This is a genomic window from Profundibacterium mesophilum KAUST100406-0324, assembly GCF_009835145.1.
GTDB lineage: Bacteria > Pseudomonadota > Alphaproteobacteria > Rhodobacterales > Rhodobacteraceae > Profundibacterium > Profundibacterium mesophilum.
Genome location: NZ_APKE01000010.1, coordinates 1 through 115,343, shown reverse-complemented (window position 1 = coordinate 115,343; position 115,343 = coordinate 1). Strand labels below are relative to the sequence as shown.

The 115,343-nt window shown below is 67.4% G+C and carries 92 protein-coding genes (1 of these 92 running past the window's edge); 36 read left to right on the top strand and 56 right to left on the bottom strand.

The window, feature by feature from the left end; genetic code table 11:
- From PMES_RS03485 to PMES_RS03455, 7 genes are all read right to left on the bottom strand, one after another.
- Positions 1 to 109: the beginning of a F0F1 ATP synthase subunit epsilon gene (locus tag PMES_RS03485; protein ID WP_159964127.1), read on the bottom strand. The gene continues 329 nt to the left of window position 1, outside the view; the window shows 109 of its 438 coding nt (coding positions 1–109); its start codon is at positions 107 to 109; the stop codon falls past the left edge of the window.
- 9 nt (positions 110 to 118) lie between these two features.
- Entirely contained in the window at positions 119 to 1,543 is a 1,425-nt protein-coding gene (gene atpD, locus PMES_RS03480; RefSeq protein WP_159964126.1) for a F0F1 ATP synthase subunit beta, read from the bottom strand.
- Between the two features lie 64 nt (positions 1,544 to 1,607).
- On the bottom strand, positions 1,608 to 2,651 hold the full coding sequence (locus PMES_RS03475; RefSeq protein WP_159964125.1) for a glycosyltransferase: 1,044 nt from the start codon (positions 2,649 to 2,651) through the stop codon (positions 1,608 to 1,610).
- 7 nt (positions 2,652 to 2,658) lie between these two features.
- Positions 2,659 to 3,534 carry a F0F1 ATP synthase subunit gamma gene (locus tag PMES_RS03470; RefSeq protein ID WP_159964124.1) on the bottom strand — a complete coding sequence of 292 codons (876 nt, stop codon included), beginning with the start codon at positions 3,532 to 3,534 and terminating at the stop codon, positions 2,659 to 2,661.
- A 22-nt stretch (positions 3,535 to 3,556) separates the two neighbouring features.
- Entirely contained in the window at positions 3,557 to 5,092 is a 1,536-nt protein-coding gene (gene atpA / locus PMES_RS03465; protein WP_159964123.1) for a F0F1 ATP synthase subunit alpha, read from the bottom strand.
- Entirely contained in the window at positions 5,092 to 5,658 is a 567-nt protein-coding gene (locus tag PMES_RS03460; protein ID WP_159964122.1) for a F0F1 ATP synthase subunit delta, read from the bottom strand. The genes atpA and PMES_RS03460 overlap by 1 nt, the downstream gene beginning before the upstream one ends.
- Positions 5,659 to 5,980: 322 nt before the next feature.
- Positions 5,981 to 6,727, bottom strand: coding sequence for a class I SAM-dependent methyltransferase (locus PMES_RS03455; protein ID WP_159964121.1), 747 nt, complete (start codon positions 6,725 to 6,727; stop codon positions 5,981 to 5,983).
- A 65-nt stretch (positions 6,728 to 6,792) separates the two neighbouring features.
- Between PMES_RS03455 and gloB the strand changes: the two genes are divergently transcribed.
- On the top strand, positions 6,793 to 7,563 hold the full coding sequence (gloB, locus tag PMES_RS03450; RefSeq protein ID WP_159964120.1) for a hydroxyacylglutathione hydrolase: 771 nt from the start codon (positions 6,793 to 6,795) through the stop codon (positions 7,561 to 7,563).
- A 172-nt stretch (positions 7,564 to 7,735) separates the two neighbouring features.
- A complete protein-coding gene (gene clpA, locus PMES_RS03445; protein WP_159964119.1) occupies positions 7,736 to 10,057 on the top strand; it encodes an ATP-dependent Clp protease ATP-binding subunit ClpA in 2,322 nt (773 codons plus the stop codon).
- 131 nt (positions 10,058 to 10,188) lie between these two features.
- On the opposite strand, the gene PMES_RS03440 is transcribed toward clpA, so the two are convergent.
- The 3 genes from PMES_RS03440 to PMES_RS03430 all read right to left on the bottom strand — a co-directional run bounded on the left by PMES_RS03440 (position 10,189) and on the right by PMES_RS03430 (position 14,336).
- A complete protein-coding gene (locus PMES_RS03440) occupies positions 10,189 to 12,513 on the bottom strand; it encodes a peptidoglycan -binding protein (protein ID WP_159964118.1) in 2,325 nt (774 codons plus the stop codon).
- Positions 12,514 to 12,516: 3 nt separating this feature from the next.
- Positions 12,517 to 13,725, bottom strand: a complete 1,209-nt coding sequence (locus PMES_RS03435) for a biopolymer transporter ExbB (RefSeq protein WP_159964117.1) — start codon at positions 13,723 to 13,725, stop codon at positions 12,517 to 12,519.
- 68 nt (positions 13,726 to 13,793) lie between these two features.
- Positions 13,794 to 14,336 (bottom strand): gamma-glutamylcyclotransferase, encoded by a 543-nt coding sequence (locus tag PMES_RS03430; protein WP_159964116.1) that lies wholly within the window; start codon positions 14,334 to 14,336, stop codon positions 13,794 to 13,796.
- 64 nt (positions 14,337 to 14,400) lie between these two features.
- On the opposite strand from PMES_RS03430, the gene PMES_RS03425 reads away from it, so the two are divergent.
- Complete coding sequence (locus PMES_RS03425; RefSeq protein WP_159964115.1) at positions 14,401 to 15,432, top strand: DUF2125 domain-containing protein; 1,032 nt, start codon at positions 14,401 to 14,403, stop codon at positions 15,430 to 15,432.
- 7 nt (positions 15,433 to 15,439) lie between these two features.
- On the opposite strand, the gene PMES_RS03420 is transcribed toward PMES_RS03425, so the two are convergent.
- Positions 15,440 to 16,201, bottom strand: a complete 762-nt coding sequence (locus PMES_RS03420; RefSeq protein WP_159964114.1) for an NAD kinase — start codon at positions 16,199 to 16,201, stop codon at positions 15,440 to 15,442.
- A gap of 196 nt (positions 16,202 to 16,397) precedes the next feature.
- On the opposite strand from PMES_RS03420, the gene glyA reads away from it, so the two are divergent.
- The 3 genes from glyA (at position 16,398) to PMES_RS03405 (ending at position 18,960) form a co-directional block, all read left to right on the top strand.
- Complete coding sequence (glyA, locus tag PMES_RS03415; RefSeq protein ID WP_159964113.1) at positions 16,398 to 17,693, top strand: serine hydroxymethyltransferase; 1,296 nt, start codon at positions 16,398 to 16,400, stop codon at positions 17,691 to 17,693.
- A 4-nt stretch (positions 17,694 to 17,697) separates the two neighbouring features.
- Entirely contained in the window at positions 17,698 to 18,477 is a 780-nt protein-coding gene (locus PMES_RS03410; protein WP_236549680.1) for an alpha/beta fold hydrolase, read from the top strand.
- A 135-nt stretch (positions 18,478 to 18,612) separates the two neighbouring features.
- Positions 18,613 to 18,960, top strand: coding sequence for a hypothetical protein (locus PMES_RS03405; protein WP_159964112.1), 348 nt, complete (start codon positions 18,613 to 18,615; stop codon positions 18,958 to 18,960).
- Between the two features lie 52 nt (positions 18,961 to 19,012).
- On the opposite strand, the gene PMES_RS03400 is transcribed toward PMES_RS03405, so the two are convergent.
- The gene (locus tag PMES_RS03400) at positions 19,013 to 19,507 is read right to left on the bottom strand and encodes a cytochrome b (protein WP_159964111.1); all 495 of its coding nucleotides are present in this window, start codon (positions 19,505 to 19,507) and stop codon (positions 19,013 to 19,015) included.
- Between the two features lie 287 nt (positions 19,508 to 19,794).
- Complete coding sequence (gene lepA, locus PMES_RS03395; protein ID WP_159964110.1) at positions 19,795 to 21,597, bottom strand: translation elongation factor 4; 1,803 nt, start codon at positions 21,595 to 21,597, stop codon at positions 19,795 to 19,797.
- A gap of 199 nt (positions 21,598 to 21,796) precedes the next feature.
- On the opposite strand from lepA, the gene gntA reads away from it, so the two are divergent.
- The 3 genes from gntA to PMES_RS03380 all read left to right on the top strand — a co-directional run bounded on the left by gntA (position 21,797) and on the right by PMES_RS03380 (position 23,666).
- Complete coding sequence (gene gntA, locus PMES_RS03390) at positions 21,797 to 22,471, top strand: guanitoxin biosynthesis heme-dependent pre-guanitoxin N-hydroxylase GntA (protein ID WP_201288948.1); 675 nt, start codon at positions 21,797 to 21,799, stop codon at positions 22,469 to 22,471.
- Complete coding sequence (locus PMES_RS03385; protein ID WP_159964109.1) at positions 22,468 to 23,142, top strand: DUF1989 domain-containing protein; 675 nt, start codon at positions 22,468 to 22,470, stop codon at positions 23,140 to 23,142. The genes gntA and PMES_RS03385 overlap by 4 nt, the downstream gene beginning before the upstream one ends.
- A 224-nt stretch (positions 23,143 to 23,366) precedes the next feature.
- Positions 23,367 to 23,666, top strand: coding sequence for a hypothetical protein (locus PMES_RS03380; RefSeq protein WP_159964108.1), 300 nt, complete (start codon positions 23,367 to 23,369; stop codon positions 23,664 to 23,666).
- 260 nt (positions 23,667 to 23,926) lie between these two features.
- Here the strand turns inward: PMES_RS03380 and rpmB are convergent, their stop codons facing one another.
- Both rpmB and meaB read right to left on the bottom strand, forming a co-directional pair.
- Positions 23,927 to 24,214, bottom strand: a complete 288-nt coding sequence (gene rpmB / locus PMES_RS03375) for a 50S ribosomal protein L28 (RefSeq protein WP_159964107.1) — start codon at positions 24,212 to 24,214, stop codon at positions 23,927 to 23,929.
- Between the two features lie 126 nt (positions 24,215 to 24,340).
- The gene (gene meaB, locus PMES_RS03370; RefSeq protein ID WP_159964106.1) at positions 24,341 to 25,354 is read right to left on the bottom strand and encodes a methylmalonyl Co-A mutase-associated GTPase MeaB; all 1,014 of its coding nucleotides are present in this window, start codon (positions 25,352 to 25,354) and stop codon (positions 24,341 to 24,343) included.
- 83 nt (positions 25,355 to 25,437) lie between these two features.
- Between meaB and hrpB the strand changes: the two genes are divergently transcribed.
- Together hrpB and PMES_RS03360 are read left to right on the top strand one after the other, a co-directional pair.
- Positions 25,438 to 27,930 carry an ATP-dependent helicase HrpB gene (gene hrpB, locus PMES_RS03365; RefSeq protein ID WP_159964105.1) on the top strand — a complete coding sequence of 831 codons (2,493 nt, stop codon included), beginning with the start codon at positions 25,438 to 25,440 and terminating at the stop codon, positions 27,928 to 27,930.
- A gap of 150 nt (positions 27,931 to 28,080) precedes the next feature.
- A complete protein-coding gene (locus PMES_RS03360) occupies positions 28,081 to 28,332 on the top strand; it encodes a hypothetical protein (RefSeq protein ID WP_159964104.1) in 252 nt (83 codons plus the stop codon).
- On the opposite strand, the gene PMES_RS03355 is transcribed toward PMES_RS03360, so the two are convergent.
- The 12 genes from PMES_RS03355 to PMES_RS03300 form a co-directional block, all read right to left on the bottom strand.
- Positions 28,317 to 29,528 (bottom strand): acyl-CoA dehydrogenase, encoded by a 1,212-nt coding sequence (locus PMES_RS03355; protein ID WP_159964103.1) that lies wholly within the window; start codon positions 29,526 to 29,528, stop codon positions 28,317 to 28,319. The genes PMES_RS03360 and PMES_RS03355 overlap by 16 nt on opposite strands.
- 3 nt (positions 29,529 to 29,531) lie before the next feature.
- Entirely contained in the window at positions 29,532 to 31,055 is a 1,524-nt protein-coding gene (locus PMES_RS03350) for a class I adenylate-forming enzyme family protein (RefSeq protein WP_201288947.1), read from the bottom strand.
- A gap of 61 nt (positions 31,056 to 31,116) precedes the next feature.
- A complete protein-coding gene (locus PMES_RS03345; RefSeq protein WP_159964101.1) occupies positions 31,117 to 31,911 on the bottom strand; it encodes an enoyl-CoA hydratase-related protein in 795 nt (264 codons plus the stop codon).
- Positions 31,908 to 32,357: a PaaI family thioesterase gene (locus tag PMES_RS03340; protein ID WP_159964100.1), complete on the bottom strand. Its 450-nt coding sequence runs from the start codon at positions 32,355 to 32,357 to the stop codon at positions 31,908 to 31,910. The genes PMES_RS03345 and PMES_RS03340 overlap by 4 nt, the downstream gene beginning before the upstream one ends.
- A gap of 1 nt (position 32,358) precedes the next feature.
- Positions 32,359 to 33,489 carry an acyl-CoA dehydrogenase family protein gene (locus PMES_RS03335; protein WP_159964099.1) on the bottom strand — a complete coding sequence of 377 codons (1,131 nt, stop codon included), beginning with the start codon at positions 33,487 to 33,489 and terminating at the stop codon, positions 32,359 to 32,361.
- A gap of 3 nt (positions 33,490 to 33,492) precedes the next feature.
- Positions 33,493 to 34,689 (bottom strand): acyl-CoA dehydrogenase family protein, encoded by a 1,197-nt coding sequence (locus PMES_RS03330; RefSeq protein ID WP_159964098.1) that lies wholly within the window; start codon positions 34,687 to 34,689, stop codon positions 33,493 to 33,495.
- An 11-nt stretch (positions 34,690 to 34,700) separates the two neighbouring features.
- Complete coding sequence (locus PMES_RS03325; RefSeq protein WP_159964097.1) at positions 34,701 to 35,876, bottom strand: acetyl-CoA C-acyltransferase; 1,176 nt, start codon at positions 35,874 to 35,876, stop codon at positions 34,701 to 34,703.
- 14 nt (positions 35,877 to 35,890) lie between these two features.
- Positions 35,891 to 37,984, bottom strand: a complete 2,094-nt coding sequence (locus PMES_RS03320) for a 3-hydroxyacyl-CoA dehydrogenase NAD-binding domain-containing protein (RefSeq protein ID WP_159964096.1) — start codon at positions 37,982 to 37,984, stop codon at positions 35,891 to 35,893.
- 46 nt (positions 37,985 to 38,030) lie between these two features.
- Entirely contained in the window at positions 38,031 to 38,840 is an 810-nt protein-coding gene (locus tag PMES_RS03315; RefSeq protein ID WP_159964095.1) for an IclR family transcriptional regulator, read from the bottom strand.
- Positions 38,841 to 38,869: 29 nt separating this feature from the next.
- Positions 38,870 to 40,207: a TRAP transporter large permease gene (locus PMES_RS03310; RefSeq protein ID WP_159964094.1), complete on the bottom strand. Its 1,338-nt coding sequence runs from the start codon at positions 40,205 to 40,207 to the stop codon at positions 38,870 to 38,872.
- A 3-nt stretch (positions 40,208 to 40,210) separates the two neighbouring features.
- On the bottom strand, positions 40,211 to 40,729 hold the full coding sequence (locus PMES_RS03305) for a TRAP transporter small permease (protein WP_159964093.1): 519 nt from the start codon (positions 40,727 to 40,729) through the stop codon (positions 40,211 to 40,213).
- Positions 40,730 to 40,857: 128 nt separating this feature from the next.
- Positions 40,858 to 41,907: a C4-dicarboxylate TRAP transporter substrate-binding protein gene (locus PMES_RS03300; RefSeq protein ID WP_159964092.1), complete on the bottom strand. Its 1,050-nt coding sequence runs from the start codon at positions 41,905 to 41,907 to the stop codon at positions 40,858 to 40,860.
- A gap of 218 nt (positions 41,908 to 42,125) precedes the next feature.
- Here PMES_RS03300 and PMES_RS03295 point away from each other — a divergent pair, with 218 nt between their 5' ends.
- The 5 genes from PMES_RS03295 to PMES_RS03275 all read left to right on the top strand — a co-directional run bounded on the left by PMES_RS03295 (position 42,126) and on the right by PMES_RS03275 (position 51,934).
- Positions 42,126 to 47,984: a DUF6923 family protein gene (locus PMES_RS03295; protein ID WP_159964091.1), complete on the top strand. Its 5,859-nt coding sequence runs from the start codon at positions 42,126 to 42,128 to the stop codon at positions 47,982 to 47,984.
- 107 nt (positions 47,985 to 48,091) lie between these two features.
- On the top strand, positions 48,092 to 48,460 hold the full coding sequence (gene secG / locus PMES_RS03290) for a preprotein translocase subunit SecG (protein WP_159964090.1): 369 nt from the start codon (positions 48,092 to 48,094) through the stop codon (positions 48,458 to 48,460).
- A 152-nt stretch (positions 48,461 to 48,612) separates the two neighbouring features.
- A complete protein-coding gene (pyrG, locus tag PMES_RS03285) occupies positions 48,613 to 50,256 on the top strand; it encodes a CTP synthase (protein WP_159964089.1) in 1,644 nt (547 codons plus the stop codon).
- 352 nt (positions 50,257 to 50,608) lie between these two features.
- Entirely contained in the window at positions 50,609 to 51,706 is a 1,098-nt protein-coding gene (locus PMES_RS03280; RefSeq protein WP_159964088.1) for an endonuclease/exonuclease/phosphatase family protein, read from the top strand.
- A 69-nt stretch (positions 51,707 to 51,775) separates the two neighbouring features.
- On the top strand, positions 51,776 to 51,934 hold the full coding sequence (locus tag PMES_RS03275) for a YqaE/Pmp3 family membrane protein (protein ID WP_159964087.1): 159 nt from the start codon (positions 51,776 to 51,778) through the stop codon (positions 51,932 to 51,934).
- 135 nt (positions 51,935 to 52,069) lie between these two features.
- Here the strand turns inward: PMES_RS03275 and cysG are convergent, their stop codons facing one another.
- The 11 genes from cysG to PMES_RS03220 all read right to left on the bottom strand — a co-directional run bounded on the left by cysG (position 52,070) and on the right by PMES_RS03220 (position 67,031).
- On the bottom strand, positions 52,070 to 53,458 hold the full coding sequence (gene cysG, locus PMES_RS03270; RefSeq protein ID WP_236549679.1) for a siroheme synthase CysG: 1,389 nt from the start codon (positions 53,456 to 53,458) through the stop codon (positions 52,070 to 52,072).
- 27 nt (positions 53,459 to 53,485) lie between these two features.
- The gene (locus tag PMES_RS03265; protein ID WP_159964085.1) at positions 53,486 to 54,433 is read right to left on the bottom strand and encodes a glycosyl transferase family protein; all 948 of its coding nucleotides are present in this window, start codon (positions 54,431 to 54,433) and stop codon (positions 53,486 to 53,488) included.
- Complete coding sequence (locus PMES_RS03260; RefSeq protein ID WP_159964084.1) at positions 54,430 to 57,030, bottom strand: nitrate reductase; 2,601 nt, start codon at positions 57,028 to 57,030, stop codon at positions 54,430 to 54,432. Before PMES_RS03260 ends, PMES_RS03265 begins: the two co-directional genes overlap by 4 nt.
- Before the next feature lie 58 nt (positions 57,031 to 57,088).
- The gene (nirD, locus tag PMES_RS03255; protein WP_159964083.1) at positions 57,089 to 57,421 is read right to left on the bottom strand and encodes a nitrite reductase small subunit NirD; all 333 of its coding nucleotides are present in this window, start codon (positions 57,419 to 57,421) and stop codon (positions 57,089 to 57,091) included.
- Positions 57,418 to 59,847, bottom strand: coding sequence for a nitrite reductase large subunit NirB (nirB, locus tag PMES_RS03250; protein WP_159964082.1), 2,430 nt, complete (start codon positions 59,845 to 59,847; stop codon positions 57,418 to 57,420). The genes nirD and nirB overlap by 4 nt, the downstream gene beginning before the upstream one ends.
- Positions 59,848 to 59,857: 10 nt before the next feature.
- Positions 59,858 to 60,775, bottom strand: coding sequence for a GAF domain-containing protein (locus PMES_RS03245; RefSeq protein WP_159964081.1), 918 nt, complete (start codon positions 60,773 to 60,775; stop codon positions 59,858 to 59,860).
- A 17-nt stretch (positions 60,776 to 60,792) separates the two neighbouring features.
- The gene (locus tag PMES_RS03240; protein WP_201288946.1) at positions 60,793 to 62,490 is read right to left on the bottom strand and encodes an ABC transporter ATP-binding protein; all 1,698 of its coding nucleotides are present in this window, start codon (positions 62,488 to 62,490) and stop codon (positions 60,793 to 60,795) included.
- A gap of 5 nt (positions 62,491 to 62,495) precedes the next feature.
- Positions 62,496 to 63,572: an ABC transporter permease gene (locus tag PMES_RS03235; protein ID WP_159964079.1), complete on the bottom strand. Its 1,077-nt coding sequence runs from the start codon at positions 63,570 to 63,572 to the stop codon at positions 62,496 to 62,498.
- Between the two features lie 67 nt (positions 63,573 to 63,639).
- Positions 63,640 to 65,007 carry a CmpA/NrtA family ABC transporter substrate-binding protein gene (locus tag PMES_RS03230; RefSeq protein ID WP_159964078.1) on the bottom strand — a complete coding sequence of 456 codons (1,368 nt, stop codon included), beginning with the start codon at positions 65,005 to 65,007 and terminating at the stop codon, positions 63,640 to 63,642.
- A 261-nt stretch (positions 65,008 to 65,268) separates the two neighbouring features.
- Positions 65,269 to 66,450, bottom strand: coding sequence for an ABC transporter substrate-binding protein (locus tag PMES_RS03225; protein ID WP_159964077.1), 1,182 nt, complete (start codon positions 66,448 to 66,450; stop codon positions 65,269 to 65,271).
- A complete protein-coding gene (locus PMES_RS03220) occupies positions 66,447 to 67,031 on the bottom strand; it encodes an ANTAR domain-containing response regulator (RefSeq protein ID WP_159964076.1) in 585 nt (194 codons plus the stop codon). Before PMES_RS03220 ends, PMES_RS03225 begins: the two co-directional genes overlap by 4 nt.
- Positions 67,032 to 67,448: 417 nt before the next feature.
- Here PMES_RS03220 and PMES_RS03215 point away from each other — a divergent pair, with 417 nt between their 5' ends.
- Positions 67,449 to 67,754 (top strand): ATP-binding protein, encoded by a 306-nt coding sequence (locus PMES_RS03215; protein ID WP_159964075.1) that lies wholly within the window; start codon positions 67,449 to 67,451, stop codon positions 67,752 to 67,754.
- Positions 67,755 to 67,766: 12 nt separating this feature from the next.
- On the opposite strand, the gene tcuB is transcribed toward PMES_RS03215, so the two are convergent.
- The 3 genes from tcuB to PMES_RS03200 are packed head-to-tail and all read right to left on the bottom strand — an operon-like array spanning position 67,767 to position 70,886.
- Positions 67,767 to 68,837: a tricarballylate utilization 4Fe-4S protein TcuB gene (gene tcuB, locus PMES_RS03210; RefSeq protein ID WP_328809145.1), complete on the bottom strand. Its 1,071-nt coding sequence runs from the start codon at positions 68,835 to 68,837 to the stop codon at positions 67,767 to 67,769.
- Positions 68,821 to 70,212 (bottom strand): FAD-dependent tricarballylate dehydrogenase TcuA, encoded by a 1,392-nt coding sequence (tcuA, locus tag PMES_RS03205; protein ID WP_159964074.1) that lies wholly within the window; start codon positions 70,210 to 70,212, stop codon positions 68,821 to 68,823. Before tcuA ends, tcuB begins: the two co-directional genes overlap by 17 nt.
- Positions 70,209 to 70,886, bottom strand: a complete 678-nt coding sequence (locus PMES_RS03200) for a GntR family transcriptional regulator (RefSeq protein ID WP_159964249.1) — start codon at positions 70,884 to 70,886, stop codon at positions 70,209 to 70,211. Before PMES_RS03200 ends, tcuA begins: the two co-directional genes overlap by 4 nt.
- Before the next feature lie 75 nt (positions 70,887 to 70,961).
- On the opposite strand from PMES_RS03200, the gene PMES_RS03195 reads away from it, so the two are divergent.
- Entirely contained in the window at positions 70,962 to 72,017 is a 1,056-nt protein-coding gene (locus PMES_RS03195) for an AbrB family transcriptional regulator (protein ID WP_159964073.1), read from the top strand.
- On the opposite strand, the gene PMES_RS03190 is transcribed toward PMES_RS03195, so the two are convergent.
- The 4 genes from PMES_RS03190 to PMES_RS03175 form a co-directional block, all read right to left on the bottom strand.
- Positions 71,989 to 72,966: a D-2-hydroxyacid dehydrogenase family protein gene (locus tag PMES_RS03190; RefSeq protein ID WP_159964072.1), complete on the bottom strand. Its 978-nt coding sequence runs from the start codon at positions 72,964 to 72,966 to the stop codon at positions 71,989 to 71,991. The two genes, PMES_RS03195 and PMES_RS03190, sit on opposite strands and share 29 nt — an antisense overlap.
- A gap of 8 nt (positions 72,967 to 72,974) precedes the next feature.
- Positions 72,975 to 74,066, bottom strand: a complete 1,092-nt coding sequence (locus tag PMES_RS03185; protein WP_159964071.1) for a 4-oxalomesaconate tautomerase — start codon at positions 74,064 to 74,066, stop codon at positions 72,975 to 72,977.
- A 57-nt stretch (positions 74,067 to 74,123) separates the two neighbouring features.
- A complete protein-coding gene (locus PMES_RS03180; RefSeq protein ID WP_159964070.1) occupies positions 74,124 to 76,154 on the bottom strand; it encodes a tripartite tricarboxylate transporter permease in 2,031 nt (676 codons plus the stop codon).
- Between the two features lie 85 nt (positions 76,155 to 76,239).
- Positions 76,240 to 77,319: a type 2 periplasmic-binding domain-containing protein gene (locus PMES_RS03175; RefSeq protein WP_159964069.1), complete on the bottom strand. Its 1,080-nt coding sequence runs from the start codon at positions 77,317 to 77,319 to the stop codon at positions 76,240 to 76,242.
- Between the two features lie 128 nt (positions 77,320 to 77,447).
- Between PMES_RS03175 and PMES_RS03170 the strand changes: the two genes are divergently transcribed.
- From PMES_RS03170 to PMES_RS03160, 3 genes are all read left to right on the top strand, one after another.
- Complete coding sequence (locus PMES_RS03170) at positions 77,448 to 78,113, top strand: response regulator transcription factor (protein WP_159964068.1); 666 nt, start codon at positions 77,448 to 77,450, stop codon at positions 78,111 to 78,113.
- The gene (locus PMES_RS03165) at positions 78,110 to 79,486 is read left to right on the top strand and encodes a sensor histidine kinase (RefSeq protein ID WP_159964067.1); all 1,377 of its coding nucleotides are present in this window, start codon (positions 78,110 to 78,112) and stop codon (positions 79,484 to 79,486) included. Before PMES_RS03170 ends, PMES_RS03165 begins: the two co-directional genes overlap by 4 nt.
- A 371-nt stretch (positions 79,487 to 79,857) precedes the next feature.
- Positions 79,858 to 80,040: a hypothetical protein gene (locus PMES_RS03160; RefSeq protein ID WP_159964066.1), complete on the top strand. Its 183-nt coding sequence runs from the start codon at positions 79,858 to 79,860 to the stop codon at positions 80,038 to 80,040.
- An 812-nt stretch (positions 80,041 to 80,852) separates the two neighbouring features.
- On the opposite strand, the gene PMES_RS03155 is transcribed toward PMES_RS03160, so the two are convergent.
- Positions 80,853 to 83,159 carry an adenosylcobalamin-dependent ribonucleoside-diphosphate reductase gene (locus PMES_RS03155; RefSeq protein WP_159964065.1) on the bottom strand — a complete coding sequence of 769 codons (2,307 nt, stop codon included), beginning with the start codon at positions 83,157 to 83,159 and terminating at the stop codon, positions 80,853 to 80,855.
- 135 nt (positions 83,160 to 83,294) lie between these two features.
- On the opposite strand from PMES_RS03155, the gene PMES_RS03150 reads away from it, so the two are divergent.
- Complete coding sequence (locus PMES_RS03150; RefSeq protein WP_159964064.1) at positions 83,295 to 83,726, top strand: DUF1489 family protein; 432 nt, start codon at positions 83,295 to 83,297, stop codon at positions 83,724 to 83,726.
- Here PMES_RS03150 and hisG read toward each other — a convergent pair.
- From hisG to hisS, 3 genes are read right to left on the bottom strand one after another with little or no spacing between them, the layout of a single operon-like run.
- On the bottom strand, positions 83,723 to 84,436 hold the full coding sequence (gene hisG, locus PMES_RS03145) for an ATP phosphoribosyltransferase (protein WP_159964063.1): 714 nt from the start codon (positions 84,434 to 84,436) through the stop codon (positions 83,723 to 83,725). The genes PMES_RS03150 and hisG overlap by 4 nt on opposite strands.
- On the bottom strand, positions 84,433 to 85,521 hold the full coding sequence (locus tag PMES_RS03140) for an ATP phosphoribosyltransferase regulatory subunit (RefSeq protein ID WP_159964062.1): 1,089 nt from the start codon (positions 85,519 to 85,521) through the stop codon (positions 84,433 to 84,435). Before PMES_RS03140 ends, hisG begins: the two co-directional genes overlap by 4 nt.
- Entirely contained in the window at positions 85,518 to 87,020 is a 1,503-nt protein-coding gene (gene hisS / locus PMES_RS03135) for a histidine--tRNA ligase (RefSeq protein WP_159964061.1), read from the bottom strand. The genes PMES_RS03140 and hisS overlap by 4 nt, the downstream gene beginning before the upstream one ends.
- 120 nt (positions 87,021 to 87,140) lie before the next feature.
- On the opposite strand from hisS, the gene PMES_RS03130 reads away from it, so the two are divergent.
- On the top strand, positions 87,141 to 87,359 hold the full coding sequence (locus PMES_RS03130) for a SlyX family protein (RefSeq protein ID WP_236549678.1): 219 nt from the start codon (positions 87,141 to 87,143) through the stop codon (positions 87,357 to 87,359).
- A gap of 37 nt (positions 87,360 to 87,396) precedes the next feature.
- Here PMES_RS03130 and PMES_RS03125 read toward each other — a convergent pair whose 3' ends face one another.
- Both PMES_RS03125 and dnaE read right to left on the bottom strand, forming a co-directional pair.
- The gene (locus PMES_RS03125) at positions 87,397 to 87,975 is read right to left on the bottom strand and encodes a hypothetical protein (protein ID WP_159964060.1); all 579 of its coding nucleotides are present in this window, start codon (positions 87,973 to 87,975) and stop codon (positions 87,397 to 87,399) included.
- On the bottom strand, positions 87,975 to 91,535 hold the full coding sequence (gene dnaE, locus PMES_RS03120; RefSeq protein WP_159964059.1) for a DNA polymerase III subunit alpha: 3,561 nt from the start codon (positions 91,533 to 91,535) through the stop codon (positions 87,975 to 87,977). The genes PMES_RS03125 and dnaE overlap by 1 nt, the downstream gene beginning before the upstream one ends.
- A gap of 223 nt (positions 91,536 to 91,758) precedes the next feature.
- Between dnaE and xdhA the strand changes: the two genes are divergently transcribed.
- From xdhA to PMES_RS03085, 7 genes are all read left to right on the top strand, one after another.
- A complete protein-coding gene (xdhA, locus tag PMES_RS03115; RefSeq protein WP_159964058.1) occupies positions 91,759 to 93,162 on the top strand; it encodes a xanthine dehydrogenase small subunit in 1,404 nt (467 codons plus the stop codon).
- On the top strand, positions 93,159 to 95,645 hold the full coding sequence (locus PMES_RS03110) for a xanthine dehydrogenase molybdopterin binding subunit (protein ID WP_159964057.1): 2,487 nt from the start codon (positions 93,159 to 93,161) through the stop codon (positions 95,643 to 95,645). Before xdhA ends, PMES_RS03110 begins: the two co-directional genes overlap by 4 nt.
- Positions 95,642 to 96,601: a xanthine dehydrogenase accessory protein XdhC gene (xdhC, locus tag PMES_RS03105; protein ID WP_159964056.1), complete on the top strand. Its 960-nt coding sequence runs from the start codon at positions 95,642 to 95,644 to the stop codon at positions 96,599 to 96,601. Before PMES_RS03110 ends, xdhC begins: the two co-directional genes overlap by 4 nt.
- Before the next feature lie 36 nt (positions 96,602 to 96,637).
- A complete protein-coding gene (locus tag PMES_RS03100; protein ID WP_159964055.1) occupies positions 96,638 to 98,155 on the top strand; it encodes an ABC transporter ATP-binding protein in 1,518 nt (505 codons plus the stop codon).
- 244 nt (positions 98,156 to 98,399) lie between these two features.
- Positions 98,400 to 99,488, top strand: a complete 1,089-nt coding sequence (locus PMES_RS03095; protein ID WP_159964054.1) for an ABC transporter permease — start codon at positions 98,400 to 98,402, stop codon at positions 99,486 to 99,488.
- Positions 99,485 to 100,414: an ABC transporter permease gene (locus PMES_RS03090; protein WP_159964053.1), complete on the top strand. Its 930-nt coding sequence runs from the start codon at positions 99,485 to 99,487 to the stop codon at positions 100,412 to 100,414. Before PMES_RS03095 ends, PMES_RS03090 begins: the two co-directional genes overlap by 4 nt.
- Before the next feature lie 54 nt (positions 100,415 to 100,468).
- Entirely contained in the window at positions 100,469 to 101,548 is a 1,080-nt protein-coding gene (locus PMES_RS03085; RefSeq protein WP_159964052.1) for a BMP family ABC transporter substrate-binding protein, read from the top strand.
- Between the two features lie 87 nt (positions 101,549 to 101,635).
- On the opposite strand, the gene PMES_RS03080 is transcribed toward PMES_RS03085, so the two are convergent.
- The 4 genes from PMES_RS03080 to PMES_RS03065 form a co-directional block, all read right to left on the bottom strand.
- Positions 101,636 to 102,157: an EF-hand domain-containing protein gene (locus PMES_RS03080; RefSeq protein ID WP_159964051.1), complete on the bottom strand. Its 522-nt coding sequence runs from the start codon at positions 102,155 to 102,157 to the stop codon at positions 101,636 to 101,638.
- 186 nt (positions 102,158 to 102,343) lie between these two features.
- On the bottom strand, positions 102,344 to 102,973 hold the full coding sequence (locus PMES_RS03075) for a Hint domain-containing protein (protein ID WP_159964050.1): 630 nt from the start codon (positions 102,971 to 102,973) through the stop codon (positions 102,344 to 102,346).
- Between the two features lie 90 nt (positions 102,974 to 103,063).
- A complete protein-coding gene (locus tag PMES_RS03070; protein WP_159964247.1) occupies positions 103,064 to 105,565 on the bottom strand; it encodes a GcvT family protein in 2,502 nt (833 codons plus the stop codon).
- A 169-nt stretch (positions 105,566 to 105,734) separates the two neighbouring features.
- Entirely contained in the window at positions 105,735 to 106,286 is a 552-nt protein-coding gene (locus tag PMES_RS03065) for a L,D-transpeptidase (RefSeq protein WP_159964049.1), read from the bottom strand.
- Positions 106,287 to 106,499: 213 nt separating this feature from the next.
- Here PMES_RS03065 and PMES_RS03060 point away from each other — a divergent pair, with 213 nt between their 5' ends.
- The 4 genes from PMES_RS03060 (at position 106,500) to PMES_RS03045 (ending at position 112,536) form a co-directional block, all read left to right on the top strand.
- Complete coding sequence (locus tag PMES_RS03060) at positions 106,500 to 107,894, top strand: aminotransferase family protein (protein WP_159964048.1); 1,395 nt, start codon at positions 106,500 to 106,502, stop codon at positions 107,892 to 107,894.
- Between the two features lie 88 nt (positions 107,895 to 107,982).
- Complete coding sequence (locus tag PMES_RS03055; protein WP_159964047.1) at positions 107,983 to 110,838, top strand: molybdopterin oxidoreductase family protein; 2,856 nt, start codon at positions 107,983 to 107,985, stop codon at positions 110,836 to 110,838.
- Between the two features lie 79 nt (positions 110,839 to 110,917).
- Positions 110,918 to 111,658, top strand: a complete 741-nt coding sequence (locus PMES_RS03050) for a 4Fe-4S dicluster domain-containing protein (protein WP_159964046.1) — start codon at positions 110,918 to 110,920, stop codon at positions 111,656 to 111,658.
- Positions 111,658 to 112,536 carry a dimethyl sulfoxide reductase anchor subunit family protein gene (locus PMES_RS03045; protein ID WP_159964045.1) on the top strand — a complete coding sequence of 293 codons (879 nt, stop codon included), beginning with the start codon at positions 111,658 to 111,660 and terminating at the stop codon, positions 112,534 to 112,536. Before PMES_RS03050 ends, PMES_RS03045 begins: the two co-directional genes overlap by 1 nt.
- Before the next feature lie 85 nt (positions 112,537 to 112,621).
- Here the strand turns inward: PMES_RS03045 and PMES_RS03040 are convergent, their stop codons facing one another.
- Complete coding sequence (locus PMES_RS03040; protein WP_159964044.1) at positions 112,622 to 113,203, bottom strand: EF-hand domain-containing protein; 582 nt, start codon at positions 113,201 to 113,203, stop codon at positions 112,622 to 112,624.
- 220 nt (positions 113,204 to 113,423) lie between these two features.
- Between PMES_RS03040 and PMES_RS03035 the strand changes: the two genes are divergently transcribed.
- Both PMES_RS03035 and PMES_RS03030 read left to right on the top strand, forming a co-directional pair.
- Complete coding sequence (locus PMES_RS03035) at positions 113,424 to 114,143, top strand: response regulator (protein ID WP_159964043.1); 720 nt, start codon at positions 113,424 to 113,426, stop codon at positions 114,141 to 114,143.
- Positions 114,140 to 115,276, top strand: a complete 1,137-nt coding sequence (locus PMES_RS03030; RefSeq protein ID WP_159964042.1) for an ATP-binding protein — start codon at positions 114,140 to 114,142, stop codon at positions 115,274 to 115,276. Before PMES_RS03035 ends, PMES_RS03030 begins: the two co-directional genes overlap by 4 nt.
- Positions 115,277 to 115,343: the final 67 nt, after the last annotated feature.

Below are 115,343 nucleotides of genomic sequence, written 5' to 3'. Positions count from 1 at the left end.
CCATGGCCGTCATGTCGCCATCCGCACCCGGGATCTGGACCGAGCTTGCCTGGAACGCGGCAACGCTGCGCTCCGGGCTGACGAGGTTGAACTGCATCGTGTCGGCCATGCTTCCTCCTTACGCCGCGTCCGCGGCCATTTTCTCGGCTTTGGCTTTCACTTCCTCGATACCGCCGACCATCAGGAAGGCGCCTTCGGGGAGGTGATCATATTCGCCGGCAACCACGGCTTTGAAGGAGGTGATGGTCTCCTCCAGCGGAACCTGCTTGCCGTCGGAGCCGGTGAATACCTTGGCCACGTCGAAGGGCTGGCTGAGGAAACGCTGCACCTTGCGGGCGCGCGAAACGGTCAGCTTGTCCTCTTCCGAAAGCTCGTCCATGCCGAGAATGGCGATGATGTCCTGCAGCGACTTGTAGCGCTGAAGGATGTTCTGCACATCGCGCGCGACCTGGTAATGCTCCTCGCCGACGACCGAGGGGTCGAGGATGCGCGAGGTGCTGTCGAGCGGGTCGACGGCCGGGTAAATGCCGATCTCGGAGATCGCACGGTTGAGCACGGTCGTCGCGTCGAGGTGGGCAAAGGAGGTCGCCGGCGCGGGGTCGGTCAGGTCGTCGGCGGGCACGTAGATCGCCTGAACCGAGGTGATCGAGCCGGCCTTCGTCGAGGTGATCCGCTCCTGCAGGGCACCCATGTCGGTGGCCAGCGTCGGCTGGTAGCCCACGGCGGAGGGGATGCGGCCCAGAAGCGCCGAAACCTCGGAGCCGGCCTGGGTAAAGCGGAAGATGTTGTCCACGAAGAACAGCACGTCGGAGCCGGACTGGTCGCGGAACTGCTCGGCGAGGGTCAGGCCGGTCAGGGCGACGCGGGCACGGGCTCCCGGAGGCTCGTTCATCTGACCGTAGACGAGGGCCACCTGGCTGTCCTGCAGGTTCTCGGGGTTGATGACGTTCGACTCGATCATCTCGTGATAGAGGTCGTTCCCCTCACGGGTCCGCTCGCCCACGCCGGCGAAGACCGAGTAGCCCGAGTGCACCTTGGCGATGTTGTTGATCAGTTCCATGATCAGGACCGTCTTGCCAACGCCGGCGCCGCCGAAGAGGCCGATCTTGCCGCCCTTGGAATAGGGGCAAAGCAGGTCGATGACCTTGATCCCGGTCACGAGGATCTCGGAGCTGGTCGCCTGGGCCGCGAAGTCGGGCGCGGGCTGGTGGATGGAGCGGCGCTCTTCGGTCTCGATCGGGGCACCCTCGTCCACCGGCTCGCCGATGACGTTGAGGATCCGGCCGAGCGTGGCGTTTCCGACCGGCACCATGATCGGGCCGTCCGTGTCGGTCACCTGGGCACCGCGAACGAGACCCTCGGTCGCGTCCATGGCGATGGTGCGGACGGTGTTCTCGCCAAGATGCTGCGCGACTTCCAGGATCAGGCGGTTGCCGTTGTTGGTCGTCTCGAGCGCGTTCAGGATCTCGGGAAGGTGGTCGTCGAACTGAACGTCCACCACGGCCCCGATGACCTGGGTCACTCTGCCTTTTGCATTTGCCATAAGGTGTCCTCTTTTTGGCTGTCCCGAGGCCGTCGGCCGGGAAATTTGGTGTTACCGTACCACGCTAGTGAACCGGCGACGGGGCCTCATGCCGACCGGTGACGCCGTCCAGAACCTGCACGAGGTTCCGGCCGGCGGCCGCGTCGGAATACTGCTCCATCCATCGTCGATGCGCCCGCCCCGCGAGGGCCGTCCGCATCTCGTCGTCATCCAGCAAACGCGCGAGCGCCTTGGCGAAGGCATCCGCGTCATCCGCCGGAACGAGAACGGCGCTGACGCCATCCTCGAGATAATCCTGCGTCCCGGCCCCGGCGGTCGCCACGATCGGAACGTTCAGCGCCATGGCCGCGAGGAAGGTCACCTGCCCCGATGCCTCGGCCGACGCATCGAGCGGCACGGCCATCACAGAGGCGCCGGCGGCAAGATCGCGGCATTCCGCAAGGGTCAGTCCCGAGCGCAGCTCGACATTGGACGGGATGTCCAGCCCCTCGAGAAGCGCCGGTTTCGCAATCACGATGACCTTGCGGCCGAGGTCGCGGACGGCCCGCATCAGCAGACCGTAATCGCGCCCGGCCGAGCCCATCGCGATGACATAGCCGCTCCCGGCTTCGGGAACCGGCGCCGCGTTGATATCCCCCTGCTGAAGCGGCACGAAGAGCAGCTTCTCCTCGCTGAGCCCGAAGGCCTTCGCGTAATAGGGGATCTCGGAACGCGAATGGGTGACGAGCCGTGCGGCGGCGCGCAGGACCCGCCCAGCGGCCGGCGCGAGGCGCGACCGGCTTGCCGGACCGAAGTTGAAGGTCCAGCCCACGACCCGCGTGCGCCGCCGCAGCAGCAGCTTCCACAGGCAGCAGGCGAAGATCAGCGGCGGAAAGTTCGCGACAACCACGTCGTAGTCGCGCGACATTCCCTCGTAGGATTGCCGGAAATGGCTGCGCCATTCGCCGAGCGTGGTCGTCGAGCCGCGCTTGTGCCAATCGTCGCCGCGGGCGCCGCGCTTGACCTTCTCGAAGACATACCCCGCGTCCGGATCGACGAAATCGTCGATCCAGCGCGAATTCCCGGCCACGTAATGGCTGGGATGCAATATGCCCACACGGATCGTCATTACGCGCTCACAGGGCCTCTGCGCCGGAGATGATCTCGATCAGCTCGTTGGTGATGACCGCCTGACGGGTACGGTTGAACTCGATCGTCAGGTCATCGATCATTTCGCCGGCGTTGCGGGTCGCGTTGTCCATGGCGCTCTGACGGGCGCCCTGTTCGCTGGCCGCGTTCTCGAGCAGCGCCGCGAAGATCTGTGTCGCCACGCCGCGCGGGAGCAGGTCGGCGAGAATGCCTTCCTCGCTGGGCTCGTAATCGTAGAGCATGCTCGCCGCGTCGCCCTCCGCCTCGTCGAACTTGGCGGGGATGATCTGCTGCTCGGTCGGGATCTGGCTGACCACGTTCTCGAAGCGGCTGTAGAAGATCGAGGCCACGTCGAACTCGTTGTCGTCGAAACGCGACAGGACATCACGCGCGATGTCCTGCGCATTGGAATAGCCGATCCGCTTCACTTCGCTCAGGTCGATATGCCCGACCAGCTTGTCCCCGTGATCGCGGCGCAGCTGATCGCGGCCCTTCTTACCGACCGTGAGGATCTTGACCGTCTTGCCCTGCCCCGTGAGGCGGGAGATGGCCTGACGGGCCTTCTTCACGATCGACGAGTTGAAGCCGCCGCAAAGACCGCGCTCGGCAGTCATCACGACCAGCATATGCACGTCGTCACGGCCCGTCCCGGCAAGCAGCCGGGGCGCGCTGTCGCTTCCGGCCACGCTGGCCGAAAGCTGTCCCATGACCGCGCTCATCCGCTCGGCATAGGGCCGGGCGGCTTCGGCGGCATCCTGGGCGCGGCGCAGTTTCGCGGCCGCGACCATCTGCATGGCCTTCGTGATCTTGCGGGTCGACTTGACCGACTCGATCCGGTTCTTCAGGTCCTTCAGGTTAGCCATCTAGGGTATCCTTTCCGGGGCCTCAGGCGAAGTCGGCGGCGAATTCGTCCAGCGCTGCCTTGATGCGGTCGGCGGCGTCGCCCTTGATCTTCGGATCCTCGTTGGTGATCCAGTCGAGAAGATCGCGATGCTTGGTCCGCAGGTGGTTCAGTAGACCCTGCTCGAAGCGTCCGACCTTCTTGACGTCGACCTTGTCGAGATAGCCGTTGGTGCCCGCGAAGATGACGCAGACGATCTCGGCATTGGTCAGCGGCGAGTATTGCGGTTGCTTCATCAGCTCGGTCAGACGCGCGCCGCGGTTCAGCAGTCGCTGGGTCGAGGCGTCGAGGTCGGAGCCGAACTGCGCGAAGGCAGCCATCTCGCGGTACTGCGCAAGCTCGAGCTTCACCGGGCCGGCGACCGACTTCATCGAATTGGTCTGAGCGGAGGAGCCGACGCGGCTCACCGACAGGCCGGTGTTCACGGCCGGACGGATACCCTGGTAGAAGAGCTCGGTCTCGAGGAAGATCTGACCGTCGGTGATCGAGATCACGTTGGTCGGGATGAAGGCCGACACGTCGCCGCCCTGCGTCTCGATAATCGGCAGCGCGGTGAGCGATCCGTTGCCATAGGCGTCGCCCAGCTTGGCCGAACGCTCCAGCAGGCGGGAGTGGAGGTAGAACACGTCGCCCGGATAGGCTTCGCGGCCGGGCGGACGGCGCAGGAGCAGGGACATCTGCCGGTAGGCCACGGCCTGCTTGGAGAGGTCATCGTAGATGATGAGGGCGTGACGACCGTTGTCGCGGTAATATTCGGCCATCGCGGTTGCGGCGTAGGGCGCAAGGAACTGCATCGGCGCAGGGTCCGAAGCGGTGGCCGCGACGATCGTGGTATATTCGATCGCGCCGGTTTCCTCGAGCTTCTTGACCAGCTGCGCGACGGTCGAGCGCTTCTGGCCGATCGCCACGTAGATGCAGTAGAGCTTGTCGCCCTCGTTGCTGGCCGCATCGTTGTAGGATTTCTGGTTCAGGATCGTATCGAGCGCCACGGCGGTCTTGCCGGTCTGGCGATCGCCGATGATCAGCTCGCGCTGGCCGCGGCCGATCGGGATCATCGCGTCGACGGCCTTCAGGCCGGTGGCCATCGGCTCATGGACCGACTTGCGCGGGATGATGCCCGGCGCCTTCACGTCGGCGACGCGGCGCTCGGCAGCTTCGATCGGACCCTTGCCGTCGATCGGGTTGCCCAGGCCGTCGACAACACGGCCCAGAAGCGCGTCACCGGCCGGAACGTCCACGATGGAGTTCGTGCGCTTGACGGTGTCGCCTTCCTTGATGTCCCGGTCGGAGCCGAAGATCACGATGCCGACATTGTCGCTCTCGAGGTTCAGGGCCATGCCCTGAATGCCGCCCGGGAACTCGACCATCTCGCCGGCCTGCACGTTGTCGAGGCCGTGGACACGGGCAATCCCGTCACCGACGCTCAGCACGCGACCGACTTCGGCGACCTCGGCCTCCTGGCCGAAATTCTTGATCTGGTCCTTGAGGATCGCAGAAATCTCGGAAGCTTGGATACCCATTATCCGACCTCTTTCATGGTGTTCTGGAGTGCGTTCAGCTTCGAGCGGATCGACGTGTCGATCATCTTGGAGCCCACTTTGATGACAAGGCCGCCGATGAGCTTTTCATCGACGGACAGGTTGATGTTCACATCCCGGCCGATGGAGGCCTTGAGCGACTGTGCGAGACGCGCGCGCTGCGCATCGTCGAGCGGGCTCGCGGCCCTGACCTCGGCCGTCACCTCGCCGCTCGCCTCGGCGATCAGCTCGCGCAGCGTGCGCAGCATCGCGGGAAGCACGAAGAGACGGCGCTTGGAGGCCATGAGCCTGAGCGTGTTGCTCAGCATCTGGCTCAAGCCCATCTTCGAGGCGATCGCCGAGATGGCCGATTGCTGCTCGTCGCGGCTGTAGACCGGAGAGGAGATCAGCTCGCGCAGATCGGCACTCTGGTCGAGTGCCTCCGCGAGGCTGTCTACTTCCGACCGGAGCTGCGAGAGCGCACCGTCATCTTTGGCCAGCTCGAAGATGGCCGTGGCATAGCGCTTGGCAATGCCGGTTGAAATCGAAGCTGGTTCGGACACGTCCACCCTTTCGATGTCTTGTTCGCCTCCAGATGCGCAAAGCGCATATCAAGGCATCGTTGGACACATGCCTCACGGGCACGTCATCAAAATCGAAGGTGATCTAGCAGAGCTTCTTGCACCCCGCAACCGCCTAAGACCATGGATGGACCATCGGCTCTATCTGTTAGCGCAAGGCAGCGGCGGGGCCACGCGGCGGCGCGAAGCGGCACGCGCCGGGCGGGCCGGGTCCGAACGGTGTCCGGCGGCGCGGGACGCGCGGGATACGCCGCTTCCCCGGCGGCACGGACGGGCCGGCATCCGCGCATCCCCGCCCGCGCGGGACGGCTCAGACCGGGTGTGCGCCCGGCGCGCCGATCCCGTCCAGCACGCGCAGGGGGCGCGCGGCGCGCACGCGGCGGCCGGGTCCGGCGGCGGCCGTCACCTGCTTGACCGCCTCGACCATGATCACGCCGCCCGCGAAATGCCCGGTGATGCGGCTGCCGGAGCGTTCGAGGAGCGGGCCCGCGCGCATCCAGTACCGCTTCTCCGAAGGCGGCTGGAACAGCGCGGCAACATGCCGCTCCGGCAAGAAGCGATGCTCCTTGAGCTGTGCCTCGAGCTGCCCGAGCGAATAGGGGCGCCCGAAACCGAACGGCGTTCTGTCGCTGCGCGTCCACAGGCCTGCCCTGTTGGGAACGATGAAGAGTGCCCGCCCTCCCGGACCCAGCACCCGCCAGCATTCCTCGAGCAGGCCCGACGGATCCTCGCTCGTCTCGAGCCCGTGCAGCACCACCAGCTTGTCGGCCAGCCCCGTCTGCAGGGGCCAGAGCCTCTCCTCGCACAGAACCGACAGGTTCGGCTGGCCCGCAGGCCAGGGCATCACCCCCTGCGGGCCCGGCATCAGCCCGATCACCCGGCGCGCCTGCCCCAGGTAGGGCCGCAGCAGCGGCACCGCGAAGCCGAAGCCCACGACGCTTTGCCCCTGCGCCTCCGGCCAGAGCCCCTGCACCTGGTCGCGGATCGCCTTCTGGGCCGCGCGCCCGAGCCGGGTGCGGTAGTAGAAGGCGCGCAGATCCAGCACATCGAGATGCATTGCGGGTGCCGTGTCCTTCTGTAGACTCCAAAACTCGCGCACAGGATTAGAACGGAATTCCACATATGTCTTGCAAGATCCTCACCATTCCCTGCCTCAGTGACAACTATGCCTTCGCGCTGCATCACGAACAGACGGGCCGCACCGCGATCATCGACGCCCCCGAGGCCGGCCCGATCATCACCGCCCTGCGGCAGGCAGGCTGGCAGGCGGACGAGCTGTGGATCACCCATCATCACGCCGACCATATCGACGGTACGGCGGCCTTGCGCGATGCGTTCCCGGACCTGACGGTGGTTGGCGCGGATGCCGATGCCCACCGCCTGCCCCCCCTCGACCGCGCGGTGGCCGCCGGCCAGAGCTTCGAGTTCGCCGGCGAGCGGGTCGAGGTGATCGACGTGTCGGGCCACACGGTGGGGCATATCGCCTTCCATGTGCCGGCGGCGGAGGCGGCCTTCACCGCCGACAGCCTCATGGCACTGGGCTGCGGGCGGCTGTTCGAGGGCGACGCGCCGATGATGTGGCGCAGCCTGTCGCGCCTCGCCGCCCTGCCCCCCGGGACGCTGATCTGCTCGGGCCACGAATATACCCAGGCCAATGCCCGCTTCGCGCTCACCATCGAGCCTGGGAATGACGCGCTGCGCGACCGGGCGGACCGGATCGATGCCGCGCGGCGGGCGGGCGAGCCGACCGTTCCCTCCCGTCTGGATGAGGAAATGGCCACCAATCCGTTCCTTCGGGCGGGCTTGCAGACGGTCAAGGACGCCATATCTATGAGCCATGCAAGCGATGCCGAGGTCTTTGCCGAGATCAGGGCCCGCAAGGACCGGTTCTGAGCGACCGATCTCCGTCCGCCTTGCATCTTTTCTGCGTCTCACGAGAAACGTGACCGTGTTTGCGCAGAAAGAACTTGAAGCATGTGCGCAAAACACCAAGCTTTAAGATCAAGAGCCCACGTTGGACGGGGGGTCCGCCCCCCTCCCGCCCCAGCAAAGAGGAGCACGCAACGTGCCTTCATTTTCGAATACGCTCGAGCAGGCCATTCATGCAGCCCTTGCACTGGCCAATGCCCGCCGTCACGAACTTGCCACCCTCGAGCATCTGCTGCTGGCTCTTACCGATGAGCCGGACGCGGCCCGGGTCATGCAGGCTTGCTCCGTCGACCTCGAGGAGCTCAAGCAGACGCTCGTCGATTTCATCGATGACGACCTCAGCACGCTCGTGACCGACATCGAGGGCTCGGAAGCGGTACCGACCGCGGCGTTCCAGCGCGTGATCCAGCGCGCCGCCATCCATGTCCAGAGCTCCGGACGAACCGAGGTGACGGGCGCGAACGTCCTCGTCGCCATTTTCGCCGAACGCGAATCAAACGCCGCCTATTTCCTGCAGGAGCAGGACATGACGCGCTACGACGCGGTGAACTACATCGCCCATGGTGTGGCCAAGGACCCCTCCTTCGGCGAAAGCCGTCCCGTTACCGGCGCCAGCGATGCCGACGAGGACAGCGCGCAGATCGATGAGGGCGACAAGAAGGAATCGGCGCTCGCCAAGTATTGCGTCGATCTCAACACCAAGTCGCGCAAGGGCGATGTCGATCCGCTGATCGGCCGCGAGCACGAAGTCGAGCGCTGCATTCAGGTTCTGTGCCGCCGGCGCAAGAACAACCCGCTCCTGGTGGGCGATCCCGGCGTGGGCAAGACCGCCATTGCCGAGGGCCTCGCGCGCAAGATCGTGCAGAACGAGGTGCCCGATGTGCTGTCCGGCGCGACCATCTTCAGCCTCGATCTGGGCGCGCTTCTGGCCGGAACCCGTTACCGCGGCGATTTCGAGGAGCGGCTCAAGGCGGTCGTGACCGAGCTTGAGGAGCATCCCGACGCGGTTCTCTTCATCGACGAGATCCACACGGTGATCGGCGCCGGTGCAACCTCCGGCGGCGCGATGGATGCGAGCAACCTGCTCAAGCCCGCGCTTCAGGGCGGCAAGCTGCGCTGCATGGGCTCGACGACCTACAAGGAGTTCCGCCAGCATTTCGAGAAAGACCGCGCCCTGTCGCGCCGTTTCCAGAAGATCGACGTGAACGAACCTTCGGTCGAGGATTCGGTGAAGATCCTCAAGGGCCTCAAGCCCTATTTCGAGGAGCATCACGACATCAAGTACACCGCCGATGCGATCAAGACGGCCGTGGAGCTTTCCGCGCGCTACATCAATGACCGCAAGCTGCCCGACAAGGCGATCGACGTGATCGACGAGGCGGGTGCGGCGCAGCATCTCGTATCCGACAGCAAGCGGCGCAAGACCATCGGGGTCAAGGAGATCGAGGCGGTCATCGCCAAGATCGCGCGCATTCCGCCCAAGAACGTCTCGAAGGACGATGCCGAGGTGCTCAAGGATCTCGAGCCCACTCTCAAGCGCGTCGTCTTCGGACAAGATCAGGCAATCGTCGCGCTCAGCTCGGCGATCAAGCTGGCCCGTGCCGGCCTGCGCGAGCCCGAGAAGCCGATCGGCAACTATCTCTTCGCCGGCCCGACCGGTGTCGGCAAGACCGAGGTGGCCAAACAGCTCGCCGACAGCCTCGGCGTCGAGATGCTGCGCTTCGACATGTCCGAATACATGGAGAAGCACGCCGTTTCGCGCCTGATTGGTGCGCCTCCGGGCTATGTCGGTTTCGACCAGGGCGGAATGCTCACCGACGGGGTGGACCAGCATCCGCATTGTGTCCTGCTTCTCGACGAGATCGAGAAGGCGCATCCGGATGTCTTCAACATCCTTCTGCAGGTGATGGATCACGGCAAGCTGACCGACCATAACGGGCGGGCCGTCGATTTCCGCAACGTGATCCTCATCATGACCTCCAACGCCGGTGCGGCGGAGCAGGCCAAGTCGGCCATCGGTTTCGGCCGCGACCGGCGCGAGGGTGAGGATACGGCCGCGATCGAGCGGACCTTCACGCCGGAGTTCCGCAACCGTCTCGATGCGGTGATCAGCTTCGCGCCGCTGCCGAAATCGGTGATCCTGCAGGTCGTCGAGAAGTTCGTCCTGCAGCTCGAGGCGCAGCTCATGGATCGCAACGTGTCGATCGAGCTGACCGCGCCAGCGGCGGAATGGCTGGGTGAGAAGGGCTATGACGACAAGATGGGCGCACGCCCGCTCGGCCGCGTCATCCAGGAGCACATCAAGAAGCCCCTGGCCGAGGAACTCCTCTTCGGCAAGCTCTCGAAGGGCGGTGTCGTCAAGGTCGGCGTCAAGGATGGCGCGCTCGATCTGCAGATCGATCCGCCCGAGACGCGCAAGCTCTCCTCGCGCAAGCCGCCCCTGCTGACGGCGGATTGAGGCGCGCGCCGGCCGCCATGGCCGGCGCCCCATGATTGCGGGGGACCGTCATCGGCCCGCTGCCCCAGACCGGGGTGGCGGGCCTTTTCTCTGAGCGCTTGTCCTTGCCGAAGGCGCCGACCGGCCTTCGCTCAGCGCTCGGTCAGCTTCAGCTCGATCCTGCGGTTCTGCTGACGCGCCTCCGGTGTGCCGGCCGTGTTGACCGGGCGGAACTCGCCGAACCCGGTCGGCGCCAGGCGCTCGGCGGGAAAGTTCAGATCGCCGCTCATGTAGCGCACCACCGAAAGCGCGCGCGCCAGGCTGAGCTCCCAGTTGTCGCTGAACTGCGAGCTGACCGAGATGGGGACGCTGTCGGTATGCCCGTCCACGCGCACGACCCAGTCGATCTCCTCGGGGATGTCGCTGGCGACCTCGCGCAGCAGATCGGCCACGCGGGCCACCTGCTCCTTGCCCGCCTCGGACAAGGTGGCCGATCCGCTGGGGAAAAGCACCTCCGACGAGAAGACGAAACGGTCGCCCACGATCTGCACGCCCTGCCGGTCGCTCAACAGATCACGCAGCTTGCCGAAGAACTCGGACTGGTAGCTCTCGAGCCGCTGCAATTCGGCCCGCTCGAGCGCGACCCTGCGGCCCTGCTCGGTGCTGGCGCGGGTCTCGGCCTGTGCAAGGGCCTCGCGCAGCGTCTCGATCCTGCTCCTCTGGCGGTCATCCGTCAGATCGGCCGCCTCCAGCGACTCGCCAAGCTCCCTGAGGCTGCGGCGCAGATCGGCAACTTGGAGGTTGAGCGCCTCGATGCGCCGCTGTGCCTCGAGCGAGCTTTTCTTCTCCTCGGCGAGCGCCGTGCGCGCTTGCGTCAGCAGGGCATCGCGAAGCGCCCGGGCGTCGCGTCTCTCCTGACTCTCGCGTTCCGCGGCGAGCTTGGCCGCCAAAGCCGCCCTCAGCTCGTCCTGCAGATCCTCCGCCTCGAATTCCGATCCGCGCAGCGCCGCGATCTCCTCTTGCGCGGCGCGCAGCTCGGCAGCGATGGCGTTCCGCTGCGCGGCCTCGCCGGCCGCCGCACGGCGCAGCTCTTCAAGCGCGCGCTCCGCATCATCAAGACGGCCGCGCGCATCCTCGAGGCTGCCCTCGAAGGAAAGCTTCGCGGCCTGCGCCGCTCCGAGCGCCTCGGACAAGGCACGCAGCTCGGCCTCGCTCTCGCTTTGCCGCGCGAGCGCTTGGGCCAACCGGTCGCGGGCCGCATCGCCGCTGCGCGCAAGCGCATCCGCCCGCTCGAGCGCCGCGCTCAGGGCCGCCTGCGATTGGGCCAGGGCATCGCGTTCCTCGGCCGCGGCGGCGCGGCTACGCTCGAGCTCTTCCTGCGTTCCGGCCTGCTCGCGCACCGCGCGGCTCGCATCCTCCCGCGCGGCATCGCGGGCCAGGAGCGCCTCGGCAAGGCGGTTGTTGAGTGCGGCCATGTCCGCCTCGCCCGCGGCGAGACGCTCCTTCAGAGCGGCGATCTCGTCCTCCCCCGCTTCTTGGGCGAGTATGGCGAGCGCGAGGTTGGTGTCGGCCTCCTCGCGTGCGCGGCGCGTTTGCGTAAGCTCGTCGCGCAAGGTGTCCGACATGCCCAACGCTTCGGTCAGTCGTGCGTCCAGCGTGGCTTCGGCCTGACGCGCGGCGGCAAGCAGGGTCAGCACCTCCTCGGCTTCGCGGCGTTGCTCCTCGAGTGCCAGCGACATGGCGGTGAGCTCGGCATCGGCGTTCTCAAGTCGCGCGCGCAATGCCTCGGCGGCGGCCTGATCGGCAAGACGTTCGGCCTCCTTGGCATCGAGGGCGCCTTCGAGGGTGCCAAGCCGCTGCTCGAGATCCGCCGCACGGGTTTCGCTCTCGTCGCGCGCCTGGCGCAGCTCTGCGGTCAACGCCTCGAGCGCATCGCTACGCGCCGCCGCGAGCCGGGCCGCCTCCGCCTCGGCGTCGATCTCGCCGCGCATCCGTGCCACGGCCATCTCGAGCGCCTCGCGTTCGGACGCCAATTGGTCTTGCGTCTCGCGCAGAACGGCAAGGTCATCGGCACGCGCCACCGCCTCCGCGCGGGCCGTGTCGCGTTCGAGAAGAAGCGCCGCGACGCGCGCCTCGACCCTGTCGATCCGCGTATCCTGCGCATCGCGCTCCGAGGTCAGCGCCGAGATTAGGTCCTCCTGCCCGGCAATCTGCGAGCGCAGCCCGCCGGCCTCGGCGCGCAATGCCGCGTTGCTCTCCCGTGCCAGCCCGAGCGCGGTAGTCAGCCCCGCAAGCTCGTCGCCCAGCGTATCGAGCTCGTTTTCCTGGCCGGAGATTTGCTCGCGCAGGGCGAATTGCACCACCATGAAGATCGTCAGGAGGAACATCATCACCAGAAGCAGCGCGGTCATCGCATCGACGAAACCGGGCCAGATGCTGGAGGAGACGCGCTGCGTGGAGCGGCGTGTCAGTGCCATGGATCAGCTCCGCCGCCCGGTCAGGCCCGCCGCGGGGATCTCCGGGCGTCCGCCGCTGCGCACGGCGCGCACGACCTGACGCAGCTCCTGGCGCAGCTCGGCGACCGTCTCCTGGCGCCCGGCGGCCTGTTCTTCGAGCAGGCGCAGCACGGCCGTGTCGATCGAGCGCAAATGCATCCGGCTTTCGCCGTCGAGGCCCCCCTCCGTGTCCGGCACACGGTCCTGCAACAGGGCGACGAGCCGCTGCTGCCCGTCGGCGATCCGCGACAGCGCGTCATCCTCGCGGCCGCGCGCCAGCGTCTCGCCCAACGTGCCGAGGGCGCCCGCAACCGCGCCGAGTTCGGCATCGACGCGCGCCCGCCCCGCTTCAGAGGTTGCGATCAACTCGTGCAGGCGGTCGATCTGCGCCGACATGTGCTCGACCAGGGCAAGCGAAAGACCGCCCTCGCCGGTGCCCTCGCCCTCCCCTTCCGCACCCGCGAAGCCGAGTCGGGTGATGGAGGAGAGCCATTCCTCCAACTCCCTGTAGAAGCGATTCTGTCCGTGGCTGGCGAACAGCTCCAGCAATCCCACGACGAGCGAGCCGGCGAGGCCGAGCAGCGAGGATGCGAAGGCCACACCCATGCCGCCCAGCTGACGCTCGAGCCCGCTCATGAGCCGCCCGAAGATCGCCATGCCGTCCTCGCCCTCCGACGGGGTGAGCGCGCGGATCGTGTCGACGATGGCCGGCACCGTCGTGGCGAGCCCGTAGAAGGTGCCGAGCAGGCCGAGGAAGATCAGCAGGCTGACGATATAACGGGTGATGTCGCGCGCCTCGTCGATCCGGGTGGCGACCGAATCGAGGATCGAGCGCGACGACGAGGCGCTTATGTGCCGCTGGCGCCCGCGCGAGCGCAGCAGGGCGGCGAGCGGCGCAAGCAGGCGCGGCGCCTTGACCATGTCATGGCCGGGCACCTCCGCCGCGAAGCCCTCGATCCAGTTCACCGACTGGATCAGCTGCAATTCCTGCCAGAAACAGGCCAGCACGCCGATCACGAAGACGAAGGCGATGAACCCGTTCAGCCAGGGATTGGCGAGAAAGACGGGTGCGACGCTAGGAAAGGCGATGTAGGCCCCGACCGCCACGAGCAGGAGAACCATGATCATCGTGATGATCTGGCGCACAGGCTGTGAAAAATAGGGCTCGGCCTTGCGGTCCGATCGGTCCCTCATGAAAATGTCCCGACATTCGTTCGGTCGCAGGATACTTCCTTGGCGGCAAAAGCCAACCTGCGCAAGCTTCAGTCCCCGCTCAAGGCGCGCACGCGGCTTGAAAGCCACTCAAGATCGGTATCCCCGATCCCGAGCTCGCTCAGATGCGCGGCCGTGTTGTGGAGATATTCGGTATTGGGGCCCCGTCCGCCCCTGGCGCGGGCGATGATCCCGGCCTGCTCCTCCAATGCGAGAGCGCCGCAATACTGCGCATGCGCGCGGTCGATGACGTAGGTGACGGCGGGAAGCCTGCGCCCGTCGGCAAGATCGATGTCGAGCCAGCGCTCGAGATAGGCCGAGGAGATCAGCTCGCGCGCGCGCAGCGCGTCGAGGGTCTCGTCCTCATGGCCCGGCGCGACGCGGAAGGCGACCCCCCTGCAATGCGCATCGTCCGATGCATCGAGAGCCAGAACCAGCCCCGGTGCCTCCTGCGTTCCGCGGTGGTGCACAGAGCGCATGCAGAAGGCCCTGCGATATCCCGGCAATGTCGCGACCAGGCGCTCGGCCACCTCGAATCCGGGATTCCAGATCAGCGAGCCATAGCCGAACACCCATAGCGGGTCTTGTGTCATCTGCTGGTCCTCCTTGAGCGCGCCCTGTAAACACCAGCGAGCGCAGCAGCGAAAGGGTGCGGTTATGCGAAAGCTGATCTTGGTTCTGATCGCCGCCTCGATCCTTTGGGGCATCTACTGGTTCATCGGCGCGCGCACCGTCGAGCGGGGCTTTGCCGGGTGGATCGAGCAGCTTCGCGCAGGCGGCACGCAGATCGAAGTCGCCGCGATCGACACGCGCGGCCTGCCGAACCGTTTCGACACGACCCTGACGGACATCGCCCTCGACCTGCCTGACCGATCGTTTTCCTGGCGCGCGCCTTTCGCGCAGGTGCTGGCCCTGAGCTACAAGCCGAACCATGTCATTGCCGTCCTGCCCGACCGGCAGTCGTTCGAATGGCGCGGAACGCCGCTGACGCTCGAGGCGGAGCGCCTGCGCGGCTCGCTCGTGATGCGGCCGGAACTCGCCCTCGGCCTTGACCGCTCGAGTTTCGTGGGCGAAGCGCTTGCCCTGTCGGGGCCGGGCGGGTCGGGCCTGCGGGTCGAAGAGCTGCGCCTTGCCACCCGCCCCGGCGCGGGCGGCGCGCGCCCGGTGCACGATATCGGCTTCGAGCTCGATGACGCGCGGCTGATCGCTGGCCGCGGGAATGGACCGCTGGCGGGCCTGCCGGATGATCTGCCCGAGCTGATCGAGCGGGTCCGCGTCGATGCCACCGTCACCTTCGATGCCCCCCTCGACCGGCATGCCTTCGTCTCCGCCGCGCCGCGCCCCACGCGGATCGATCTGCGCGATGCGCGCATTACCTGGGGCATGATGGAGCTGGAGGCCGCCGGCGAGCTGCGCATCGGCCCGGACGGAGTGCCGGAGGGAGCCGTGTCTCTGGCCGCGACCCAGTGGCGCGAGATGCTGCGCCTGGCGGTCGCGGCGGGGCTGGTCGATCCCGGTCTCTCGGGCACCATCGAGACGGGGATGGGACTGCTTGCCGGACTGTCGGGCGACGGCGCGCTGCGCCTGCCGCTCACCTTTGCCGGCGGGCGCATGTCACTGGGCCCGGTGCCGCTCGGGGCCGCGCCCCGTCTCTTCGGCCCCGGCAGCGCGGGCGCGCCGGCGCGCTAGGCAAGCTTCAGGTGAACTGTTCGGTGATGAGCCGCTCCTCGAGCCCGTGACCGGGATCGAAGAGGATGCGGTGGCGCACGCTCGGCTCCGAGCGTATCTCCACCGCCACCACGTCGCGCACCGAGCGTCCGTCCGCGTCGGCCATGACGGGACGCTTCTCGGGCTCCAGCACGTCGAAGCAGACGGTCGCCGTCTTGGGAAGCAGCGCCCCGCGCCAGCGGCGCGGGCGGAAGGCGGCCATGGCGGTCAGCGCCAGCACATCCGAGCCGATCGGCAGGATCGGACCATGGGCGGAATAGTTGTAGGCGGTCGAGCCGGCCGGCGTGCAGACCAGCGCGCCATCGCAGACCAGCTCCTCCATGCGCACCTGCCCGTCAACCTTGATGCGCAGCTTGGCGGCTTGCGGCCCCGCCCTCAGCAAGGAGACCTCGTTGATTGCCAGCGCCTCGCGCACCTCGCCGTCCGAACGGGTCGCGCACATGACGAGCGGATTGATCACCTCGAGCTCGGCGGCGGCGAGCCGGTCGGGCAGGTCGTCCTCCGAGAACTCGTTCATCAGGAAACCGATCGTTCCGCAATTCATCCCGTAGACCGGCGCCGAGAGCGCCATCGTGCCATGCAGCGTGTGCAGCATGAAACCGTCCCCGCCCAGGGCGACGATCGTCTGAGCGTCCTGCGGCGGCACGTTGCCGAAACGGCTCGAAAGACGCTCGAGGGCCGCCTGCGCGATCTCGGTGTCGCTGGCGAGAAAGGCGATGCGCGATTCCACAGTGATCTCCAGGCCCTCCCACGCGCGCAGGTCCGCGCGATCCCAGACTTGACCGGCGCGCCGGACGATTACAACCCTTCACGCCGGGGCGCCCGGCGCTGACGATGCCGCGCGCGGTCATGCGCTCTTTGCACCGGGGATCGGCTGCGATAAACCCCGCTCATCTTCCGCCGCCCTTCCAAAGGAGCCTGCCGACATGAACGCACCCTCACGCGATACCGGATTCTTCACCTCGGCCCTCGCCCAGACCGATGCGGAACTCTTCTCCGCGATCACCGACGAGCTTGGCCGCCAGCGCGACGAGATCGAGCTTATCGCCTCCGAGAACATCGTCAGCCGCGCGGTGCTCGAGGCGCAGGGATCGGTGCTGACGAACAAGTACGCCGAAGGGTATCCCGGCCGGCGCTACTACGGCGGATGCCAGTATGTCGATGTGGCCGAGAACCTGGCCATCGACCGCGCCAAGCAGCTTTTCGGCTGCGATTTCGCCAATGTGCAGCCCAATTCCGGCAGCCAGGCGAACCAGGGGGTCTTCACCGCCCTGCTCGCCCCCGGCGACACCATCCTCGGCATGAGCCTCGACGCGGGCGGGCACCTGACCCATGGCGCCAGGCCCAACCAGTCGGGCAAGTGGTTCAACGCCGTGCAATACGGCGTGACCCGCGACACGCTCCTGCCCGACTACGACCAGATCGAGGCCTTGGCCAAGGAGCATCAGCCCAAGATGATCATCGCCGGCGGCTCCGCCATCCCGCGGATCATCGACTTCGAGCGGATGCGCGAGATCGCCGACATGGTCGGCGCGTGGCTGCTGGTCGACATGGCCCATTTCGCGGGGCTGGTGGCGACCGGCGAATATCCCTCGCCCTTCCCGCATGCCCATGTCGCGACGACAACGACGCACAAGACCCTGCGCGGCCCGCGCGGCGGCATGATCCTGACCAATGACGAGACGATTGCCAAGAAGGTCAACTCGGCGATCTTCCCCGGCATCCAGGGCGGCCCGCTGATGCATGCGATCGCGGCCAAGGCCGTCGCCTTCGGCGAGGCGCTGCAGCCCGGCTTCAAGACCTACCAGCAACAGGTCGTCGCGAATGCGCGCGCCTTGTCGGACGAGCTCATCAAGGGCGGGCTCGACATCGTGACGGGCGGCACCGACAGCCACCTTCTGCTGGTCGACCTGCGGCCCAAGGGGGTGAAGGGCAACACCACCGAGGCGGCGCTCGGACGGGCCCATATCACCTGCAACAAGAACGGCATCCCCTTCGACGACGAGAAGCCCACGATCACCTCCGGCATCCGCCTCGGCACGCCGGCGGGCACCACGCGCGGCTTCGGCGAGGATGAGTTCCGGCAGATCGGGCGCTGGATCAGCGCGGTCGTCGACGGACTCGCGCAGAACGGTGCCGAGGGCAACGGGGCGACCGAGGAAAAGGTGCGCGGCGAAGTGGCCGAGCTCTGCGCCCGCTTCCCCATCTACCAGGGTCTCTGAGACCATGGGAGCGCGTCCCGGCGCGGTGGACCTGACGATGATCCGCCATGATGGCGGCGGCGACGCGCCGCCGCTGCTCATCGCGCATGGCCTCTTCGGTTCGGCGCGCAACTGGGGCGTGATCGCCAAACGCCTGTCGGACCGCGGCCCCGTCATCGCGGTCGACATGCGCAATCACGGCCACGCGCCGCATAGTGACGCGCATGACTACGAGGCCCTTGCGAGCGATCTTGCGCGCGTTCTGGAAAAGATCGGCCCGGCCGATCTCCTGGGTCATTCGATGGGCGGCAAGGCGGCAATGGCGCTGGCGCTCCTGCATCCGGATGCGCTGCACCGGCTCGTCGTCGCGGATATCGCGCCGGTCGCCTACGGCCACAGCCAGGCGCATCTCATCGAGGCGATGAAGCGGATCGATCTGGGCGCGGTCACGCGGCGCGCCGATGCCGACGCGGCGCTCGCGGCCCATATCGAGACGGCCAGCCTGAGGGCCTTCCTGCTGCAGAGCCTCGATCTCGCCGACAAGCGCTGGCGCTTCAATCTCGATACGCTGGAGCGCGAGATGGCGCGGATCACCGGCTGGCCCGGCATTCCGGGAGAGTTCGCCCGGCCCACCCTCTTCCTCACCGGCGCCAAGAGCGATTATGTCCTGCCCGAGCATCGGCCCGCGATCCGCGCGCAATTCCCCAAGGCCCGCTTCGCCAAGCTGACCGGTGCGGGTCACTGGCTCCATGCCGAACGGCCGCGCGCCTTCGAGGCGTCCGTGCGCGCCTTCCTCGACGCCTGAAACGGCGCGGCCGAGCCCCTTGGCGAGGCGGCGCGCGCGGTTCTCGTGGCCTCCGGGCCGCACGGGATCTGGACGTGCCCGGCGCAGGCACTACTGTGCCAGACGTCTTATGTCCCTCGTTCAGGAAGAAATTTCATGTCCACCACAGCTGCCATCGTCGGCGTGATCCTCGCCGGCATCCTCGGGACGGTCGCCAATTCCTTCGCGATCTCCTATCTTTTCGGTGTCGAGGCGATGCCACTGATCCTGGATGCGGGGCGCCTGGCGGTGGCGATCCTCGTCGCGATCCTGCTGATCCCGATCTTCGCACGGATGGGCGGGTTCGCGGCCTGGATCGTTGCGCTCGCCGCGCTGACGGTGATCCCCTCGCTGCTCGCCGTCTACGTCTTTGCCGCCGAGGCCCCGTGGAGCGTCGTGCTCGGCGTCAACTTCGTCTACGCCCTGGTCGCCACCATCGTCTTCGTGGCGATGCGCAAGGGCTGAAACAGCCGGCTCCCTCCCGTTCGGCACAGCCGGGGAGAGGGAGCCGGCGCGTTCAATCGCGCTCGGAGACCATCCTGTTGACGACGCCGTCGCGCTTGAAGAGGTGCCACATGGCCCCGGCGAAATGCGCGGCGATGAGCAGGAGCAGCAGCAGCGAGGTCCAGCCGTGGACCGCCGCGATGAGCTGGCTCCCGGTCAGCACGGCCAACATGCCGGCGAGCGGCATCCCGATCAGGATGACATAGAAGGCGTAATGCGTGCCGCGCGAGATCTTCTGAATCATTTCGGGCTCGGTATCGGGCGGCGGCGGCACGGCATGGCGGCGCCGCAGCACGAGCCGCGCGATCATCGCGATCAGGATGCTGCTGCCGATCAGGGCATGGACGATCGCCGTCCCGCCATTGGTGTCGTATGAATAAAGGCCTTTGTCGAAAGTCATCTGCATCGCCGGTCCGGTCAGGTACTGGACCGCGACGAGGGTGACCACGAGCCAGTGCATCGCCATCTGCGCGTTATGATAGGGGTATGGAACGGCTGAACTTGACATAAGATGATTCCCACTCTGTTTGGACATCAAGAGTAAGGCACCGAGCCGGGTTCCGCGTTTATTGCACGCCGTGCCGCAAGGTCGCAGCCCGCGCCGCCAGCGCGGTCCCCTCGTCATCTGTGAATGCCGACAAAGCAGCTCCTGCCGGATGCAGTCATTCGGCAGGAGCATCGAGCCGTGGATACGCGACCCGGTTACGGGACAGCTTGTGCGGAAGACGCCCCGGTCAGACGATCATAGCACGAATCGGCATGGATCGTGAGGCTTTTCTGACGAGCGCCTGCCGGTCAGCTGTCCATCTTCAGCGCGTTGATGAAGGCTTCCTGCGGGATCTCGACCTTGCCGAACTGCCGCATCTTTTTCTTGCCGGCCTTCTGCTTGTCGAGCAGCTTGCGCTTGCGGCTGGCATCCCCGCCATAGCATTTGGCCGTGACGTCCTTGCGCATGGCGCTCAGCGTCTCGCGCGCGATGACCCGGCCGCCGATCGCCGCCTGGATCGGGATCTTGAACATGTGGCGCGGGATCAGCTCCTTGAGCTTCTCGCACATTGCGCGGCCCCGCCCTTCGGCACGGTCGCGGTGCACCATCATCGCCAGCGCATCGACCGGTTCGTCATTGACCAGCACGCTCATCTTCACGAGGAAATCCTGCCGGTAGCCGATCATCTGGTAGTCGAAGCTGGCATAGCCCTTCGTGACCGACTTGAGACGGTCGTAGAAGTCGAACACCACCTCGTTGAGCGGCAGGTCATAGACCACCATGGCCCGGCTGCCGGCATAGGTCAGGTCCATCTGGATGCCGCGGCGCTCCTGGCACAGCTTGAGCACATCGCCGAGATATTCGTCCGGCACCAGGATCGTCGCCTTGATGCGCGGCTCCTCGACATGGTCGATCGTCGCGGGGTCGGGCATGTCGGCCGGGTTGTGGAGCTCGCTCATCGTGCCGTCGCGCTGGTAGACATGGTAGATGACCGAGGGCGCGGTGGTGATAAGGTCGATGTCGTATTCACGCTCGAGCCGGTCGCGCACCACTTCGAGGTGCAAGAGCCCCAGGAACCCGCAGCGGAAGCCGAAGCCGAGCGCGGCACTGGTTTCCATCTCGAAGGTGAAGGAGGCGTCGTTCAGGGCCAGCTTCTCCATCGCATCGCGCATATCGTTGAAATCGTTCGCATCGACCGGGAAAAGGCCGCAGAAGACGACCGGAACGGAAGGCTTGAAGCCCGGCAGCGCCTCGGCGGTGCCCTTCTTCTCGGTGGTGATCGTGTCGCCGACGCGGGTGTCGCGCACCTGCTTGATCGACGCGTTGAGATATCCGATCTCGCCCGGGCCGAGCTCCTCGACCGCGGTCATGGCGGGGCGATAGACGCCGACATCATCGACGTCATAGGTGCCGCCCGTCTTCATCATGCGGATGCGGTCGCCCTTGCGCAGCACGCCGTCGATGATCCGCACGATGACGATCACGCCGAGATAGCTGTCATATTTCGAATCGACCAGCATCGCCTTGAGCGGCGCATCGCGCTCGCCGGAATGAGGCGGCGGCAGGCGCTTGACGATCGCCTCGAGCACGTCCGGAATGCCGAGCCCGGTCTTGGCGCTGATCTGGACGGCGTCATGCGCCTCGATGCCGATCACGTCCTCGATCTGCTCGCGCACGCGCTCGGGCTCGGCGGCCGGAAGATCGACCTTGTTGAGCACGGGGACGATCTCGTGATCGGCCTCCATCGCGGTATAGACATTGGCGAGCGTCTGCGCCTCGACCCCCTGGCTCGCATCCACCACGAGGAGCGATCCCTCGACGGCGCGCATCGAGCGGCTGACCTCGTAGGCGAAGTCCACGTGGCCCGGCGTGTCGATCAGGTTGAGCACATAGGTATGGCCGTCCTTGGCCGGGTATTCGATCCGGACCGTGTTCGCCTTGATCGTGATCCCGCGCTCGCGCTCGATATCCATCGCATCGAGGAGCTGCTCCTTCATGTCCCGCTCAGCCACCGTCCCGGTCAGCTGGATCAGCCTGTCGGCGAGGGTGGATTTGCCATGGTCGATATGCGCGACGATGGAGAAATTGCGGATATATGAGAGCTCTGTCATGGCTTGGATATGCGGCGGAATCGGGGGCCGGTCAAGCGCCGCAAGCGACCCGTGACGCGCCCGGTGCGCGGCCCCGCGCGTATCCCGCCGCCAGCCTTGCCCATTCCCACGGCCGCCCCTGCGACATCCCGCGGCACGGGGGCGAGGGAACCGTCCAATCGGACCGGTCGTTTCGCGTCTACTTGCGAGAGAGGGTGGCATGATGCCTGAGGTAAGCGTGAAGAGTGCATTCGAGGATTTCGTCCAGTCCGAGGCTTTTCCCTGCGTGGGGGCGAAATCCGCTCTCGTGCGGGATGCCATTACCCTGTGCGAGGCACGGGAGTTCGACAATCCGGGAAGCGATCTCGATATCTACCGCGCCCTGGCCCGTTTCGGCAGCGACATCCTCGATCCCGAGGGCCCGCTCGTGCAATCCTTCGTCGTCGTCTTCAACGGTCCCGGCGAGCCCATGGAGGAGATCGCCTTCGAGCGGCAGATGTGGAACCGCATCCAGTCCCTGCACAATCTCGATGTCGCCTGCGGCAATGCGTGGGACGAGAGCACCTCCCACGATCCCACCTCGCCACATTTCTCGTTGAGCCTCGGGGGACAGAGCTATTTCGTGATCGGCCTGCATCCCGGCGCCTCGCGCAGCGCGCGGCGGTTCTCGCGTCCCGCCCTCGTCTTCAACTCCCACGAGCAGTTCGAGCGGCTCCGCGCCGATGGCCGTTACGACCGGATGCAGAAGGTCATCCGCGAGCGCGACCGCGCCCTCGACGGCGAGATCAACCCGATGGTCGCGGATTTCGGCCTCGGCGCGGAAGCGGCGCAATACAGCGGCCGCCAGGTCGACCGCAGCTGGGTATGTCCCTTTGCCAAGAAGGATGTTGCATGAGCCGCGCAGAGAGCCAGCAGCGCCCCGAGGCACCCGCCGCCGGAACCCACCGCATCGCACCGCGCAGTGGAACCGCGTTCCTCCTGCCGGCGGGGCATTACCTCACCGTCATCGACCCCGATGGCGAGCAGGTCTCGGACCTGCTCGCCTACAACGTGGATGACCGGCGCGAGTATCTTTCGTCGGGACGCAGCATCGATTACGCCGGGCGGATGTTCCTCAGCACCGGCGATCCGCTCTACTCCAACCGCAGCAACGTGATGCTGCGGATCGTGCGGGACGAAGTGGGCCGGCACGATTTCACGCTGACGCCCTGCTCGCGCGACACGTTTCGCATCATCTATGGCGACACGGAGCCTCATCATGGCTGCCAGGGCAATCTCGAGATGGCGCTGGAGCCCTTCGGCATCGGTCCCGACGACATCCCCATCGCCTTCAACGTTTTCATGCATGTGGCCGTCGACGCGCAGAGCGGCACGGTTTCGGTCGAGCCGCCCCTGAGCAAGCCCGGCCAACGGCTCTTGCTGCGCGCCGAGATGGACCTGATCATCGCGATGACCGCCTGCTCGGCGGGACAGTCGAACAATTTCACCTACAAGCCCATCGATTACAGCGTGGATGCCGACATGCCCGCGTGGGCGGCCGCGACACCGCGCGCAGGGGCGGCCTGAGGCGCAGCCTGCGCGGGCGGCTGCGCCTCAGGCCGCGCGAGGTCAAGAGGAGGATCGCGGCGCGGTCCGCCACATGCGGAACACATCACGAACTTACGAAAATACGATTTTCTGGATTTCTGAATTGTCCGAATCCCCATGAAATGGCAGTCTGGTGTCACGGCAGTACACCCAGCATACATCGCGAGAAACGCGGGACCGCTGGATTTGACACGAGGCAGGTCATGAAGAAACTCATCACGCTTGCGGTTCTCACCGCATTCTCTGCAACTGTGGCACAAGGTGGCGTCATCGAACGCGCTTGTCTGAAATCCGATCGCAAGGCCGCCAATCGCGCGCTCTGCGGTTGCATCCAGCAGGTCGCCGACATCACGCTCGACCGCCGCGACCAGAAGCTCGCCGCGACCTTTTTCAAGGATCCGCATCAGGCGCAGGTCGTCCGCCAGTCATCCGATCGCAATCACGAAAGCTTCTGGCGCAAATACAAGGCCTTCGGCCAATCCGCTCAGAACTACTGCAGCTGACGGCCGGCCTTTCGGGCAAGTCCCGGGCAGGCGCGTAACGATTACGAGGGCGGGATGGCATAAGCTGTCCGGCCCTCTTGGCATGTCCGCCGCATGACCCCGAGGCCTTGGCCGATCCGGCACGGCATTCCGCGTGGCGGCGGGGCCAAAGCATCGCTGCCGATCATCCCGGCGGGACGATCCCCGATGGGGCCCCCTCCCCCGAAACGCCAAAGGCCCCGCATGATGCGAGGCCCGGCGGTAGATACCCGAAAGACGGATCAGGCGGCTGCCTGTGCCTTCGCGATCTCTTTCTTGATGCTGAGCGCGTTGGGCGACAGCTCGGCTTCCTTGGCTTTCGCCATGAAGCCGTCGAGCCCGCCGCGGTGGTCCACGGTGCGCAGCGCGGAGGCGGAGATGCGAAGCTTGAACGTCCGGCCCAGCGTCTCGGACATCAGCGACACGTCGTTGAGGTTCGGGAGGAACCGGCGACGGGTGCGGTTCTTGGCGTGGCTCACGTTGTTGCCCGTCATCGGGCCTTTTCCGGTCAGTTCGCAGCGGCGCGACATGGGTGCTTCCTCGTCTTGGCGCGGGCGGCACGGAAGCCTCCACGCATGTTACACAGCACCGCACGCGCGGCGCCTGATCATCGGGTCAGGGCGATGTAAGGGCATTGGGCCGAGGCGTCAAGCGATTCATCCCCGCGCCGGGGGGCCGCCGGGCGTCGGTGCCGCCTCGAAAAGAAGGGTCAGCACGCGCGCCGCGGCGGCGCCCGGCGCCGCCTCGCCCTCCGCCACGGCCCCCCGCGCCTCCCTCAGCGCCGCCTTGATTCGCGGGTCGGCCCGCAGACGCTCCATGATCCCGTGCCGCACGGCGTCGTCGAACCAATGGCCCGCCTGCGCCGCGCGGCGCCGGTCCCAATGCCCGTTCTCGCGCCGCCAGGACGCGAGCGCGCCGATCTGCGCCCAGGCCTCCTCGATCCCCGCGCCGCTCACCGCCGAGACGGTCAGCGCCTTGGGAAAGCCGGGCGCATCGCCCTCGCGCCGACGCAGCAGGCGCAGCGCACCGGCGTAATCGGCGCAGGTCCGGCGCGCCTCCGCCTCGAGCGGGCCGTCGGCCTTGTTCACGAGGATCAGGTCCGCGATTTCCATGATCCCCCGCTTCACCCCCTGCAGCTCGTCGCCCCCTCCCGGCGCGAGCAGGAGGACGAAGATGTCCGACATCTCCGCGACCATGGTTTCCGACTGTCCCACGCCGACCGTCTCGATCAGCACCGTGTCAAAGCCGGCCGCCTCGCACAGGGCGATCGATTCGCGGGTCCGCCGCGCGACGCCGCCAAGCTCCGTCTGGCTGGGAGAGGGCCGGATGAAGGCGCCGGGCGCACGGGTCAGCCGCTCCATCCGGGTCTTGTCGCCCAGGATCGAGCCCCCGGTACGCGCCGAGGACGGATCGACCGCCAGGACCGCCACCTTGTGCGCGCGCTCCACCAGGTGCAGCCCGAACGCCTCTATGAAGGTGGATTTTCCCACTCCGGGTGTGCCCGACAGACCGAGGCGAAGCGCCTGTCGCCCCTCCCCCGCGAGACGGTCGAGAAGGGCCGCCGCGCGGTCGCGGTGATCGGTCCGTCCACTTTCCACGAGCGTGATCGCGCGTGACAGGGCACGGCGGTCCCCGGCCAGAAGCCGGTCGGCGAGTTCTGCATCATCCATCATGACTGCCGATGTGGCCGTGCGAAGGGGGGTTTGTCCAGAGGATCTGGTCATCGGGCGGGTGCATCGGATATGCCGTCGCCATGTCGACAGCGCTTCCAATCGATGCCGTCCTGCCGGAGCTGCGGACCGCCCTTCGGGCGCGGGGATGCGCCGTGCTGCAGGCGCCCCCGGGGGCGGGCAAGACGACGGGCGTGCCGCCGGACCTGCTTTCTTCCGGAATGGTCGAGGGGCGGATCGTGATGCTCGAGCCGCGCCGCCTCGCCGCACGGGCCGCGGCTGAACGCATGGCCGCGCTTCTGGGCGAGCCAGTGGGTCGGCGTGTGGGCTACCGCATCCGCGGCGAGGCGCGCACCGGACCGCAAACCTGCATCGAGGTGGTGACGGAGGGCATCCTCACACGGATGATCCAGTCCGATCCCGCGCTCGATGGGGTCGGCGCCATCATCTTCGACGAATTTCATGAACGCTCGCTCAACGCCGATCTGGGCCTCGCGCTGTCATGGGAGATCCGCGAGGCCCTGCGCCCCGACCTGATGCTCCTGGTCATGTCTGCGACACTCGACGCGGCGCCCGTCGCCGCCCTCCTCGGGGGTGCGCCCCTCGTCACCGCGCAGGGCCGCGCCTTCGATGTCGAGACATGCTGGCTGCCTGTCCCGCCTGCGCCAGGCGCGCGGTTGGCGCCCGGCATCACCGATCTCGTTCTGCGCGCCGAGGCCGAGACCGAAGGGGGCATTCTCGTTTTCCTGCCCGGCGAGCGCGAGATCAAGCAGCTCGCCGCGGCCCTTGCGCCGCGCATCGCGCCCGGAACCGTCATGCGGCCGCTCTACGGCGCCCTTCCGGCCGCCGAGCAGCGCGCCGCCCTCGCGCCGCTGGAGGAGGGGCGCAAGCTGATCTTGTCGACTTCGATCGCCGAGACCTCGCTGACAATCGACGGCATCAGGGTCGTGGTGGATGCCGGGCTGGCCCGGCGGGCCCGCTTCGATCCGGGATCGGGAATGAGCCGGCTCGTCACGGAGCCGGTGAGCCGCGCCGAGGCGGCCCAGAGGCGCGGGCGCGCCGGACGTGTTGCCCCGGGCCGCTGCTACAGGTTCTGGACACGCGGCGCCGAAGGGGCCCTGCCCGCCTTCCCGCCTGCCGAGATCGAGGTGGCCGACCTCGCGCCGCTGGTGCTCGAACTGGCGATGTGGGGGAGCCGCGATCCCGCCGCCCTGTCCTTCCTGACGCAGCCCCCGAGGGGCGCCTGGGACGAGGCGCGGGCGCTGCTGCGTACGCTCGGCGCGGTGGAGGATGATGGTGCGATCACCGCGCATGGGCGCGATCTGGCGCGTCTTCCGGTCCATCCGCGCCTGGGGCACATGCTGACCCGCGCGGGCAAGGGAGCGGCCAGGCTCGCGGCACTGCTTGCCGAGCGCGATCCCGTGCGCGGCGCGGGCGCGCGGGGGGCGGAGCTGACACTGCGCCTCGAGGCGGTCGAGGATCCGGCCCGGACGGAACGCGCCAGGGGCGTGCAGGTCGACCGTGCCGCCGTCGCGCGCATCAGGGCGGATGCAACCCGGCTGGCCCGTGCCGTCTCCGGCGTCGAGGCGGACACGGCGGTTGCGGCCATCTCGCACGGGCCGGCGGGCGCCGCGGCGCGGGCGGCCGCGATCGCCTATCCCGACCGGATCGGTTTGCGGAGGCCGGGTGATGCGCCGCGCTACCTGCTGTCGGGTGGCAAGGGGGCGATGCTCGACGCCGCCGACACGCTTGCCGGTTGCCGGCTGCTGGTCGTCACCGATACCGATGGCCATCCGCGCGAGGCGCGGATCCGACAGGCGGCCGAGATCAGCGAGGCGGAGCTGCGCGCGGTGCATGGCGCGCATATTGCCTGGCACGATGTCTGCAGGTGGTCGCGGCGCGCCTCGAAGGTCGTGACGCGTCAGCAGGAACGCTTCGGCGCCATCATCCTTGACGACAGGATATGGTCCGACGCCCCGGGGGACGCGGTGGCGGAGGCGATGCTCGAGGGCGTGCGGCAACTGGGTTTCTCCCCCGCCCCGGCGGCCGCGCGTTTCCTGGCCCGCGTGGCGCTGGGGCGCGCGGCCGGGCTGGCGCTTTTCGACCCAGATCCCGAGGCCTTGATGGACGAAGCGCGAGAGTGGCTTCTACCGCATCTGGGCGGGGTGCGCAGCGCCGCGCAGTGGCGCCGGTTCGACCTGCTTCCACCCCTGCGCGCGCGGCTCGACTACGCCGCGACCAAGGCGCTCGACACGCTCGCGCCCGGCCGTTTCGACACGCCGCTCGGTCGCAGCGTCCCGATCGACTATTCCGGCGACGAGCCCGGGATCGAGGTGAAGCTCCAGGAGCTTTTCGGTGTAACGCGTCATCCGTCGGTGGCCGGGCGGCCCCTGCGCATCGCCCTGCTATCGCCCGCGGGACGGCCCGTGCAGGTGACGATGGATCTCCCCGGCTTCTGGGACAGCTCCTACGCCGACGTGCGCAAGGATATGCGCGGACGCTACCCGCGTCATCCCTGGCCCGAGAACCCGCGCGAGGCGACACCGACGCAACGGGCCAAGCCGCGCGGCAGCTGACGGAAGGTATCGTCTGGCCCTGCACCTGCCGGCAAGCAGCGATTCCCCGATCGCGGCCCGCCCGCTTGCCGGCTGCGCCGTGCTGCTCTAGGCCTGTGGCAAGGGGATGTGCGCCCCGCCGCGCATGTTTCAGACAGGAAAGGCAGAGCCATGCAGCTGACCGAAACCCTTGCCGACGAGCTTGCGCAGGAAGCGTTGGCCGTCGCGACCAAGCTCAAGGATGACAGCGTGATCGGGCGCGTCGCCGAGGCCATCGGAGCCTCCTCCACCACGATGGAGGAAGCGTTCCTGACCGCGGTGCGCATCCGGCGGGCCGAGACGCGGGCGCGGGCCCTGCTGGGCGCCTTGCGCGAGGGGCCGGCGGCGCCGCCCCCTCCCGAAGACGTTCAGAAGAACGCCTGAAGCCCGGTCTGGGCGCGACCCAGGATCAGGGCATGCACGTCATGGGTGCCCTCGTAGGTGTTGACCGTCTCGAGGTTGACCATGTGGCGGATCACCTGGAACTCCTCGGAGATGCCGTTGCCGCCATGCATGTCGCGCGCCTGCCGCGCGACATCGAGCGCCTTGCCGCAATTGTTGCGCTTCATCAGCGAGACAAGTTCCGGCGAGGCACGGCCCTCATCCATCAGGCGGCCGAGACGCAGGCTGCCCTGCAGACCCAGTGAAATCTCGGTCTGCATGTCGGCAAGCTTCTTCTGGAAGAGCTGCGTCTGGGCCAGCGGCTTGCCGAACTGCTTGCGGTCGAGCCCGTATTGCCGCGCGGCATGCCAGCAGGCCTCGGCCGCGCCCATGGCGCCCCAGGAGATGCCGTAGCGCGCCCTGTTGAGGCAGCCGAACGGCCCCTTGAGCCCTTGCACGTTCGGCAACAGCGCGTCCTCGCCGACCTCGACGCCCTCCATCACGATCTCGCCGGTGGTGGAGGCCCGCAAGCTCAGCTTGCCGCCGATCTTGGGCGCCGAGAGACCCTTCATGCCCTTTTCGAGGACGAAGCCACGGATCTTGCCCTCATGGGCCTCCGACTTGGCCCAGACCACGAAGACATCGGCGAAGGGGGCGTTGGAGATCCACATCTTGGAGCCCGAGATGACGTAGCCCCCGTCGGTTTTCCTCGCGACCGTCTTCATCCCGGCCGGATCGGAGCCTGCATCGGGTTCGGTCAGGCCGAAACACCCGATCAGGCTGCCCGCGGCGAGGCCCGGCAGGTATTTCTGCCGCTGCTCCTCGGAGCCGTAGGCATGGATCGGATACATGACCAGAGAGGACTGCACCGACATCATCGATCGATAGCCCGAATCGATCCGCTCCACCTCGCGCGCGATCAGCCCGTAGGTGACGTAGTTGCTGCCAAGCCCGCCATATTCCTCGGGGACGGTGACGCCGAGCAGGCCGGCCTCGCCCATCAGCGCGAAGAGCGCCGGCTCGTCGCGCTCCTCGCGGAACGCGTCCGTCACGCGCGGTTGCAACTGGTCGGCGGCGAAGGCCGCCGCGGCATCGCGCAGCATCCGCTCGTCCTCGTCGAGCAGATCCTCGATCAAGAACGGGTCCGCCCATTCGAAAGTGCCCAGTTCGGGGCCGTGACCGGCAGTATCCTTAGGCATGGTTCAATCTCCCTTTGGCGAGGCGTCGAGCTGCGCGGCGAAAGTGCCCAGCAGCCTGTGTTTCAGTATCTTTCCCGTCGCGGCGGCGGGCAATCGATCCACCACCAGGATGCGCGATGGGCGCTTGTAGCTCGATAAGTGCTCGGCGGCGAAGGCCTTGAGCATATCCTCGTCGGCCGCTCCGGGCGCCGTGCATTGCGCGAAGGCCAGCACTTCTTCGTTGCCGCCCTCGACGCGCCGTCCGACCACGGCGCACTGCACCACCGCCGGATGGGCGTTGATCGCCGCCTCGACTTCCGGCGGGTAGACGTTGAAGCCCGAGCGGATGATAAGCTCCTTGCAGCGTCCGACCACATGCAGACAGCCATCCGCGTCGATACGCCCCAGATCCCCGGTGCGAAGCCAACCATCCGCCGAAAGCACCCGCGCCGTCTCCGCGGAATTGAGGTAGTATCCCTTCATGACATGCGGTCCGCGGGTCACGATCTCGCCCACCCCTTCCGCATCCGGCGCATCGATGCGCACCTCGATCCCCTCGAGGGGGCGGCCGACGCTGGTATCCGCCGTGCCGATCGGGTTGCGCGTGCCGCAGGTGCCGGCGGTGCTCTCGGTCATGCCGTAACCGTTTTGCAGGGGCAGCCCGTAAAACGCCTCCGCCTTGCGCTTCCATGCCGGATCGAGCGGCGCCGCGCCCGAGGAGACATAGCGAAGGGCCGCCCCGTCGAGGCGGTCCATGCCAAGCTCGGCGGTGTGCTTCATCAGCAGGGCATGCATCTGCGGCACCGCCGGGAAGACGGTGACGCCGGCGCGCAGCGCGGCCAGCAGGCGCTCGGGCGTGAAGCGCGCCTCGAGCTGCACGGCGGCGCCGCTGCTGGCCGAGGCCATCAGCATCGAGGCCAGGCCGAAGACATGGGTCAGCGGCAGCGCGCCGTAGATCACATCACCCGGCACGAGGTCGCGCAGCCTCGCCGAAGCCGCTCCGGCGAAAAGCAGATTGCCATGCGTCAGCATCACCCCCTTGGGATCGCCGGTCGTTCCCGTCGTGTAGAGCAGGACCGCGACATCCGCGCCCGGCACCATGGCGGCCGGTGCCTGCGCAGAAGGAGGAGCGGCGAGCGCGAGCGGGCCGAAGCCCGTCTCCAGCCGCGCGGCGCCGGCGGTGTCACCATGCGCCTGCGCTTCTTGCGAGGCGCCGCAGGTATAGGCGACGAGCCGGGGTGCGCAATGCGCCTCGATACGGGCAAGCTCGCCGGACGTCATGCGCGCGTTCACCGGCACCGCCACCGCGCCGAGCGCCGAGGCCGCGAAGATCAGCACCGCCGTCTCGAAGGCGTTCTCGGCCACGATCAAGAGGCGGTCCCCCGGCCCGAGGCCGCGGCCGCCGAGCAGTTCGGCCGCCTCCCGCACGGCGGCGGCATAGCCCGCGTAATCGTGCTCCTCGCCCGCATCGGTGATGATCGCCGGGGCGCCGGGGCGGCGCTCGGCCTGCCCGGCGATGAGTTCATGGATCGCCTCTGCGCCGCTCATGTGACGCATTCCGCCATGTCGCCCGCATGCCGGATGGCTGCGGATCGGGTCTCAACCTGTGTCATGGCTCCCCTCTCAGTTTGGCGAAATCGGCAGGTCTCCTGCCAAGAAATGCCGCGATGCCTTCCGCAGCCTCGGCCTGCCCTTGCGCATGGGCCATGGCACGCGCCTCGGCCGTGAGCTGCGCCTCGACGCCCTCGGTGCGGCCCTGCTCGAGCAGGGCCTTGATCGCGGTTTGCGCCTTGCCCGGTCCGGCGGCGATCTCGGCCGCCAGCTCCCTTGCGCCCGCCAGCGCGCCGCCCGCGGGGGTCATCAGGCTCAGCGCGCCGAGCGCGTCGAGCCGCTGTGCGCCCACCGGCGCCCCGGTAAGCGCCATGCGCGACAGGAGCATCGGCGGCAGGCTGCGCGCCAGCACCGCCAGCACCCCGCCATCGGGCACCAGCCCCGCCTTGACATAGGCCAGGGTGAAGCGCGCATCCTCGGCGGCGACCAGCAGATCGCAGGCAAAGGCAATGGAAACGCCGGCCCCCGCGGCCCCGCCCTCGACGGCGGCGATCACCGGACGCGGGCAGGCCCTGATCGCGCGCACCGAGCGATGCAGCACCTCGATATGCGCGCTGCGTTCGGTCTCGGTAAGCTCCGCGCGCGTCGCCAGGATATTGAGATCCCCGCCCGCGCAGAAGAAGCCGCCCTCCGCACACAAGATCACGGAGGCGATCCGCGGATCGGCCGCCGCCCGTTCGAGCGCCGCGCAGAGCGCCGCGTGATATTCCGCCGTCAGCGCCCCGCGCCGGGCCGCGTTCGTGTTGACCACGAGAAGCCTGTCGCCCTCGTCCTCGACGCGCACGAAGCTCATGACCGCCCCTCCGCATCACCGGGCGCCGGAGTGACCCGGCCTGGCGGCACCGGCTTGAAGACACCGCTCGCCGTGGCGATCAGCGTGCCGTTCTCGTGCACCAGCTCGCCGGCGATGAACTTCACCGAGCGACCGCCCCCGGTGATCCAGCCCGTGGCGGTCAGCGCATCACCGATCTGCGCTGAGGCGAGGAAGTTGGTCGTGAGGGAGATCGTCAGGAACGGCGCCATGCCGGTCTCGTCCACGCTCAGCGAGCCCGCCGCGCCCATCGCGTTGTCGAGCATCGAGACCGCGATCCCGCCATGCAGGCGGCCATGGCGGTTGGTATGGTCGCCAGTGAGCGTCAGCCTGCAACGCGCCATCCCGTCGCCGCCGCCCACATCGAGCACATAGCCCAGCAGGCGCTGTGTCCCCGTCTCGCCCTCGATAATGCCCTGCGCCGCCATGTCAGGCCACCGCGCCCAGCGCCACGAAGCGGCCCAGGTGGTAGGTGCTGTCGCCAAGGCGGTGATCGGTCATCGTCAGGCGGCGCGCCAGGTGGGCAAGCTCGTATTCCTCGGTCATGCCGATGCCGCCATGCATCTGGATCGCTTCTTCGGTGACATGGCGCGCGACGCGGCCCACAAGCTGCTTGGTCGCGCTGACATTGATCTCGCGCTCGCGGCGGGAGAGTTGCAGCCGCCCGCACAGGTTGATGACAGCCGAACGGGCCTGCTCGATCTCGATGAGCATGTCGGCCATGCGGTGCTGAAGCGCCTGGAACTTGCCGATCGGCTGGCCGAACTGCTTGCGGGTGCGCAGGTAATCGGCGGTCAGCGCGCGCGCGGCCTCCATGAGGCCCAGCGCCTCGGCGCAGAGGGCGGCGGTTCCGCGGGCCTGGGCATATTCGATCGCGTCATGCGCGCCGCCTTCGGCGCCGAGCAGCGATCCGCTCCCCGCGCGCAGCCCGTCGATCACGAGCTCGGCCGCGCGCCCCCCATCCGCGAGGGGATAGTCGCGCCATTGCAGGCCGGCGCTGTCGGCAGGAACGGCAAAGAGGCTGATCCCACCCGCATCATCGCGCTCCCCGGAGGTGCGGGCGCTCAGCACGAGCATATCGGCCTGCGCGCCGCCCACCACGACCGCCTTGCGCCCGTCGATGACGTAATCGTCGCCCTCGCGCCGCGCCGTCGTTTCGACCCGCGACAGGTCATAGCGGCTCGCAGGCTCGCCATGGGCATAGGCCAGCGCGCGGGTGCCGGCGATCACCTCCCCGAGCAGGTCGGCATGCGCGTCCCCCGCCTGCGCCAGAAGCCCCCCCGCCAGCACCACTTCGAGCAGCGGCGTGACCGCGCCCGCGCGGCCCAACTCCTCGAAGACCACGGCGAGATCGAAGCCGGCGCCGCCAAAGCCCCCCTGCTCCTCGGTGAAGAGGGCGCCGATCACGCCCATCTCCGCCAGGCCGCCCCAGAGCTCGGGATCGACGGCGGCCTCGGCCTCGACGGCGGCCGCACGGCTTTGCGGATTGGCGGCCTGCACGAGATAGCGCCGCAGCCCGTCCTGGAGCATCTGGCGCTCTTCAGTCAGATCGAAGTTCATGGCTCAAAGCTCCAGGATTGTCTTGGCGATGATGGTGCGCTGCACCTCGTTCGAGCCGCCATAGATCGACAGCTTGCGATTGTTGAAATACTGCGCCGTGGCGGGAAGCGCGTAATCGGGGCCCACCGGCTCGGCATTGCTGCCGGCCTCGAGCGTCTCATGCGCGAAGGGCATGGCATAGGGGCCGACGGCCTCGCGCGTCAGGGCGTTTATCTCCTGGCGGATGACCGTGCCCTTGACCTTGAGCATCGAGCTCTCGGCGCCGGGCGCCTGCCCCGCCGCGGCGGCGGAGACCACGCGCAGGTTGGTCGTGGCCATGGCCATCAGAGCGATCTCGACCTCGGCGATGCGTGCCGCGAAGAGCGGATCCTCGATCAAGGGTCGCCCGCGGCTCTGCTCGAGACGCGCGATCCGCTTGAGGTTCTCAAGCCCCGCATTGGCAAAGCCCACCCCGGCGATGTTGGTGCGCTCGTGGGTCAGGAGATACTTGGCATAGGTCCAGCCCTTGTTCTCCTCGCCCACCAGGTTTTCCACCGGCACCTTGACGTTGTCGAAGAAGACCTCGTTCACCTCGGGCTCGCCGTCGAGAAGCACGATCGGACGGACCTCGATGCCGGGGGAGGTCATGTCGATCAGCAGGAAGCTGATCCCCTCCTGCGGCTTGCCTTCCTTGGAGGTGCGCACGAGACAGAAGATCATGTCGGCATACTGGCCGAGCGTGGTCCAGGTCTTCTGGCCGTTGACGATGTAATGGTCGCCCTCGCGCACCGCGGTGGTCTTGACGGAAGCGAGATCCGATCCTGCCCCCGGCTCGCTATAGCCCTGGCACCACCAGTCGGTGCCGTCGAGGATCCGCGGGAGCCAGTGCTCCTGCTGCTCCTTGCTGCCAAATTTCTGCAGCACCGGGCCCAGCATGGCGAGGCCGAAAGGCACGATGCGCGGCGCGCCCGCGGCGGTCGTCTCCTCCTCGAAGATGTGCCGCTCGACCGCGTCCCAGCCGGCGCCGCCATGGCCCTTGGGCCAGTTGCCGGCGAGCCAGCCGCGCCCGTTGAGAATGGCATGCCATTCCTCGTAATCCTCCTTGGCGAGGCGCTGGCCGGAGCGGACCTTGTCGGACAGGCGCTCCGGCAGGTTCTGCTCGAGGAACGCGCGCAGTTCGGCGCGAAAGGCCTCCTGCTCCGGGGTGAAATCGAGATTCATGGCGCGTCCCTTCAGTAGATTTCGAACAGGCCGGCAGCACCCTGCCCGCCACCGATGCACATGGTCACGACGCCGAGCTTCGCCCCGCGCCGCCGCCCCTCGATCAGCAGATGCCCGGTCATCCGCGCACCGGTCATCCCGAACGGGTGGCCGATGGAGATCGAGCCGCCGGAGACGTTGAGCTTGTCGTCGTCGATGCCGAGCTTGTCGCGGCAATAGAGCGCCTGGCTCGCGAAGGCCTCGTTCAGCTCCCACAGGTCGATATCCTCCACCGTGAGACCCTGGCGCTCCAGCAGGCGCGGCACCGCGAAGACCGGTCCGATCCCCATCTCGTCGGGCTCGCAGCCGGCGACCGCGAAGCCGCGGAAGGCGCCGAGGATGTCGAGGCCGAGCCTTTCGGCTTCCTTTCGGTCCATCATGACCAGGGCCGCCGCCCCGTCCGAGAGCTGGCTCGCATTGCCGGCGGTGACGAAATTGCCCTCGCCGCGCACCGGCTGGAGCTTCCGCAGCCCCTCGATATCGGTGGAGGGGCGGTTGCATTCGTCCATCGAGATCGTCTCGGTGACGTGGGAGACCTCCCCGGTCTCCTTGTCCTTGACGGCCCTCGTTACCTCCATCGGGGCGATCTCGGCATCATAGCGCCCGGCCTTCTGCGCCTCCGCGGTGCGTTGCTGGCTGGCCAGCGCCAACGCGTCCTGCGCCTCGCGGGAGATGCCGTAGCGCTTGGCCACAGTGTCGGCGGTCTCGATCATCGCGTGGTAGAGCTCGGGCTTGTGCTCCTCGATCCAGGCATTGCGCGAATGGCGCACCGGGGGCTGGACCATCGAGATGCTTTCCACCCCGCCCACGAGGATCGCCTTGGCGCCCTCCTGGGCGATCATGTGCCCGCCCATCGCGATGGCCTGAAGACCCGAGGCGCAGAAACGGTTCACGGTCGTGCCGGCGATCGAGACGGGCAGGCCCGCGCGGATCACCGCCTGGCGCGCGATGTTGCCGCCGGTGACGTATTCGGGATAGCCGCAGCCGAAGATCGCGTCCTCGATCAGGGCGGGATCGATCCCGGCGCGCTCGACCGCGTGCTGGATGGCATGGCCGGCCATGTCGGCCCCGTGGGTGATGTTGAAAGCCCCGCGCGCGGCCTTGCCGATCGGGGTGCGGGCGGTGGATACGATGACGGCATCGCTCATGTCGGAACTCCTTCTCAGCCGTTCAGGCTTGCGAATGTGGATTGGTCGTCGGCAAGGCGCGCGAGCAGCGGCGCGACCTGCCAGAAATGATCGTCCCCGCCGGCATAGCGCTGGATGCGATCGCGGATCACACCGAGCCCGGCGGTATCGGCGTAATGCATCGGGCCGCCGCGGTGACGTGGGAAGCCGTAGCCATAGAGCAGCGTCACATCGACATCGAGCGGGCGCTGCGCGATGCCCTCATCGACCACCCGCGCGCCCTCGTTGACCATCGCCGCCATGTAACGCTCGACGATTTCCTCGTCGGTGAAATCGCGCGGGCGGATGCCTTGCGCCTCGCGCTCGGCCGCGATGATCTCCTCGACCTCCGGGTCGAGACGGCCACGCGGGCTCTGCTCGTCGTAGATGTAGTAGCCGCGGCCGCTCTTTTGCCCAAGACGCCCCATCTCGTAGAGCGTGTCGGCCCAGCCGGGATAGCGGTCGCGCTCGTGGCGCTGGTCGGCCTTGCGCTGGCGCGTCATGTAACCGATGTCGAGCCCGGCGAGGTCGGCCACCTGGTAGGGACCCATCGGGAAGCCGAAATCCCGAAGCGCCGCGTCGATCTGGTAGGGGCTGGCCCCGTCGAGAACCATGTGATCGGCGGCCGCGCGGTAATGCGACAGGATGCGGTTGCCGATGAACCCGTCGCAGACCCCGGCGCGCACGCAGGTCTTGCCGAGCGCCTTGCCGAGCGCGAAGGCGGTCGCGGTGACCTCGGGGGCGGTCTTTCCGGCCACGACGATCTCGAGCAGCTTCATCACATGGGCGGGCGAGAAGAAATGCAGCCCGATCACGTCCTGCGGGCGGCTCGTGGCACGCGCGATCTCGTTGATGTCGAGATAGGAGGTGTTGGTGGCGAGCACCGTGCCGGGCCGTGCCACGCGGTCGATCTGCGCGAAGACCTCCTTCTTTACATCCATGCTCTCGAACACGGCCTCGATGATGACATCGGCCCCGCCGAGCACCTCGTAGCCGGTGACGCAATCGAGCGCGCCGGACAGGATGGCGTCGCGCCGCTCTTGGCCGAGCTTGCCGCGCTTTACCGCAGCGGCGAGGTTTTTCTCGATGGTGGCGCGGGCGCGCTCGGCCGCGTCCGCGTCCCGCTCGACCAGCGAGACGCGCAGCCCCGCCAGGAGTGCCGCCGTGGCGATGCCTGCCCCCATCGTGCCGCCGCCGATCACCCCGACGGACGCGAAATCGCGCGGCGCGACCCCGGCGATCTCGGGCAGCTTGGCGACCTTGCGATCGTTGAAGAAGGCATGGATCATGCCCGCGCGCTGGGGACTGTCGAGCAACTGCTGGAAGAGGCGCCGCTCCTCCTCGAGCCCCTCGCCGATCGGGAGCCTGGTCGCGGCGCGCACCGCATCGAGGGCGGTGAGCGGGGCGATCTCGCCGCGTGCGCTCTTCTCGAGCGCGGCACGGCGCGCCTCGAAGAGCTCCGGTGCGTCCTGTGGCATCGGCAGCGCGCCCACCGGACGGGCCTGCGCGCCGGCGGCGAGAAGCTCCTCGGCATAGGCGAGGCCGGCCGCGGCCGGGTCGTCCCCGCTCCCGATACGGTCGATGAGACCGATCTCGAGCGCCTTTTCCGGGCCGATCGGGGTGCCGCTCGTGATCATGTCGAGCGCCGCCGCGACGCCCACGAGGCGGGGCGCGCGCTGGGTGCCGCCGGCGCCCGGCAGGATGCCGAGCTTGACCTCAGGAAGGCCGAGCGACGTGCCCGGCATGGCCAGGCGGTAATGCGCCCCGAGCGCGACCTCGAGGCCGCCGCCGAGCGCCACGCCGTGGATCGCGGCGATGACGGGCTTCTCCAGACCCTCGATCGCGGTGATGACATCGGGCAGGGACGGCGCGCGGGGCGGCTTTCCGAACTCGGTGATGTCGGCGCCGCCCAGGAACACGCGCCCTGCCCCGGTAAGCAGGAGGGCTTCGGCCGCGTCGTCGCCCGCGAACCGCGTGATCGCGCCGTCGAGCCCTTCGCGCACGGCATGCGAGAGGGCATTGACCGGCTGGTTGTCGATGGTGACGAGGGCGATCCGGCCCTCGAGGCGATAGGTGACGGGTTCACTCATTCAATCGGTCCTTTCAACTGTGAAGCGGGCGGCATCGCGGAAGATGTCACACGTTCTGTCGTTGCGAGAAGGGGCCTTGGCCCATGATCTGTTCAAGTTCGCGCACCGTGGCGCGCAGTTTCGGCCCGACCTCGTCCCGCATTCGCGCAAGGGTCAGGTCCGCCGGCATCGCGCCGCAGGTGAAGATGACGGGCTCGGCCAGATCGCGCGGCTGGAAAGGCGTGCTGACGGCATGGACATTGGGCGAGAAATAGGTGGACGGGTCGGCGATCACGAAGCCCTGCATGGCCAGCTGGCCCTGCGCCTGCGCGCGTATCTCGGCCGCGCCGGCGGCGTCGAGCCCCCGCTCCCCGCGCGCCGCCCGCACCGCTCCGCCCAGAAGATCGGCCGGCAGCGTGCCCAGCACGGCATGTCCCGAGGAGGACCCGCTCAGCGGCAGCCTGTGCCCGACCTCGAGCCAGATCGAGGAGACCTGACGCGGCCGCCAGGTCTTGACCAGAAGCACCCGCCCCTCGTCACGCACCGCGAGCAGGGCCAGTGTGCCGGTCTGGTCGGCAAGACGCTGCATCAGGGGACCGGCAAGGTCGACGAAGGAGATCGAAGCGGCTGCGACATTGCCGAGCGCCAGGAGCGCGGGACCGGGGCGATAGCGGTCCCGCCTGCGCGCATTGCTCAGATAGCCCAGCGCGCGCAGCGTGTAAGTGAGCCGGGAGACGGTGGATTTGGGCAGGCCCGTGCGCTCCGCGATCTCGGCATTGCCGAGGCCGTCATCGGAGGGCCTGAAGGCGCGCAGCACGCTCAACCCGCGCGCCAGCGTCGTCAGGAAGCGCGGATCCTCGGCCTCATCCTCCCTCATCCTTTTGGCGCTCTGGCGCATCATGTCCCTCACATCGTGGCCGGAAGCAGGAGCGACAGGACCGGGAAGGACATGATCAACACCAGCACCAGGACGTCGATCGACAAGAAGCGCAGGATGCCGCTGAAGATCCGGTCGATCGGAACCTCCTTGCCGACCACGCCCGCGATCACGAAGACGTTGAGCCCGACGGGCGGCGTGATCAGTCCGATCTCCAGCAGCTTGATGACCACGACGCCGAACCAGATGAGATCGAACCCGTAGGTTTCGACCAGGGGCACCATCAGCGGCAGCGTCAGGACCATGATCCCGATCGGATCGAGGAACATGCCCAGGAGCAGGTAGATCACCGCGATCGCCGCCAGGAGCAGGGGCGCGGAGAGCTGCGCCTCGGTCACCGCCGTCACGATGTCTGGCGCGACCCCGGTCAGCGCGATGAAGGCCACGAAGATCTTCGCGCCCGCCGCGATCAGGAAGATCGAGGTCGTCTGGATGCAGGTCTCGCGCAGCGCCTCCCACAAGGCCCGAAAGGTCAGCTTGCGCTGGGCGAAGCCGATGATGACGGCGGCGCTGACACAGACGGCGGCCGCTTCGGTCGCGGTGAAGATGCCGCCATAGATGCCGCCGACGATGATCACGAAAAGCGCGACGGCCGGCCAGCTGTCGAGGGCGGCGCGGGCCTTCTCGCGGGCCGTGATGACCCCGGTGAAGGCCGGCGCGGCGGCCGGATCGCGCTTCACCCAGACGAAGATCACGATCAGGAAGCCGGCGAGCGAGATGAGGCCCGGAATGACGCCCGCGAGAAAGAGCTTGGAGATAGAGGTTTCGGTGAAGATCCCGTAGATGATGAAGAGCACCGATGGCGGGATCAGCGAGCCGAGCGTGCCGCCCGCCGCGACGCTGGCCGTCGCGAGGCGCTTGTCATAGCCCAGGCGCAGCATTTCGGGCGAGCAGATGCGGCCCATGGTCGAGGCGCAGGCGATGGAGCTGCCGGTGATGGCCGAGAAGCCGCCGCAGCCGAGCACCGAGGCCATGGCGACCCCGCCGGGCACCTTGACCAGCCAGACCCGCGCCGCGTGGTAGATCGCGGTGGTGATGTCGGCCTTGTAGGCGATATGGCCGAGGGCGACGAAGAGCGGGATCATCGACAGATCGTAGCTGTGGATCAGGTCGAAGGAATTGGAGAAGACGAGGCTGGAGGTCGGCCTGAAGGCCCTCTCCGGCGCGAAGGCCCCAGTGCGGAAGGCGAAGATCACGAAAGTGCCGACGCTGGCCACGCCGGCGAGGGCGAAGGCGATCGGAACGCGCAGGGCAAGAAGCCCGATCACGGCGGCGAAGGCGACGAGGCCGACGAGCGTGCCATCCATGGCTCAGATCTCCTCCTGGGGAATGTGGGGGGCCCGTTCGATGACCGGGCGTCCGGCGCGGATCGCCGCGATGTCGCCCAGCATCATCACCGCGAGACGGATCCAGCAAAACGATATGCCGAAGAGGAAGATCACCCTGCCCGGCCATTTGGGCAGGCTGAGCTGACCGAAGAAGAAGCTGCCGCTCTCGATGACATGCAGCGCCTCGCGCCAGCCCGCCCAGATCAGCGGGGCGAGCGCCGCGAGCCCGACGGCCGATCCGAAGACCACGAGCCAGTCCTGTGCCCGCCATGGCAGGTAGTTCGAGACGAATTCGACGACGATATGCGCCCGCGCGGCGGTCGTGGCAGCCAGCGGCAGGACGATCGCGGCCACCATCAGCTCGGTCACCATGACGACCGTGTCGGGGATGCCCGAATTGAGCGTCGCGCGCAGGATGACGCTGAGTGTGATGAGCAGCCCCAGGCCGATCACGGCGATGACCGCAAGATCGAGCAGAAGGCGTTCGAGACGGGCGAGCATGGGTGATCTCCCTTGTCAGGTCCGGCCCGACGGGCCTTGCCGTCGGCAACGGTGAGGGATTGCGTGCCCCGCGGGCCGCCCTTGCCAGAGCGGTCCGCGGGGTCGGCCGTTCAGGGCCGTGCGCCGGCCTAGTTACGCGTCCAGGGATATCCCTCGGCATCGCGCTCCTGGCCGTATTTCTCCAGCAGTCCGCGATACTCCTCGAGCAGCCCGGCACCGTCGAGACCGGCCGCGTCGGCCTGCGCGACCCATTCGTCGATGTAGGAGCTGCTGCGCTCCACGAGCCTGTCGCGCTCCGCCTCCGGAAGCTCGATGATCTCGACACCGGCCTCCTTCATGGTCTCGATGGCGGCCTCGTTATCGGCGGTGATGAGCTCGGCCATCTTGTCGGCCATGCCCGCGCCCGATGCGGCGAGGGCCTCTTTCTGCGCGTCGTCCAGAGCGTCGTAGCTCTGCTTGTTCATGAAGACGCCGAGCGCGCCGACCTGTCCCCAGTCGAGCAGGGTGTAGCTGTCCATCACTTCTTGCTGCTTGAGCGCGGCAACGGCATAGGAGTAGCCTTGGCTGCAATCGATCAGGCCACTGTCGAGCCCCTGGTAGGCATCGTAGATCGACATGCTCACGAGGTTCGCCCCGAAATCGGCGAAGGTCTTGCCATAGGCGCCGACGCCGCGGACCTTCTTGCCCTCGATCTCGTCGACGGACCGGATCGCCGTCCCCTTGCAGCCGATATGGACGGCCGAAGTGGTGAAAGTGCCGATATAGACGAGGTTCTGATCCGCGAGATTCTGCTTGATGGCATCCGAGCCGCGCATCAGCTCGTCCGTGGCGCGCAGGCCCACCCAGGCGTCGGAGTTCTTGATCGGCAGATCGGCGACACCGTATGCGACCATCTCCTGGGGAAAGTAGACGGCGATGATGGTTCCGGCATCGGCCACGCTGTCGGCGATCGACTGTGCCGCGGCACCGGCCTTGAAGAGCGCGCCGCCCCACTGGATGTCGAAGACCAGTTGGCCCTCGGTCCGGCGGGCCACATCGTCCACGAACCAGTTGAGTGTTTCCGCGCGGGCACCGCGATTGGGGCCGGCCTCGCCGAAGAACAGGCGCGTCTCGGCCTGCGCCATCGCGCCGATCCCGATCGCCGCACCGGCAATGGCTGCCAGAAGCCTCTTTGTCATGCTGTTTCTCCTCCCAAAGAATTCCGCATAATGGAATTATGTTCCACTAATGTGAGCGTTGCAGGAAATAATCGCTTTGGCAAGGCGTTCCGCGGCATGACGCGGCGCAATGCGATTAACCCTTTCTACAGACTGTTTCCTTAGCCCTGCGGGAGGCCGCCTTCGGCATCCGCGTTTGCGGCAAGTCGCCGAATCCCGCATCGCAAAGGTCGTTTCACGTGACACCCATTCGCCATCGCACCATCTGTTTCCGGCGCGTTTTCGCCGCCCTGCTTGCCTGGCTGGCTTTCGCGGCCGTCGTCCTTGCGCATGGCGCTTGGCTGGGCGGCGGCGGGATCAGCCTGACCCCCGCCAGCAAGGCCACCATCCGGGCCAATCTCGATGCGGGCGCGCCGCCCATCTCGAACGGCGACATCATCGAGGTCATCGCCGATTTCCCGGTGATCACGGACGGCACGCTCGACGGGCCCGGCGGCTATGCCACGATCTACGTACCCGGCGGCACGGAAGTCGTGGGCGCATCGATCACCGATGCGACCGGCAATGCGGTACCCGCGAAACCCGCCCGTGCGAGCACGGGCAGCGGCGTCTCGAAAGGCTGGGGCCCGAAGGGGCAGCAGATTTTCGATATTTCGGTCAACGGCTGGAACCCGTCGGATACATCGCAATGCGAGCTTGCCGGGTTCTCGACGGCCGACTGCAATGCCGGTCTTGCCTATACCTACGGCGATACGGGGATCTTCTATTCCACCCGCTCCGATACGCAGCTTTTCGCGAATGGCTCGCCAATCGCGACGCTCGAGAACGGGTATCTCGTCAATCCGACGAACGGAAAGCCGTGGCCCTCGGTTGGCGGCACCGGGACACCGCGCGTGCACAACAAGTGGGACGCGGTGCAAATCAACGCTTTCGGCTCTGGCGGTACGATCGACCCCAACGGCTTCACGATCGCCGAGGAAACCTCGATCACGGGCGGTCGCGGCACCACCCCATTCCGCGCCGGCAGCCCCGTCGCCGGCCCCGAATCGGGTGCCGACTGGGACCGCTACGGAGTGACCGGTCCCTGGAACCGCATCCGTTACGACGGCTCGTGCCGCGCCGACGATCCCGCGATCGCGGGGCCCGACGGACCGGCCACCGGCGCGGGATCGGTCTTTCCCGAGACGCTCGATCCCGGGGTGAACACGGTGGAGGTCTGCACCCCGACGACCGACGGCTTCGACCTCAACACCACCGACGCGACCGCGCTTCCGGCAGAGACGAACGCGGTGCGCTATGCCTTCGGCGGCATCGCGGAGAACGAAGTCTATTATGCCGCCCTGCGGCTCAGGATCACCGATGTCGGCCAGATCGGCTATATCAATGCCGAGGGCCATGGCGGGGATTCCGCGGAAGGCGCCGCGGCCGGCAACGACAATCCCTGGCGATACTGGGTGGCGGGCACCTCTGCCGTCTCCCCCGCCGGTCCGGACGATCTCTATACCTCGATCGAGATCTCCGCGGTGAATGGCAGCCCCTATACCGGCGGCGACATCCCGCAAGGCGCGACGCTGACCTACAGGGTCAGCTACGTCAACGTCTCGCTCAGCCCGATGACCAACGTCGTCTCCAGCGTGGACCTGCCGGCGCAGACGACCTCCACGGCGAATTTCCGGGTGGTGAGCGGTGCGGATATCCGTCCGGCCGGACAGCCGGCGGGTGGCACATTCACCTTCGCCCCCATCCCCACGCTCGACGGCCTGGGCAGCGGCGCGATCGAGTTCGACGTCTTCACCTCCGCGGTGAGCGGCGAGACCGTCACGGCCAATACCGACATTGTGAGCGACGAGGGCGGGATCGACAGCGACACCGTCACCACCAACGTGACCCCCGCCCCGGTGGATACCATGCCGATCTGCAACGGCAGCCGCGTCTCGATCATCGACTGGGCCAGCGATGCGCCGGCCCTGATGAACAGCACGACCAATGTCAGCCGCTTCGGGGTGGATGCGACCGTGACGCTTACCGATGCCTCCGCCCCGCTGCGTGCCTCGGGGGTGGGAACGGCGAACGAGCTCTACGCCACATCTTATGGCGGCAACCCGATTCTGACACAGCGCTACTCTACGACCGACATCTCCTTCAGCGTTCCGATGAACGCCGTGCAGTTCTACGTCACGAGCCTTGACCTCGACGAATCGGTCACCGTCTACGGCGAGCGCGGCGGACAAAGGATACAGCCCGCGATCGCCGACGGCCCCCTCTCCGCTCCCATGCTGCGGCAGGCAAACGCGGATGGCTCCGTACTGGGTGAGCGGAACAATTCGTTCTCGACAGCCGCCCTGCCCGAAAACTTCGCCGTTCTGATTGGTTTCGGCGTGCCGGTTGACCGCATCGTCTTCAGCCATGGGCCGCGTCAGAACAATGGCGCCAATTTCGCCAGTTCCATGCAGGTCACCGACATCCAGGCATGCGCCGATTTCACCGATGCACCGTCGGCGCTGATCGACACGTTCCATTCCGTCGATGCCAACTTCGCCTTCTATCTGGGCGGTGGCGTGAGCGGGGATGCCGGCCCCGGAAATTCGAACGACGCGAATTCCGACGACGACGACGATGGTGTGAACATCCCGCCGCTTGTCCAGGGCTTCATCGCCACGGTCGAGACCGCCGTCACCGGCGCCCAAGGCAACCTGACAGGCTGGATCGACTATAACGGCAACGGCGTCTTCGAGGAGAACACCGCCGAGGAGGTCGCCACCGATCTCGTCGATGACGGCCTGGGCGTGGACGAGGTGGCCGGCGACGGGCTGATCCAGTTCGAGGTGATCGTGCCCGGCGACGCAGTCCTGAGCCAGACCTTCGCCCGTTTCCGCTGGTCGAGTGCGCCCGGCCTTCGGGTGGGCGATGTCGCACCCGATGGCGAGGTGGAGGATTATCCGATCAATATCGGCGCGGCGCCCCTTGTCGACCGGGGCGATGCGCCCGCAAGCTACGGCGATCCGCTCCACATCATCGCCGATACGGGCGTTGCGGGCACCTATCTCGGTGATATACCCCCCGATCCCGAGGCCGCCTCACAAGCGACGGCGGATGCCAGCGGCGACGATCTGGACGGCAATGACGACGAGGATGGTGCGGTCATCCCGCAGCTCTATCTCGGCGGCACGCAGCAGATCACCGTCAAGGTCAACGAGGTGACGAGCGTCGGCGGCACGATGATCGGCGCGGTCGCCTATCTGCAGGGCTGGATCGACTTCGACGGGAACGGGCAGTTCGACCCCGCGGATCGCATTGCCACCGACCTTCAAGACGGAAGCGCGAACGACAAGGACGGCACGCTCAACGGAGAGATCGTCTTCGATGTCGCCGTGCCCGGCACCGCCACCCAGCTCCCGACATTCGCGCGCTTTCGCTGGTCGACATCCGAGGGGGTGGTTCCGGTCGCCCTCGACGGCGAGGTGGAGGATTACTCGGTAACCATCTCCGGAGACGATCCTCCTGTGACCTGTGATAACGGCCTCTACCAGATCGCCACAAAGAAATCGACGCTCAAGAAACTACGCTTTACCGATAATGGCGGCTCCTACACCCTGAACCTGCAGGATATCGGCGCGAGCACGCAGAACCTGAATGCCGGTTGGGGCTATAACGAACTGGATGGATACATCTACGGCGTGCGCTCCGGGAAAGCCGAACTCTGGCGCATCGATGGCTCGGGCAATTTCACACAGATGCCGAACCTTCCCAACACGGCCGCTGACGGATCGAACGCCGGCGATATCCTGCCCAACGGTGTGATGGTCTACAAGATCGACAACTCGACCTGGCAACTTCTCGATCTCGCCGACCCCAACAATCCGGTGGATGCAGGCGTGCTCAACCTGTCGCAGAATGTCTCCGCGCTGGATTTCGCCGCGAATCCGGTGGACGGGTTCATCTACGGCATCAACGCATCGACCGATCGGGTCTACCGGGTTTCGGGCAATAACGGCCTGCCGGGCACCGTTCTGGTAACCGAATTCGGTCCCGCGATTTACAACGGCAGCTATGGCGCCACCTTCTTCGATGAAAATGGGCGTTTCTACGCATATGACAACAATTCCAATGACATCTACCTGATCAATACCGTTACCGGAAACCGGCAACTTCTCGCGACGAGCGTTGACGAGGAAGGCGGCACCAACGATGGCGCATCCTGCCGCGGCGCCTCGCCCATCCCGCTTTCCGGTTTCGGGGGCAATGTCTATATCGACGAGAACGGCTCGGACATACGCGACGGGGGTGAAAGCAACCTCGGCGGCGGGATTCGCATCGACCTATATTCCGATAACGGCACTCCGAACGATTTGTCGGATGACGGGTTCATCGGCACCACCGATACCGCGGCTGACGGCACCTATTCCTTCATCGGCCTGCCGACCGCGGCCACCTACAGGGTCGAGGTCGATATCAATGATGCCGATCTGCCCCCCGGCTCCCAGATCGGCACGTCGAACCCGCTCGTGAACGTCACCACCGACAGCACCCTTTCCACCACGCCGCGCAATTTCGGTTTCGATCCGCAGTTCAGCGACCTTTCGATCACGAAAGAGGCATTCCGTGCCGGAACATCACTTCCCGTGACCACCGCCTCGGTAGGCGATCTGATCGACTGGCGGCTCTCGGTGACCAATAACGGGCCCGGCTCGCCGTCGGGGGTGACCGTCATCGAGAAGATCCCGAACGGGTACGAGTATGTCAGCGACACGGCCCCGCCGACCGGCGACTATTACAACAGCCAGAACGGCGTGTGGTTCGTGGACGAAATCCTCTCCGGCGTCACCGAGACGATCTCGATCCGCGTGCGGGTCACCCAAGGGTCCGACAGGACGAATGTGGCGGAGATCATCGCAAGCTCCCTTCCCGATCTTGACAGCGACCCCGATACCGGGATTTTCACCGACGACCTGAATGACGGGCTGGCCGATGACGACGAGGCTTCCGTCACGATCGGCCTCGGAGTAGCATCGCGGCTTCTTTCGGGGCAGCTCTTCATCGACAACGGCGCGGGCGGTGCCACGGCGCATGACGGCACGCGCACGGGACAGGAGGGCGCTGCGTCCGACAGCACGTTGCAGATACTCGACGATGCCGGACTGCTTCTGGCCAGCCCGAAGATCGGCGCAGACGGCCGCTGGACCTACGCGCTCGCGGAGACCTATAGCGGCTCGATCACCTTGTCGGCTGTCCCGAGCCAGACGCAGACAACGATCTCGGAGACATCCGCACCCCTGCCCGGCACCAGCAATCCCGACCCGCATGACGGCAGCTTCAGCTTCGTACCGGCCAGCGGAACGAGCTACGGCCAGCTCGATATCGGGCTCATTCGCCTGCCGACCCTGACCCAGGACCAGTCCTCGAGCATCGAGCCGGGCCAGGTCGTCCTCCTGCCGCATCTCTATAGCGCGACGACCGCGGGAACGCTGGATTTCTCCTATACGCAGGTCGCCCAGGCCCCGGCCGGCGCATTCAGCGTCAGCCTATACCACGACACCGATTGCAACGGCACGCCGGACACTCCGGTGAGCACCCCGATGGGCGTGGCGGCGGGCGAGACCGTCTGCCTGATCTCGCGGATCACCGCGAGCGCAGGTGCAGGCCCCGGAAGCAGCATCAGCTACCGCCTCAATGCCACGACCGCATTCGCGGATACGACGAAATCCTATACCGATTTCGACACCGACCGGCTGTTGGTCGGAGCGGGAACCGGTCAGCTCATCCTCGTCAAGACCGTTCGGAACGAGACGCAGGGCACGCCGGAGGGCACATCCAACAGCGGCGCGCTGGGCGACATCCTTGAATACCGCATCACCTTGCTCAACCCAAGCCCCGCCAATGCGACCGATATCATCATTTATGACCGCACCCCGCCCTATACGCGGCTGGCCGCCCCCGTCCCTTCCCCCGTCGCCGTCTCGCCGGCCCTGAGCTGTTCGGTCAGCGTCCCGGCAAGCAACTCTTCGGGGTACTCGGGCCCACTGCGCTGGGACTGCGCAGGCCATCATGGCGCGGGCGCGGAGGGGTCGGTCACGTTCCGGGTGCAGATCTCGCCATGATACGCGCGCGCGCGACCCCTCGCAAAGGCTGCGCGTCGCCGCTGGGGGTTGCGGCGCGGGCCACGCCGCTTTAGGAACCACGGGTCACGAAGCAAAGGCCGGCACATATGGAAAACGTCGTTCTCGTCATTCACCTGATCCTTGCGCTCTGCCTGATCGGCGTGGTCTTGCTGCAGCGTTCCGAAGGGGGCGGGCTCGGCATGGGCGGCGGCGGCGGCGGCGGCGCGATGTCCTCGCGCGCGGCGGCCACCGCGCTTGGCAAGATGACATGGATTTTTGCCGCGGCCTTCATCACCACGTCCATCGTGCTGACCGTGATCGCGGCTCAGAATGCTGCCGGAAGTTCTGTCGTCGACCGCCTTGGCGCGCCTGCGCCGGTGGCCGAGAGCGATGCCCAGGATACGCTTCCACCGGCGAATGACCTGCTGCCGCCCCCGAGCAACACGACGCCCCTGACGCCGCCGCGCGCCGACTGATCGGCGCCGTGCACAGCGGGGTCCTTGCCTTGGCATGCTTGCGAGCATGCCGCGAATCTTCTATTGCTCAAATCCCGTGATGCGGCGCCTTTCGGTGCCGTGCGCGATCGATTGGGCGAACCAAATATCGACACTCACGGGGGAATGCCAAAGTGGCACGCTATGTTTTCATCACCGGCGGTGTGGTTTCATCTTTGGGAAAAGGTCTTGCCTCGGCCGCGCTCGGGGCGCTCCTGCAAGCACGCGGGTTCAGTGTCAGGCTGCGCAAGCTGGACCCCTATCTGAACGTCGATCCCGGCACGATGAGCCCGTTCGAACATGGCGAGGTTTTCGTTACCGATGACGGGGCGGAGACCGACCTTGATCTGGGCCATTACGAGCGCTTCACGGGTGTCGCCGCGCGTAACACCGATTCGGTGAGTTCGGGGCGCATCTACTCCACCGTTCTCGAGAAGGAGCGCCGCGGCGACTACCTGGGCAAGACGATCCAGGTCATTCCCCATGTCACCAATCAGATTAAGGAATTCCTGACGATCGGCGACAACGAGGTGGATTTCCAGCTTTGCGAGATTGGCGGCACCGTCGGCGACATCGAAGGGCTGCCCTTCTTCGAAGCGATCCGACAATTCGCGCAGGAGCGCCCGCGGGGGGAATGCATTTTCATGCACCTGACCCTTTTGCCGTGGATTGCCGCCTCCGGCGAGCTGAAGACGAAACCGACCCAGCACAGCGTCAAGGAACTGCGCTCGATCGGGATCGCGCCGGATGTGCTCGTCTGCCGCTCGGAGCGGGCGATCCCGGAAAAGGAACGCGAAAAGCTCGCCCTGTTCTGCAACGTGCGCCTCGACAGCGTCATCGCCGCCTACGACCTCAAGTCGATCTACGAGGCGCCGCTGGCCTATCACCGCGAGGGGCTCGATCAGGCCGTGCTCGATGCGTTCGGCATCTCGCCGGCCCCGCGCCCCAACCTGAGCCGGTGGGAGGATGTCGCGGACCGCGTCTTCAATCCCGAGGGCGAGGTGCGCGTGGCGATCGTGGGCAAGTATACCCAGCTCGAGGATGCCTATAAGTCGATTGCCGAGGCGCTGACCCATGGCGGCATGGCCAACCGGGTCAAGGTGAGGATCGAATGGGTCGATGCCGAGCTTTTCGAACGTGAGGATCCCGGCCCCTGGCTCGAGGGTTTCCATGCGATCCTCGTGCCGGGCGGCTTCGGCGAGCGCGGCACCGAGGGAAAGATCAGGGCCGCGCAATTCGCCCGAACACGCAAGATCCCCTATCTGGGTATATGCCTCGGCATGCAGATGGCCGTGGTCGAGGCCGCGCGCAACCTCGCCGGCATGGACAAGGCGGGAAGCCAGGAATTCGATCACGAGGCCGGCGCGGCCCGGTTCGAGCCGGTGATCTTCCACCTCAAGGAATGGATCAAGGACAACCAGAAGATCGCGCGTGATGTCCTCGACAACAAGGGCGGCACGATGCGTCTCGGCGCTTATGCGGCGACGCTCGCCGAGGGCAGCAAGGTCGCGGAAATCTATGGCAAGCACGATATCGAGGAACGCCACAGGCACCGCTACGAGGTGGATATCAAGTATCGCGACGCGCTTGAGAGCCACGGCCTGCGTTTTTCCGGCATGTCGCCCGACGGACGCTTGCCGGAAATCGTCGAGGTTCCCGATCATCCCTGGTTCATCGGGGTTCAGTTCCACCCCGAACTGAAATCGAAGCCTTTCGACCCCCACCCGCTGTTCAAGGATTTCGTGCGCGCCGCGAAGGAGGTCAGCCGCCTGGTCTGACCCGCCTTGATCGCCGGCCTCACCTGCACGGGTGGCGCATCGGTTCGGCCTGCGCCGCTCGGATTCAGCCTCGGCAGCCACGCCCGTGAAACATGCGCGGCGCGCGTTGCGGCTGCCGGGAGGATGTCGATCCGGACGCGTGCGGCGGTCGTTCGGGACCAGTGCCGGGTCCTTCAGGCGGCACCTGTGATCATCGGCCGGCGGCAGACGAAACGCCCCGCATGATCGCTCATTGTCACTCCGCGCTCGTCTGATTGGTCGCAAGCGCCAGAGCAGACCATCAAGACGGCTTGCCTGCCACCGCGTTCGCCTTAGCTATCATTGGCCGTGTTGCGCAAAAGGATTGCCGATCATGAGGTTGCTCTTCTGGCTACTTGCCGCCTTCTTCGTGGTGCTGACAATCTTTCCCCTGGTCCGCAGCGCCAGATGGTGGATCCGCATAAGCGATTTTCCCCGCCTGCAGATCGCCACCGCCCTGGCGATCCTCCTGGTAGGCTACCTGGCCCTCTTCGGGATCACCGACCGTTGGGATGCGCTCTTTCTCGCGGCCATCGTGCCGGCGCTCGGCCTGCAACTCTACCGGATCTTCCCCTACACGGTCGCGGCCCCGGTTCAGGTCATGAAGGTCTCGTCGCACCGTCCGGAGGCCTGCATCAGGGTGATGATCTCGAACGTGCTGATGGAAAACCGCCAGTCCGACGCCCTTCTCGCGGTCATTCGCGACGTCGAACCCGATCTGCTGCTCGTGGTCGAGACGGATGAGTGGTGGCACGAGAGGCTCAAGCCGCTCGATGACGCCTACCCGCACAGCATCAAGCGGCCCCAGGACAACTATTACGGGATGGAGCTTTTCTCGAAGCTGGCGCTCGACACCGACGATGTCCGGTTCCTCCTGTCGGGCGAGATCCCGTCCATCCGCACCGGCGTGCGCCTGCCATCGGGAACGTGGATCGACTTTTTCGGTGTCCATCCCAGGCCACCCGATCTCGATCATGACAGCGAGGGACGCGATGCCGAGCTTCTGCTCGTCGCCAGGGAAATGCGGCAATCCGGGCGCGCGGCCATCGTGGCGGGCGACATGAACGACGTTGCCTGGTCGCATACCACGCGGCTGTTCCAGCGCATGAGCGGCGCCCTCGACCCGCGGCGCGGCAGGGGCATGTTCACCACCTTCCATGCCGGTCATCGCCTTCTGAGATGGCCGCTCGATCATATCTTCCACGACAACTCCTTCACCCTAGTGGAGCTGCGGCGCCTTCCCTATATCGGATCGGATCATTTTCCCGTCCTCGCGGAGCTGCAATACGAGCCGGGGACCGAGGCGCTTCAGGAGGCCCCCCTCGCCGATCAAGACGATCACGAGGAAACCCGCGAAATGATCGCCGAAGGGCGCGAGGCGGCGGGACAGGACAGCCGGCCGGTTGACCCCGCACCGCCCAACGCGCACTGATCGGAGGGTTCCGACAGGCGCGACATTCACCGCAGAACAAGGAGGCCCGGTGATCCGGGCGCATCACACATGGACATCATTCGTATCATCATCGCGATCCTGCTGCCGCCGCTCGGCGTCTTTCTGCAAGAAGGGCTGGGCAAGCATTTCTGGATCAACGTCATCCTGACGATCCTCGGCTACCTGCCCGGCATCGTCCACGCGCTCTATATCATCATCAAGAGATAGGCCGCCGCCCGGCTCTGCATCGGCAAGCCCGTCGGGATCAGGGTCCCGGTCCCCGGCAGCGCCCGGCCCGGAGTCCTCCGCCAAGGAAAGGTGGTAAGGTGAGCAGTCCCGCCGGGGGCTGCTCCCGAACTCTGCCTATGCGCCTAGATCGTACAGGACATGCTGCCCGCACGTGGCCAGCCCGGACCGGTGTGGAAGCGTGACCGATATGATGGCGCACCCCGTGATGCCGCTCTGGGCGATCGTCGCGCTCATCTCGGATACGGTCGTCTTGATCAAGGTTTCGTTGCGCTTTGATACATTCGCCATGACACTGACCGGTGCATCAGGGGAGACCTTCGCCGAAAGGAGCTGGTTCGAGATTTCGTCTGATGCCGAGACCCCCATGTAGATGGCCAGCGTCGTGCCCGCCCGGATATGGCGTGCGAGGTCAGGGATCGAGCCGTCGTTCTGCGAGCGGGCCGCCGTCAGCACCAGAGTGTCTGTTTCGCCGCGCCGGGTCAGGGGCTGCCCGGCGCTCGCGGCCGCCGCGCAGGCCGCCGTGACGCCGGGCACGATTTCCGTAGCAATCCCCGCGGCTTCGGCAGCGCGCAGTTCTTCGTCCAGGCGTCCGAAGATCCCCGGATCGCCTGACTTGAGACGAACGACGCGGCGTCCCCGGCGCGCCTCGGCGACGACGGCGGCGTCGATGCGATCCTGAGGCCAGGCATGCGCACCGACCACCTTGCCGACGAACACCCGCTCGGCATCGCGGCGCGCCAGTTCCAACACGTCGCCATCGACCAGACGATCGTAGAAAATCACGTCCGCTTCCTGCAATCGTTGCACCGCACGCAAGGTCAGCAGGTCGCGCGCGCCGGGGCCCGCACCCACATAGGCGACGGACCCATTCGGCGAGGTCGAAGGCGCGCCACCCGCCGCGAGCGCATCCTTGACGAGACGCGCCGCCTCCCGCTCCGCACCTCGCGTCCAGCTATGGCGGGGTGCGTCGGCGAACACCCAGCGCCAGAAGTCGCGCCGTCCCGCACGTGGGACGCGGCCGGCGACGGCACTGCGCATCCGCCCCGCAAGCGCGGCCAAGCCGCCGAGATTCGGGACCAGCATCTGCTCGATCTGCGTCTTGATCTGGCGTCCCAGAACCGGCGCCGTTCCTTCCGTGCCGATGGCCACCACGACCGGGTCACGATCCACGATGGACGGCGTGGTCAGGTCGCACAGGTCGGGCTGGTCGACCACGTTGACCGGGCAGCGCGCCGCCGTGACCAGCGCGTGCACCGCCGCATCGAAGCCGGGGCATCCCGTGGCGACGAAGGTCATGGCCGCCCCATTGAAAAGGGCCGATGTGACCGGGCCGCCGTAGTGCTCAGCCTGCCCGGACGCGACCAGAGCGGACAATTCGGCGTCGAGATCACCCGCAACGAGGACAAGCTGCGCGTCGGTCTTCAGGATCAGCCGCGCCTTCTGCGCGGCCTGTTCGCCGCCGCCGACGATCAGGACGCGGCGTCCGGTCGTGCGGATGAACATGGGGAAACTCTTCATGGCGCGTCTCCTTCAGGCGGCACTGTCGCGCGCCTTGGATTCGGGATCGGCGACCCCCGCCGTGTCGAGTGCCAGCGCGGCGGTCGACACGACGATGGCCTCGGCAAAGGGGTCATGCCGCTCGCCGCGCCAGATCTGCGCCAGCAGGGAAGGGTCGCGGGGTCCTTCCGACAGGCGACGGTGGTCGGCAAGTTGCTTGCCCGTCAGACCCGTCCAACGCTGACCGTTCCGGAGGCCGAAGGTTTCGATGTTCTTGGCCGGGTGATGCTCGAACTCGCCGCCGCCGCCTTTCAGAACGGTCAGTTGCCTAAGACCCAGCATCTGGCCGGCATCGGCCTGCAACTCGCGGTAGGGTGGGTGAAAGACGCCCTGCACGGCAGTCTCGGCGCCCCCCGGGTTCAACATGCGGCACACGGTATTGATGCAGGACCGCAGACCCAGCGCGTCCCGCAGGCAAAGCAGCGCCATGAGCGGCGGCGACAGGCTTTCGAGTGGCAGGTACGCGATGCGGTCGCGGGTAAGCAGGTCGCCCGCGACCTGAACGCTGTCGGCGGAGCGGACCCCCACCGTGGGCAGCGCCGCACGCAGGTCGGCCCCTGCTCCCTGGTGGGCGTTCCATCCGTGCAGAAGCACCGGGATGCCGGCATCGGCGACCAGCCGGGCCGAAAGCAGGAACCATGGCAGCCCGCGCGTGCGTCCCGCGGCGTAGCTGGGCCAGTCCAGCGCGGCGCGCGGCCCCGTCCAGCACGGCAGAGAGGCGCGGGCGGCAGAGGAGAACCCGGCGATCTCGGCTGCCGTTTCGCCCTTCATGCGCAAGAGCATCAGGATCGCACCCACGGCTTCGCGGGAAACGTCGGGGGTCAGCATCAGCGTCATCGCCTCGGCGGCCTCGTCCTGGGTGAACCCGCGCGCGCGCCCCTGCCCGCGGGCAAGGATCCGGACATAGGGCGCAAGGCTCATTCCGCGGCCTCGGCCATATGCGACCTTTCCAGAAGGGCCGCGATCTCGGACCGGCAGGAGCCGCAATTCGTCCCCGCCGAAAGCGCCGCGCCGACGGCGTCCACGCTCATCAGGCCATCGCTCTCGATGGCGGACAGGATGGTGTTCACCCCGACGCCGAAACACGAACACAAGATCGGGCCGGGATCGGGCCGATCGGCCGGGGCGCGGCCCGTCAGGACGTCCTCGGCGGGCAGCTCGGTCAAGTAATCGCGCATCACCGCCACGGGCTCCGGCGCCACGAACAGGGCCGCGATCAGCCGATCGCCGTCGTGGAACGCGAACCGCGCCACGCCGCGCGCCGGGTCGGTCAGCATCTGCACCGAGGCGTTCGGCAGGTCGAACAGGGCGCGCGCATCGGCTTCCCAATCGGTCGGGGCCGCGCGTCCCGAAAGCTCCATCCGCCATCCCGCATCGCTGCGCGCCACGGCCCAGTAATCGCTGACCGGGTGGACCCGTCGGGAGGAGACCGCGAACCCGTACCACGCCGCGGCGAAGGGACGGACCGCACAGAAGGAGGCTTTGCTGTCGGGCTGCCCGGAATGTGGGTCGGTGACGTCCGCCACGAGCGCGTCGATGCGCCCGGTCGGTGCGGTTTCGCCGGTCCAGTGGATCGGCGCGAACACCGTGCCCGGCTGAACCGCGTCGGTGATCGTCGCGCGCAGGATGGCGGTTCCCGTCGGCGACGAGAGTTCGGCCAGCGTATCCGGCCCGATCCCGAGCGCATCGGCATCCGTCGGATGGATTTCGACGAACGGTTCGGCGATGTGGGCCGACAGGCGCGGCGACGTTCCGGTGCGGGTCATCGTGTGCCAATGATCGCGCACCCGCCCGGTGTTCAGACGGAACGGAAAGCGCCGCGCGTGTTTCGCGGCGGACGCGCGCCACGACACCGCGATCATGCGCATCCGGCCAGTGTCGTGAAAAGACCTGCCATCCGCGAAGAAGCGGCCGCCCCCCTTCGCCGCAACCGGCCAGCGCGTGGGCGATAGCGCGGCGTATTCGCCATCGGACAGGTCCGACAGTCCCGAGATATCGAAATCGCGTCCAAGAGCGCCCGCGACCCCCGACAGGGCGGCGTGCTCGCGGAAGATCTCGGCAGGGCTGTCGTAGTCGAAGGCTCGAGCGAAGCCCATCCGCCGGGCTACCTGCGTGACGTGCCACCAGTCGGGCCGCGCCGCGCCCGGAGCGGGCAAGGCCGCGCGCTGGCGCGAGATGGTGCGGTCGGAATTCGTCACCGTCCCGGACTTCTCGGCCCAGGCGCTGGCGGGCAGCAGCACGTCGGCCAGCCGCGCGGTGTCGGTGGCCGCGGTGATATCCGAGACGACGGTAAAGTCGCAGGCCGCGATTGCCGCGCGCACGGCGTCGGCGTCGGGCAGCGTGACGGCGGGATTGGTGTGCATGATCCACAATGCCTTGATCCGCCCCGCCGCCACCGCCTTGAACATGTCGATAGCTTTCAGACCGGGTGCATCGGGGATGCGCGGCGCGTCCCAGAACTTGCGCACGGCGGATCGATGCGCCGGATTTTCGAGATCCAGATGACAGGCCAGGGTATTGGCCAGCCCGCCAACCTCGCGCCCGCCCATGGCGTTGGGCTGTCCGGTGACACTGAACGGCCCCATGCCGGGCTTGCCGATGCGGCCCGTCGCGATATGGCAGTTCAGGATCGCGTTCACCTTGTCGGTGCCGCTGCTGGACTGGTTCACGCCCTGGCTGAAGACGGTGACGACCCGTTCTGTCCCGATCCAGAGGCGGAAGAATTCATGAACCGTCTCCACGTCCAGGCCCGTCGGTTCTATCTCCGAGCAGCGCGCGGTCGTCAGGGCATCATCGAAGCCATCGGTCCGGGCGACGTAGGCTGTATCGACCGCGTTGCCCTCGTAGATTGCGGCAAGCAAACCGTTGAAGAGGGCCACGTCCGAGCCGATGCGGAGCGGCAGATGCAGGTCGGCCCCGTCACAGGTCGCCGTCCGACGCGGATCGATGACGACGACCTTCGTTCCGCGCGCGGCTCTGGCCGCCAGCACGCGCTGATACAGGATCGGGTGGCACCATGCCAGGTTCGAGCCGACCAGCACCACCAGATCGGCCTGATCCAGGTCCTCGTAGGTGCCCGGCACGGTATCTGTACCGAAGGCGCGTTTGTGTCCTGCCACCGTCGAGGCCATGCAGAGCCTCGAATTGGTGTCTATATTGGCGGTTCCGACAAAGCCCTTCATGAACTTGTTGGCGACGTAGTAGTCCTCGGTCAGCATCTGGCCCGAGGCGTAGAAGGCGACGCTGTCGGGGCCGTGCCGTGCAATCGTGCGCGCGAATGTGTCGGCCACGCGGTCCAAGGCGCTGTCCCAGTCCGTATCCACTCCGTTCACGCGCGGGGCCAGCAGGCGGCCCGCATGTCCCACGGTCTGGCCAAGCGCCGAGGCCTTCGAGCACAGCCGGCCGCGGTTGGCCGGGTGGTCGGGATCGCCCGACACATTCAGGCCGCCCGCACCGTCATCTTGCAGCAAAACGCCACATCCGACCCCGCAATAGGGACATGTCGACCGGATCGTCATGAGCGGCCCGCAGAGAGAGAATGCAGTCCCCGGGACCGATTTCGGAGGGAGAGCGCCATCATGCGGCCGACCGCGACGCCAGGCGCGCGCCATCGATCAGGATGCGACCGTCCTCGACCCGAACGGGATAGGTGGCAATACGCCCCTCGTCCGCGCCCTGCGCTTCTCCGGTTTCCAGCGACCACACCCAGTTGTGCAAGGGGCAAGTCACATGCCGACCATGAACGATGCCTTCGCTCAGCGGTCCGCCCTTGTGGGCGCAGGTGTTGGAGGTGGCAAAGATCTCCGTTTCAGCGGTTCGAAAGAGTGCCACGCAACCGACCCGCGTCTTCACCACGCGCGCGCCGCGCAGCGGAACGTCGTCGAGTGCGCCGATGTCAATCCAGTTCATTCCGCGGCCTCCAGTGTCAGGTCTGCGATGGGGGCGAAGGCGCGGGCTTTCTCTCGCACCGCCAATTCGGCCCATGGGTCGGTCTGGTAGATCGTCTGGCTCAGATCGAAGCGGTCGACGAGTGCCTTGCGCTCGGCCCCATCACCGAGAGTCTGTTGCACCCATTCGAGGCTCACCTTCGCGAGCCACTTGTAGGGCCGGTCCAGATACCTGGCGTGTTCGCGATAGAGCTGGACGAAGGCGACCGTCCATTCCACCGCCTCGTCCTCGGTGGCGACCTTCACCAACGGTTGCACCTCTTTCACGTCCATGCCTGCCGCACCGCCCACGCCGATCTCGAACCCCGAGTCCACACAGACGATGCCAACATCCTTGCACGTCGCCTCCGCGCAGTTGCGGGGGCAGCCGGAGACCGCGAGCTTCACCTTGTGCGGGGTCCACGATCCCCAGAGCCGCTTTTCGAGCCGGACGCCGAGGCCGGTGCTGTCCTGCGTGCCGAAGCGGCAATGGTCGGTGCCGACGCAGGTCTTCACGGTGCGCAGGCCCTTGGAATAGGCGTGGCCGGACACGAGACCTGCGGCGTTCAGATCCGCCCACATGGCCGGCAGGTCCTCTCCCTTCACGCCCAGAAGGTCGATGCGCTGGCCGCCGGTCACCTTCACCGTGGGCACGCCGTACTTGTCCGCGGCATCGGCGATGGCGCGCAGTTCCGCCGCGCTGGTGATCCCGCCCCACATGCGCGGCACGACCGAGAACGTGCCGTCCTTCTGGATGTTGGCGTGCTTGCGTTCGTTCACGAAACGGCTTTGCGGGTCGTCCTGATACTCGAGCGGCCAGTCGGCCAGCAGGTAGAAGTTCACCGCCGGACGGCAAACGTGGCAGCCGTTGGGCGAGGTCCAGCCAAGCTCCTGCCAGACGGCGGGTTGGGATTTCAGCTCGCGGGCCTTGATCAGGCGGCGCAGGTCTTCGTGGGTGAGATCCGTGCATCCGCAGACGGGTTGCGCGACGGGCAGTTGGAAACTGTCGCCCAAGGTGACGGCCAGAACCTGTTCCACGAGCCCCGTGCAGGTGCCGCAGGACGCGCTGGCCTTGGTGGTGGCGCGCACCGCGCCGAGATCGGTGGCCCCGCCTTCGATGGCCTCGGTGATCTGCCCCTTGCATACGCCGTTGCAGCCGCAGATCTCTGCATCAGCCGGCAAGGCTGCAACGGCGGCCAAAGGGTCCGCTGCGGCCCCCCCCTGATAGGCGGGCCCGAAGATCAATGTCTCGCGCATGTCCGTGATGTCGGTGCCGTCGCGGATCAGGCCGAAGAACCAGTTGCCGTCGGAGGTATCGCCATACATCACGGCACCGACCAACGTGTCGCCTTCGACCACCAGCCGTTTGTAGATCCCGCGCGCGGGGTCGCGGAAGACGATATCCTCGCGTCCCGGCCCTTCGGCGAAGTCGCCCGCGCTGAAGAGATCGCAGCCGGTGACCTTCAGCTTAGTCGAAAGCTGCTTGGGCGTGAAAGCCGCGTCGTCATCCAGCAAGGTCGCCGCCAGGACCTTGGCCTGTTCGTAGAGCGGGGCCACGAGACCGAAAAGCTGGCCTGCGAACTCGATGCACTCGCCCACTGCGAAGACCGAAGGGTCCGAGGTGCGCATCTGAGCGTCGACCTCGATGGCCTTCCTCACCGTAAGGCCCGCCTGTTTCGCCAGTGCCACGGCGGGGCGGATGCCGACAGCCATGACCACGAGGTCGGCGGGCAAGAGCGTCCCGTCCTCAAGCTCGACCGCCTCGACGCGGCCCTCGCCCTTGATGCATCTGGTCGAGGCCTGCGTCATTACCGTGATGCCACGGCGTTCCAGATCCGCACGCAGCAGATAGCCCGCGGCGGGGTCCAGCTGACGCTCCATCAAGTGCCCGGCCAGATGCAGGACCGTGACGTCGAGCCCGCGCATCCGCAACCCGGCTGCGGCCTCCAGACCCAGAAGCCCACCGCCGATGACGATTGCGCGCGAGCCCGGCGCGGTGTCGATCATGCGGTTGGTATCGTCCAGATCGCGATAGGCGATCACCCCGTCCAGGTCGTGGCCCGGACATGGCACGATGAACGCATCCGACCCGGTGGCGAACACGAGCTTGTCGTAGGGCACCTCGCCCTTCTCGCCGACGACCACCTTGCGGTCGCGGTCGATTCCGATGACGCGTTCACCGAAGCGACAGGTGACGGCGTGGCCAGCGTACCAGTCCTCATCATGCGTGACGATCTCGTCGTAGCTTTTCTCGCCCGACAGGACCGGCGAGAGCATGATGCGATTGTAGTTTCCACGCGGCTCGGCGTTGAACAGCGTAACCCGATAGGCGCCCGGATCAGCCTCGAAGAGGTGTTCCAGAAGGCGGCCGGAGGCCATGCCGGCGCCAATGACAACAAGTCTTTCCATCTTTCGCTCCTCAGCAATACCAGGCGACGACATGGGACAGCTCGCCGCCCCGGTGGATCGGCAGAGCAACCATCATCGCGTAGCCGTTCGCCGCGGCACCCGTCTCGGCCACGGGGACACCGCCGCCGAGCGCGTGCCCGACGGGGCCCTCCCAGACGCTCGCCACGCGTTCGCGGCCCGCGTTCTCGGGATCCCACAAGGGGCCGTCACGCTCGCAGATGCCGTCGACCATCTTCGCGGTCTTGCCGGCGCGGGCATCCCAGATCTCGAACCGGCGCGCGATGGGCGTGCCCCTGGCCGACAGCAAGGTCAAAACGAATGTCTTGCCGCCCGGCACCGGGATCGGCACGCCGAGGCCGATGGCCAGACCGGCCTGCCCGGCGGATTCGGACCGTACGAACCGGTAGCCCGATCCCAGATCGCGCATCAGGATCGGCGTCTGCGCCGACCAGACAGCGCCGGGCAGGCCCTGACCTTTCGGGAATTGCGTGTGCTGGCTGACCCATTCGAAATGCCTGGCCGCCCCGTAATAGCCATCGGCCAGCTTCAGAATGCCTTCAGCTTCGGACCAGACCTCGATCGCGCCAGTCCGCTCGGCATCATCGGCACACAGGACCACCAGAACCGCCCTGAGCGCCTTTCCCGCGAAGACGGGGATCGCGACGGCACAGGTCAGCCCAGCCTCTTTCGCGACCTCGGTGCGCCTGAAATACGAGCCGTCGAACTCCTTCAACACGACCGGCCGCGCCTCCGCCCAGGCTTTTCCGGGCAGGCCTTCCCCCTTGGCGAAGCTCTCTGCGCGGGAGGCTTCGGCAAAGCGGTCATGCCCGCCGTAGACGCCGCCGGACAGGACGAGCCTGTCACCCTCGGGTGTCCAGATCTCGGCGACCTCGACGAATGTCTTTGCTGGCTCCACAACCGTGTCCATCGCTATCTCCATCGCGCTCACTCCGCTGCGACCGCCGGTTTGGCGGGAGGGGATTGCCGGTCACCGCCGGGGGCGGTCGATTTGGCGGGATTGCCGTGCTCGTATTCTTCGAGGAAATTCAGCACCTGTTCGCGGTAGAGGTAATAATCGGGGTGCTCCAGCAGGGCCTTGCGGGTGCGGGGACGCGGCAGGTCCACATCGACGATCTTGCCGATGGTGGCCTGAGGGCCGTTGGTCATCATCACCACGCGGTCGGCCAGCAGGATGGCTTCATCCACGTCGTGGGTGACGCAGATGGCGGTGACCTTGGTGCGGTCCCAGACCTCCATCAGCACTTCCTGGAGTTCCCAGCGGGTGAGGCTGTCGAGCATGCCAAAGGGCTCGTCCAGGAGCAGGAGCTTGGGGCTGAGCGCGAAAGCCCGCGCGATGCCCACGCGCTGTTTCATGCCGTTGGACAGATCGGCTGCGGGTTTGTCCATCGCGTCGCCAAGACCCACACGCTCGAGGTAGTATTCCACGACCTCCTGCCGCTCCGCGCGGCCGGCCGAGGGGTACACCTTGTCGACACCGATCGCGACGTTCTCCTTCGCGGTCAGCCAAGGGAACAGCGACGGCGACTGGAACACGACGGCGCGCTCGGGGTCGGCGCCCATGACGTGACGGCCATCGAGCTTGATCGCGCCGTTGGAGATATCGTTGAGCCCTGCCGCCATGGTCAGGACCGTGGACTTGCCGCATCCCGAATGACCGATGAGGGAGATGAACTCGCCCCGGTTCACCTTGAGATCGAAATCCTCGACCACGGTCAGCGGCCCCTTGGGCGTTGGATAGATCTTGTGAAGCTGGCTGAAATCCAGGAACCGCTCGTCGATCAGACCCTTTGAGGCATCCTTCTGCGCTTTCGGCATGTCATGGATCGCAGTGACGTCGGGAAGACTGCGGGACCCCGCCGCGTCGGGGGAGATCCCGGCATCCATCAGGTAGCGGGTGACGTCGGCGCGCAGGCGCTTGAAGCCCTTGTGATGGTTCATCTCGCCCCGGTCGCGCGGGCGGGGAATGTCCACCTTGAACTCCTGTCCCAGCGTGCCGTCCGGTCGCAGCGCGATGATCCGGTCGGCCAGCACGATGGCCTCGTCCACGTCGTTGGTAATCAGCACGCAGGTCTGTTTCTCCTGCGTCCAGATCGCCTCGATCTCGTCGGCGAGATTGGCACGGGTCAGCGCGTCGAGCGCGGAGAGCGGCTCGTCCAGCAGCAGCATTTCGGGGTTCATGGCCAGCGCACGCGCGACGTTGACGCGCTGGCGCATGCCGCCCGAAAGTTCGGCCGGGCGACGCTGCGCCGCATGCGACAGGCCCACCATCCGGACGTAGTGCGCGACCTTGGCCTCCTTCTGAGCCGCCTCCATCTTCGGAAACACCGTATCGACGGCGAGGCGGACGTTGCCCGACACGGTCAGCCAGGGCATCAGCGAATAGTTTTGGAAGATCACGCCCCGCTCGGGGCCGGGCCCGGTGATGGGCGTGCCGCGAAAGGTGATCCTGCCGGTGGTGGGACGCTCGAGCCCCGCCATGAGGTTGATCAACGTCGTCTTGCCGGTGCCGGAGAAGCCCAGCAGAACGAGGAACTCTCCCTCGGACACGTTCAGGTCGATGTTTTTCAGAACGGGGGTTTCGCCGTAGCTTTTCGACAGGTTCTCGAAGGTCAGGATGCCCATGTTTCTCACCGCTGGTTCGTGAAGGTAAAGGCGGCCTGGATCGCGAACATCAGCCGGTCGAGCAGGAAGCCGATGATGCCGATGGTGAAGACCGCGACCATGATCCGCGCGAGGCTCGACGAGCTGCCGTTCTGAAATTCGTCCCAGACGAACTTGCCGAGACCGGGGTTCTGGGCCAGCATTTCGGCGGCGATCAGGACCATCCAGCCGACACCCAGGGACAGGCGCAGGCCGGTGAAGATCAGCGGCAGGGCCGAGGGCAGCACAAGCTTGGTGATCTTGGTATAGGTGTTCATCTTCAACACCTTCGAGACGTTGACCAGATCCTTGTCGATCGACGCCACGCCGAGCGCGGTGTTGATGAGCGTGGGCCAGAGCGAACACAGCGTGACCGTGATCGCCGAGACCAGGAACGACTTGGCGAAAATCCCGTCATTGGTGGCATAGACGGCCGAGACGATCATGGTGACGATGGGCAGCCATGCCAGCGGGCTGACCGGCTTGAAGATCTGGATGATTGGGTTCAGTGCCGCATTGGCGGTGGGCGACAGGCCCGCCGCGATGCCGAGGGGAACAGCCACGGCGGTGGCGACGAGGAAGCCGAAGAAGACCGTGCCGATGGAGGTCCAGATCTGCTGATAGAAGGACGGCGCGCCGGTATAGGCGCGTTCCACGGCCTCCTGCCCATTGGCGATGCGCCGTTCGTTCAGGGCGGCGACCTGTTCCTGGAACCGCGCGCGGTTTTCCGCGGTGCGCACGGCGTCGGCGTGCAGGCCGCGCGCTTCGGACCAGACCTGCGCCGGACCGGGTACGGCGCCCAGCGATGTCTGTACCTGTGGGGCCAGCACGGCCCAAAGTGTCACGAACGCAGCGATGGCCAGAAGCGGGACGCCCAGGAGACGCCAGATCTCGCCCACCTGCGCGCGCGGATTGTCGCCCGCGACCGCGCGCAGAAGCGGCGTGACGAAAGACAGGCCCAACACATTGAACCACGCGTCGGCCTTGTTGATACGGGTGAACCACACGGCGCGGCGCGCTTCGCGGTGCTCGGCTTCGATGCTGTTCGGATCGACGGCGGTCATGGGATGCTCCGGTCTCACTAAAAATCGGGGATGGGATCGGTGCGCCCGAAGGCACACCGATGTTGCGTCAGCCTTCGACGCCGCTGCCGGTCACGGTCTGGCCGTCCTTCAGACCGATCGACAGGCTTTCGAGATATGCGGTGGGACTGCGCCCGTCATAGGCGAGCCCGTCTATGATATCCTCGGCAGGCGTCGGGTCCTTGTAGCCATCCGTCTCCCACGGGAAGCCGTCTTCGGCCGCCATTCCGTCATCCACCAGCATCCGCGCGGCCTGAAGGTAGATGTCGGGGCGGTAGACGGACTCGGCGGTGTCGAAATACCACCGGTCGTCCTTGGCTTCTGGGATCTGCCCCCAGCGGCGCATCTGGGTCAGGTACCAAATCGCATCGGAGTAGAAGGGATAGGTGGCGTTGTAGCGGAAGAAGACGTTGAAGTCGGGAACCTCGCGCACGTCGCCTTTCTCGTACTCGAACGTGCCGGTCATGGACGCGGCGATGACCTCTTCGTCGGCGCCGACATATTCGGGACGCGACAGGATCCCGACCGCCTCTTCGCGGTTGGCGTTGTTGTTCTCGTCCAGCCAGATCGCAGCGCGGATCAGCGCCTTGGTCAGGGCCAGGGTGGTGTTGGGGTTTTCCTCGGCGAACTCGGCGGTGATGCCAAAGACCTTCTCCGGGTTATTCTTCCAGATCTCGAAGTCGGTGATGACCGGAACGCCGATTCCCTTGAACACTGCCTGCTGGTTCCACGGCTCGCCCACGCAATAGCCGTGGATGGTCCCCGCCTCCAGGGTCGAGGGCATCTGCGGCGGAGGCGTGACCGACAGCAGAACGTCGGCGTCGATCTGGCCCGTCGCGTCGCCGTCGCCGTAGAAACCGGGGTTCAAGCCGCCGGCCGCGAGCCAGTAGCGCAGCTCGTAATTGTGGGTCGAAACCGGGAAGACCATGCCCATTTTGAAGGCTTCGCCGTTCTGGTTGAACTCCTCGACCACCGGAGCCAGCGCCTCGGCCGAAATCGGGTGTTGCGGCAAGCCGTCGGCGTTCTCGGGGATGTTCGGCTTCATCATCTCCCAGACTTCGTTCGACACGGTGATGCCGTTGCCGTTCAGGTCCATCGAGAAAGGCGTGATGATGTGCGCCTCGGTGCCGTAGCCGATGGTCGCGGCCAGCGGCTGGCCCGCCAGCATGTGCGCGCCGTCCAGCGTGCCGTCGATGACGCCGTCCAGCAGAACCTTCCAGTTCGCCTGGGCCTCCAGCGTCACGAACAGGCCTTCGTCCAGGAAATATCCCTGCTCGTAGGCGATGGCGAGCGGTGCCATGTCGGTCAACTTGATGAAGCCGAGGGTCAGTTCGTCCTTCTCGAGCTCCAGCATCTGCGCTGCGACGGGGCTGGCGAGAATGGTCGTGGCCGCAAGGCCGATCAGAATTCGTTTCATGGTGTCGTCCCATTGGGAGCCGGCATCGGGGCCGGCCAAACACGAAAAAAGCCGCTGACACGCCTCGCCTGTCTGGCGAAGGGTCGAGCGGCTTTGCTCATCATCCCGGTCGTTCGGGTGTTCGGTCGCGGCGGGCCCCGTTGCCTGCCGACATCCAGAACATGCACCAGCACTTTCCGGAGTTAAAGGGATTTGGACGTCATACGGACCGGTTGCGCTGCATTGCAGCGCGATCGCGAGGCTCTGCCTGTTTTGCAGGCATCATGTGAATTTCGGATCGAACCGTGCGCCGTCGAAGAAGGCATCCCGGCACAGTTTCACATCGCCCCCGCGCTGGGAGGGCACCCGCTCATCCGTGTCGAGCGCGCCTTCGACCCGCAACGACGCCGCCGGAAGATCGCCCCCGGTGGAGGCCAGGGCGCCGCGATGCAGGTCGCTGCGGAAGACCTCTGCCGCGTCCCGCATCGCGCGGCCACGCTCGAGCCCGGTGCGGGCCGCGATCTGTCCGCCGATCCACGCGGCCTGGCTGCGCCAGGGAAAGCTGACGGCGCCGTCGTGAAAGCCGATGAACCTGTCGACCGCGCGCGTCTCTCCATTGGCCGAGATCGTCAGATGTCCCGACATCGCGCGCTCGATCAATTCAGAATTGATATCCAGGTATTCGGGGCGCGCCAGGAGCTCCGCCGCAAGCGAGCGCCCGCCGGCATCGTCCAGCCACCGTCCCGCGCGCCAGACGGCCCGGATCAGGCGACCCGACAATTCGGGCTCGGACGATGCCCAGTCGCCGCGGACCGCCAGCACCTTTTCCGGCGCATGGGCCCAGATCGCCGCACCCGGCAGCAGCAACTGGCCCGTGCCGCTCTCCACGACCTTCGAGCCCCAGGGCTCGCCCACGCAGAACGCGTCGATCTCGCCGGCGCGGATCGCATCGGCCATCAGCGATGGTGGCACGGTGCGCACGATCAGGCTCTGCGGACTGGGATACCCGAGGGACGAGAGCCAGTAGAAGACAAGCTCGGCATGCATCGAGAACGGAAACGGCACGCCGATCCGGAGCGGCCCCTCGACCGCGGTGATCAAGGCGCGGCCGGCGGCGGTCGCGTCGGCAAAGTCGAAAGGATAGCCCGCGGCGTGCATCCGCGCGGCAAGCTCGGTGTTGATGCCCACCACGGTCCCATTGACCGAGAGGACCGAGATCACGTCGACACGGGCGCCGCCGACGCCGCCGAGACCCAGCGCCATGGCAACGGGAACGGGGGCCAGCATATGCGCCGCGTTCACCTGCCCGAAGGTAAGCGCATCGCGTGCGCTCGACCATGACGGCGCGCGGCGCAGGGCAAGCGAGATCCCTTCCTCCGCGGCGAACCCCATCTCTTGTGCCACGATCAAGGGGGCCGCATCCACCAGCGGCACGAAGCCGATGTCCAGCGTCGTGACCCTCATCCCAGCAACTTTGCCGCCGTGACCAACGCCCCGGCCACATCGGCCAGCCGCTTGTTCTGATCCATGGCCGTCTTGCGCAGCAGGGCATAGGCCTCGTCTTCGGTGATCCCGCGCACGCGCATGAGCAGGCCCTTGGCCCGGTCGATGACCTTTCTATCCTCCAGGGCACGTTTGGTTTCGTCCAGCTCGGCCCGCATGCGTTGCATCAAGTGAAACCGCGCGATAGCGGCATCGAGCACGGGCCTGACCCGGGAGGCTGTCAGACCGTCGACGACGTAAGCCGACAGCCCCGCCTCGATTGCCGCGGTCGAGAGGCCGGCATCGCTGCGGTCGACGAAGAGGGCGACGGGGCGCTCCAACGGTCCGCTGGCCAAAGTGAGTTCTTCGATGATGTCGCGAGAGGGATCGGCCACATCCACCAGAACGAGGTCCGGTTTGACCTGGACGATCTGCCGCGCCAGCGATGAGCGCTCGGCCACGACATGGATTTCATAGTCCATACCGTCCGCCAGAGCATCGACAATCAGCCGCGCCCGGTCTGGATCTGGTTCGACAATGACGATGGAAAGAGCTTGGACCATGGGCTTCGATTGTCCGCTGAGGAGATGATACACCAGACAAAAAAGGTCACTGAAGGTTGAAGTCCCGCCATTAGCCGCAGCAAGAGCCAGTGGCGGCCTGCAATGCCCAAATTCTGGGCATTCACCTCACCGCCGCACGAAGGGCTGCGGATACCGACAATCCCGATCGCGCGCCCTGTTGATCGCTCCCGCAGTGAAGAACACCGCCGTAAGGGTTCGGAGGGATTGCCCTCCCCGCCTCGTGGCGAATGACCGCCTTCCATTACGCTCTGTCGATCATCACGCACCTGCGGCGAAGGTCCGAACCGCCCATCCCGAGCGATCGGAAAGGCCGCAGCAAAGCTTCGGTTCTAGCGCGGAAAACCCGCTCACTCTGGCAGGAACGCATCCATACATGGCCGGGTGCTGGCCGAAGAGATGCTCGCCAGTCTGCTCGACAACGCCATGATCCATGGCGCCCCGCGGGACAGCGAAATCGCGGTGGCAATGGACTTCACCGCCAAGGCCGCCTCCCTCGGCGTGGAGGATGACGGCCCCGGCATCCCGACCGACCTGCGTGAACGGGTGTTCGACAGGGTCTTTTGCGCGGAAGTTGGCGGTGGCACTGGTTGCGGACTCGGCCTGGCGATCGCGCGCGACGCGGCCTTGGCGCATGGCGGCACGGTGCGACTGGTGCCCGGCATGCCGGGCGCACGATTCGAAGCGATACTGCCGCTGGCCTGAGTGCCCGCCTGCTCAGCGCGCCTCAAGCCGCTGCGCATCGCGGACTAGCGCGGTCAGCCGATAGAAACCATGGGCCATCTTGGTAAATGGCATCAGCAAGAAGAAAGCCAAAACGCTACCCAGATGCAGCGCGAGGATCAGTGCCAACGCCGCGCTATCACGCAATAGCCAAAGTCCCAGCCCGCTCCAAGCGACGAAAGCCAAAAGCAGAACGAAGCCCATTTCCCCGCCCCAAGCGCGCGGTGCGCCCAACTCGGGATCGGCCCTGAACTTGAGCGCCGCCAGCCAGAGCGCCCCGGCGCCGAGCAGGAGCCCGCCAGGCACGCCCAGAAGCTTGGGCAGCGACCAGAGGCTATACGGAGCAGGCGCGTCGAAGATATAATGCAGTACGGTGCCCGAAGAGGTCGAGGCGAAGCATAGCAAGAAGCCTACCAGCACGGCGGTATGGGCCTGCCGCCGCGCCTGGCTGAAACGGTCTTCATCCTCGAAATTGCAGCCGTCGCCATGCCCACCTGCGAGGTTACGCATCTTAGCAGCCGAACCGAAGGCGTGGCGCAAATGCCCCAGCGTAATCCGCCCGCCGCCAACATGGCTCCAATAGCGGCGCAGGCTGACCGCGAGGCTCAGCAAGGGCAGCAGAAAAGCCGGCGCGAAGATCGCGACCATGGCGTTGTGCGAGAGCACCGCGTAGAATCCCTCGCCATCGGCCGGCAGGGCGCGGGCGGCGAGGAAAAGAGCCGCGAAGCCCAGCACACAGGCGGCGGCGATCATCGTGCCGCTGCGCTGGAAGGCGCGCGCCAGTCCCCCGGGCCAAGCGAAGGCGTCCCAGCTGTCATGCCGTAACTCCGCCAGCGCCTTGGGCAAGTTCAGGTCGAACTCGTGCGGCGCGGTGTACTGGCAGGCGTGGTAGCAGTTGCGGCAGTTGTGGCAGAGGTTGGCGAGTTGGGTCAGGTCGGCCTCCGCGAAGGCGCGCTCGGCCTGCAGCGCCGGGAACACCGCGCAGTAGCCTTCGCAGTAGCGGCAGGCGTTGCAGATCTCGGCCTGGCGGCGGGCCTCTTCGACGAATTCAGGCTGCATTTGCATATGCGGCGGCCTCCTTGCCTGCGATGCGTCCGAAGACGGTTCCGATGGTCATGCCGAAACCGGCGAGATAGCCTTGGCCCAGGATCGAGCCCGCCATGGTCTCGCCCGCGGCCCAGAGGTTGCGAATGGGTCCCCCGGCGGTGGCGCACTGCGCGCGTTCGTCGACCTTGAGCCCGAGATAGGTGAAGGTGACGCCGGTCCTGAGTGAATAGCCGTAGAAGGGCGGCTCGATGATCGGGCGCGCCCAGTTGGTCTTGGGCGGGGTGAGCCCGGTGGTGGACACGCCGTCGAGTTCCATCGGGCTGAAGCTCGAGGTATCGCCGCAAGCGGCGTTGAAATCGGCCACCGTGGCGGCGACCTTCCCGGCGGACAGCCCCATCATCTCGGCCAGATCCTCGATGCTGTCCGCTTTCAGCGGCGGAAAGACCGAGGGCATGAAAAGATTGATCGACTTGGCGTCGATGATGACATGGCCGACCTGATCGGGCTGTGCTGCGACAAGACGGCCCCAGATCGCATAGCGCTTGGGCCAGACATCCTCGCCCTCGTCGTAGAAACGTTCGCCATCCTTGTTGACTACGATGGAGAACGGCACGCAGTCGAGCCGGGTGACGATGCCGCCATCGTAAAGCGGTGCGCGGCCGTCGATGGCCACCGCGTGGCACTGGGTCGGGTCGCCGACCGAGGCCACCTCCTGCGCCAGCAGGTCGGCCAGCACGACGCCGCGATTATAGGGCGTGCCGCGGATCAGGAAGTTCTTTGCCGCCGGCCCCCAAGCCCGCGCGAGCCAGTTGCGGTCAGCCTGAAACCCACCGGAGGCCACGACCACGGCGCGGGGCGACAGGCTGTGGGACCCGCCTTCATGGTCGAAATCGACGCGCGTAATGCGGTCGCCCTCGAGCTCGAGATGGGTGACATGCGCGTCGTATCGCACCTCGACGCCCAATCTTCCGATGGTGCGGTAATAGGCGTTCACGAGGCTCTTGCCGCCGCCCATGAAGAAGGCATTGGTCCGCGCGAGACTTAGGGTGCCCGAGAGCGAAGGCTGGAACCGCACGCCATGAGCCTCCATCCAGGGCAGGCACTCCTGCGAGGATCGGATGGCAAGGCGGGCGAGCCCCTCGTCGGTGTGGCCGCCGGTCACCTTCATCAGGTCGGCGACGTATTCTTCCTCTTCATAGGCATCGACCAGTACCGAGAGCGGGCCGTCATGCATGCAGCGGAAGTTGCGGGTGTGGCGCGAATTGCCGCCGCGATAGGGCTTGGGCGCAGCTTCCAGGATCAACACCCGCGCGCCCGCCTCCGCCGCCTCGATAGCGGCGCAGAGCGCGGCGTTGCCACCGCCGATCACCACAATGTCTGGCGTGTCCATCATAACATGTCCCCATCATCGAGCGGGGCAGCCCTAGCGCGAACAGCACGCACACGGACCCGTTGGGCGGCCTCGATATGGGCGCGCATCGCGGCTTCGGCGCGTAGACCATCGCGCGCCATCAGCGCGTCGAGCACTGCAGAGTGCTCCTCCACCGCGCGCTCGGCCCGCTCGGGCGCGGTGAGCGTCGTCGGCCCGAGGATCATCAACGCCTTCTGCAGCCCTTGGATCGAGCGGCTGAGAAAACGGTTCTTTGCGGCGTCGAGAAGAGCCGCGTGGAATTGCCGGTTCAGGTCGAAGGCCTCGGGCGATGCGCCCGCGCGGACCAGTTCCTCGTTGAGCGCGGCCAGCTCGTCGAGCTCGATCTGAGATGCCGCGCGGGTCGCAAGCCGGGCCGCCGTTCCTTCGAGCACCGCGCGCATCTCGTAGAGCTCCATCACCTCGGCATAGTCGAGCCCGCGCACGCTCGCACCCTGCCGAGGTACGTGGGTCACCAAACCGTCCGCCTCGAGCTGGCGGATCGCCTCGCGTACAGGTGTGCGGCTAACGCCCAGCCGCTCGGCCAGTTCGGTCTCGCGCAGCCGGTCGCCGGCCGCCAGCCGCCCAGCCCGGATCTCTTCGAGCAGGCGGCGGTAAGCAGTGCCGCCCTGCCCGTCCCCGCGATCCTCCTCACACATCGTCATGACGCTCCCTTGCAAATTGCATACAGGTGGATACAACTGGATGCAGAACGAGTCAACGCGGAGTTTCCGATGCCTCGCCCCCCACTTCCGCCCTTTGCGCGGATCGCCCTGACGGCTGTTGTTGCAGGGATTGGCACGCTGGCCTTCCACGCCACGGGCCTGCCGCTGCCATTCTTGTTCGGCCCGATGTGCGCCTGCCTCCTTTCGGCCCTGATCGGTCTGCCGCTTCAGGGCTTCGGGCAGGTTTCGGTCGCGGGGCGCACGATCCTCGGCGTCGCGGTCGGGGCTTCGATCACCCCGGCCGTGCTGGCGCGGTTGCCCGAGATGGCTGTATCGATCGCGCTGGTCCCGATCTTCATCGCCGTGATCGGCGCGGTGGGCGTGCCGTTCTTCAGGCGCGTCTGGGGGTTCGACGGTGCCACGGCCTATTACGCGGCGATGCCGGGCGGGCTGCAGGACATGGTGATCTTCGGTATCGAGGCGGGCGGCGACGCGCGGGCCCTGTCGCTGATTCACGCAACGCGGGTTCTTTTCATCGTCACGCTGGCGCCGGTGTTGCTGACGCAGCTCTACGGCAGCAGCCTGTCCAACCCGATCGGCGCACCGGTGGCGGCGCTGCCGCTGGTCGAGCTGGCCCTGATGGCCGCCGCCGCATGGATCGGCTGGAAGGGTGGCGAGCGGATCGGCCTGTTCGGCGCCTCTATCCTCGGGCCGATGATCGTGACCGCCGCGCTGGCGCTTTCGGGATTGGTGCATTCGCGCCCGCCCGCCGAGGCGATCCTCGTGGCGCAGTTCCTGATCGGCTGCGGTATCGGCGTGCATTTCGTGGGCGTCACGATGCGCGAACTGGGCCGCGACGTTGCGGCGGGTGCCGCCTATGTGGTGGTGCTGGCGGCACTGGCGGCGATGGTTTCATCGCTGGTGACGTGGCTCGATCTCGCGGAAGGGGTCGATGCTTTCCTGGCCTTCGCGCCCGGCGGACAGGCCGAGATGACGGTTCTGGCGATCGTCGCCGGGGCGGATCTGGGCTATGTCATCGCCCATCACCTGACCCGGATCGTGCTGGTGATCACCGGCGCGCCGGTGATTGCCGGGATCAAGCGCCGGGCCGGGCCTCGGGGTTGATCACGTTGATCGGCATGCCGGCGGCATAGGCCACGATCTGGTCGAAGATGTCCGCAAATTGCAGCTCGAACTCGTCTTCGGTGACGAAGCCGATATGTGGGGTGCAGATCAGGTTCGGATGCGCGAGCAGCGGATCGTCGGGGTCGGTCATCGGCTCATGATCGAACACGTCGATCGCCGCCATGCCGGGACGACCGCGATCGAGCGCTGCAAGCAACGCGCCGGACGCGATCAGCCCTGCACGCGAGGTGTTCACCAGAACCGCGCCGGGCTGCATCTCTGACAGGTCGTCGAACGTGACGATGCCACGTGTGTTGGGCTTCAGCCGGACATGCAGCGAGATCACGTCGCTTTCGGAGAAGAAGGCCGCGCGACTTGTCGCCAGCCGCGCGCCATCGGCCTCGACCCGCGCCCGACCTTCCTCAGACGCCCACCAGACCACCTCCATTCCAAAAGCCTCGGCATAGCCCGCGACGGTCTTCGCGATCCGCCCGTAGCCGTAGAGGCCGAGTCTGCGCCCGCGCAGCGTCTTGCCGACACCGATCTGCCAGTGTCCTGTCCTGGTGGAGGCCATCTGCTGCGGGATCTGGCGCATCGCCGAGAGGATCAGCCCCCAAGTCAGCTCGGCCGCGGCATAGGAGGGCGTGTCGGCGTGCATGTTCGAACACAATAGCACGCCGTGATCGGTGCAAGCCCCGACATCGACATGCGGATAGACGCTGCGCTGCGAAATCAACTCAAGCTTCGGCAAACGCTCCAGCAGATCGCGGGTGATCTTCGTACGTTCGCGGAACAGGACCAGCGCTTCGGCCCCGCGCAGTCGATGGGCCAGTTCCTCCACATCGTCGACGTGATCCGTCCAGACGGCGACGTCATGACCTCCGAGCTTGGAGTAGCACGGCAACCCGCGCAGCGTGTCGAACCAATCGTCGAGGATGTGGACCTTCATGCGTTTGTCTACCTTGCGCCGTCCCAGACCATTTGCGGCACGAAGACCGTACCTTCGGCGAGCTTTCGGGCGGTGCGCAAGAGCCCGGCTGCCTCGAGGGTAAAGCCGCCTTCGGTGGAATATTCGACCAGCACATCGATCGTGCCCGAAGCATGTTCCAGCACCACGTTCGCGGGCGATCGCGCGGGACGTTCGAGCAGACCGTCGGCCACCGTGCCCGGGGTCAGTGCGCAGGAGGCGAGACATTGCGCGCCGGTCACCGCCATGGAGGGATGTGTGTTCCACGGCATGAAGTAACGCGTGGCGATGCTGCCGCCGTCCCGTGCCGGGGCCAGAAGCCCGAATTTCGGCGTCACCGACTTCGCCACGTCGCCCAGCCCCATGCGCCGCCCGGCTTCCAGCCGCACCGCCTCGATCCGCGCAAAGAGGTCGCGGTCGGCGTCGAGCGCGACCGCGCTCTCGTAACCCGTCACCCCGAAATCGGCGGCCCGGCCGATCACCATCGGCATGGCGACGTCCATGCAGGTGACCTCGATGCCGTCGATCTCGTCGCGCAGCTGCCCGGTGGGCAGAAAGGCCCCGGTCGCCGAGCCGACTACACCGCGAAAGCTCAACTCCACTGGCGCGGCGCTGCCCGGCACCCCGGCGATCCGCGCATCGCCGTCATAGGAAAGCTGGCCGCCCGGCGTCATCACCCGCGCCACCACCTGCGCCCCGGTGTTCACCGCGCGGATCTTCACCTCGGTGACCTCGCCGGTCACCGGCACCAGCCCCATCTCGATCGCGGCGGGACCCACGCCCGACAGGATGTTGCCGCAGGTCGGCTTGAAATCCACGAGCCGCTCCTCGACCGCGACCTGCGCGAAAAAGTAGTCCACATCGGCCCAGTCGTCCTCGGAGGCCGACAGCATCGCCACCTTGGTGGTGATTGCCGCGCCGCCGCCGATGCCGTCGATGTTATGCGGATGCCCCGCACCCAGCGCCGCGATGAGAACCTGCGCCAGGGTCTCGCGATCCTCGGGCAGGTCCGCGCGCCGAAAATACGGCCCGCGCGACGTGCCTCCGCGCAGAAATAGAAAGGGAATGCCGATCTGAGTCATGAGGTCATGTCCGATTTGTCGTGAATCCGTCCGGCCCGTTCGGGCCGGGCCAAGGTGTCAGCGCAGCGGCCAAGGAAGATCGAAGGCGTCCTGCAGCAGCCCCGGCGGAAAGTCGCGGTTGAGGGCGCTGGCCATCAGGCACATGAAGCCGACGCCAGCCGCCGAGAGCAGAAGCGTCTTGCCCCAGCCGCAGCCCGCACGGATGCGGAAAAAGGCGAGAAGGAAGCCCACCAGCGCGAGGATGAAGCCCACCACCCATGTCGCGGCGATCAGCCCAGCGAACCAAGCGAGCGTGCCCCAAAGCCCGTGCGGCGCGTCGGCATCTTCGCCCGCCATTTCCTTGTCGGCGAAGACTGCGTCGCTCTCGGGCCTGCGCATCATCTGCACCATGAGCATGAGACAGGCCGCGAGCGTCACGCCGCCCACCACCAGCGGCACGATCTTGTCGGTCATGTTGTAGTCGGGGATGGCGTTGGCGTTGATCAGCGCGGCAACGACATAGCCCATGATCAGCAGAAGGAAGGCCACCGGCGCACGCTTGGAGCCGGTCGGCACCTCGCCCTCGGCGGCGATCGCCTTGGCCTGGCGCAGGCCGAATACAACCGAAAGCACGGTGATCACGATCAGCACGATCACGATGGGCGAGAAGACGTACTCCATCCCCTCCTCAAAGCTCTTGCGGAAGCGGAAGGATGCGATCTGCACCGCTTGGTTCGAGAATTTCTCGATCGGATTCGACAGCACGAAGCCGATCAGGAAGGCCGGGCGGGACCAGTCGAAGCGGCGCAGGAAGACGCCGATCAGGCCGATCGCGAAGAGCGCCAGCAGGTCTTCGAAATTCTGCCCCGACTGGAACGCCGCGAAGGCGATCAGCATGAACAGGAAAGGTGCGAGATAGGTGAAGCGGATCGTGGTGAGCCGGGCGATGCCGCCCGAGGCCGCGATGCACAGGAGCGTCCCGACTACGTTAGCCAGCGCCAGTAGCCAGACGATAGAATAGGTGATGTCGAGATTGTCGCGCAGCATCGACGGCCCGACCTCGATGTCGCCCGAGCCCAGGAGCGCGATCGCGCCGATGAAGATTGCCATTGAGCCCGAGCCGGGAATGCCGAACAGCAGCGTCGGTACAAGCCCCCCGCCCTCCTTGGCGTTGTTCGAGCTTTCCGGTCCGATAACGCCGCGCACATTGCCGAGGCCGAACTCGGAGGTGTCGCGTGTGCTTTGCACCGTATGGCCATAGGCGATCCAGTCGACAACCGAGCCGCCCAGGCCCGGAATCACCCCGACCACCACACCGATGATCGAGCAGCGTACCGAGAGCCACTTGTTGGCGAACCAGTCTCGTACCCCATCTGCCCAGCCGGCACCGAGGTTCGCATCCTGCGAGATGGCGCGGTCCTGACGCAGCAGCGAAACGATCTCGGGGATCGCGAAGATACCGAGGCCCACGATGACGAGCTGCAGCCCGTCGATCAGATAGGGGATGTCATAGGTCGACATGCGCAGCGAGCCGCCGGCATCCGCTTCGCCGATCGTGCCGATGAGCAGACCGAGGCCAGCCGCGGCCACGCCTTTGAGCGCGACACGGCCCGCGAGGATCGCCACCATCGAGAGGCCGAAGACGGTGATCATCAGCATCTCGGGCAGACCGAAGGCAAGCACGATCGGCCGCGCCACGAGGATGAACAAGGTCAGGAAGGCCGCGCCCACCAGCCCCCCGAAGAGCGAGGAGGTGAAAGCCGCAGAGAGCGCCCGCGCCGCCTCGCCGCGCTTGGCCATGGGAAAACCGTCAAGCACGGTGGCCTGACTTGCCGAAGAGCCGGGGATGCCCATGAGGACCGAGGCGAAGGTGTCGGAGGTCGGCACCACCGCCACCATGCCAATCATCAGCGCGAGACCGAGCACCGGGTCCATGCCGAACATGAAGGGCAAAAGAAGAGACAGGCCGGCGATGCCGCCGAGACCGGGAAACACGCCGACCGCGAGGCCCATCACCACGCCCAGCACCAGATAGCCGAGAACCATGGGCTGCAGTATCAGAGCCCAGGCCTGCCCGAGCGCAGGCAGGGCCGTTGCGATCATCTCCATGAGGGTCGCTTTCACATGTCAGGAATGGAAAATGTGGGGCGCCCCGCCCCGAAGGGGGAGAGAGAGCGGGACGCCTGCGAAGGCCTCAGCCCTCGAGCTCGACGCCGTAGGAGTCGCGCAACCAAGTCTTCACGTAATCCTTGGCTCCCTGCGGCACCGATGTCGCCTGCTCCAGCGCGCGCTGGGCGCCCTCGCCGACGAAGACCGGGTATTCGCCTACGGTCTGCGAGGAGATCTGTTCGAAATCATCGCGGTTCCGCACCGTCTCGAAGGCCGCGACATAGGTATCGATCACCTCCTGATCGGTGCCCTTGGGCAGGAAGGCCAGTTTCTGCACCGGGAAGCCCGCGACGAAGAAGGCCTTCCAGGCGTCCCACGCCTCGCCGCTCGTCTCGCAGCCCTCGGTCGCCTCGCAGACCTCCTTGAAGGTCGGCAGGTCGGGGAAGGTCGGGTCGCGGACGATGTTGCCGTCCTCGTCGAGCGCGCCCCAGGTCATCATCGCGACTGCCTGGCCCTGCTCGACCAGATCGGCCGAGCCGCCCAGATAGCCCGATGTGGTCTGGTAATCGATATTGGCCTCGCCGCGCTCGAACATCAGGCGCCCGTCACCGCGCCCCTTGATGCCGAAGACCGGCTCCACGTTCATGCCGAGCATTTCCCAAGCCAAAAGCGGAACGAGGTCGAGGCGTGTCGCGCCCTGGCTGCCGTAAATGAAGTCTATGTCCTGCAGCGCATTGGCCGAACCGTCGAACTTGGCGCCTGCCTCGGGCTCCAGATAGGCGACGCCGCCGGTGCCGGTGGCCATCACCGGCTCCCAGTCATTGTATTCGTAGCGCACGCGCGGGTCGTTCAGCAAATAGGGGAACTGGGTCGAACCAGAGGAGCCAAAGATCAGGGTGCCGTCGCCGTTTTCCTGCTCATGGAACCAGTTGGCGCCCTTGGTCGAACCGGCGCCGGGCATGAACTTCACCACAACAGTGGGCTGGCCGGGCAGCGCCTCGGACAGAAGCGGCGCGAAGAAGTTCGCCCATTTGGCCGAGCCGCCGGTTTCGGAGAAGGGGATCACCCATTCCACGGTCTCGCCCGAGAGATCGGTCTCGGCGGTCGCGGCGAAGGGGGTGGCGGCGAGAAGCGCCGCAAGCGCGGCGCGCGTGAATTTCGTCATGTCGTCCTCCCAAATGTTCGGGTGCCGGCGATCGGGCTCCTCCCCGCCACCGGCGCCTACGGGGGCTTCACCTTGCCCCCGAACCCAAGCATCATGGCGCACCAACCTTGCACGAAGCTTGCAATGAAATGAGAATTGTCATCGTCGAGGATAACGAGGGGCTGGCGAACGCCATAGCCTACCGCCTGCGCGATCGCGGTCATTCGACCGATCTGCTGGCCGACGGTCGCGAGGCGGCTGCGCATCTGACGGCCGAGGGCGCCGATCTCGTGGTACTCGACATCAACCTGCCGAGCATGGATGGGATTGAAGTTCTGCGTGCCATGCGGGCGCGCGGCGATGGCACTCCGGTGTTGATGCTGACCGCGCGTGGCGACACCGCCGACCGGGTGCGCGGCCTCGATGCGGGCGCCGACGACTACCTCGTGAAGCCCTTCGAAATGGACGAGCTGGAGGCACGCATCCGTGCTCTCTCGCGGCGTCGCGACCTCGATTACGGAGTGACGGAGACCATCGGCCCCTTGCGCTTCGATCGCCAGGCAAGGACGCTCGGCACGACAGACGGCCCGCTCGATCTGCCCCGTCGCGAACTGGCGCTGTTCGAATGCCTGCTCGAGGGACGCGGGCGACTGGTGTCGAAGGCCCGGCTCACCGATCACGTCTATGGCGTCGGGGCCGATGTCGACGACACCGCGATAGAGCCGCATGTCTCGCGGCTGCGCCGCCGCCTTGCCCCGCATGGCGTGACGATCAAGACCGCGCGCGGTCTGGGCTACATGCTCGACCTCGCATGAGGCGTCCGGCTTCACTGCGCGTCCGACTGCTCGCCCTGACGCTGGTGCCGCTGGTACTCGTCGCGGTGGCGCTGGGGGTGTGGCGCTACTCCGTAGCGCAGTCCACCGCCGAGGAGATCTTCGACCGGTCACTGCTGGCCACGGCGTTGGCGATCTCGCGCGATGTCACGATCTCGGGCGGCGACGCGCTCACCCCGGCAACGCGCGACCTCCTCAACGATGTCTCGGGCGGCGAAGTGTTCTACCACGTTACCGGCCCCGACGGCGTCTATATCACCGGCTACGCCTACCCGCCTCGTGCCGAGGACGCGACCGAAGGACCGATCGTCTTTGGCAAAGGGAGCTACCGTGGCGAAGAGGTGCGGATCTTGCAGCTGGTCGAACGCAGCACGCTGGGCAACCTGACCGGAGAGTCGCGAATGACAGTCTGGCAGCGCACCGCCGAGCGTCATGCCTTCGCCCGGGCACAGGCGCTGCGTTCGCTCAGAACGATGGGGGCATTGCTCGTCGTGCTCGCGGGTCTGATGTGGTTCGGCGTGGCGCGCGGCCTGCGTCCACTCACTGACCTGGAAGCCGCGATCGCGCTGCGCTCGCCCGACGATCTGACCCCGATCCGGCGCGCGGTGCCGCCCGAAGTCGCCGGGATCGTCGCCACGCTGAACCGGTTGATCAGCCAGATGCGCGATAGCATTGCAGCGCATCAAGCCTTCGTCTCTGACGCGGCGCACCAGCTGCGCAACCCGGCCACCGCGACTTTGTCTCTGGCACAGACCGCACGGGATGCGGGCGAGCCCGCCGAACGCGACCAGCGGCTCGATGCGGTTGTCGAGGCCGCCCGCCGGTCGGTTCGGCTCACGGAACAGCTCCTGTCGCTCGAGAGGCTGCGCTACGCCACGCCTGAGAACGAGGTTCCGGAAATCGACCTCATTGTCGAGATCGAGGAAATCTGCGCGTTCGAGGGTGCCGCGGCGCTTGAAGCAGGGCTGGATTTCGAGCTGGCGGCAAGCGCGCCTGCATTGCCGGTCCGAATGGACCCAGTCCACGCGGGCGAAGCAGTCAAAAATCTTATCGACAATGCCCGTCGCCATGGCGGGCCAGGCCTACACTCGGTTCGGGTTGCGCTACTACGTGAATCAAACATGGCGGTGGTCCGCGTCATAGATGACGGCATCGGCCTGTCGCCCGATGACACGGATACGGCCTTGAAGCGCTTCGGCCAGATCGGGCCGTCGAGTGGCAGCGGCCTCGGGCTCTCGATCACGGAGGCTATCGCCAAACGCTATGGGGGACGTCTCGTCATCGAACCACGGGCGGAAGGTGCGAGCATCTCGATCCAGCTTCCGATTTCCCGCGCCGAAAGCGCCGCGCGTTGACCGTCAAAAGCACCCGCGCTGCGGCCGCCTTCGCAGCCGCAGCATGGACGCGCCTGTCGTGACCGGCCCAAACCGGCCGTTTATCAGGCCTTTGCAATGCTACGACGCAGACCGTCGAACCGGATATTCGCTGCACTCGCATGATAGCGTCGAGTCGGCGTGTTGGAGTGCCGGACTTTGCTGCTGCCCCCCACTAACGTCATGCTGAATAGCCCCGTGATTTCTGTTTCACGCCTCCCCACTCCGTCTTCATTCTCGACAACGCCGCAGCGTTCTGCTCGTCGGCTGCGCTTCTTGGCGGGCCGGCCGCCGAAGCACGCGCCCATCGTCTCATCGACGATGTGAGCCTTGCATCATCGCTCACCAGCCGGATGGAACGAGAGCTCAATGCTCTGGAAGATCTGCTTGGTCTGGAGAACGTCCAGGAGATGGACAGCGTAGAAGCCGAGCGCTTTGCACGCATCGATCCTTCTGATCCTGTCGTCGAAGAGATCTGCCTACGTCTCGATGGATTGCGGCAAGCTCGAGCGCAAACCGCAAACATGGCCGCCTGAGCCATCCTGGCGCATGCGTGCGCCAGCTTGACGTGTCGGCGTGCTGTCGCCATCAGACAAGGAGAACAATATGGCGCTCAATTCCACTGCACACGTAACGGGGATGGAAGAGCAGATGGCAGACCTGATTGGATGGCAGCGTCGGCTTCGAGGTGCGGTTTTCGAGGTCCGCGAAAATCTACCCCCCTCAATGCGCTTCGCCTTGGATCGCGCGTGCAAGGCGCCTCCGGAAAAGCTCATGACGCCCTCAGGATTGGAGGAGGCCAGCGAGGTATCGCCGCGTCTTCGGTCCCTGATCCGAGAGTTGGGAGAGGCTCCCACGCTGTGCCACACGGAGGAAGGTGACCCCTATACGATTGGTGGGACCGAGACCGGACGACGGGTCGAAATCTTGCTCGAATGCTCGACGAGTTCCTCCGCCAGGCGTGGCGCACCACCGATCTGCTTATGGCGCGGGCGGTGCTCGAAAATGCGCCATGTGGTTGCCGCCGCGGAGCCGTCGGCGTCAAAATGATCTGACTGGAAGCCACGGAGGTCATTCGCTCGATATGGCCAAAGATCGGCGAAAGCTGGCGTCGGAACCTGAAAGGGCCGCGGATCACCCGCGGCCCTTTTTTTGTGATTCTCGGGCTCGGAAGAGGCCGCTTGCTCCGGTCTTGGGTCCGTCCTACGTCTGTGGAGTAGCGATCTGGTGCCGACGCTCTCGCTTCACGTCGTGACTGCCAATGTGCGCTAATATCTTGTAAAATGTGCGCGAAGCTGTCCAAAAAGTGCAAACTTTGCTTGGCGACACACAAATGAACTTTCCCGGTTCAGCCGCATTTGGAGAAACCGCAAGACGCGCAGGTCATGCAGCCTTCGACCATCCGCATCTCGAAGCTGCCGCAGCTCGAACAGGTTCGTCCGCCTGCCGGCGCGCCTGTCGCCGTGGCGACGATCTGCGCCTGCGGGTCGGTCTTGAGGCCCATGCCCTCGCCGGCGAGAAAGCCGGTCGCGATCATGTGCTTCTCGATGACCCCGCCGATCGCCGCCAGGATCGAGGGAATATACTTGCCCTGGATCCAGGCGCCACCGCGCGGATCGAAGACGGCCTTGAGCTCCTCGACGACGAAGCTGACATCGCCGCCGCGGCGGAACACGGCGGAGATCATCCGCGTGAGCGCGACCGTCCAGGCGAAGTTCTCCATGTTCTTGGAATTGATGAAGACCTCGAAGGGACGGCGATGCCCCGCGACGACGAGATCGTTCACCGTGATGTAGAGCGCATGTTCGCTGCCGGGCCACTTGATCTTGTAGGTGCTGCCCTCGAGCTCGGAAGGGCGATCGAGCGGTTCGGTCATGTAGACCACGTCGCCATGCGGCTGCTGCGGCTCGGCATCGGTGTTCGCGACGATTTCGGGGGCGTCCTTGGCCTTCGGGCTCTCTTCGCTCACGCTCAGCACGCTGCCCGTGACGGCGTTGGGCCGGTAGGTGGTGCAGCCCTTGCAGCCCGTCTCGTAGGCTTGCATGTAGACTTCCTTGAAGGCGTCGAAATCGATGTCCTCGGGACAGTTGATGGTCTTGGAGATCGACGAGTCGACCCATTTCTGGGCCGCGGCCTGCATCTTGACGTGATCGGCGGGTGCCAGGGTCTGCGCGTTCACGAAATAGTCGGGCAGTTCGGCATCGCCGAACTTCTCACGCCACATCTGCACCGCGTAATCGACGACCTCCTCCTCGGTCCGGCTGCCATCCTTCTGCAGCACCTTGCGCTTGTAGGCATAGGCGAAGACGGGCTCGATCCCCGAACTGACATTGCCGGCATAGAGCGAGATGGTGCCCGTCGGCGCGACGCTGGTCAGAAGCGCGTTGCGAATGCCATGCTCGGCGATCGCCGCGCGCACATCCTCGTCCATCTGCATCATCGCGCCCGAGGCGAGGAACTTCTCGGCGTCGAAGAGCGGGAAGGCGCCCTTCTCCCTGGCCAGCTCCACCGAGGCGAGATAGGCGGCACGCGCGATCGCCTTCATCCAGGCCTCGGTGCGCGCGGCCGCGGCGTCCGAGCCGTAGCGCAGCCCGACCATCAGCAGCGCATCCGCGAGCCCCGTCACGCCCAGACCGATCCGGCGCTTGTTGCGCGCCTCCTCGGCCTGCGCCTCGAGGGGGAACCGGGACGCGTCGACGACATTGTCCATCATCCGCACCGCCGTCGCCACCAGCTCGCCCAGCGCCACCTCGTCGAGCCCCGCCCGCGGCCCGAACGGATCGCTGACCAGCCGCGCGAGGTTGATGCTGCCCAAGAGGCAGGCGCCATAGGGCGGCAGCGGCTGCTCGCCACAAGGATTGGTGGCCGCGATCGTCTCGCAATAGGCGAGGTTGTTCATCTTGTTGATCCGGTCGATGAAGATCACCCCCGGCTCGGCATAATCATAGGTCGCGCGCATGATCCGGTTCCACAGATCGCGGGCCTCGACCGTCTTCATGACCTTGCCGCCGAAGGTCAGCTCCCAGGTGCCATCGGCCTTGACCGCCTCCATGAACGGATCGGTGACCAGCACCGAGACGTTGAAGTTGCGCAGCCGCGCGGGATCGGACTTGGCGGCGATGAAATCCTCGATGTCGGGATGGTCACAGCGCATGGTGGCCATCATCGCGCCGCGCCGCGAGCCGGCGCTCATGATGGTGCGGCACATCGCGTCCCACACGTCCATGAAGGACAGGGGCCCGGAGGCATCCGCCGCGACGCCCTTCACATCCGCCCCGCGCGGCCGGATGGTCGAGAAGTCGTAGCCGATCCCGCCCCCCTGCTGCATCGTCAGGGCGGCCTCCTTGAGCATGTCGAAGATCCCGCCCATGCTGTCGGGGACCGTGCCCATGACGAAACAGTTGAACAGCGTCACTGCCCGCCCCGTCCCCGCGCCGGCGGTGATCCGGCCCGCCGGCAGGAAACGGAAATCCTCGAGCGCCTCGTAGAAACGGTTCTCCCAGAGCGCGTCATCGGCTTCCACGGAGGCGGTGGCGCGGGCGATCCGGCGCCAGCTATCCTCGACCGTCGCGTCATGGGCCTGACCCTCGGCATTCTTGAACCGGTATTTCATGTCCCATATCTGCTCGGCGATGGGTGCGGTGAATCGGGTCATTCCGGACGGTCCTTCGTTTCTGGGAGGACCCGAGGGATACCGCCGCAAGCCGCGATGGTCAATCTCGAACACTAGCTCTCGCATTGTCCCGATGCAAAATCACTATAGGTTGTGGCTCAACTGAAGGATCGCCATATGGCCGAACATGTTAACCTCCTCAAGCTCTGCGTCGGGGCCTCCAGCGTCGAGGAGCTGTCGCAATGGCAATCGTCGAGCCGCGGACGCGGTCCCGACGGCGCTCCGCGTCATGTCACGCGGATGTGGCCGAAGCGCGCCGAAGAAATCCTCGCCGGCGGCTCGCTCTACTGGGTGATCAAGGGGGTGATCCTGGCACGCCAGCGCATCGTGCGGCTCGACGATGTGGATCGGGGCGACGGGATCCGGCGCTGCGGCCTCGTTCTCGATCCCGAGATCTGCCGCACCGAGGCGGTGCAGCGGCGTGCCTTCCAAGGCTGGCGCTACCTCGCGCCGGAGGACGCGCCGGGCGATCTGCGCAAGGGGCACGCGCAGGAGCCCGACCTGCCCCCCGCGCTTGCCGCGGCCCTGGCCGAGATCGGTGTGCGCTAGGTCGCCCCCGCCGGACGCGCGACCCCGAGCCTGGAGAGCAGGGCCTTCATTGCCTCGCGCTGCGCGGCATCGGGCTGCGCGCGGCGCGAGCGGAAGAGGGTGGCCTGGCTCGCATGGACCGGCGGGCCCTCAAGAACGCGCAGGTGGTTCGCCCGCAACGTCTCCCCGGTCGACGTGATGTCGGCGATCGCTTCGGCGGTCTCGTTGCGCACCGTGCCTTCCGTCGCGCCCTGGCTGTCGACCAGCTGGTAATCGGCCACGCCGTGCCGGGTGAGATGCATCCGAACGAGGCGGTGATACTTGGTCGCGATGCGCAGGCGGAAGCCGTGGGCGGCGCGAAAATCGGCACAGACCGCGTCGAGATCGTCGAGCGTCTCGACATCCACCCAGAAGCGCGGGACCGCGATGACGAGATCGGCATGGCCGAAGCCCATCGGCGTGACCTCCTCCACGAGCGCATCCCAGGCCGGCAGCGTCTCGCGCACCAGATCGGAGCCCGTCACCCCAAGGTGGATACGTCCCTGGGCAAGTTCGCGCGGGATCTCGGAGGCGCTCAGCAGGACCAGTTCGATCCCCTCGATCCCCTCCACGGCACCCGAATATTCCCGCTCCGCGCCCGTGCGGCGCAGCGAGACGCCATGCGCGCCGAACCAGTCGAAGGTCTTTTCCATCAACCGTCCCTTGGACGGCACTCCAAGCTTCAGCGTCACGTCCTGCCCTCCGAAAGCTCGATGCACAGCCCCGGCCGGATCACGCCGCCCACGGCCGGAATGGCCGCCCCCTGCCCCAGGTGGCGGGTCAGGGCATCATAGCGCCCCCCGGTGGCCACGACCGGCAGATCGGGGCGTCCGGCCGCGTGGAAGCCGAAGACGAAGCCGCTGTAATATTCCATGCTGGCCCGGCCATAGCCGGCCTCGAAGAGCAGGCTTCGGGGCGCGATGCCGCGCCGCTCCAGCGCGTCGAGTCGCCGTTCGAGCGCATCGTTGGCCGGCGCGATCGACGGCAGGCCCGCCTCCATCGCGCGCAAGGCCGCGAGGGCCGCGTCGCTGGGCGCCGAGAGCGAGAGCAACCCATCGAGTAGCGTGACCTGCTCGGCGGCGAGCGGCGGCTCCTCGCGGTCGCGGCGCAGGCGTTCGAGGCGGGTCTCGACCTCCCCGCGTCCGCGCAACCCGATCTCGGGGCCGGCATCTTCCAGCGGGTCGGGCGCATCGAGCAGCGGACGCGGCGGCGGCGGGGCGCCGAAGCGCTCGACCAGGCGGCGGAACCGCTCCGGGCGCCAGATGTGACGCATCAGGGCCGCCTTGCGCCGATCGGACAGCCTCAATCCCTGCACCGCGGCGCTCAGGATCCCGATATCGCCCGTCACCACGTCGAGATCGAGCGTGCGAAGCTGCTCGGCGATCAGCGCGAAGACCTCCGCATCGGCGGCGGCCGGATCGGTCCGGTCGAAGATCTCGAACCCCGCCTGGAAATATTCCGCGGCGCGTTCGGCATCATGTTCCTGCCGGCGGAAAATCTCGCCGGCATAGGCGTAGCGGGCCGGCTCCGCCCCCTGCTCCATATGCATCAGCACCACGGGAACCGTGAAATCGGGACGCAGCATCCGCTCGCCGCGCAGCGGATCGCTGGTGGTGAAGGCCCGCGCCCTGATATCCTCGCCATACAGATCGAGCAGCGCGCCCGCGGGTTGCAGGATCGCGGTCTCGACCGGAACGGCCCCCGCTGCCACGAACCGATCGAGCAGCCGTGCCGCCTCGCGGCGCGCGGCCGCCTTCTCGCCCAAAGCGCCGGTCATTCGAGGCCCAGCCGGCCGGCGATCTGCGCGACCATCTCGCCGCGCGGGCATTCGAACTGTGCGGGCTGCGCCTTCCATTCCTCGACGCTGGCATTTTGGGCGATCTTCGCGCCAAGGGCCAGATCCTTGATCTGCACGATGCCGCGCGCTTGCTCCTCCGCCCCCTCGATGACCGCGATCGGCGCGGCGCGGCGGTCGGCATATTTGAGCTGGTTGCCGAAATTCTTCGGGTTGCCGAGATAGACTTCGGCGCGGATGCCGGCGGCGCGCAACTCGGAAGCCATGGCCTGGTAATCGGCCATCCTGTCGCGATCCATCACCGTGATCACCACCGGACCGGCCTCGGGCGCCACGTCCTCTCCCCGCGCCGACAGCGCGGCAAGCAGCCTGTCGACCCCGATCGACACGCCCGTGGCGGGCACTTCCTGCCCGGTGAACCGCTTGACCAGGTCATCATAGCGCCCCCCGCCGGCAACGCTGCCGAAATTGCGCGCCTGCCCGTCCTCCCCGGTGATCTCGAAGGTCAGCTCGGCCTCGAAGACGGGCCCGGTATAATAGCCCAGCCCGCGCACGACGGCCGGGTCGATCTCGGCCCGCTCCGGCCCGTAGCCCTGCGCGCGCAAAAGCCCGGCGATCGTCTCCAGCTCATCGATGCCGGCGCGGCCCGCCTCCGATGAACCGACCAGCTCGCGCAGCCGCGCCGTGGTCTCGGCCGCGTCGCCCCGGCGGGCCTCGACGAAGCCGATCACGATGTCGATCCGCGCCTCGTCGAGCCCGGCCCCCCGCGTCACGTCGCCGCTCTCGTCGCGCCGCCCCTCGCCCAGCAGGGCCCGCACGCCCGCGACCCCCAGGCGGTCGAGCTTGTCGATGGCGCGCAGGACGATGCCGCGCTCCGTTTCGAAACGCGACGGATCGGACGGGTCGAGCACGCCGGCCATCTCCATCACACCGTTGAGGACCTTGCGGTTGTTGATCTTGACCATGTAATCGCCGCGCGCGATCCCCACCGCCTCCAGCGTGTCGCACAGCATCGCACAGATCTCGGCATCGGCGGCGACGGAGGGCGCGCCGACCGTGTCGGCGTCGCATTGGTAGAACTGCCGGAACCGCCCCGGCCCGGGCTTCTCGTTGCGCCAGACCGGACCCATCGCGTAGCGCCGGTAGGGGCTGGGAAGATCCTGGCGGTACTGCGCGGCAACCCGCGCGAGCGGCGCGGTCAGGTCATAGCGCAGCGCCAGCCAGTCGGCCGCGTTGCCCGCATCGTCCTCCTGCCAGGCAAAGACGCCCTCGTTCGGCCGGTCCACGTCGGGCAGGAATTTTCCGAGCGTCTCGACCGTCTCAACCGCGCTCGTCTCGAGGGCATCGAAGCCGTAGCGGTGATAGACCTTGGCGATCGTCTCGAGCATGGCGCGGCGACGTGTGACCTCGGCGCCGAAATAGTCGCGAAATCCCTTGGGCGTCTGCGCCTTGGGGCGGGGCTGCTTCTTTGGCTTTGCCATGTCGATGTCCTGATCCGGGCGGTCGCGGGCGGGTCTAGCGGATGGCGCAACGCGGGGCAAGCTGCGCGCCGCGCCCCCGGCCCCGCTTGCAGCGCGCCGGCAAACTGCTATCTGCAGCCAATGACCGATGACACCCAAACCAGCATGAACGCGCTCGAGGAGCGGATCGCGCATCTCTCCCGCGCCAATGACGACCTGTCCGACATCGTGGCCGAGCAGCAGGACCGGATCGCGCGCATCGAGGCGCGGCTCGAGATGGTGATGCGCCGGGAGGCCGAGCGCGAGATGTCCGAAGGCGGCACGGCCCCGATCGCCGATCAGCGCCCCCCGCATTGGTGACGGCAAGGCGCCGGCGGCGCCCGCCCGATCCGGCGGCTCAGTGGCCCATGCCCTCCGCGACCACCCCGCCCTTGCCGAGCAGGATCTCGTAGGAAGAGCCCGTCCCGGTGAAGTCGCGGTAGGATGAGACGAAGACGATTTCCTGCGACAGCGCCTCGATCTGCGAGGCGGGGCACGGCGTGCCGGGACCGCCGCCGCAGATCCGCGCCCGCGCCGTCTCGTAGGCGGCATCGGCAGCCCCTTGCTGCGATGCGGCCAGGCCGGTCTTGTGCGTCTCGTGCACGAGCGGCGCGCCGAAGAGGATGAGCGCCGCCGTCACCTGCCGGGGACAGCCGTCGGAGAAGCCGGTCAGGTAATGGGTGCGCGGCGCGGTGCTGCCCGGCGCGGTGTCGTGAAGACGCCATCGCGGGCGCGCATCGGAAGGCGCGGCATCGACCGTCTTGCCCAGCGCCGCGCCCGAGACACCGCATGCCCTGCCGACCGTTCCGAATGGCAGGCGCGCGCCCTTGGCCACGTCGGGAGCGACGCCGCCGCCGATCCCCCCGCCTCCTGCCAAACCGCCGCAGGAAACGAGCAGGGCCCCGGACAAGAGGGCCGCGATGACCGTACCGCGCATCAGATATCCTCCACCGTCACCACGCCGCCGAGCGACTTGATCGCGCCCTTGATCTGCGGGTTCACCGCGAAATCGTCGCCCAAGGCCACCTCGACCTCGCCCGGCAGGTCGGGATCGAGCAGGCACAGGCTGATCGGACCGCGCGTGCGGATGCGCGCATCCTCGCGTGCACGGGCAAGGAGATCGGCAACGGCGGCCACGGCGGAGGCTTCCTCGAGGAAGATCCGCAAGCCCGAACTGCCCGCATCCGCCACGATCGCGTCCACGGGCGCCACCGAGCGGGCCAGCAGCTTGAGCTGCTCGCTCTCCATCGTGGCCTCGACGGTGACGACGACGTTCATCCCTGTCTCCAGGTGATCGCGCGCGGTCTCCAGCGTGTCCGAGAAGATGGTGATCTCGTAGAGCCCCGTCGGGTCGGAAAGCTGGGCAAAGGCGAAACGGTTGCCACGTGCCGACTTGCGCTCCTGGCGCCCCGATACGGACCCCGCGAGCTTGGCCAGCAGGGGACCGCGCTGCGCCTTGGCGGTGAGCTCTTCGAGGGTGATCACCTGCTTGCGGCGCAGGGGGACCATGTAATCGTCGAGCGGGTGGCCAGAGAGGTAGAAGCCGATCGCCTTGTGCTCCTCGATCAGGCGCTCGGCGGGCAGCCAGTCGGAGACCGGGCTGAGCCGCGGCTCGGGCAGGTCCTCGCCCGCCTCTCCGAAGAGCGAGACCTGGTTGCTGGCCTTCTGATCGTGGATCGCGGCGGAATAGGCCACGAGCGCGTCGAGGCTGTCGAAGACGCGCCGGCGGTTCCCATCGAGCGCATCGAAGGCGCCGGCGCGTGCCAGCATCTCCATCGGCCGCTTGCCGACCCGCTTGAGATCGGCCCGCCGCGCCAGGTCGAAGAGCGTCACGAAGGGCTTGTCCCCGCGGGCGCCGGTGATCAGGCGCATCGCCTCCATCCCGACATTCTTGAGCGCGCCCAGCCCGTAGACCACGCGGCCCGCATCGACGCTGAACGCGGCCTGGCTGCGGTTCACGCAAGGCGGCACGATCTCGATCGACAGGCCCCGGCGCACCTCCTCGGCATAGATGGCAAGCTTGTCGGTGAGGTGGATATCGCAGTTCATCACACCGGCCATGAACTCGACCGGATGGTTCGCCTTCAGCCAGGCCGTCTGGTAGCTGACCACGGCATAGGCGGCCGCGTGCGATTTGTTGAAGCCGTAATTGGCGAATTTCTCCAGCAGGTCGAAGACCTCGGTTGCCTTCTTCTTGTCGACGCCGTTTGCCTTGGCCCCCGCCTCGAACTTCGGCCGCTCGGCGTCCATCGCCTCCTTGATCTTCTTGCCCATCGCGCGGCGCAGCAAATCGGCGCCGCCGAGGCTGTAGCCGCCCATCACCTGGGCGATCTGCATCACCTGTTCCTGGTAGACGATGATGCCCTGTGTCTCGGCGAGAATGTGGTCGATCGTGGGATGGATCGAGGTGATCTCGCGCAGGCCGTTCTTGACCTCGCAATAGACGGGAATGTTCTCCATCGGGCCGGGACGATAGAGCGCCACCAGCGCGACGATATCCTCGATGCAGGTCGGCTTCATGCGCCTGAGCGCATCCATCATGCCCGAGCTTTCGACCTGGAACACCGCGACCGTCTTGGCGGCGGCATAAAGCTCGTAGGATTTCGCATCATCGAGCGGGATATGCCCGATATCGTTCTCCGCCCCCGGTGCCGGCTCGTAGATCTGCGTGCCGTCGGCAGCCTCGTGCAGGTTGCGCCCGCCAGGACCGAAGCTGCCGGAGGCATCCTTGCACATGATGAGGTCGATCGCGTTCTGGATCACCGTCAGCGTCTTGAGCCCGAGGAAGTCGAACTTCACGAGGCCTGCCTGCTCGACCCATTTCATGTTGAACTGGGTGGCCGGCATGTCCGAGCGCGGATCCTGGTAGAGCGGCACCAGCGCATCCAGCGGCCGGTCTCCGATCACCACGCCGGCGGCATGGGTGGAAGCGTTCCTGAGCAGCCCCTCGACCTGCTGGCCATAGGTCAGCAGCCGGTCCACGACCTCCTCGTTGCGCGCTTCCTCGCGCAGGCGCGGCTCGTCGATGAGCGCCTTCTGGATGCTGACCGGCTTGACGCCCTCGACGGGGATCATCTTGGACAGGCGGTCCACCTGCCCGTAAGGCATCTGCAGCACCCGGCCGATATCGCGCACCGCCGCCTTCGAGAGCAGCGCGCCGAAGGTGATGATCTGCCCGACTTTCTCGCGGCCGTATTTCTCCTGCACGTAGCGGATCACCTCCTCGCGGCGGTCCATGCAGAAGTCGATGTCGAAGTCGGGCATCGAGACCCGCTCGGGATTGAGGAAGCGCTCGAACAGGAGCGAGTAGCGCAGCGGGTCGAGATCGGTGATCGTCAGCGCGTAGGCCACGAGGCTGCCCGCACCCGAGCCGCGACCGGGGCCCACGGGAATGTCGTGATCCTTGGCCCATTTGATGAAATCGGCCACGATCAGGAAATAGCCCGGGAAGCCCATTCCCTCGATGATCCCCAGCTCGAACTCGAGCCGCGCCTCGTATTCGGCGACGGGTGCGGCATGGGGGATGACCTTGAGCCTTTCGGCGAGCCCTTCCTTGGCCTGGCGGCGCAGCTCGTCCACCTCGTCATCGGCGAATTTCGGAAGGATCGGATCGCGGCGCGCCACGGCGAAAGCGCAGCGACGGGCGATCTCGACGGTGTTCTCGATCGCCTCGGGCAGGTCGGCAAAGAGCGCGGCCATCTCGGCGGGGCTCTTGAAGTAGTGCTGCGCCGTCAGCCGGCGCCGCGGCGCGGATTGATCGACATAGGCCCCTTCGGCGATGCAGATCAGCGCGTCATGCGCCTCGTACATCTCGGCCTTCGGAAAATAGACATCGTTGGTCGCCACCAGGGGCAGCTCCATCGCGTAGGCCATCTCGACCTGCGCGCGCTCCGAGGCGCGCTCGGCCTCGGGAAGGGTGCCGCCCTCGCCGGGATGACGCTGCAACTCGACATAGAGCCGTGCGGGAAAGATCGCCGCCAGCCGCGTCAGCAGCGCCTCCGCCGCCGGCCGCTGCCCGGCCCGCAATGCCCGCCCCACCGGCCCGTCGGGCCCGCCGCTCAGGCAGATCAGCCCGGCGGCATTCGCGGCGAGATCGTCGAGCGTGACCTGCGGCAGCTCGGCGCCGTCCTTGCCCAGATAGAGCGCCGAGTTGAGCTTCATGAGGTTCTCGTATCCCTCCTCGCTCTGCGCCAGGAGCACGAGGGGCGCCGGCCGCTCGGCCTGTCCGCGTGCCGCCCCGCCGGAGAGCGCGCCGCGCTCGGTGCCGGCCGGTGCGAGCTGCAGGTCGATCTGGCAGCCGATGATCGGCTGCACCCCTTCGGCAAGCGCGCCGACCGAGAACTCGAGTGCCGCGAACATGTTGTTCGTATCGGTCACGGCGATGGCCGGCATGCCCATCGCAGCAGCCATGCCCGGCAGTTTCTTCAACCGGATCGCGCCCTCGAGCAGCGAGTATTCCGAATGCACGCGAAGATGGATGAATCTGGGATCGCTCATGCCCGAAGCTCTACCGCCCGGACCGGCCCCGCGAAAGCGCAAAACGCCATCGGCCTGCCGGGCCGGGGCGCGCGCGCATCGGCGCCGCCCATCATCTCGAAAGGCCTTGCCAAGCCGCCCGTCCGCGTCTTTCATGGTCCCCACACGCCCCGCCCCGGTCTACGCCGCATCGACCGGCCGCGGGCTTGAATGCAATACGGTATCGCGGCTGGTCCGACCTGACATGAACGTGACGTTTTCTCTGAACGGAGAGACCGTGCATGTGCCGGCGTCCCCGCCGGACCGCACCCTTCTTGCATGGCTGCGCGAGACACGCGGGCTGACCGGCACCAAGGAGGGCTGCAACGAGGGCGATTGCGGCTCCTGCACGGTGCTGGTGAGCGATGCCGAAGGTTGCCGCGCACTCAACGCCTGCATTCTTTTCCTGCCGCAGCTCGACGGCTGTGCCCTGCGCACGGTGGAGGGGATCGCCGGCCCCGACGGCACGCTGCATCCCGTTCAGGCCGAGATGATCGCCCATCACGGCGCGCAATGCGGTTTCTGCACGCCCGGCTTCGTGGTTTCGATGGCGCGGAGCCATCTCCTTGGCCGGCACGATCACGATGACATGCTCGCGGGGAACCTGTGCCGCTGCACCGGCTACGCACCGATCATCAGGGCGGCGGAGGCGGCGGCCTCGCAGCCGGTGCCCGCCTGGATGCAGGAGAGCCCTCCGGCCGCCGCGCCGGATGCGCCGGCCACGTCCGGGGCGAGCGGGGCATCCGGGGCCGCGCCCGTTCACCGGCCCACCGATCTCGACGCGTTCGCCGCGTGGTACGCCGATCATCCCGGCGCGACGCTCGTCGCCGGGGCGACCGATGTCGGCCTCTGGGTCACCAAGGGGCTGCGCGATCTGGGAGAGATGGTGTTCCTTGGCAAGATCGCGGCGCTGCGCGCGGTGCGCCAGGAGGAGGGACGGCTCTGGATCGGCGCCGGGACGCGCCTGTCGCGGCTGCGCGAGCTGATGGCCGACCGTCACCCGGCCTTCGCCGAGCTGATCCGGCGCTACGGCTCGGAGCAGGTGCGCGGCGCGGCGACCATCGGCGGCAACATCGCGAACGGCTCGCCGATCGCCGACGGCTCGCCGGCACTGATCGCGCTTGGCGCGACGCTGCACCTGCGGCGCGGCGCGGCGCGGCGGCAGATGCCGCTCGAGGCATTCTTCCTCGAATACGGACGGCAGGACCGCGCGCCCGGCGAGTTCGTCGAAGCCGTCAGCATTCCCGACCAGCCGGACGAGCTCAGCTGCTACAAGCTCTCCAAGCGCTTCGACCAGGACATCTCCGCCGTATGCGGCTGCTTCTCGATCGGGATCGAGGCGGGCATCGTGCGCAGGGCGCGCATCGCCTTCGGCGGCATGGCCGGCACCCCCAGGCGCGCCGCGACGCTCGAGGCGGCCCTGATCGGCAGGGCGCTCGACGAGGGGACGCTCGGCGCCTGCCGGGATTGGCTCGCCGAGGATTTCACCCCGCTGAGCGACATGCGCGCCTCGGCGGGATACAGGCTGGATGCCGCGGCCGGAATGTTGCGCCGCCTGGCGGCCGAGCGCGGCGGACGGGCCGTCTCCGTGCTCAAGGTCGCACCATGAGCACGGCGCGCGCCCTCCCCCACGAGGCTGCCCTTCTGCATGTCACGGGCGCCGCGCGCTATGTCGACGACATTCCCGTTCCCGCCGGCTGCCTGCATCTCGCCTTCGGCCTCTCGCCCGTGGCCCATGGAACGATCGAGGCGCTCGACCTGGCCGCGGTCCGCGCCGCGCCCGGTGCCGTGATGGTCATTACCCCCGAGATGCTCCCGCACGAGAACGATGTCTCGCCGTCGGCCCATGACGAGCCGCTTTTGGCCGAGCACATGGTTCACTACGTCGGGCAACCCCTCTTCGCGGTTCTCGCCGAAAGCCACGGCGCGGCGCGGCGCGCGGCGCGGCTGGGACGCTCCGAGATCACCGAGCGTCCCGCCCTGCTCGATCTCGACGCGGCAATCGCGGCGGATGCGCGCTTCGAGGAGGGTCCGCGCGTCTACACCAAGGGCGACGCGGCGGCGGCGCTGGCGGGCGCGCCGCACCGCGTGAGCGGCGTGATGGAGATCGGCGGCCAGGAGCATTTCTATCTCGAGGGACAGGCGGCCCTCGCCCTGCCCCTCGATAACGGCGACATGCTGATCCATTCCTCCTCGCAGCATCCCACCGAGATCCAGCACAAGGTCGCGGAGGCGCTGGGGATGCCGATGCATGCGGTCCGGGTCGAGGTGCGCCGCATGGGCGGCGGTTTCGGCGGCAAGGAATCACAAGGCAACGCGCTTGCGGTGGCCTGCGCCGTCGCGGCCCGGCTGAGCGGGCGCGCCTGCAAGATGCGCTACGACCGCGACGACGACATGATCATCACCGGCAAGCGCCATGACATGCGCATCGGCTACGATGTCGGCTTCGACGCGCTGGGCCGGATCGAGGGGCTGTCCTTCGTGCATCACCTGCGCTGCGGCTGGGCGCAGGATCTCTCCCTTCCGGTCGCGGACCGGGCGATGCTGCATGCCGACAACGCCTATCACCTGGAGCATGTGCGCATCGAAAGCCACAGGATGCGCACCAACACCCAGTCGGCCACCGCCTTTCGCGGCTTTGGCGGGCCGCAGGGGATGCTCGGGATCGAGCGGGTGATGGACGAGATCGCCCATGCGCTCGGCCGCGACCCGCTCGACGTGCGCCGTGCCAACTTCTACGCCGATGCCCCCGTCAACCGGATGCCCGCGCCGCAAGCCGAGCCCGAGGCGTCAGCCGCCCCCCCTCCGCCGCCCCCCTCCTCGCCGCCTCACGGCCACGCGGCCGAGCGCGACCTTGCCAGCCGGGGCGCGGCGGGTGCGCCGGAGGTGGAGCCGGGCGATGATCGCGAGGATGGCGGCAGGCCGGAGGACTCGGATGGAGCGCGGCGCGAGGGGGCCGGAACGCAGACCACGCCCTATCACATGCCCGTGACCGATTTCATGCTCAACCGCCTCTGCGCCGACCTGGCCGAACGCGCCGACTATCACGGGCGCCGGGCCCGGATCGCCCGGTGGAACGCCGACAATCCGCTCTTGCGGCGCGGGATCGCTCTCACCCCCGTGAAATTCGGCATCAGCTTCACGCTCACCCATCTCAACCAGGCCGGTGCGCTCGTGCATGTCTACCAGGACGGCTCGGTGCAGCTGAACCATGGGGGCACCGAGATGGGCCAGGGCCTCTTCACGAAAGTCGCGCAGATCGCCGCCGAGCGTTTCGGCATCGGCATGGAGGCGATCCGCGTCACCGCCACCGACACGGCCAAGGTGCCCAACACCTCCGCCACGGCCGCATCCTCGGGGACCGACCTGAACGGCATGGCTGTGCTGGCGGCCTGCGAGACGCTCTGCGGGCGCATCGCGGCGCTCCTGGCGCAGCTTCACGGCTGCCCGGCGGATGATGTGCGCTTCGCCGGCGGCGAGGTGATCGCCGGCAATGTGCGGCACAGCTTCGCCGAGGCGGTGCAGATCGCCTACCAGGCGCGCGTCAGCCTGTCGGCCACGGGCTTCTACAGCACACCGGGTATCGCCTGGGACCGGATCGCCGGCAAGGGCCGTCCCTTCTACTACTTCGCCTATGGCGCCGCCGTCAGCGAGGTGGTGATCGACACCCTGACCGGCGAGAACCGCATTCTGCGCTGCGACATCGTGCATGATGCCGGCGCCTCGCTGAACCCGGCCCTCGATATCGGGCAGATCGAGGGGGGGTATGTGCAAGGCGCGGGCTGGCTCACCACCGAGGAGCTCGTCTGGGACGACAAGGGCCGCCTGACGACGCATGCCCCCTCGACCTACAAGATACCCGCCTGCTCCGACAGGCCGCCGATCTTCAATGTCACGCTCTGGGACGAGCCCAATCCCGCGGCGACGATCCGTCGGTCCAAGGCGGTGGGCGAGCCGCCCCTGATGCTTGGCATCTCGGTCCTGATGGCCCTGTCGGATGCCGCCGCGAGCTGCGGTCCGCATTATCCGGCGCTCGATGCGCCCGCCACGCCGGAGCGGATTCGCGCGGCGGTGATGCGGGCACGCGGATGAGCTTTGATCCCGAGGCCCTGCGGGACGCCCTGACGGGGCGTTCGGCGGTCTGGCGCGTGGTCGTCGCGGCCACCGCGGGCTCGGTCCCGCGCGAGGTCGGCGCCTCGATGCTGGTCTGGGAGGGCGGGCAGTCCGGCACGATCGGCGGCGGCGCGCTCGAGCATGAGGCGGCGGCACGCGCGCCCCTCGCGGGGCCGTGGGAGCTGCGCCATGTGCCACTTGGTCCGGGGCTCGGCCAGTGCTGCGGCGGCGCGGTCACCCTCCTGACCGAACGCTGGGACATGGCCCGGCTGGCCGCTCTGGAGCCCGGGGCGGTCTTCCTGCGCGGGCCGGAGCCGGGCGCGCCGCCTCCGGCGATGCGCCGCCTGGCCGCGCTCGCCGCCCAAGGCACCCCGCCCGCGCCGCAACTGGCGGGCGGCTGGATGATGGAGCCTGTCAGCCCCGCCCGCCGGCCGGTCTGGCTACACGGCGCCGGGCATGTGGGGCGGGCGGTCTGCGCGCTGCTCGCGCCATTGCCGGGCATCGCCGTCACCTGGCTGGACACGGCGCGCGAACGTTTCCCCGACGAGGTTCCCCGCAGCGTCTCCTGCCGCCCCGTTCCCGAACCGGGCCGCGTGATCGGCCATGCCCCGCACGGCGCCGCCCATCTCGTCATGACCTATTCGCACGCGCTCGATCTCGAGATCTGCCACCAGCTCCTGCGCCACGAGTTCGCCTATGCCGGGCTGATCGGCTCGGCGACGAAGCGCGCCCGCTTCATCCGCCGCCTGCAGGCGCTCGGCCATCCGGCCGATCGGATCGCGCGGATAACGTGTCCCATCGGTGACCCTTCGCTCGGCAAGCATCCCCAGGCCATTGCGATCGGGGTCGCGGCCAGCCTACTGAAGGAGGACTGGAGCGGCCCTGTGCGGGCCGTGGAACGGATCGGAGTGGACCGGAGCGGCGCCGGCCTTTAAGGAACGGGCCGGCAAGGGCACGAGAGGCGGGGCGGAATGAGTTCGGGCGCAGACCTTCTGAGGGTGGACGGGCTGACCAAGGCCTATCCCGGCGTGGTCGCCAATCGCGACGTCACATTCGGCATCAAGGCGGGCAATGTCCATGCGCTGCTCGGCGAGAACGGCGCGGGAAAATCCACGCTCGTCAAGATGATCTACGGCCTCGTCCGGCCCGATGCCGGCCGGATGCAGCTTGCCGGCCTGCCCCATACGCCCGGCGATCCGCGCGATGCGCGCGCCTCCGGGGTCGGAATGGTGTTCCAGCATTTCTCGCTCTTCGACGCGCTCGATGTCGGCGAGAACATCGCGCTGGGGATGGAGAACGCGCCGCCGCGCCGCGCCCTCGCCAAGGCGATCCGCGATGTCAGCACCGCCTATGGCCTGCCGCTCGATCCCGGACGGCGCGTCGGGGACCTGAGCGCCGGCGAGCGCCAGAGGGTCGAGATCGTGCGCTGCCTGCTGCAAGAACCGCGCCTGCTGATCATGGACGAGCCGACATCCGTGCTCACCCCGCAGGAGGCGCGGCTTCTCTTCGGCACCTTGCGCAAACTGCGCGCCGAAGGGGTCGCGATCCTCTATATCAGCCACAAGCTCGAGGAGATCCGTGCCCTGTGCGACAGTGCCACGATCCTGCGGCAGGGCGAGGTCGTCGGAAGCTGCGTGCCCGCCGAGACCTCGGTGCGGGCGATGGCGGAGATGATGGTGGGCGACAGTCTGCGCGCGCCCCGCGCCCGACCCCATGCGCCCGGCGATGTCCGCCTTTCGGTCGCGGGCCTGTCGACACGGCCCGTCTCCCCCTTCGGCACGGCGCTCAAGGATGTCACCTTCGAGGTGCGGTCGGGCGAGATCCTGGGGATCGGCGGCGTGGCGGGCAACGGCCAGGACGAGCTTCTGGCCAGCCTGAGCGGCGAGATGCGCAGCGCCTCGGGCCATATCCGGCTGGAGGGCCGCGATATCGGCCGGCTTGGCCCGAATCCGCGCCGCGCACTGGGCCTCCTGGCCGCGCCGGAGGAGCGTCTGGGCCATGCCGCCGCCCCGGACATGTCGCTGACCGAGAACGGCGTGCTCACGGCGCATGACCGCGAGGGCCTGACCCGGCGCGGGATGATCGACTGGCGCCGTGCCCGCGCCTTCGCCGAAGGCGTCATCACCCGGTTCGACGTGCGCACGCCCGGCCCCGGAACCGCCGCGCGGGCCCTGTCGGGTGGCAACTTGCAGAAATTCGTCATCGGACGCGAGATCCTGCAACGCCCCGAGCTGCTGGTCGTCAACCAGCCCACCTGGGGGGTCGATGCGAGCGCGGCGGCCGCGATCCGGCAGGCGCTTCTCGATCTGGCATCCGACGGGGCCTCGGTGATCGTCATCAGCCAGGACCTCGACGAGCTGATGGAGATCTCGGACCGCTTTGCCGCGCTCAACGAGGGACGGCTGAGCGCCCCGCGCGAAACCGCCGATCTGGGCACCGAGGAGATCGGGCTGATGATGGGCGGCGCCCACGGGCTGGCCCCGGCATGAGCGGCGCCGACATCTACACAATCGGCGATCCCCGCCCCGGTGACGACCCCCGCCCCATCAACGACCCCCGCCCCATCAACGACCCCCGCCCCGTGAAAAGGACAGGACGACAGATGACACCAGAGCGCCAAGGCCCCTCGCGCCCTGCCCTCCTGCCTGCCGGCCCGGGCCCGCGCCTGCGCCGCCGCGCCGCCGCGGCAGGCTCGGCGCGCGCATGCCCGGCCGCGCGGCGGGGATGTGCGGCATGATCGCGCTCGAGAAACGTCCCCAGCCCTCTCGGCTCTGGGCTCTGGCCACGCCGCTTCTGGCGGTCCTGCTGACGATGATCGCCGGCGGACTGCTCTTCGCGCTCCTGGGCAAGGATCCCTTCGCCGCGATCCGCACGATCTTCTGGGATCCGCTTTTCGATCCGCAATTCTCCGGCTACTCGCGCCCGCAGCTGCTGGTGAAGGCCGGACCCCTGATCCTCATCGCGATCGGGCTCAGTTTCGGCTTCAGGGCGGGGGTGTGGAACATCGGCGCGGAGGGCCAGTATATCGTCGGCGCGCTGAGCGGGGCTGCGGTGGGACTTGCGCTCTATCCCTATGACGGCTGGATCGTCTTTCCCGCCATGGTCCTCGCCGGGCTGGCCGGGGGGATCGCATGGGCGATGATCCCCGCGATATTGCGCGCCTATTTCAAGACCAACGAGATCCTTGTCTCCCTGCTGCTCGTCTACGTGGCCGAGAACCTGCTGGCCTCGATGGCGGTGGGGCCGCTGCGCAATCCCGAGGGGGGCGGCTTTCCCGGCAGCCGCAACCTTGCCCAGTGGTCCGGCTCGGCCAATCCCGAGCTGATCGCCGGCACCGGCATGCATTGGGGCGTCGTCGCGGCCTTCATCGCGGTGATCGCCGCCTATGTCCTCCTGGCGCGTCACATGTTCGGCTTCCATGTGCGCCTCGCGGGCCAGGCGCCCCGCGCCGCCGGCTTCGCAGGGGTCGATCCCGCGCGGCTGATCATCTTGTGCCTCGGTATCTCCGGCGGGCTCGCGGGCCTCGCGGGGCTCTTCGAGGTGACGGGACCGGCCGGGCAGATCGGCATCGACTTCAATGTCGGCTACGGCTTCACCGCGATCATCGTCGCCTTCCTCGGACGGCTGAACCCGATCGGGATCCTGCTGGCGGGGCTGCTGATGGCGCTGACCTATATCGGAGGCGAGCTTGCCTCCTTCATGCTCGACATCCCGATGGCGGCAATCCAGGCATTCCAGGGAATGCTCCTCTTCTTCCTGCTGGCGGTCGATTTGCTGGTGAACTTCCGGATACGGATCAAGCGGCGGGAGATCGCGCCATGAATTTCGGATCGATCGACCCGGTCTTGCTGATCGCCTCGCTGATGGTGGCGGCCACCCCGATCGTGCTGGCCGCCCTCGGCGAGCTGGTGGTCGAGAAATCGGGCGTGCTCAATCTCGGTGTCGAGGGGATGATGATCACCGGGGCGATCTGCGGCTTCGCGGTGGCCACCGAGACCGGCTCGCCGCTCGCCGGCTTCGCCGCCGCGGCGCTGGGCGCGATGCTGCTCTCATTGGTCTTCGGGCTGCTGACCCAGGTCATGCTGAGCAACCAGGTGGCGACGGGCCTCGCGCTCACGCTGTTCGGGCTGGGGATATCGGCACTGATCGGACAGGATTACATCGGTGTGAAGCCGCCGCGCACCCAACCCATCGATTTCGGGGGCCTGGGCGATCTGCCCCTGCTCGGCCCCGTGCTCTTCAACCATGACTGGGTCGTCTACCTGAGCCTTTTCATGGTGTTCGCGACGGGGTTCTTCCTCAACCGCACGCGCGCGGGCCTGGTGCTGCGGGCCTGCGGCGAGAACCACGACGCCGCCCATGCGATCGGGATCAAGGTGGTGCGCATCCGCCTTGCCGCCATCGCCTTCGGGGGTGCCTGCGCCGGGCTCGGGGGGGCGTATCTGAGCCTCGTGCGGGTGCCGCAATGGACCGAGGGGATGACCGCCGGCGCCGGCTGGATCGCCCTCGCCATCGTGGTCTTCGGTGCATGGCGCGCGGGCGGTGTTCTCCTGGGGGCCTACCTTTTCGGCGGGATGACCGTGCTGCAGCTGAACCTGCAGGCCGCGGGCGTCGCGCTTCCCGTCGAGTACTTGTCGATGTCGCCCTATCTGATAACGATTGCGGTGCTCGTCGTCATGTCGGCGCGCAGACGCACACGGCTCGCCGCGCCGGCGGCGCTTGGCCGCGTGTTCCACGCCTCGTCCTGACGGGGCCAACAAGACCGGGCCGCCCGGCCCGCGATCCACAGGGAGTGCATGAAGATGCTTCGCAGAACGTTCCTCGGCGCCACGGCGCTTGCCCTCGGCCTCGCGGCCGCCGCCCATGCCCAGGATGACGGGAAGACCAAGGTCGGCTTCGTCTTCGTCGGTCCCGTCGGCGATGGCGGCTGGACCTTCGAGCACAATAAGGGCCGCCTCGCGCTCGAGGAGGAATTCGGCGACAAGATCGAGACGGTCTACAAGGAGAGCGTTCCCGAGGGCGCCGATGCCGAGCGCGTGATGACGCAGATGGCCCTTTCGGGCGCCGATCTCATCTTCTCGACCTCCTTTGGCTACATGGACCCGACCATCAACGTCGCCAAGAAGTTCCCGGACGTGAAGTTCGAGCATGCCACGGGCTACAAGCGCGCCGACAACGTCTCGACCTATTCCGCCCGCTTCTACGAGGGGCGCGCGGTGCAGGGCCTGATCGCCGGCCACCTGACGCAGAGCAACAAGATCGGCTACATCGCCTCCTTCCCCATCCCCGAGGTGATCCGGGGCATCAACGCCGCCTATCTCGCGGCCCGCGAGGTGAACCCGGAGGTCGAGTTCAACATCGTCTGGGCCTTCACCTGGTTCGATCCGGCCAAGGAGGCCGACGCGGCGAAGGCGCTGATCGAGCAGGGCGCCGACGTGATCCTGCAGCACACCGATTCCACCGCGCCGCAGGCCGCCGCCGAGGCCGCCGGCGATGTCTACACCTTCGGCCAGGCCTCGGACATGGCTGAATACGCGCCGATGCCGCGCGTCAGCTCGATCATCGACAACTGGGCGCCCTACTACATCGAGCGCACCCGCGCGGTGATGGATGGCACATGGGAGAGCCAGGACACCTGGGACGGGATCGCGCCCGGCATGGTCGAGATCGGCGAGATCAGCGACGCCGTGCCCCCCGAGGTGAAAGAGAAGGCGCTGGCCCTCAAGGAGGCGATCGCTGCCGGCGAGGCCCATCCCTTCACCGGACCGATCAACAAGCAGGACGGCAGCGCATGGCTCGCCGAGGGCGAGACCGCCGATGACGGCACACTGGCCGGCATGGATTTCTACGTCGAGGGCCTGAAGGGCGAAATTCCCAACTGAACGACAAGGCCGCGCAGCCCAAGGGGCAGCGCGGCCTTCACCTAGCACACGGCGCCGGGAGTCCGCGCGCAGGTCGGGGATCGCCGATCAGTCATCGTCATCCGAGTCGTCGTCATCGCCATCGTCCTCGTCCCGATCGCTTTGGTCCTCACGGTCGTCCTCGGCACGGTCCTCACGTTCCTCGCGGTCGTCCTCGGCACGGTCCTCACGCTCCTCGCGGTCGTCCCTCTCGCGGTCTTCGCGCTCCTCGCGGTCGTCCCTCTCGCGGTCTTCGCGTTCCTCGCGGTCGTCCTTCTCGCGCTCAGCAATTTCGGCAGCCTGCGCCGCGCCCGGGGTGCCGGACTCGCCGCGCATGGCCGCCTGTTTCATCGCGCGCTCGCCCTCGGTTTGCGTCGCGCGGATCTCGTCCTTGGAGATGAGGCCATCACCGTCCTGGTCGCGCCCGATGATCGATAGCCCCTCCTGCCCGAAACCCCGCACCAGCTCGGCGCGGTCAAGACGGCCGTTCCGGTCGAGGTCGATATCCTCGAAACGCTTGCCCTGCGCCTGTGCGGCGCCGGCCACCAGCCCTGCCGCAACAGCGGCGAATGCCATTTTCTTGTAGTCCATCTTTGATCCTCGAATATATGCGGAAACTTTCACCGGATGCCGGACCGGCAGCCGCTGTTCGAATGGCACGCGGGCCGGGTATGCCACGCGCGGCGCATGCCGCCGGAGCGGCCGCACCATGTCGTGGGAAAAGCCCGATTGCCGCTCGCCCGGGCCGGCATCGGAGCCGACGCGGCGGGCGCGCCGCTAGCGCATCGCCTGCAGGTAGGCCGCCGGCGGCAGCACCGGCAGGGCGGCTTGCGGAAAGGCCTCCGCCTCACGACGCAGGGCCGGGAAGCGGCGCATCAGATCGACCTTCGTGCCCTCGTCGACATTGGCGACCGTCGCCGCGGAGGGGTGGAATGTCTCGACCGGGAGGCCGCTGACCATGACGACCTCGTGACGGTCGAAGACGAAATTGTAGAAGATGCTGCCGGCGGCATCGCGGTCGAGCCAGATCGCGTCGCTGCTCCCCGCAAGGCCGCGCGCCTCGATCAGCCCGCCGCTCTCCTCGCCATCCTCGAGCAGCCAGCCGGGCACGAGGACCTTGTGATCCGGCGCGAGGGTCAGGGGCTTTTGCGGCATCATCGGCCCGAGGGCGCGCGGCGCGAGGCGCACCGGCGCAAGATCGGGATCGGCCTTCATCTCGGCCTCGCCGATGCTGCGCGTCCAGACGAGCCTGACGGGACGGAGCCCCCCTCCGCGCGTGACGACGAGGTCGCCGGGGCGGATATTGTCGGCACGGCGCGCGCCGAACGGGGTGCGCAGGAGCGCATCGCCGCTGATGCCCGTGAACCGCGCGAGCTTGGGGCTGTCCATGATCTGAACGTGGCGCATGACGCTCTCCTGACTGATCCTGAACTTAACCAATCAGAAAGGTTGGGCGCGATGAAGTCTCAATAATGACGGAAACGCGGCGGATGTCTTTCATGCATCAATGCGTATCCGGGCGTTCTCGGGATCATAGGGGCTGTCCTGCAGGACCCGCGCGGGCCAGGTTTCGCCCAGCATCCGGACGCGAAGCTCCGTTCCCGGCGCGGCCAGCTCCGGCGCGACATATCCCATCGCGATGCTGGCTCCCAGGGCAACCGAGTATCCCCCGGAGGTCAGGCGCCCGACCACGCGACCGCCGGACAGAAGCGCCTCCCGGCCCCAGGGATCGGCGTCCTGCGGACCGTCGATGCGCAAGGTGACGCAGCGCGTGCGAATGCCGAGCGCCAGCATCGCCGCCTTGCCGTGGAACGCCTTGCCCTGGTCGACGAACCGATCGAGCCCGGCCTCAAGGGGCGATGCGTCGCGTCCGAGCTCGGTGCCGAAGGCGCGATAACTCTTCTCCTGGCGCAGCCAGTTCTGCGCCCGCGCGCCGACAGGTTTGAGGCCATGCGGCGCGCCGGCCTCCATCAGCCGGTCGAAAAGATGGTTCTGCATCTCCATCGGGTGATGCAGCTCCCAGCCCAGCTCGCCGGTATAGGCCACGCGGATCGCATTGACGGGCACCATGCCAAGCTCGATCTGCCGCGCCGACAGCCATGGAAAGCGCTTGTTCGACAGGGCCGTTGCGGGATCGGCATCACGGATCAGCGACGAGAGGATATCGCGCGACCGCGGCCCGGCCAGCGCGAAGACGCCGAACTGCGCGGTCACATCCGTCAGGTGCATGGCACCGAACTCGGCCTGCTTGTCGGCGACCGCCTTCGCCAGGAAATCGCTGTCATAGGCCTGCCAGGCGCCGGCGGAGACGAGGTAGAATTTCTCCTCGGCAAGCCTGACGATGGTATATTCGGTGCGCACCGTGCCCGCCGGACCGAGCGCGTAGGTCAGGTTGATACGTCCGACTTTCGGCAGCTTGTTGGTGGTGAACCAGTCGAGGAAGACCGCCGCCCCCGGCCCTTCGAGAAGATGCTTGGCGAAGGCGCTCGCATCGATCAGCCCGGCCGCCTGGCGCAGCGCCTCGGCCTCGGCCTTCGCATGCTTCCACCACCCACCGCGCCGGAAGCTGCGCGCATCGTGATCGAACGCCTCCGGCGCATCCACGGGGCCGAAGTAGTTCGGCCGCTCCCAGCCGTTCACCTGCCCGAACTGTGCGCCCAGCGCGCGCATCCGCTCATAGCAAGGCGCGGTCTTCAGCGGCCGGCAGGCGGGACGCTCCTCGTCGGGATGGTGGAGGATATAGACATGCTCATAGGCCTCCTCGTTCTTGCGGGCGGCGTATTCGGTGGTAATCCACGGCCCGTAGCGGCGCGGATCGAGGCTGGCCATGTCGATCGCCGCCTCGCCCTCCACCATGAGCTGCGCGAGGTAATGTCCGGCCCCGCCAGCCGCGGTGATGCCGAAGCTGAACCCCTCCGCGAGCCACATGTTGCGCAAGCCCGGCGCGGGTCCCAGGAGCGGGTTGCCATCGGGGGTGTAGCAGATCGGACCGTTGAAATCATCCTTCAGCCCGACCTCCTCGGAGGAGGGGATGCGGTGGATCATGCTCATGTATTCCTCCTCGATCCGCTCGAGATCGAGCGGGAAGAGGTCGGCGCGGAAACTGTCGGGCACGCCATGCTCGAAGCGGGCCGGCGCGCCGCGCTCGTAGGGGCCGAGGATCCAGCCGCCGCGCTCCTCGCGCACATACCACTTGGCATCGGCATCGCGCAGCACCGGATGCTCGGGATTGCCTTCGGCCCGCCACGCGCGCAGGGCCGGATCGGGCTCGGTCACGATGAACTGGTGCTCGACGGGAATGGCCGGGATCTTGATGCCCAGAAGGCGCGCGGTGCGTTGCGCGTGGTTGCCGGTGGCGGTAACGACATGCTCGGCCTCGATCACCTGTCGCTCGCCTGAGGGAACGAGGTTGCCGCCCTTCTCCGCCATCTTCGTGACGGTGACGCGCCAATGATCGCCGGCCCATTCATACCCGTCCACCTGCCAGCGCCGCTCGATCGTCACACCACGCTGGCGCGCGCCCTTGGCCAGCGCCATCGTCACGTCGGCGGGGTTGATATAGCCGTCGGTGGGATGGAAGATCGCCCCTTCCAGATCCTCGGTGCGCAGCAGGGGCCAGCGCTCCCTGATCTGCGAGGGCGTCATCCATTCGAACGGAACGCCCACGGTCTCGGCCGTTGCGGCATAGAGGCGGAACTCGTCCATCCGCGCATCGCTCTGCGCCATGCGCAGGTTGCCGACCACGGCGAAGCCGGCATTGAGCCCCGTCTCGGCCTCGAGCGTCTTGTAGAGCTTGATCGAGTGGTCGTGGATCCAGCTCGTCGCATAGGACATGTTGAAATAGGGCAGCAAGCCCGCCGCATGCCATGTCGAGCCAGAGGTCAGCTCGTCGCGCTCCAGAAGCATCACCTCGTCCCAGCCCGCACGGGCAAGATGATAGGCGATCGAGGTGCCGACGGCGCCGCCGCCGACGACGAGAGCTTTCACTTGGCTGCGCAACGCATGACCCTCCCACTGGCATTCCCTGCCTAGATCGCCGATCCCCGGCGCGGCGGGCGCGCGGGCGGCGACGTTACGCATCCCGAAACCGACCTTCCCTCCTCACTTTCGCGCAAATACCTTCGCCGAAGGCCGGACGGCCCCGCCCCGGGGCCGGGCCGCGCGCCGATCAGAAGACCGTCACCCTGGTGCCGACCGGCACCCGCGCATAGAGGTCCTCGACATGCGCGTTCAGCATCCTGATGCAGCCGTTCGAGACGGAGCGGCCGATCGATCGCGGCGCCGTGGTCCCGTGGATCCGGAAATAGGTGTCGATCCCGTTCTGGTAGAGATAGAGCGCCCGCGCGCCCAGGGGGTTGTCCGGACCGCCGGGAACGCCGTCCTCGAACTGCTTGTAAGTCTCGGGCTCGCGCTCGATCATCTCGTCGGTGGGCCGCCAGCTGGGCCAGCGCGCCTTGCGTTCGATCACAGCCGTGCCCTTGAAGGCCAGTCCCGCGCGCCCGACGCCGACGCCGTAGCGCATCGCCTGCCCCTCGGGCATCGTCCAGTAGAGGTAGTGCTGCGCGGGAACCACGAGGAGCTGTCCCGGCGCGATCCCCGCGCGCAGGGGAACGAGCTGCGGGCGCAGGCGCGGCGCAAGCTCGAACGCGCCCGCGGGTGCCGCGAGCCCCGTGGCGGCGGCAGCGGCAGCTCCCGCGATGAACTGGCGTCTGTCTGGCATGGCTCTCTCCTTGTGCATGTCCCGGCGGGCGCGGATGCGGCAAATCTACCCCCATCGCGCCGCCGCGTCAGCATCGCGCGCGCGGATGGCCAAATTAAGCCGCGCGATCGGCACGCCGGCAACTCGCCCATTGACGCGCGGCGCGGCGCGGCGCAGCCTGTCAGCCGGGCCGAGCCCCCGCTCCAGCGTCCTGCCACCAAAGAGACCCATCCGATGAACGCCAGCTTCCAGATCAACGATCCCCGCGCCGCGATCGAGGCCGACCGCGCCCATGTCTGGCACCACATGGTCCAGCACAAGCCCTTCGAGAGCGCCGATCCCAGGATCATGGTCGAGGGGCGCGGGATGAAGCTGTGGGACATCACCGGCAAGGAGCATCTCGATGCCGTCTCGGGCGGCGTCTGGACGGTCAATGTCGGCTACGGGCGCGAACGGATCGCCGACGCGGTGCGCGATCAGCTGGTACGGCTGAACTATTTCGCAGGCTCGGCGGGCTCGATCCCGGGGGCCCATTTCGCACAGGCATTGATCGCGAAGATGCCGGGGCTGAGCCGCGTCTACTATGCCAATTCGGGCTCGGAGGCCAACGAGAAGGCCTTCAAGATGGTGCGCCAGATCGCGCACAAGCATCACGGCGGCCGCAAATCCAAGATCCTCTACCGCGACCGCGACTATCACGGCACCACGCTGGCCTGCCTCTCGGCCGGGGGGCAGAAGGAGCGCAACGCCCAATACGGCCCCTTCGCCCCCGATTTCGTCGAGGTGCCCCATTGCCTCGAATACCGCGCCTTCGAGCAGGGACACGGCGATCTGTCCGGCGCCGATTACGGGCGCGCCGCCGCCGATGCGATCGAGGCGGTGATCCTGCGCGAAGGGCCCGACACGGTGGGCGCGCTCTGCCTCGAGCCGGTCACGGCCGGCGGCGGCGTCATCACCCCGCCGGAGGGCTACTGGCCGCGGGTGCAGGAGATCTGCCGCAAATACGACATCCTGCTGCATATCGACGAGGTCGTCTGCGGCATCGGGCGCACCGGCACCTGGTTCGGCTACCAGCATTACGGGGTCGAGCCCGATTTCGTCACCATGGCCAAGGGCGTGGCCTCGGGCTATGCCGCGATCTCGTGCTGCGTGACCACCGAGGCGGTCTTCGAGATGTTCAAGGACGAGAGCGATCCGCTGGGCCATTTCCGCGACATCTCGACCTTCGGTGGCTGCACTTCGGGCCCGGCCGCGGCGCTGGAGAACATGGCGATCATCGAGGAGGAGGGCCTTCTTGAAAACACCTCCCGCATGGGCACGCGGCTGATGGGCAATCTCCACGCCCTCGCCGAGCGTCATGCGGTGATCGGCGACGTGCGCGGCAAGGGCCTCTTCTGCGGCGCCGAGCTGGTCAGCGATCGCGATGCGCGCACGCCCGCCGACGAGAAGCGCGTGCAGGCGGTCGTCGCCGACTGCATGGCGCAAGGCGTGATCATCGGCGCCTCGAACCGCTCGGTGCCGGGCTACAACAACACGCTGTGCTTCTCGCCGGCCCTGATCGCGACGGCCGATGACATCGACCGCATCACCGATGCCGTGGACGGTGCACTCGGCCGCGTCTTCGGCTAGACGAAGGACGGGCGGGTGCGGCTCTGAGGGGCCGCACGGCCGGGGACCGACGCATCCCGGGCCCGGACAACCGGAGGACAAGGGACAGATGAGCGCTTCGCAGCCGCGGACCGAGACCTCGCCGCGCATCTCCGACGAGATCCGCAAGACCACCTGCTACATGTGCGCATGCCGCTGCGGGATCGATGTGCACCTGAAGAAGGGCGCCGACGGCAAGAAGCACGTGGCCTATATCGAGGGCAACCGCGATCACCCGGTCAATCACGGCGTGCTTTGTGCCAAGGGCGCGGCGGGGATCATGCAGCATCTGTCGCCGGCGCGTCTGCGCGCACCGCTCAGGCGCACCGGCCCGCGCGGCTCCGGCCAGTTCGAGGAGATTTCCTGGGACGAGGCGATGGAGATCGCCGAAGGCTGGCTGCGCCCCTTGCGCGAGACCGCGCCCGAAAAGCTCGCCTTCTTCACCGGGCGCGACCAGAGCCAGAGCTTTACCGGCCTCTGGGCGCAGGCCTTCGGCACCCCGAACTATGCCGCGCATGGCGGTTTCTGCTCGGTGAACATGGCGGCGGCCGGTATCTACACGATGGGCGGCTCCTTCTGGGAATTCGGACAGCCCGACTGGGAGCGCACCCGCCTCTTCCTGCTCTTCGGCGTGGCGGAGGATCATGACAGCAACCCGATGAAGGCAGGCATCGCCACGCTCAAGGCGCGCGGCGCGAAGGTGATCGGGGTCAATCCGATCCGCACCGGCTACAACGCAGTTGCCGATGAATGGGTGGGCATCACGCCCGGAAGCGACGGCCTGCTGGTCCTGTCGCTCGTGCATTGCCTGCTGAAGGCCGGCAAGATCGATCTCGACTACCTCGCGCGTTTCACCAACGCGCCGGTTCTCGTCGACGCCGACCCCAGGTCGCCGCAATTCGGGCTGCTCCTGCGCGGCGAGAGCGGCCGGCAGATGGTCATCGACCGGCGCACCGGCAGGCCCGCCGACTTCGACGCGGAAGGGGTGGAACCCGACCTGCGCGGCAAGCTGCGCCGCGCCGGCGTCACCCATCGCAGCGTCTTCCAGCATATCGCCGAGATGTACCTGTCGAACGACTACGCCCCCGAGCGGGTGGCGGGGCGAACCGGGCTGGACGCCAATCGCATCCATCGCCTCGCCGCCGAGATCGCGCGCGCCGCCTTTGACGAGCCGGTCGTGATCGAGCAGCCCTGGACCGATTTTCGCGGCGTCCGGCACGAGCGGATGGTCGGGCGGCCCGTCAGCTTTCACGCGATGCGCGGCGTCTCGGCCCATTCCAACGGGTTCCAGACCTGCCGGGCGCTGCACCTGCTGCAGATCCTGCTGGGCAGCGTCGAGGTTCCCGGCGGCACGCGCTTCCGTCCGCCCTACCCCAAGCCGGCGACGGCGCACCCCCTGCCCCATGCGCGCAGCGCGCCGGGTCAGCCGCTCGGCGGGCCGCATCTGGGCTACCCGCAGGGGCCGGACGATCTGTGCCTGACCGACGAGGACACGCCTGCCCGGATCGACAAGGCCTTCAGCTGGGAGGCACCGCTCAGCGCGCATGGCATGATGCACATGGTCATCTCCAATGCCCATGCCGGCGACCCCTACAGGATCGACACGCTCTTTCTCTACATGGCGAACATGGCCTGGAACTCGTCGATGAACACGACGCAGGTCATGCAGATGCTCACCGATACGGATGCGGACGGGGAATACGTGATCCCGAGGATCATCTGCGCCGACGCCTATTCCTCCGAGATGGTCGCCTTCGCCGATCTCGTCCTGCCCGATACGACCTACCTCGAGCGGCATGACTGCATCTCGCTGCTCGACCGGCCGATCTCGGATGCGGATGCGGCGGCCGATGCGATCCGCTGGCCGGTCGTGGAGCCCGAACGGCCCGGCGCGGCCGGCGTGCGCCCTTTCCAGGACGTGCTGTGCGATCTGGGCGCGCAGCTGTCGCTGCCGGGCTTCACCGAAGCCGATGGCAGCGCCCGTTACGCCAATTACGCCGATTACATCCAGAACCACGAGCGGCGTCCGGGCATCGGCCCCCTTGCGGGCTGGCGGATGGGCGAGAGCGGCGTCGCACATGGCCGCGGCGGGCCGAACGCGGCACAGATCGACAGCTACATTGCCAACGGGGGCTTCTGGCGCGGCGAAATCGCGCCGGATGCGCGGTTCTTCAAGCCGTGGAACATGGCTTACCAAGACTGGGCCGTGCGCACGGGGCTGATAGATGGGCCGCAACCCTACATCTTCTCGCTCTGGTGCGAGCCGCTGCGCCGCTTCCAGCTCGCCGCCGAAGGTCACGGGCGCCGGCAGCCGCCCGAGCATCTGCGTGCGCGGATCAGGGAGACGTTCTCGCCATTGCCGATCTGGTATCCTCCGCTCGGAGATGACCAGCGCGCGCCCGATGCCTATCCGCTGCATGCCCTGAGCCAGAGGCCGATGGCGATGTATCACAGCTGGGGCAGCCAGAACGCCTGGCTGCGGCAGATACACGGGGTCAATCCGCTCTATTTGCCGACCGCGCTCTGGCAGGAGGGCGGTTTCGCGGAAGGTGACTGGGCGCGCGTCAGCAGCCCCCATTCGCAGATCACGGTGCCCGTCGCGCATATGGCCGCGCTGAACCGCGATACGGTGTGGACCTGGAACGCGATCGGCAAGCGGCGGGGCGCCTGGGCGCTGCATCGGGAGGCGCCGGAGGCGACGCAAGGCTTCCTTCTCAACCATCTCATCCACGAGCTGCTGCCGCCGCGCGGGGACGGTCTGCGCTGGGCCAACAGCGATCCGATCACCGGGCAGGCCGCCTGGTTCGACCTCAGGGTGCGCATCGAGAAGGTGGCCGCGCCCCGGGTCAGCCAGCCCGCCCACCAGGCGCAGGCATCGCCGGTGGGGCGCGGCCCGCGGGACGTTGCCCAGAAGGTGACGCGGTGAGCCGGCGCGGCGCGCGCGCCCGGCCATCGGCCGCCTCCGGCGGAGGTATTTTCACGAAGATGAAGGAGGACAGTGACATATGACCGATCTACCGCCCGCCTTGCAGGTGAAGCTTGGGCTGGTCATCGATCTCGATACCTGCGTGGGCTGTCATGCCTGCGTGATCGCCTGCAAGGGCTGGAACACGCAAGGCGATGCCGGACCGCTGGCGGATGCGGATGCCTATGGCAAGGCGCCCGAGGGTGCCTTCCTGAACCGGGTGCATTCCTTCGAGCTGACGCCGGAGACGGGGCCGGCGCAGATCGTGCATTTCCCCAAATCCTGCCTTCATTGCGAGACGGCGCCCTGCGTGACCGTTTGCCCGACCGGGGCGAGCTACAAGCGTGTCGAGGATGGCATCGTCCTGGTCAACGAGACCGACTGCATCGGATGCGGTCTTTGCGCCTGGGCCTGTCCCTATGGCGCGCGGGAGATGGACCCGGTCGAGAAGGTGATGAAGAAGTGCACGCTCTGCGTCGATCGCATCTACAACGAGACCCTGCCGGAGGTGGACCGGGTTCCCGCCTGCGTGCGGACCTGCCCGGCGGGGGCGCGGCATTTCGGTGATCTGGGCGATCCCGACAGCGCGGTCTCGCAGCTCGTCGCCGAGCGCGGCGGCTATGACCTGATGCCGGACCAGGAGACGGGGCCGGTCAACAAGTATCTCCCGCCGCGGCCCCGCGATGCCGAGATCGACATCCTTGCCCCCTTTCTCGAGCCCGTGGCCGAGGAGCCGCGCGGGTTCATGGCCTGGCTCGACCGGACGCTGGAGCGGATCTGATGCATCCGGCGCCATCGCTCATCGCCTTCTCGCTCCTTTCGGGCCTCGGCTTCGGCCTGCTGGCGATGCTGGGCCTCGGGATTGCCGCCCCGGAGGGACTGGTCGGCACGGTCTTCTGGGGGCTCGGGCTCGGGCTGTCGGGCTCGGCGCTGCTGGCCTCCGCCTTCCATCTCGGTCATCCCGAAAGGGCCCTGAAGGCCTTCAGCCAATGGCGCAGCTCCTGGCTCAGCCGCGAGGCGTGGCTGGCGAGCGCCGCGATGGCGGTCTTCGCCCTCCATGCCGGGCTCATCACCTTCGCGGGATGGCGCATCGCGCCGCTTGGCTGGCTCGGGGCGCTCCTGGCGCTGGGGACCGTCGGGGCGACGGCGATGATCTATGCCCAGCTGCGCACCGTTCCGCGCTGGCATCACTGGTCGACCCCGGCGCTGTTCATCGGCCATGCGCTGGCGGGGGGGAGCCTTCTTGCGGGCAAGACGGTGCTCGCGGGCATCCTGCTCATCGCGCTCGGAGCGGGGCAGCTTGCGGCATGGTGGCTGGGTGATCGGCTTTTCGCGCGCAGCGGCACCAGCATCACCCGCGCGACCGGGCTCGGCGTTCCGGATGGCATCCGCCTCTGGGAGGCGCCGCATACGGGACAGAACTACCTGACGCGGGAGATGGTCTTCGTGATCGCGCGCAAGCACGTGGCCAAGCTGCGGGTGATCGCGGCGGTCTTCGGCTACGCGGCGCCGGCGGTCCTGCTCCTGCTGCCATCCGTCGATCATGCCATCGCCGCGGTGGCAGTGCTGTGCCATATCTTCGGGGCGGCGGTGTCACGCTGGCTCTTCTTTGCCGAGGCCGAGCATGTCGTCGGTCTCTACTATGGGCGCGGCCGGTGAGCGCCGCCGCGCCCCATATGACTGCGTCCAGGCAAGGCCAAGGAAGTGGCATGGCCGGACGAGGGGCCCGGCCATGCGCGTTGGGTCAGTCGCGGCCGCCGCGGCGTCCGTCCTGCATGGTGAGAGCGCCGTCGTCGTCGCGGTCCATGCGCTCGACGATGCCGCCGAAACGCGCGTTCAGCTCGGCGCTCGTGACATCGCCCGATCCATCCGCGTCGAGCCGCTGGAAGGCATCGACCATGCGGGGGCGCGTCTGTTCGAAGAAGACCGGGGCGAACTCCTCGATCCCGACCGCCCCGTTTCCGTCGGCATCCGCCGCGGCGAGCCGATCCTGGAGATAGGCGTCGATCTCCGCCTGCGTCACGCGGCCATCATCATCGCCATCGACGGCCGCGAAGAGGGCCTGTCCGCCCGCCGGGCCGAAGCCGCCGAGCATCGCGCCGCGCCCGCAATGCCGGCCGCCATGCCGCTTCGCGTGGCCGCGCTCGCCCCGCGACGCGGCCTTGGCGCCGTGGCGGCCCTCCTCGCTCCGGGCGTCCGCCGACTGGGCGGGACGGGTCTCGTCGGCCGGTGCGGCCGTGGTGGGGGCATCCTGGGCGATGGCGAGCGAGGCCGCGCCCGCGGCGATGATCGCGGCAACGATGCCGAATTGGGTTCGAGTGGTCATGTCGTATCCTTTCAGGTTTCCCGGGACGTTCCGTGCGGCGCCCCATGGCTTCGATGAAGGAAGTCATGGCACGACGTGCATCCCCCCGGCGAGAAAGGCCTTGTCGCGGACTGTCGCGGCTCCGGCGTCTCGTTACATCCTGCGACAAACGCCTCTCCGGGACGCGGTTTGCGGGGCGGTGAAAGGCCGTTAGACAAGTGCCTGACCTCATGGAGTGCCGATGAACGAGACCGCCGCCCCCCTGATCCTCGTGGTCGATGACGCCCGCGACATCCGCGAGCCGCTGGCGCAATATCTGCGCCGGCAGGGCTTGCGCACGCGGCTGGCCGCGAACGCGGTCGAGGCGCGCCGCGTGCTCGGCGAGAGCGGCGCGGATCTCGTGCTGCTCGATGTCATGATGCCGGGCGAGGACGGGCTGTCGCTCTGCCGCGACATCGCGGCGAAGGGCGGCCCGCCGGTGATCCTGCTGACCGCGATGGCCGAGGAGACCGATCGCGTCGTCGGCCTCGAGCTCGGCGCCGATGACTACGTGGTGAAACCCTTCGCCCCGCGCGAATTGCTCGCCCGCATCCGCGCGGTCTTGCGGCGGCGCCCCGCACCGCCCTCGCAGGTGACGACCGCCGCGCGGCACTTCGCCGGCTGGCGCTTCGATCCGGCGGCGCGCGAGGTGGTCCATGGCGACGGGCGCCATGCGCGGCTGACATCGGGGGAGGCGCGGCTCCTTGCGGAGTTCCTCGATCGCCCGCGCGCCGTGCTGAGCCGCGAAGCCCTTCTCGAACGGCTCCAGGGCCGCGAGGCCAAGCCCTACGACCGCGCCATCGACAACACCATCGCCCGTCTGCGCCGCAAGCTCGAGAACGACCCGTCCAGGCCGCGCCTGCTCGTCACCGAATGGGGCGGCGGTTACGCGCTGGCCGCCGAGGTGGAGGACGACCCATGAGGCGCCTTCTGCCCGCCGGCCTCGCGGCCCGCTTCGCCGTGCTGCTGACGGCGGCGCTCCTGGCCGCGACGCTCGTGGCGGCGGGCGTTCTGGCATGGGAGCGCGACCGGCTGGGACGCGAGGCGGTGGAGCGCCGCCAGATCGAGCGGATACTGGCATTGGCCCCCCTGCTCGACGGCACGGCGCCCGCCGAACGGCGCCGCCTTCTGGCCTCCTCGGCAGGGCGCGGCGCGCGGCCCGTGCTCGCATCCGCCCCGCCGCCGCCCGGTAGCGGCCGCCTCGCGGATCTCTCCGCCACCCTGTCGGACGCGGCGCAACGCGAGGTCAGGCTGGTTCGCGGCGCGGGGCGCGCGCCTGCCACGCTGGCGGTCGAGGTGATGGATCCGCCCGCCTGGCTCCTGGCCGAGATGCGCGGAATGCGCCCCCCACCCGCAAGCACCGGCGCCCAGTCGCTCCTGCTCGTGATGGGCCTGTCGCTGGCGGCGGTTCTTGGCGTCGGCCTGCTGTTCCTGCGCCGTCTCACCCGTCCTCTCGCCGATCTTGCGCGCGCCGCACGGGCCGCCGGGCGCGGCGACCGCGCGGCACGGTTGCCCGAAACCGGCGCGCGCGAGCTGCGCGAGGCCGCCGTGGCCTTCAACGACATGCAGGCCCGCATCGCCCGCTTCGACGCCGAGCGCACCCGCACCCTCGCGGCTCTCGGCCATGATCTGCGGACCCCGATCACGAGCCTGCGCATCCGCGCCGAGATGCTGGATGACGGTGACGCCGCGCCGATCCTGGCGACGCTGGACGAGATGACCGTGATGGCCGACGGCCTCATCGCCGTCGCGCGTGGCGAGGGCGATAGCGAGCCGCGCCGCTCGGTCGCTCTGGCCGCCCTCCTGCGGAGGGTCTGCGAGCCGCGCGGCGCGGCGCTGGTCACCGAGGCCGAGCCGATCGTTCGGGGCCGGTCGGTCGCGCTCTCCCGCGCCATCGGCAACCTCGTCGACAACGCGCTGCGTTATGGCGGCGCGGCGCGGGTATGCCTGAGGGCCGAGGGCGGGGAAGCCGTCATCGAGGTCGAGGATGACGGGCCGGGCATTCCGGAGGACCGCCTTGCCGCGATGTTCGAGCCGTTCGTGCGTAAGCGTTAGCTGAACAGCACCAGCGGTTCAGCTTGACGGCTTGAAGTTCCACGGCAGCAGGTCGTCGAGGCGGCTT

What these genes read in the sequence shown, in the direction of transcription:
- PMES_RS03385 (WP_159964109.1), top strand. Translation starts at nt 22,468, where the DNA reads ATGAGCCGCGCAGAGAGCCAGCAGCGCCCCGAGGCACCCGCCGCCGGA.
- PMES_RS03340 (WP_159964100.1), bottom strand. Translation starts at nt 32,357, where the DNA reads ATGGCGGCGCAGGGCATTATCGAGGGCGAGACGGGGACACAGCGCCTG.
- PMES_RS03455 (WP_159964121.1), bottom strand. Translation starts at nt 6,727, where the DNA reads ATGCATCTCGATGTGCTGGATCTGCGCGCCTTCTACTACCGCACCCGG.
- PMES_RS03300 (WP_159964092.1), bottom strand. Translation starts at nt 41,907, where the DNA reads ATGACAAAGAGGCTTCTGGCAGCCATTGCCGGTGCGGCGATCGGGATC.
- PMES_RS03245 (WP_159964081.1), bottom strand. Translation starts at nt 60,775, where the DNA reads ATGGACACGGTTGTGGAGCCAGCAAAGACATTCGTCGAGGTCGCCGAG.
- PMES_RS03165 (WP_159964067.1), top strand. Translation starts at nt 78,110, where the DNA reads ATGAGGCGTCCGGCTTCACTGCGCGTCCGACTGCTCGCCCTGACGCTG.
- hrpB (WP_159964105.1), top strand. Translation starts at nt 25,438, where the DNA reads ATGTCGACAGCGCTTCCAATCGATGCCGTCCTGCCGGAGCTGCGGACC.
- PMES_RS03220 (WP_159964076.1), bottom strand. Translation starts at nt 67,031, where the DNA reads ATGGTCCAAGCTCTTTCCATCGTCATTGTCGAACCAGATCCAGACCGG.
- rpmB (WP_159964107.1), bottom strand. Translation starts at nt 24,214, where the DNA reads ATGTCGCGCCGCTGCGAACTGACCGGAAAAGGCCCGATGACGGGCAAC.
- PMES_RS03320 (WP_159964096.1), bottom strand. Translation starts at nt 37,984, where the DNA reads ATGAGTGAACCCGTCACCTATCGCCTCGAGGGCCGGATCGCCCTCGTC.
- PMES_RS03360 (WP_159964104.1), top strand. Translation starts at nt 28,081, where the DNA reads ATGCAGCTGACCGAAACCCTTGCCGACGAGCTTGCGCAGGAAGCGTTG.
- PMES_RS03200 (WP_159964249.1), bottom strand. Translation starts at nt 70,886, where the DNA reads ATGTGTGAGGAGGATCGCGGGGACGGGCAGGGCGGCACTGCTTACCGC.
- PMES_RS03325 (WP_159964097.1), bottom strand. Translation starts at nt 35,876, where the DNA reads ATGAGCGATGCCGTCATCGTATCCACCGCCCGCACCCCGATCGGCAAG.
- PMES_RS03405 (WP_159964112.1), top strand. Translation starts at nt 18,613, where the DNA reads ATGTCCACCACAGCTGCCATCGTCGGCGTGATCCTCGCCGGCATCCTC.
- secG (WP_159964090.1), top strand. Translation starts at nt 48,092, where the DNA reads ATGGAAAACGTCGTTCTCGTCATTCACCTGATCCTTGCGCTCTGCCTG.
- hisS (WP_159964061.1), bottom strand. Translation starts at nt 87,020, where the DNA reads ATGGCAAAGCCAAAGAAGCAGCCCCGCCCCAAGGCGCAGACGCCCAAG.
- PMES_RS03095 (WP_159964054.1), top strand. Translation starts at nt 98,400, where the DNA reads ATGATCGCGCTCGAGAAACGTCCCCAGCCCTCTCGGCTCTGGGCTCTG.
- PMES_RS03440 (WP_159964118.1), bottom strand. Translation starts at nt 12,513, where the DNA reads ATGGCACTGACACGCCGCTCCACGCAGCGCGTCTCCTCCAGCATCTGG.
- PMES_RS03475 (WP_159964125.1), bottom strand. Translation starts at nt 2,651, where the DNA reads ATGACGATCCGTGTGGGCATATTGCATCCCAGCCATTACGTGGCCGGG.
- PMES_RS03180 (WP_159964070.1), bottom strand. Translation starts at nt 76,154, where the DNA reads ATGGAGATGATCGCAACGGCCCTGCCTGCGCTCGGGCAGGCCTGGGCT.
- dnaE (WP_159964059.1), bottom strand. Translation starts at nt 91,535, where the DNA reads ATGAGCGATCCCAGATTCATCCATCTTCGCGTGCATTCGGAATACTCG.
- PMES_RS03215 (WP_159964075.1), top strand. Translation starts at nt 67,449, where the DNA reads ATGCTCGCCAGTCTGCTCGACAACGCCATGATCCATGGCGCCCCGCGG.
- PMES_RS03240 (WP_201288946.1), bottom strand. Translation starts at nt 62,490, where the DNA reads ATGGGCATCCTGACCTTCGAGAACCTGTCGAAAAGCTACGGCGAAACC.
- PMES_RS03040 (WP_159964044.1), bottom strand. Translation starts at nt 113,203, where the DNA reads ATGACCACTCGAACCCAATTCGGCATCGTTGCCGCGATCATCGCCGCG.
- PMES_RS03100 (WP_159964055.1), top strand. Translation starts at nt 96,638, where the DNA reads ATGAGTTCGGGCGCAGACCTTCTGAGGGTGGACGGGCTGACCAAGGCC.
- PMES_RS03185 (WP_159964071.1), bottom strand. Translation starts at nt 74,066, where the DNA reads ATGACTCAGATCGGCATTCCCTTTCTATTTCTGCGCGGAGGCACGTCG.
- PMES_RS03235 (WP_159964079.1), bottom strand. Translation starts at nt 63,572, where the DNA reads ATGACCGCCGTCGATCCGAACAGCATCGAAGCCGAGCACCGCGAAGCG.
- cysG (WP_236549679.1), bottom strand. Translation starts at nt 53,458, where the DNA reads ATGTTCATCCGCACGACCGGACGCCGCGTCCTGATCGTCGGCGGCGGC.
- lepA (WP_159964110.1), bottom strand. Translation starts at nt 21,597, where the DNA reads ATGACAGAGCTCTCATATATCCGCAATTTCTCCATCGTCGCGCATATC.
- PMES_RS03195 (WP_159964073.1), top strand. Translation starts at nt 70,962, where the DNA reads ATGCCTCGCCCCCCACTTCCGCCCTTTGCGCGGATCGCCCTGACGGCT.
- meaB (WP_159964106.1), bottom strand. Translation starts at nt 25,354, where the DNA reads ATGGATGATGCAGAACTCGCCGACCGGCTTCTGGCCGGGGACCGCCGT.
- tcuA (WP_159964074.1), bottom strand. Translation starts at nt 70,212, where the DNA reads ATGATGGACACGCCAGACATTGTGGTGATCGGCGGTGGCAACGCCGCG.
- PMES_RS03305 (WP_159964093.1), bottom strand. Translation starts at nt 40,729, where the DNA reads ATGCTCGCCCGTCTCGAACGCCTTCTGCTCGATCTTGCGGTCATCGCC.
- PMES_RS03055 (WP_159964047.1), top strand. Translation starts at nt 107,983, where the DNA reads ATGAGCGCTTCGCAGCCGCGGACCGAGACCTCGCCGCGCATCTCCGAC.
- PMES_RS03030 (WP_159964042.1), top strand. Translation starts at nt 114,140, where the DNA reads ATGAGGCGCCTTCTGCCCGCCGGCCTCGCGGCCCGCTTCGCCGTGCTG.
- PMES_RS03170 (WP_159964068.1), top strand. Translation starts at nt 77,448, where the DNA reads ATGAGAATTGTCATCGTCGAGGATAACGAGGGGCTGGCGAACGCCATA.
- PMES_RS03130 (WP_236549678.1), top strand. Translation starts at nt 87,141, where the DNA reads ATGACCGATGACACCCAAACCAGCATGAACGCGCTCGAGGAGCGGATC.
- PMES_RS03330 (WP_159964098.1), bottom strand. Translation starts at nt 34,689, where the DNA reads ATGAATCTCGATTTCACCCCGGAGCAGGAGGCCTTTCGCGCCGAACTG.
- glyA (WP_159964113.1), top strand. Translation starts at nt 16,398, where the DNA reads ATGAACGCACCCTCACGCGATACCGGATTCTTCACCTCGGCCCTCGCC.
- PMES_RS03045 (WP_159964045.1), top strand. Translation starts at nt 111,658, where the DNA reads ATGCATCCGGCGCCATCGCTCATCGCCTTCTCGCTCCTTTCGGGCCTC.
- PMES_RS03350 (WP_201288947.1), bottom strand. Translation starts at nt 31,055, where the DNA reads ATGAGCGGCGCAGAGGCGATCCATGAACTCATCGCCGGGCAGGCCGAG.
- PMES_RS03380 (WP_159964108.1), top strand. Translation starts at nt 23,367, where the DNA reads ATGAAGAAACTCATCACGCTTGCGGTTCTCACCGCATTCTCTGCAACT.
- xdhA (WP_159964058.1), top strand. Translation starts at nt 91,759, where the DNA reads ATGAACGTGACGTTTTCTCTGAACGGAGAGACCGTGCATGTGCCGGCG.
- PMES_RS03125 (WP_159964060.1), bottom strand. Translation starts at nt 87,975, where the DNA reads ATGCGCGGTACGGTCATCGCGGCCCTCTTGTCCGGGGCCCTGCTCGTT.
- gntA (WP_201288948.1), top strand. Translation starts at nt 21,797, where the DNA reads ATGATGCCTGAGGTAAGCGTGAAGAGTGCATTCGAGGATTTCGTCCAG.
- PMES_RS03175 (WP_159964069.1), bottom strand. Translation starts at nt 77,319, where the DNA reads ATGACGAAATTCACGCGCGCCGCGCTTGCGGCGCTTCTCGCCGCCACC.
- PMES_RS03315 (WP_159964095.1), bottom strand. Translation starts at nt 38,840, where the DNA reads ATGAGGGAGGATGAGGCCGAGGATCCGCGCTTCCTGACGACGCTGGCG.
- PMES_RS03090 (WP_159964053.1), top strand. Translation starts at nt 99,485, where the DNA reads ATGAATTTCGGATCGATCGACCCGGTCTTGCTGATCGCCTCGCTGATG.
- PMES_RS03080 (WP_159964051.1), bottom strand. Translation starts at nt 102,157, where the DNA reads ATGGACTACAAGAAAATGGCATTCGCCGCTGTTGCGGCAGGGCTGGTG.
- PMES_RS03410 (WP_236549680.1), top strand. Translation starts at nt 17,698, where the DNA reads ATGGGAGCGCGTCCCGGCGCGGTGGACCTGACGATGATCCGCCATGAT.
- PMES_RS03155 (WP_159964065.1), bottom strand. Translation starts at nt 83,159, where the DNA reads ATGACCCGATTCACCGCACCCATCGCCGAGCAGATATGGGACATGAAA.
- PMES_RS03230 (WP_159964078.1), bottom strand. Translation starts at nt 65,007, where the DNA reads ATGAAACGAATTCTGATCGGCCTTGCGGCCACGACCATTCTCGCCAGC.
- PMES_RS03190 (WP_159964072.1), bottom strand. Translation starts at nt 72,966, where the DNA reads ATGAAGGTCCACATCCTCGACGATTGGTTCGACACGCTGCGCGGGTTG.
- PMES_RS03035 (WP_159964043.1), top strand. Translation starts at nt 113,424, where the DNA reads ATGAACGAGACCGCCGCCCCCCTGATCCTCGTGGTCGATGACGCCCGC.
- PMES_RS03345 (WP_159964101.1), bottom strand. Translation starts at nt 31,911, where the DNA reads ATGAGCTTCGTGCGCGTCGAGGACGAGGGCGACAGGCTTCTCGTGGTC.
- PMES_RS03060 (WP_159964048.1), top strand. Translation starts at nt 106,500, where the DNA reads ATGAACGCCAGCTTCCAGATCAACGATCCCCGCGCCGCGATCGAGGCC.
- PMES_RS03110 (WP_159964057.1), top strand. Translation starts at nt 93,159, where the DNA reads ATGAGCACGGCGCGCGCCCTCCCCCACGAGGCTGCCCTTCTGCATGTC.
- PMES_RS03085 (WP_159964052.1), top strand. Translation starts at nt 100,469, where the DNA reads ATGCTTCGCAGAACGTTCCTCGGCGCCACGGCGCTTGCCCTCGGCCTC.
- PMES_RS03335 (WP_159964099.1), bottom strand. Translation starts at nt 33,489, where the DNA reads ATGAACTTCGATCTGACTGAAGAGCGCCAGATGCTCCAGGACGGGCTG.
- tcuB (WP_328809145.1), bottom strand. Translation starts at nt 68,837, where the DNA reads ATGCAAATGCAGCCTGAATTCGTCGAAGAGGCCCGCCGCCAGGCCGAG.
- PMES_RS03260 (WP_159964084.1), bottom strand. Translation starts at nt 57,030, where the DNA reads ATGACGATCCGGTCGACATGTCCCTATTGCGGGGTCGGATGTGGCGTT.
- atpA (WP_159964123.1), bottom strand. Translation starts at nt 5,092, where the DNA reads ATGGGTATCCAAGCTTCCGAGATTTCTGCGATCCTCAAGGACCAGATC.
- PMES_RS03050 (WP_159964046.1), top strand. Translation starts at nt 110,918, where the DNA reads ATGACCGATCTACCGCCCGCCTTGCAGGTGAAGCTTGGGCTGGTCATC.
- PMES_RS03265 (WP_159964085.1), bottom strand. Translation starts at nt 54,433, where the DNA reads ATGAGCCTTGCGCCCTATGTCCGGATCCTTGCCCGCGGGCAGGGGCGC.
- PMES_RS03310 (WP_159964094.1), bottom strand. Translation starts at nt 40,207, where the DNA reads ATGGATGGCACGCTCGTCGGCCTCGTCGCCTTCGCCGCCGTGATCGGG.
- PMES_RS03160 (WP_159964066.1), top strand. Translation starts at nt 79,858, where the DNA reads ATGGAACGAGAGCTCAATGCTCTGGAAGATCTGCTTGGTCTGGAGAAC.
- PMES_RS03065 (WP_159964049.1), bottom strand. Translation starts at nt 106,286, where the DNA reads ATGCCAGACAGACGCCAGTTCATCGCGGGAGCTGCCGCTGCCGCCGCC.
- PMES_RS03280 (WP_159964088.1), top strand. Translation starts at nt 50,609, where the DNA reads ATGAGGTTGCTCTTCTGGCTACTTGCCGCCTTCTTCGTGGTGCTGACA.
- PMES_RS03225 (WP_159964077.1), bottom strand. Translation starts at nt 66,450, where the DNA reads ATGAGGGTCACGACGCTGGACATCGGCTTCGTGCCGCTGGTGGATGCG.
- PMES_RS03150 (WP_159964064.1), top strand. Translation starts at nt 83,295, where the DNA reads ATGGCCGAACATGTTAACCTCCTCAAGCTCTGCGTCGGGGCCTCCAGC.
- atpD (WP_159964126.1), bottom strand. Translation starts at nt 1,543, where the DNA reads ATGGCAAATGCAAAAGGCAGAGTGACCCAGGTCATCGGGGCCGTGGTG.
- PMES_RS03140 (WP_159964062.1), bottom strand. Translation starts at nt 85,521, where the DNA reads ATGACCGGCGCTTTGGGCGAGAAGGCGGCCGCGCGCCGCGAGGCGGCA.
- nirD (WP_159964083.1), bottom strand. Translation starts at nt 57,421, where the DNA reads ATGAACTGGATTGACATCGGCGCACTCGACGACGTTCCGCTGCGCGGC.
- nirB (WP_159964082.1), bottom strand. Translation starts at nt 59,847, where the DNA reads ATGGAAAGACTTGTTGTCATTGGCGCCGGCATGGCCTCCGGCCGCCTT.
- PMES_RS03425 (WP_159964115.1), top strand. Translation starts at nt 14,401, where the DNA reads ATGCGAAAGCTGATCTTGGTTCTGATCGCCGCCTCGATCCTTTGGGGC.
- PMES_RS03355 (WP_159964103.1), bottom strand. Translation starts at nt 29,528, where the DNA reads ATGCCTAAGGATACTGCCGGTCACGGCCCCGAACTGGGCACTTTCGAA.
- PMES_RS03430 (WP_159964116.1), bottom strand. Translation starts at nt 14,336, where the DNA reads ATGACACAAGACCCGCTATGGGTGTTCGGCTATGGCTCGCTGATCTGG.
- gloB (WP_159964120.1), top strand. Translation starts at nt 6,793, where the DNA reads ATGTCTTGCAAGATCCTCACCATTCCCTGCCTCAGTGACAACTATGCC.
- PMES_RS03435 (WP_159964117.1), bottom strand. Translation starts at nt 13,725, where the DNA reads ATGAGGGACCGATCGGACCGCAAGGCCGAGCCCTATTTTTCACAGCCT.
- PMES_RS03400 (WP_159964111.1), bottom strand. Translation starts at nt 19,507, where the DNA reads ATGTCAAGTTCAGCCGTTCCATACCCCTATCATAACGCGCAGATGGCG.
- PMES_RS03470 (WP_159964124.1), bottom strand. Translation starts at nt 3,534, where the DNA reads ATGGCTAACCTGAAGGACCTGAAGAACCGGATCGAGTCGGTCAAGTCG.
- PMES_RS03075 (WP_159964050.1), bottom strand. Translation starts at nt 102,973, where the DNA reads ATGCGCCACGTTCAGATCATGGACAGCCCCAAGCTCGCGCGGTTCACG.
- xdhC (WP_159964056.1), top strand. Translation starts at nt 95,642, where the DNA reads ATGAGCTTTGATCCCGAGGCCCTGCGGGACGCCCTGACGGGGCGTTCG.
- PMES_RS03275 (WP_159964087.1), top strand. Translation starts at nt 51,776, where the DNA reads ATGGACATCATTCGTATCATCATCGCGATCCTGCTGCCGCCGCTCGGC.